General features: G+C 72.3%; 99 protein-coding genes and 1 pseudogene (2 of these 100 only partly in view). 49 read left to right on the forward strand and 51 right to left on the reverse strand.

Annotation, left to right across the window (positions count from 1 at the left end; translation table 11 throughout):
• Positions 1-943, forward strand: the 3' portion of a protein-coding gene (locus IGS69_RS28295; protein WP_190903307.1) for a nucleobase:cation symporter-2 family protein. It extends 446 nt beyond the left edge of the window; the window shows 943 of its 1389 coding nt (coding positions 447-1389); its start codon lies off the left edge, out of view; the stop codon is at positions 941-943.
• Positions 944-1024: 81 nt separating this feature from the next.
• Complete coding sequence (locus IGS69_RS28300) at positions 1025-2656, forward strand: serine/threonine-protein kinase (protein ID WP_190903308.1); 1632 nt, start codon at positions 1025-1027, stop codon at positions 2654-2656.
• On the opposite strand, the gene IGS69_RS28305 is transcribed toward IGS69_RS28300, so the two are convergent.
• The 5 genes from IGS69_RS28305 to IGS69_RS28325 all read right to left on the reverse strand — a co-directional run bounded on the left by IGS69_RS28305 (position 2653) and on the right by IGS69_RS28325 (position 6629).
• A complete protein-coding gene (locus tag IGS69_RS28305; RefSeq protein WP_190903309.1) occupies positions 2653-3075 on the reverse strand; it encodes an acyl-CoA thioesterase in 423 nt (140 codons plus the stop codon). The two genes, IGS69_RS28300 and IGS69_RS28305, sit on opposite strands and share 4 nt — an antisense overlap.
• 58 nt (positions 3076-3133) lie before the next feature.
• Entirely contained in the window at positions 3134-3769 is a 636-nt protein-coding gene (locus tag IGS69_RS28310) for a hypothetical protein (protein ID WP_190903310.1), read from the reverse strand.
• Between the two features lie 81 nt (positions 3770-3850).
• Positions 3851-4720, reverse strand: coding sequence for a cytochrome c oxidase assembly protein (locus tag IGS69_RS28315; protein WP_385862851.1), 870 nt, complete (start codon positions 4718-4720; stop codon positions 3851-3853).
• A complete protein-coding gene (locus tag IGS69_RS28320) occupies positions 4717-5280 on the reverse strand; it encodes a DUF2243 domain-containing protein (protein ID WP_190903312.1) in 564 nt (187 codons plus the stop codon). Before IGS69_RS28320 ends, IGS69_RS28315 begins: the two co-directional genes overlap by 4 nt.
• Positions 5281-5420: 140 nt before the next feature.
• Positions 5421-6629 (reverse strand): pyridoxal phosphate-dependent aminotransferase, encoded by a 1209-nt coding sequence (locus IGS69_RS28325; protein WP_190903313.1) that lies wholly within the window; start codon positions 6627-6629, stop codon positions 5421-5423.
• Positions 6630-6714: 85 nt separating this feature from the next.
• Here IGS69_RS28325 and IGS69_RS28330 point away from each other — a divergent pair, with 85 nt between their 5' ends.
• Positions 6715-7341: a winged helix-turn-helix transcriptional regulator gene (locus IGS69_RS28330; RefSeq protein WP_190903314.1), complete on the forward strand. Its 627-nt coding sequence runs from the start codon at positions 6715-6717 to the stop codon at positions 7339-7341.
• A 54-nt stretch (positions 7342-7395) separates the two neighbouring features.
• On the opposite strand, the gene IGS69_RS28335 is transcribed toward IGS69_RS28330, so the two are convergent.
• From IGS69_RS28335 to IGS69_RS28345, 3 genes are read right to left on the reverse strand one after another with little or no spacing between them, the layout of a single operon-like run.
• Positions 7396-8187 (reverse strand): hypothetical protein, encoded by a 792-nt coding sequence (locus tag IGS69_RS28335; protein WP_190903315.1) that lies wholly within the window; start codon positions 8185-8187, stop codon positions 7396-7398.
• A complete protein-coding gene (locus IGS69_RS28340) occupies positions 8187-9452 on the reverse strand; it encodes a VWA domain-containing protein (protein ID WP_190903316.1) in 1266 nt (421 codons plus the stop codon). The genes IGS69_RS28335 and IGS69_RS28340 overlap by 1 nt, the downstream gene beginning before the upstream one ends.
• A gap of 45 nt (positions 9453-9497) precedes the next feature.
• Entirely contained in the window at positions 9498-10991 is a 1494-nt protein-coding gene (locus IGS69_RS28345; RefSeq protein WP_190903317.1) for an IucA/IucC family protein, read from the reverse strand.
• A gap of 105 nt (positions 10992-11096) precedes the next feature.
• Between IGS69_RS28345 and IGS69_RS28350 the strand changes: the two genes are divergently transcribed.
• Together IGS69_RS28350 and IGS69_RS28355 are read left to right on the forward strand one after the other, a co-directional pair.
• A complete protein-coding gene (locus tag IGS69_RS28350) occupies positions 11097-12644 on the forward strand; it encodes an IucA/IucC family protein (protein WP_232543664.1) in 1548 nt (515 codons plus the stop codon).
• 63 nt (positions 12645-12707) lie between these two features.
• Positions 12708-13079, forward strand: a complete 372-nt coding sequence (locus IGS69_RS28355) for a (2Fe-2S) ferredoxin domain-containing protein (protein ID WP_190903318.1) — start codon at positions 12708-12710, stop codon at positions 13077-13079.
• Here IGS69_RS28355 and IGS69_RS28360 read toward each other — a convergent pair.
• From IGS69_RS28360 to IGS69_RS28380, 5 genes are all read right to left on the reverse strand, one after another.
• Positions 13074-13490, reverse strand: coding sequence for a universal stress protein (locus IGS69_RS28360; protein ID WP_190903319.1), 417 nt, complete (start codon positions 13488-13490; stop codon positions 13074-13076). The genes IGS69_RS28355 and IGS69_RS28360 overlap by 6 nt on opposite strands.
• Before the next feature lie 2 nt (positions 13491-13492).
• Positions 13493-14992: an APC family permease gene (locus IGS69_RS28365; protein ID WP_190903320.1), complete on the reverse strand. Its 1500-nt coding sequence runs from the start codon at positions 14990-14992 to the stop codon at positions 13493-13495.
• A gap of 80 nt (positions 14993-15072) precedes the next feature.
• Positions 15073-17145 carry an iron ABC transporter permease gene (locus IGS69_RS28370; protein WP_190903321.1) on the reverse strand — a complete coding sequence of 691 codons (2073 nt, stop codon included), beginning with the start codon at positions 17143-17145 and terminating at the stop codon, positions 15073-15075.
• An 8-nt stretch (positions 17146-17153) separates the two neighbouring features.
• Positions 17154-18134, reverse strand: a complete 981-nt coding sequence (locus tag IGS69_RS28375; protein ID WP_190903322.1) for an ABC transporter substrate-binding protein — start codon at positions 18132-18134, stop codon at positions 17154-17156.
• The gene (locus IGS69_RS28380) at positions 18131-19000 is read right to left on the reverse strand and encodes an ABC transporter ATP-binding protein (protein ID WP_190903323.1); all 870 of its coding nucleotides are present in this window, start codon (positions 18998-19000) and stop codon (positions 18131-18133) included. The genes IGS69_RS28375 and IGS69_RS28380 overlap by 4 nt, the downstream gene beginning before the upstream one ends.
• 173 nt (positions 19001-19173) lie before the next feature.
• Between IGS69_RS28380 and IGS69_RS28385 the strand changes: the two genes are divergently transcribed.
• Both IGS69_RS28385 and IGS69_RS28390 read left to right on the forward strand, forming a co-directional pair.
• A complete protein-coding gene (locus IGS69_RS28385; protein ID WP_190903324.1) occupies positions 19174-20088 on the forward strand; it encodes a HipA family kinase in 915 nt (304 codons plus the stop codon).
• Complete coding sequence (locus IGS69_RS28390; protein ID WP_190903325.1) at positions 20085-20360, forward strand: SelT/SelW/SelH family protein; 276 nt, start codon at positions 20085-20087, stop codon at positions 20358-20360. Before IGS69_RS28385 ends, IGS69_RS28390 begins: the two co-directional genes overlap by 4 nt.
• Positions 20361-20370: 10 nt before the next feature.
• Here the strand turns inward: IGS69_RS28390 and aceB are convergent, their stop codons facing one another.
• Complete coding sequence (gene aceB / locus IGS69_RS28395; RefSeq protein WP_190903326.1) at positions 20371-21996, reverse strand: malate synthase A; 1626 nt, start codon at positions 21994-21996, stop codon at positions 20371-20373.
• A 206-nt stretch (positions 21997-22202) separates the two neighbouring features.
• On the reverse strand, positions 22203-22817 hold the full coding sequence (locus IGS69_RS28400) for a nucleotidyltransferase family protein (protein WP_190903327.1): 615 nt from the start codon (positions 22815-22817) through the stop codon (positions 22203-22205).
• 242 nt (positions 22818-23059) lie between these two features.
• On the opposite strand from IGS69_RS28400, the gene IGS69_RS28405 reads away from it, so the two are divergent.
• Positions 23060-23389 carry a DUF5955 family protein gene (locus IGS69_RS28405; protein ID WP_190903328.1) on the forward strand — a complete coding sequence of 110 codons (330 nt, stop codon included), beginning with the start codon at positions 23060-23062 and terminating at the stop codon, positions 23387-23389.
• Positions 23390-23547: 158 nt separating this feature from the next.
• Here IGS69_RS28405 and IGS69_RS28410 read toward each other — a convergent pair whose 3' ends face one another.
• Positions 23548-24345: an IclR family transcriptional regulator gene (locus IGS69_RS28410; protein WP_190903329.1), complete on the reverse strand. Its 798-nt coding sequence runs from the start codon at positions 24343-24345 to the stop codon at positions 23548-23550.
• 234 nt (positions 24346-24579) lie between these two features.
• Between IGS69_RS28410 and allB the strand changes: the two genes are divergently transcribed.
• Together allB and alc are read left to right on the forward strand one after the other, a co-directional pair.
• A complete protein-coding gene (gene allB, locus IGS69_RS28415) occupies positions 24580-25920 on the forward strand; it encodes an allantoinase AllB (protein WP_190903330.1) in 1341 nt (446 codons plus the stop codon).
• A gap of 34 nt (positions 25921-25954) precedes the next feature.
• Positions 25955-27070, forward strand: coding sequence for an allantoicase (gene alc, locus IGS69_RS28420; RefSeq protein WP_190903331.1), 1116 nt, complete (start codon positions 25955-25957; stop codon positions 27068-27070).
• A gap of 142 nt (positions 27071-27212) precedes the next feature.
• Here alc and IGS69_RS28425 read toward each other — a convergent pair whose 3' ends face one another.
• Complete coding sequence (locus IGS69_RS28425; protein WP_190903332.1) at positions 27213-27956, reverse strand: SDR family oxidoreductase; 744 nt, start codon at positions 27954-27956, stop codon at positions 27213-27215.
• Between the two features lie 100 nt (positions 27957-28056).
• Between IGS69_RS28425 and IGS69_RS28430 the strand changes: the two genes are divergently transcribed.
• From IGS69_RS28430 to IGS69_RS28440, 3 genes are all read left to right on the forward strand, one after another.
• Positions 28057-28881: an AIM24 family protein gene (locus IGS69_RS28430; RefSeq protein WP_190903333.1), complete on the forward strand. Its 825-nt coding sequence runs from the start codon at positions 28057-28059 to the stop codon at positions 28879-28881.
• Positions 28882-28970: 89 nt separating this feature from the next.
• On the forward strand, positions 28971-29597 hold the full coding sequence (locus IGS69_RS28435) for a dihydrofolate reductase family protein (protein ID WP_190903334.1): 627 nt from the start codon (positions 28971-28973) through the stop codon (positions 29595-29597).
• Positions 29598-29704: 107 nt separating this feature from the next.
• Positions 29705-30100 carry a ribonuclease domain-containing protein gene (locus tag IGS69_RS28440; RefSeq protein ID WP_190903335.1) on the forward strand — a complete coding sequence of 132 codons (396 nt, stop codon included), beginning with the start codon at positions 29705-29707 and terminating at the stop codon, positions 30098-30100.
• Positions 30101-30374: 274 nt separating this feature from the next.
• Here the strand turns inward: IGS69_RS28440 and IGS69_RS28445 are convergent, their stop codons facing one another.
• Positions 30375-31397: a Gfo/Idh/MocA family protein gene (locus IGS69_RS28445; protein ID WP_190904674.1), complete on the reverse strand. Its 1023-nt coding sequence runs from the start codon at positions 31395-31397 to the stop codon at positions 30375-30377.
• 128 nt (positions 31398-31525) lie between these two features.
• On the opposite strand from IGS69_RS28445, the gene IGS69_RS28450 reads away from it, so the two are divergent.
• The 8 genes from IGS69_RS28450 (at position 31526) to IGS69_RS28485 (ending at position 42621) form a co-directional block, all read left to right on the forward strand.
• Positions 31526-32263 carry a GntR family transcriptional regulator gene (locus tag IGS69_RS28450; protein ID WP_190904675.1) on the forward strand — a complete coding sequence of 246 codons (738 nt, stop codon included), beginning with the start codon at positions 31526-31528 and terminating at the stop codon, positions 32261-32263.
• Positions 32264-32409: 146 nt separating this feature from the next.
• Positions 32410-33558 (forward strand): ROK family glucokinase, encoded by a 1149-nt coding sequence (locus IGS69_RS28455; RefSeq protein WP_190903336.1) that lies wholly within the window; start codon positions 32410-32412, stop codon positions 33556-33558.
• Complete coding sequence (locus IGS69_RS28460; protein WP_190903337.1) at positions 33555-34136, forward strand: sugar kinase; 582 nt, start codon at positions 33555-33557, stop codon at positions 34134-34136. The genes IGS69_RS28455 and IGS69_RS28460 overlap by 4 nt, the downstream gene beginning before the upstream one ends.
• 123 nt (positions 34137-34259) lie before the next feature.
• Positions 34260-37115 (forward strand): DEAD/DEAH box helicase, encoded by a 2856-nt coding sequence (locus tag IGS69_RS28465; protein ID WP_190903338.1) that lies wholly within the window; start codon positions 34260-34262, stop codon positions 37113-37115.
• 629 nt (positions 37116-37744) lie between these two features.
• A complete protein-coding gene (locus tag IGS69_RS28470; protein ID WP_232543804.1) occupies positions 37745-39688 on the forward strand; it encodes an SWIM zinc finger family protein in 1944 nt (647 codons plus the stop codon).
• A gap of 132 nt (positions 39689-39820) precedes the next feature.
• Positions 39821-41128, forward strand: a complete 1308-nt coding sequence (gene pcaDC / locus IGS69_RS28475; RefSeq protein ID WP_190903339.1) for a bifunctional 3-oxoadipate enol-lactonase/4-carboxymuconolactone decarboxylase PcaDC — start codon at positions 39821-39823, stop codon at positions 41126-41128.
• A gap of 34 nt (positions 41129-41162) precedes the next feature.
• Positions 41163-41798, forward strand: a complete 636-nt coding sequence (locus IGS69_RS28480; protein WP_190903340.1) for an MBL fold metallo-hydrolase — start codon at positions 41163-41165, stop codon at positions 41796-41798.
• Positions 41799-41841: 43 nt separating this feature from the next.
• Positions 41842-42621, forward strand: a complete 780-nt coding sequence (locus IGS69_RS28485; RefSeq protein WP_190903341.1) for an exodeoxyribonuclease III — start codon at positions 41842-41844, stop codon at positions 42619-42621.
• Here the strand turns inward: IGS69_RS28485 and IGS69_RS28490 are convergent.
• On the reverse strand, positions 42618-44399 hold the full coding sequence (locus IGS69_RS28490) for an SGNH/GDSL hydrolase family protein (RefSeq protein ID WP_190903342.1): 1782 nt from the start codon (positions 44397-44399) through the stop codon (positions 42618-42620). The genes IGS69_RS28485 and IGS69_RS28490 overlap by 4 nt on opposite strands.
• 220 nt (positions 44400-44619) lie before the next feature.
• Between IGS69_RS28490 and IGS69_RS28495 the strand changes: the two genes are divergently transcribed.
• Both IGS69_RS28495 and IGS69_RS28500 read left to right on the forward strand, forming a co-directional pair.
• Positions 44620-45027 carry a DUF6278 family protein gene (locus IGS69_RS28495; protein ID WP_190903343.1) on the forward strand — a complete coding sequence of 136 codons (408 nt, stop codon included), beginning with the start codon at positions 44620-44622 and terminating at the stop codon, positions 45025-45027.
• 140 nt (positions 45028-45167) lie between these two features.
• Positions 45168-45911: an amino acid ABC transporter ATP-binding protein gene (locus IGS69_RS28500; protein WP_190903344.1), complete on the forward strand. Its 744-nt coding sequence runs from the start codon at positions 45168-45170 to the stop codon at positions 45909-45911.
• 222 nt (positions 45912-46133) lie between these two features.
• On the opposite strand, the gene IGS69_RS28505 is transcribed toward IGS69_RS28500, so the two are convergent.
• The gene (locus IGS69_RS28505) at positions 46134-47702 is read right to left on the reverse strand and encodes a CocE/NonD family hydrolase (protein WP_190903345.1); all 1569 of its coding nucleotides are present in this window, start codon (positions 47700-47702) and stop codon (positions 46134-46136) included.
• A gap of 115 nt (positions 47703-47817) precedes the next feature.
• Positions 47818-48582, reverse strand: coding sequence for a hypothetical protein (locus tag IGS69_RS28510; protein ID WP_190903346.1), 765 nt, complete (start codon positions 48580-48582; stop codon positions 47818-47820).
• A 105-nt stretch (positions 48583-48687) separates the two neighbouring features.
• Here IGS69_RS28510 and ggt point away from each other — a divergent pair, with 105 nt between their 5' ends.
• On the forward strand, positions 48688-50490 hold the full coding sequence (gene ggt, locus IGS69_RS28515; protein WP_190903347.1) for a gamma-glutamyltransferase: 1803 nt from the start codon (positions 48688-48690) through the stop codon (positions 50488-50490).
• A gap of 47 nt (positions 50491-50537) precedes the next feature.
• Here ggt and IGS69_RS28520 read toward each other — a convergent pair whose 3' ends face one another.
• A complete protein-coding gene (locus IGS69_RS28520; RefSeq protein WP_190903348.1) occupies positions 50538-53081 on the reverse strand; it encodes an ATP-dependent Clp protease ATP-binding subunit in 2544 nt (847 codons plus the stop codon).
• 179 nt (positions 53082-53260) lie between these two features.
• Positions 53261-54028, reverse strand: coding sequence for a type I methionyl aminopeptidase (map, locus tag IGS69_RS28525; protein WP_190903349.1), 768 nt, complete (start codon positions 54026-54028; stop codon positions 53261-53263).
• Between the two features lie 32 nt (positions 54029-54060).
• Between map and IGS69_RS28530 the strand changes: the two genes are divergently transcribed.
• The 9 genes from IGS69_RS28530 (at position 54061) to IGS69_RS28570 (ending at position 65430) form a co-directional block, all read left to right on the forward strand.
• The gene (locus IGS69_RS28530) at positions 54061-54312 is read left to right on the forward strand and encodes a helix-turn-helix domain-containing protein (protein WP_030855017.1); all 252 of its coding nucleotides are present in this window, start codon (positions 54061-54063) and stop codon (positions 54310-54312) included.
• A 98-nt stretch (positions 54313-54410) separates the two neighbouring features.
• Positions 54411-56342 carry a hypothetical protein gene (locus tag IGS69_RS28535; RefSeq protein ID WP_190903350.1) on the forward strand — a complete coding sequence of 644 codons (1932 nt, stop codon included), beginning with the start codon at positions 54411-54413 and terminating at the stop codon, positions 56340-56342.
• Positions 56343-56512: 170 nt separating this feature from the next.
• The gene (locus IGS69_RS28540) at positions 56513-57355 is read left to right on the forward strand and encodes a nitrilase-related carbon-nitrogen hydrolase (RefSeq protein ID WP_190903351.1); all 843 of its coding nucleotides are present in this window, start codon (positions 56513-56515) and stop codon (positions 57353-57355) included.
• A complete protein-coding gene (locus IGS69_RS28545) occupies positions 57352-58638 on the forward strand; it encodes an aspartate aminotransferase family protein (RefSeq protein ID WP_190903352.1) in 1287 nt (428 codons plus the stop codon). The genes IGS69_RS28540 and IGS69_RS28545 overlap by 4 nt, the downstream gene beginning before the upstream one ends.
• A gap of 28 nt (positions 58639-58666) precedes the next feature.
• Complete coding sequence (locus tag IGS69_RS28550) at positions 58667-60232, forward strand: PucR family transcriptional regulator (RefSeq protein WP_190903353.1); 1566 nt, start codon at positions 58667-58669, stop codon at positions 60230-60232.
• A 155-nt stretch (positions 60233-60387) separates the two neighbouring features.
• On the forward strand, positions 60388-61230 hold the full coding sequence (locus IGS69_RS28555; RefSeq protein ID WP_190903354.1) for a nitrilase-related carbon-nitrogen hydrolase: 843 nt from the start codon (positions 60388-60390) through the stop codon (positions 61228-61230).
• 94 nt (positions 61231-61324) lie between these two features.
• A complete protein-coding gene (gene hydA, locus IGS69_RS28560) occupies positions 61325-62728 on the forward strand; it encodes a dihydropyrimidinase (protein ID WP_190903355.1) in 1404 nt (467 codons plus the stop codon).
• Between the two features lie 11 nt (positions 62729-62739).
• Positions 62740-63762 carry a TIGR03842 family LLM class F420-dependent oxidoreductase gene (locus IGS69_RS28565; protein WP_190903356.1) on the forward strand — a complete coding sequence of 341 codons (1023 nt, stop codon included), beginning with the start codon at positions 62740-62742 and terminating at the stop codon, positions 63760-63762.
• A gap of 147 nt (positions 63763-63909) precedes the next feature.
• Positions 63910-65430, forward strand: coding sequence for an NCS1 family nucleobase:cation symporter-1 (locus IGS69_RS28570; RefSeq protein WP_190903357.1), 1521 nt, complete (start codon positions 63910-63912; stop codon positions 65428-65430).
• A 25-nt stretch (positions 65431-65455) separates the two neighbouring features.
• Here the strand turns inward: IGS69_RS28570 and IGS69_RS28575 are convergent, their stop codons facing one another.
• On the reverse strand, positions 65456-66124 hold the full coding sequence (locus IGS69_RS28575) for a hypothetical protein (RefSeq protein WP_190903358.1): 669 nt from the start codon (positions 66122-66124) through the stop codon (positions 65456-65458).
• A 334-nt stretch (positions 66125-66458) separates the two neighbouring features.
• On the opposite strand from IGS69_RS28575, the gene IGS69_RS28580 reads away from it, so the two are divergent.
• From IGS69_RS28580 to IGS69_RS28595, 4 genes are all read left to right on the forward strand, one after another.
• A complete protein-coding gene (locus IGS69_RS28580; RefSeq protein ID WP_190903359.1) occupies positions 66459-68285 on the forward strand; it encodes a gamma-glutamyltransferase family protein in 1827 nt (608 codons plus the stop codon).
• An 85-nt stretch (positions 68286-68370) separates the two neighbouring features.
• Positions 68371-69216 carry an inositol monophosphatase family protein gene (locus IGS69_RS28585; protein WP_190903360.1) on the forward strand — a complete coding sequence of 282 codons (846 nt, stop codon included), beginning with the start codon at positions 68371-68373 and terminating at the stop codon, positions 69214-69216.
• A 178-nt stretch (positions 69217-69394) separates the two neighbouring features.
• Entirely contained in the window at positions 69395-70804 is a 1410-nt protein-coding gene (locus IGS69_RS28590; RefSeq protein WP_190903361.1) for a phytoene desaturase family protein, read from the forward strand.
• Positions 70801-71310, forward strand: coding sequence for an O-acetyl-ADP-ribose deacetylase (locus tag IGS69_RS28595; protein ID WP_190903362.1), 510 nt, complete (start codon positions 70801-70803; stop codon positions 71308-71310). The genes IGS69_RS28590 and IGS69_RS28595 overlap by 4 nt, the downstream gene beginning before the upstream one ends.
• Before the next feature lie 80 nt (positions 71311-71390).
• Here IGS69_RS28595 and IGS69_RS28600 read toward each other — a convergent pair whose 3' ends face one another.
• The 6 genes from IGS69_RS28600 to IGS69_RS28625 form a co-directional block, all read right to left on the reverse strand.
• The gene (locus IGS69_RS28600) at positions 71391-72599 is read right to left on the reverse strand and encodes an MFS transporter (protein ID WP_190903363.1); all 1209 of its coding nucleotides are present in this window, start codon (positions 72597-72599) and stop codon (positions 71391-71393) included.
• Positions 72600-72688: 89 nt separating this feature from the next.
• Positions 72689-74128, reverse strand: a complete 1440-nt coding sequence (locus IGS69_RS28605) for an MFS transporter (RefSeq protein ID WP_190903364.1) — start codon at positions 74126-74128, stop codon at positions 72689-72691.
• A gap of 163 nt (positions 74129-74291) precedes the next feature.
• Positions 74292-75293 (reverse strand): 2Fe-2S iron-sulfur cluster-binding protein, encoded by a 1002-nt coding sequence (locus IGS69_RS28610; RefSeq protein WP_269783186.1) that lies wholly within the window; start codon positions 75291-75293, stop codon positions 74292-74294.
• Between the two features lie 8 nt (positions 75294-75301).
• Positions 75302-76306, reverse strand: coding sequence for a PdxA family dehydrogenase (locus tag IGS69_RS28615; protein WP_232543665.1), 1005 nt, complete (start codon positions 76304-76306; stop codon positions 75302-75304).
• A 35-nt stretch (positions 76307-76341) separates the two neighbouring features.
• Positions 76342-76818, reverse strand: a complete 477-nt coding sequence (locus tag IGS69_RS28620) for an aromatic-ring-hydroxylating dioxygenase subunit beta (RefSeq protein WP_198427729.1) — start codon at positions 76816-76818, stop codon at positions 76342-76344.
• On the reverse strand, positions 76815-78098 hold the full coding sequence (locus tag IGS69_RS28625; RefSeq protein ID WP_198427730.1) for an aromatic ring-hydroxylating dioxygenase subunit alpha: 1284 nt from the start codon (positions 78096-78098) through the stop codon (positions 76815-76817). Before IGS69_RS28625 ends, IGS69_RS28620 begins: the two co-directional genes overlap by 4 nt.
• Before the next feature lie 214 nt (positions 78099-78312).
• On the opposite strand from IGS69_RS28625, the gene IGS69_RS28630 reads away from it, so the two are divergent.
• Positions 78313-79047, forward strand: coding sequence for an IclR family transcriptional regulator domain-containing protein (locus IGS69_RS28630; protein ID WP_190903367.1), 735 nt, complete (start codon positions 78313-78315; stop codon positions 79045-79047).
• Between the two features lie 248 nt (positions 79048-79295).
• Here IGS69_RS28630 and IGS69_RS28635 read toward each other — a convergent pair whose 3' ends face one another.
• Positions 79296-80051, reverse strand: a complete 756-nt coding sequence (locus IGS69_RS28635; RefSeq protein ID WP_190903368.1) for an IclR family transcriptional regulator — start codon at positions 80049-80051, stop codon at positions 79296-79298.
• Between the two features lie 106 nt (positions 80052-80157).
• Between IGS69_RS28635 and IGS69_RS28640 the strand changes: the two genes are divergently transcribed.
• From IGS69_RS28640 to IGS69_RS28660, 5 genes are read left to right on the forward strand one after another with little or no spacing between them, the layout of a single operon-like run.
• Positions 80158-81342: a zinc-dependent alcohol dehydrogenase gene (locus tag IGS69_RS28640; protein ID WP_190903369.1), complete on the forward strand. Its 1185-nt coding sequence runs from the start codon at positions 80158-80160 to the stop codon at positions 81340-81342.
• A 22-nt stretch (positions 81343-81364) separates the two neighbouring features.
• Entirely contained in the window at positions 81365-82651 is a 1287-nt protein-coding gene (locus tag IGS69_RS28645) for a Rieske 2Fe-2S domain-containing protein (protein WP_190903370.1), read from the forward strand.
• Positions 82652-82685: 34 nt separating this feature from the next.
• The gene (locus IGS69_RS28650) at positions 82686-83147 is read left to right on the forward strand and encodes a hypothetical protein (protein WP_190903371.1); all 462 of its coding nucleotides are present in this window, start codon (positions 82686-82688) and stop codon (positions 83145-83147) included.
• Positions 83148-83164: 17 nt separating this feature from the next.
• Positions 83165-84148 (forward strand): PDR/VanB family oxidoreductase, encoded by a 984-nt coding sequence (locus IGS69_RS28655; protein ID WP_190903372.1) that lies wholly within the window; start codon positions 83165-83167, stop codon positions 84146-84148.
• 45 nt (positions 84149-84193) lie between these two features.
• Positions 84194-85540 carry an MFS transporter gene (locus tag IGS69_RS28660; protein ID WP_190903373.1) on the forward strand — a complete coding sequence of 449 codons (1347 nt, stop codon included), beginning with the start codon at positions 84194-84196 and terminating at the stop codon, positions 85538-85540.
• Between the two features lie 71 nt (positions 85541-85611).
• Here the strand turns inward: IGS69_RS28660 and IGS69_RS28665 are convergent, their stop codons facing one another.
• The 3 genes from IGS69_RS28665 to IGS69_RS28675 all read right to left on the reverse strand — a co-directional run bounded on the left by IGS69_RS28665 (position 85612) and on the right by IGS69_RS28675 (position 88943).
• A complete protein-coding gene (locus tag IGS69_RS28665; protein WP_190903374.1) occupies positions 85612-86445 on the reverse strand; it encodes a class II glutamine amidotransferase in 834 nt (277 codons plus the stop codon).
• Between the two features lie 506 nt (positions 86446-86951).
• Positions 86952-88361 carry a DUF2252 domain-containing protein gene (locus IGS69_RS28670; RefSeq protein ID WP_190903375.1) on the reverse strand — a complete coding sequence of 470 codons (1410 nt, stop codon included), beginning with the start codon at positions 88359-88361 and terminating at the stop codon, positions 86952-86954.
• 3 nt (positions 88362-88364) lie between these two features.
• Complete coding sequence (locus IGS69_RS28675; protein ID WP_190903376.1) at positions 88365-88943, reverse strand: potassium channel family protein; 579 nt, start codon at positions 88941-88943, stop codon at positions 88365-88367.
• A 279-nt stretch (positions 88944-89222) separates the two neighbouring features.
• Here IGS69_RS28675 and IGS69_RS28680 point away from each other — a divergent pair, with 279 nt between their 5' ends.
• Positions 89223-89642, forward strand: coding sequence for a DUF7144 family membrane protein (locus IGS69_RS28680; protein WP_190903377.1), 420 nt, complete (start codon positions 89223-89225; stop codon positions 89640-89642).
• A 63-nt stretch (positions 89643-89705) separates the two neighbouring features.
• Here IGS69_RS28680 and IGS69_RS28685 read toward each other — a convergent pair whose 3' ends face one another.
• A complete protein-coding gene (locus IGS69_RS28685) occupies positions 89706-91751 on the reverse strand; it encodes a SpoIIE family protein phosphatase (RefSeq protein ID WP_190903378.1) in 2046 nt (681 codons plus the stop codon).
• A 462-nt stretch (positions 91752-92213) separates the two neighbouring features.
• Here IGS69_RS28685 and IGS69_RS28690 point away from each other — a divergent pair, with 462 nt between their 5' ends.
• On the forward strand, positions 92214-96110 hold the full coding sequence (locus IGS69_RS28690) for a glycoside hydrolase family 2 TIM barrel-domain containing protein (RefSeq protein WP_190903379.1): 3897 nt from the start codon (positions 92214-92216) through the stop codon (positions 96108-96110).
• A gap of 29 nt (positions 96111-96139) precedes the next feature.
• On the opposite strand, the gene IGS69_RS28695 is transcribed toward IGS69_RS28690, so the two are convergent.
• Positions 96140-96502 carry an ArsR/SmtB family transcription factor gene (locus IGS69_RS28695; protein WP_190903380.1) on the reverse strand — a complete coding sequence of 121 codons (363 nt, stop codon included), beginning with the start codon at positions 96500-96502 and terminating at the stop codon, positions 96140-96142.
• 131 nt (positions 96503-96633) lie between these two features.
• On the opposite strand from IGS69_RS28695, the gene IGS69_RS28700 reads away from it, so the two are divergent.
• Together IGS69_RS28700 and IGS69_RS28705 are read left to right on the forward strand one after the other, a co-directional pair.
• Positions 96634-98115 (forward strand): AlkA N-terminal domain-containing protein, encoded by a 1482-nt coding sequence (locus IGS69_RS28700; RefSeq protein WP_269783187.1) that lies wholly within the window; start codon positions 96634-96636, stop codon positions 98113-98115.
• A 9-nt stretch (positions 98116-98124) separates the two neighbouring features.
• Positions 98125-98607 carry a methylated-DNA--[protein]-cysteine S-methyltransferase gene (locus IGS69_RS28705; protein WP_190903381.1) on the forward strand — a complete coding sequence of 161 codons (483 nt, stop codon included), beginning with the start codon at positions 98125-98127 and terminating at the stop codon, positions 98605-98607.
• Here IGS69_RS28705 and IGS69_RS28710 read toward each other — a convergent pair.
• The 3 genes from IGS69_RS28710 to IGS69_RS28720 form a co-directional block, all read right to left on the reverse strand.
• Positions 98604-99332 (reverse strand): SIR2 family NAD-dependent protein deacylase, encoded by a 729-nt coding sequence (locus tag IGS69_RS28710; protein WP_190903382.1) that lies wholly within the window; start codon positions 99330-99332, stop codon positions 98604-98606. The genes IGS69_RS28705 and IGS69_RS28710 overlap by 4 nt on opposite strands.
• Before the next feature lie 80 nt (positions 99333-99412).
• Positions 99413-99907, reverse strand: a complete 495-nt coding sequence (locus IGS69_RS28715) for an NUDIX domain-containing protein (RefSeq protein WP_190903383.1) — start codon at positions 99905-99907, stop codon at positions 99413-99415.
• Positions 99908-99950: 43 nt separating this feature from the next.
• The gene (locus IGS69_RS28720) at positions 99951-101024 is read right to left on the reverse strand and encodes an ADP-ribosylglycohydrolase family protein (protein WP_190903384.1); all 1074 of its coding nucleotides are present in this window, start codon (positions 101022-101024) and stop codon (positions 99951-99953) included.
• Between the two features lie 188 nt (positions 101025-101212).
• Here IGS69_RS28720 and IGS69_RS28725 point away from each other — a divergent pair, with 188 nt between their 5' ends.
• Positions 101213-102331: a glycerate kinase gene (locus tag IGS69_RS28725; protein ID WP_190904680.1), complete on the forward strand. Its 1119-nt coding sequence runs from the start codon at positions 101213-101215 to the stop codon at positions 102329-102331.
• Between the two features lie 99 nt (positions 102332-102430).
• On the opposite strand, the gene pssA is transcribed toward IGS69_RS28725, so the two are convergent.
• The 9 genes from pssA to IGS69_RS28770 all read right to left on the reverse strand — a co-directional run bounded on the left by pssA (position 102431) and on the right by IGS69_RS28770 (position 113481).
• The gene (gene pssA / locus IGS69_RS28730; RefSeq protein WP_051853691.1) at positions 102431-103213 is read right to left on the reverse strand and encodes a CDP-diacylglycerol--serine O-phosphatidyltransferase; all 783 of its coding nucleotides are present in this window, start codon (positions 103211-103213) and stop codon (positions 102431-102433) included.
• Positions 103214-103271: 58 nt separating this feature from the next.
• Positions 103272-103928, reverse strand: a complete 657-nt coding sequence (locus IGS69_RS28735) for a phosphatidylserine decarboxylase (protein ID WP_030843916.1) — start codon at positions 103926-103928, stop codon at positions 103272-103274.
• A 170-nt stretch (positions 103929-104098) separates the two neighbouring features.
• Complete coding sequence (locus IGS69_RS28740) at positions 104099-105304, reverse strand: acyl-CoA dehydrogenase family protein (RefSeq protein WP_185006723.1); 1206 nt, start codon at positions 105302-105304, stop codon at positions 104099-104101.
• 2 nt (positions 105305-105306) lie between these two features.
• Entirely contained in the window at positions 105307-105819 is a 513-nt protein-coding gene (locus tag IGS69_RS28745; RefSeq protein ID WP_031107606.1) for a MaoC family dehydratase, read from the reverse strand.
• A 16-nt stretch (positions 105820-105835) separates the two neighbouring features.
• Positions 105836-106795: an HpcH/HpaI aldolase/citrate lyase family protein gene (locus IGS69_RS28750; RefSeq protein WP_190903385.1), complete on the reverse strand. Its 960-nt coding sequence runs from the start codon at positions 106793-106795 to the stop codon at positions 105836-105838.
• On the reverse strand, positions 106792-108858 hold the full coding sequence (locus IGS69_RS28755; protein WP_190904681.1) for a protein meaA: 2067 nt from the start codon (positions 108856-108858) through the stop codon (positions 106792-106794). The genes IGS69_RS28750 and IGS69_RS28755 overlap by 4 nt, the downstream gene beginning before the upstream one ends.
• 120 nt (positions 108859-108978) lie before the next feature.
• Positions 108979-110322, reverse strand: a complete 1344-nt coding sequence (gene ccrA, locus IGS69_RS28760; RefSeq protein ID WP_190903386.1) for a crotonyl-CoA carboxylase/reductase — start codon at positions 110320-110322, stop codon at positions 108979-108981.
• 383 nt (positions 110323-110705) lie between these two features.
• Positions 110706-111533, reverse strand: coding sequence for a TetR family transcriptional regulator (locus IGS69_RS28765; protein ID WP_190904682.1), 828 nt, complete (start codon positions 111531-111533; stop codon positions 110706-110708).
• Between the two features lie 142 nt (positions 111534-111675).
• Positions 111676-113481: a 3-hydroxyacyl-CoA dehydrogenase family protein gene (locus IGS69_RS28770; protein WP_190903387.1), complete on the reverse strand. Its 1806-nt coding sequence runs from the start codon at positions 113479-113481 to the stop codon at positions 111676-111678.
• 400 nt (positions 113482-113881) lie between these two features.
• On the opposite strand from IGS69_RS28770, the gene IGS69_RS28775 reads away from it, so the two are divergent.
• On the forward strand, positions 113882-114457 hold the full coding sequence (locus IGS69_RS28775; RefSeq protein WP_190903388.1) for an adenylosuccinate lyase: 576 nt from the start codon (positions 113882-113884) through the stop codon (positions 114455-114457).
• A gap of 40 nt (positions 114458-114497) precedes the next feature.
• Here IGS69_RS28775 and IGS69_RS28780 read toward each other — a convergent pair whose 3' ends face one another.
• The 3 genes and pseudogenes from IGS69_RS28780 to IGS69_RS28790 form a co-directional block, all read right to left on the reverse strand.
• Positions 114498-115025 (reverse strand): GNAT family N-acetyltransferase, encoded by a 528-nt coding sequence (locus tag IGS69_RS28780; RefSeq protein ID WP_190903389.1) that lies wholly within the window; start codon positions 115023-115025, stop codon positions 114498-114500.
• Positions 115022-115162, reverse strand: a pseudogene (locus IGS69_RS28785) (RidA family protein); the annotation flags it as partial. The pseudogene IGS69_RS28785 and the gene IGS69_RS28780, both read right to left, overlap by 4 nt.
• Positions 115163-115223: 61 nt before the next feature.
• Positions 115224-115343: the 3' end of an alpha/beta hydrolase gene (locus IGS69_RS28790; protein WP_190903390.1), read on the reverse strand. It continues 1467 nt past the right edge of the window; 120 of the gene's 1587 nt are visible here — the last part of the coding sequence; the start codon falls outside the window, past its right edge; its stop codon occupies positions 115224-115226.

The following is a 115343-nucleotide window of genomic DNA, read 5'->3' on the forward strand; positions in this document are numbered from 1 at the left end:
GCTCCCGGTCGCCTTCGGCTGGGCCCAGGGCCCCGACCCGACGGCGCACGACTACGGCTCGGCGACCAGCCTGGGACTCGCCGCGATCACCCTGCTGATCGTGCTGCTGCTGCGCCGCTTCACCACCGGCTTCGTCAAGCAGATCGCCGTGCTGCTCGGCCTCGTGATCGGCACGCTCATCGCGATCCCGTTCGGCGCCACGGACTTCGGCCCCGTCACGGACGCGGCTGTCATCGGCTTCCCCACCCCGTTCCACTTCGGCGCCCCGCAGTTCCAGCTCGCCGCGATCATCTCGATGTGCGTGGTGATGGTGGTGTCGATGACCGAGTCGACCGCCGACATGCTGGCGCTGGGCGAGATCGTCGAGCGCCCGGCCGACGAGAGGACCATCGCGGCCGGCCTGCGCGCCGACACCCTCGGCTCGGCGGTCAGCCCCCTCTTCAACGGCTTCATGTGCAGCGCCTTCGCACAGAACATCGGCCTGGTCGCCATGACGAAGATCCGCAGCCGGTACGTCGTCGCCGCGGGCGGCGGCTTCCTGGTGCTGATGGGCCTGTGCCCGATGGCGGCCTCACTGATCGCCGTCGTACCGCGCCCGGTGCTCGGCGGGGCGGGCGTGGTCCTGTTCGGCTCGGTCGCCGCCAGCGGCATCCAGACCCTCGTCCGGGCCGCCCTGGACAAGGACAACAACGTCCTGATCGTGGCCGTCTCCCTGGCCGTCGGCATCATCCCCATCACGGCGCCGGAGTTCTACCACGCCTTCCCGGAGACGGCGAGGATCGTCCTGGACTCCGGCATCTCGACGGGCTGTGTGGCCGCGGTCCTGCTCAACCTGGTCTTCAACCACCTGGGCCGGGGCGACCGGGACGCCCACGACGTGACCCACCCGATGGAGGCGGGCGAGGAGCTCACGAACACCCCCAAGGCCCCGGCCGCGCCCTGACCCCACGGACTCCGCTTAGGCTTCTGCCCCGGTCAACTCCTTGTTGACCGGGGGATCAGGGGACGAGGGGGAGACGGGCCGATGAACCACGCGACCGAGGTGTTCCAGCCACTGCAGGGGGACGACCCTCCCACGGTGGCCGGATACCGGCTCGCCGCCCGGCTCGGCGCGGGCGGCATGGGCCGGGTCTACCTGTCGCACACGCACGGCGGCCGGCCGGTGGCGATCAAGGTGGTGCGGCCGGAACTGGCCGACGACCCGGACTTCCGGCGCCGGTTCCGCCGGGAGGTGGACGCGGCCCGGCGGGTCAGGGGCGCCTACACCGCCGAGCTGATCGACGCCGACGCGGACGGCACGCCGCCCTGGTCCGCCACGCTGTACGTGCCCGGCCCCTCCCTGACCGACGCCGTAGCCCGGCGCGGACCGCTGCCGGTCCCCGCGGTGCTGCAGCTGATGGCCGGGGTGGCCGAGGCGCTCCAGGCCATTCACGCCGTCGGCATCGTGCACCGGGACCTCAAACCGTCCAACGTGCTGCTCGCCGCCGACGGTCCGCGCGTGATCGACTTCGGCATCTCGCTGGCCGCCGACTTCACGTCGCACACCGCCACCGGTGTCACCGTCGGCACACCCCACTTCATGGCTCCCGAGCAGGCGACCGCGGGTGAGGTCACGGCGGCGACCGACGTCTTCGCGCTGGGGCAGACGGCGGCGTTCGCGGCCCTGGGCCGGCCGCTGTACGGGGACGGCTCCGCGATCGGCGTGCTGTACCGGATCGTGCACGACGACCCCGACCTTTCGCTGCTGCCCGAGCAGCTCCGCCCCCTGTTCGCCCGCTGCCTGGCCGCCGCCCCGGAGGAGCGGGCCACCCCGGCCGAGATCGTCGACTGGTGCGGGCAGCGGCTGGGCGCGGACGCCGACGCGGGGGCCGGTCCGGCCGTCTGGCGGGACGTCTTGGGACCGGAGGTCGCGGTCCCGTCTCCGCTGCCCACCCCCACCCGGGTGCTGCCGCAGCCGCTGGTCGTCACCCAGCCCCAGTCGCTGCCGGGCGGGCCGGGGGAGCGACGGGCGCGAAGACGGCGTACCGCCCTGATCACGGCCGCGGCGGTGACGGCGGGGGCCGTCGCGCTGGGCGGCTTGTTGTGGACGGTTCAGGACGCGGGGATCAGGTTCCGCGACTGGGTGGCGGGCGCGCCGTCGACACCGGGCCCGCAGGAGTCCGGGCGGTCCTCGGGGTCGGCCTCGTCGACGCAGGAGTCCGAGAGCCGTGCCGGGGCGGCGGGAAGCGGCGGCGGGACACCCGAGGCGTCCGTGCCCTCCCCGGCGAAGTCCGCGTCACCGCAGGTCGAGACCCACGCGCCCCTGATGCTGACACCGGAGACTTCGCTGAGCTTCCATGAGCCGTTCATGCGTGACGACCGCAAGGGGGACATCCGCTTCGACTGCAAGGACGTCGGCTGCGCGGTGGAGAGCGACACCAGCGTGTTCCTCCAGCTCTTCGGCAAGTCGGGGGCGACCCTCGACGAGTGCCGGCTGATGCTCGCCAGTGCCGACCGCCACCGCTGGACCCTGGCCGGCGCAGCCGCCGGCAGCGAGATCTGCGTCAAGCACTCCAACGGCGACATCGCCCTGCTCGTGCTCCAGACGAAGCAGACCGCACTGCCCGAACTCGCCACCCTCACCGTGGACATGACGATCTGGCGGGACGCCGCCTAGAGCCCGAACATGCCCGGGTCGGTCGCCAGCTTCTTGAAGACCTCGGCGGGGTCGGGGACGAGTCTGCGCTTCTCGAGGTCCAGGATGCCGCCGACCGCCGTGATCTCGGCGGCGACGGTGCCGTCGGCCTTGAGGACGCTCTGCTGGATCCGGAACGTCTTGCCGCCGTCCCATTCGAAAGCGCAGGTCACCTCGACCTCGTCGCCCGCGAGCAGCTCGCGTTTGTAGCGGATGGTCGTCTCCAGGGCGACCGGACCCACGCCGCTGCCGATGAGCGCGGACTGGCTGATCCCGGCGGCGTGGAGCAGCGACCAGCGGGCGTGCTCCGCGTAGTTCAGGTACACCGCCTGGTTGAGGTGCCCCTGGACGTCGGTCTCGTATCCACGGACGGTCACAGGGACGGAAAACGGCTCGCTCACGGCTTCCCCTTCGGACTCTCGTGCACTCTGCAACGATCCACCGATCTTGGCATGCCCATCACGCCCGGCGCGGCGAAGCCAGCAGATACCGGGTCCCGCCGCGCGGCTCGCGGTGTTCGCTCACCTGCCAGCCTGCCCGTTCCAGGGTGACCGCGCAGGCCCGCAGTGCCTCGCCGTCCGGCTCGTGGACGGCGACGGCCTCCGGCTGCGGGGTCTCCCGCACGCGATACCCCGGGCCCTCCATCCCCGCCGGAGCGTGCCCGGCGGCCTCCAGCGCCAGCGCGGCGGCCCGCACCAGATGCGCACGCTCCCAGCCGCACGGCCGGTCCACGTCCCCGCCCGGGTTGGTCATCCGGCGCAGCTCCAGCAGCCCCTGCCAGGCGCTGTGCACCTCCCGGCGCCGGGCGGGCCCGGCATCCGCGGCGGCCTCCTCGCCGCCGACGCGGGCGGCGAACACCCCGGTCGAGGCGGGTGCCTCCCCGGGCCCGGCCGGCTCGGGCGCCTGTGTGATGCCCTGCCGCACCCGGTGCCCCTCCGGCGTCAGGAAGTGATCGTGCGGCGGCCGGGGGTGGCGGAAGGCGAGTCCCCGCTTCACCAGCGCCGTGAGCTGCGACTCCGTGCCGCGGAGCCGCCCGGTGACGGGGTCGGCGGCGTCGATGACGCGCCGCTGCGCGGCGGTCGGCGGTCGGGTCACGGGATGCTCCTCTCCGGCCGGCGACGGGCCCAGGGGCGCTACGCCCCACCATGGGGGCTCCAGGCCCCACCTGCTCGAAGGCTACGACCCGCCACTGACATTCCGGGCCGGGACGACTCCCCGCCCCGCCGCACCCCGGCCCGCCGCACTCCGGCCCGCCGCGCGCCGGGGCTCGGGCCGCCAGGTGGCCACCAACGCCGCGGCCAGCAACAGTTCGGCCAGGTCGCCGCCGTAGTACATGATCTCGGCGCCGCCCTGCACCTGGTCGATCGGCGCGTGGATGTCGACCCAGAAGCCGCCGTACATCAACTGGGAGATCACGGCGTGGGCCGCGATCCCGATGCCCAGGTAGGCCAGCCGGGCCCTGACCCCCGGCCGGGCGGGGGCCGGGTCGGGGCCGGCGACGGCGTGGGCGAACAGGCATCCGGAGAGCAGGAAGTGCGCGTGCAGCAGCCAGTGCGCCGCCGGGTCGGCCGTGATCGCGTTGTACAGGGGGGTGAAGTAGAGCACCGCGAGGCTGCCCGTGGAGAGCGTCAGCGCGACCGCCGGGTGGGCGATCACGCGGGCGGGCGGACTGTGCAGCACCGCGGTCAGGCGCCGGCCCCCGGACGCGGGCAGGGTGCGCAGCAGGAGCGTGACGGGGGCGGCCAGGACCAGTGCGAGCGGCGCATACATGCCGATGAGGAGGTGCTGGACCATGTGCCCGCGGAAGTCCTCGTGGGCGAAGGGTGCTACGGGCGGCAGCAGCGCGACGCCGAGCAGGAGGATCCCGCCCGGGAAACAGCCGGTCCGCCACCGGCTCCAGCCGAGGACCGGATTGCGCAGGCACGCCCGGCGGACGAGCAGCAGATAGACGCCGGAGGCGACGAGCAGCAGGAGCGCCGGCGGCAGCCAGTCCGGGGTGCCGCCGCCCGCGGCGTGCCCGTGCCCGTGCGGGTGGTGGCCCATCAGCCGTGCAGGCCCTCATGCCGGCCGGCGGCCGCACCGGGGTCGAAGGGCCGGCCGCTTCGCCGGAGCAGGTGGCCGCCGGCGACCAGCAGGGCGCCCAGGGCGAGGAAGCCGATGTCCCACCACACCTGACCCTCTCCGGCGTAGACGTGGTGGATGCCGAGGACGTGGTGGTCCAGGACGCCCTCCACAAGGTTGAACAGGCCCCAGCCGACGAGCATCCAGCCCCACAGAACCCGGGAGGTCCACACCCGCCGCCGGTCGTGGGTGACCCGCGCGTACAGCACGGCCAGCCCGAGCAGGACCGCCAGCCAGCACACGGTGTGGAAGACGCCGTCCCACAGGGTGTTCATCTCCAGGCCGGAGACGGTGTGGGGGTTGTAGTACTTCACCCCGATGCGGTCCTGGTTGGTGCTGGAGAGCATGTGGTGCCACTGGAGCAACTGGTGCAGCAGGATGCCGTCGGCGAACCCGCCCATCCCGACTCCGAGCACGATGCCCGGCAATCGGAGGTCCGCCGGTCGTGGGGTGCCGACCCGGGCTTCACCTTGCGTGGTGGCCATCACTCGTCTCCGCTCCTGCCTGGGGGAAGGACCGAGGACGACGTTCCCTTCTGCGCGGCGCTCACGCCCTGCGCTCGGCCCCCATCCGGCTCAAAGACCCTTTCCGGCCGTCCCCGCTGAGTCCGGGGAACGCTCGGTGCCTACTGCCGGTAGCCGCCCAGGAACCGCCCGATCCGGCCGACCGCCGCCTCCAGGTCCTCCGCGTGCGGCAGCGTCAGGATGCGGAAGTGGTCCGGCGCCGGCCAGTTGAAGCCGGTGCCCTGGACGACCTGGATCTTCTCCCGCAGCAGCAGGTCCAGGACGAACTTCTCGTCGTCGTGGATCTTGTGGACCTTGGGGTCGAGGCGCGGGAAGGCGTAGAGCGAGCCCTTCGGCTTCACGCAGGTCACACCGGGGATCTCGTTCAGCTTCTCCCAGGCCACGGTGCGCTGTTCGTGCAGCCGGCCGCCGGGCGCGGTCAGTTCGCGGATGGACTGCCGGCCACCGAGCGCGGCCTGGATGGCGTACTGCGCGGGCGCGTTGGCGCACAGCCGCATGGAGGCCAGCATGGTGAGGCCCTCCAGATAGTCCCTGGCGTGCTGCCGCGGCCCCGTCACCACCAGCCAGCCGGAGCGGAAGCCCGCCACGCGGTAGGTCTTGGACAGGCCGCAGAACGTGAGAACCACCAGATCGGGGGCGAGGGCCGCGGCCGAGTGGTGGACGGCGTCGTCGTAGAGGATCTGGTCGTAGATCTCGTCGGCGAAGACCATGAGGCCGTGCCGCCGGGCGAGGTCGAGGATGCCCTCGACGATCTCCTTGGGGTAGACCGCGCCGGTGGGGTTGTTCGGGTTGATGATCACGACCGCCTTCGTACGGTCGGTGATCTTCGACGCCATGTCGTCGAGGTCGGGGTACCAGTCGGCCTGCTCGTCACACAGGTAGTGGACCGCCTTGCCGCCCGCGAGGGTCGTCACCGCCGTCCACAGGGGGAAGTCCGGCGCGGGAACGAGGATCTCGTCGCCGTCCTCGATGAGCGCCTGCACGGCCATCGACACCAGTTCCGAGACGCCGTTGCCGAGGAAGACGTCGTCGACGCCGACCTCCAGACCGAGCGTCTGGTACCGCTGGGCCACGGCCCGGCGGGCGGAGAGGATGCCGCGCGAATCGGTGTAGCCGTGCGCCTGGGGCAGCATCCGGATCATGTCCTGGAGGATCTCCTCCGGCGCCTCGAACCCGAAGAGCGCGGGATTGCCGGTGTTCAGCCGCAGCACGCTGTGGCCCGCCTCCTCCAGCGCGTTGGCGTGCTCGATCACCGGGCCGCGGATCTCGTAGCAGACCTCGCTGAGTTTGCTCGACTGCCGGAACTCCATGCGCCGCTCTCCTCTGCCGATCGTGTTGCTTGGTTTTACCAAGTACGCGCTTGGAAAGTCCAACAACTTGTCTAGACTGCGTCGCATGCCACCTCGCCGAAGCTACGACCAGTACTGCTCCGCCGCCCGTGCGCTCGACGTCGTCGGTGACCGCTGGACCCTGCTGATCGTCCGGGAGCTCCTCGCCGGTCCCCGGCGCTACACCGACCTGCACGCGGACCTGCCCGGCGTCAGCACCGACGTCCTCGCCTCGCGGCTGAAGGACATGGAGCGCGACGGCCTCGCGACCCGGCGCCGGCTGCCGCCCCCCGGTGCGGCGTACGTGTACGAAGTCACGCCCCGCGGAAGGAAGTTGCTGCCCGTGCTCCAGGCGCTGGGGGAGTGGGGGCAGGCCGAGCTCGGGGAACGCCGGCCGACGGACGCGGTCCGGGCCCACTGGTTCGCCCTGCCGCTGCTGCGCCTGCTGGACGGCGAGGGGCTCGTCGAAGTCCGCCTGGAGGAAGGCCTGTTCCATCTGTACGCCGGCGCCGAGGAGGGTCCCGTGTACGGCGACGGTCCCGCCCCGGGGGAACCGGACGCCCGGCTGGTCCTGGACACCGCCACCTGCACGGCTCTCGGCCGGGGGGAACTGAGCCTCTCCCGGGCCGTGCGGGAGGGCCGGGTCGAGGTGAGCGGCGAGGGCACGCTGGCCAAGGCGCTGCGCGAGGAATGAGAGAAGGCCCGCGCGAGGCGGGCCTTCTGAGAGGTGATCAGGCGGTGTGCAGGGTCAGGCCCCCGGCGGCACCCGGGACGGCCGTCCCGTCCCGCGCGTCAGCGCGTACCCGCCGGCTCCCGCGAGGGCGGCCAGGATCCCGCCGATCGCGGTCCACACCCAGCGGTCCGACCACCAGCCGGACGCCCAGCCGTCCTCGGGTTCCAGACCGGCCAGCACCGCCGCGTCCTCCTGCTCCTTCGCGGGCTTGGTGGCGACACCCGGCACCAGCGGCTCGGCGAGCGAGCCGTCCACGGCCGCCGATCCGCCGATGTCCCTGGAGTCCACCCGCACTTCGCTCCCGACCGGGAGACCGAGGTCGGCGGTGGTGACGCCGGTCGCGGTCAGCCGGACGTAGTAGGTACCCGGCAGCGGGTCGTTGGCCCACGGCTCCGACCATGCGCGGACCGTGCGCAGCACACAGGCCAGTTCGACCGAGGACGTGCCCGCCGCGGTGGTGCGCGTCTGCGCCCCGTACTGGCACGCCTGGCGGCGGCGCAGACCGTCGTAGACGTCGATCTGCCAGGTCTGCGGGGCGTGGGTCTCCGGCAGCTTCACCGTCGCCTCGACGGTGGGACGCTGCCCGGTGTCGGCGGGGAACGACCAGTACAGGTAGTCGCCCGTGGAGCCGCTCGCCGTGGCCCGCTGCCCCTGCTCGATCTCCGTGGCCGTACGGAACGACGTACCGGCCTGTGCCGGGGCCGAGGCGTCGCCCGGGGACGGACTCGGTGAGGCGTCGGCCGCGGCCGGGGCGGCCGCCAGGCCGAGGGTCAGCAACGCCGCGCTCAACGCTCGTGCCACTCGCATCAGTTGGTCCTCCAGACCGCGACCCGCCAGCGCGACAGCCAGCCCCAGACGAGACCGGCGAGGAAGCCGGTGAGGATCAGCACGCCCAGCAGCCACCAGCCGCGGCCGAGGCCGAAGGCGGCCACGTCGCCCGCCTCGCCCGGGGCGTCCACGACGTCCACCGTCAGCTCCAGCGGCAGACCGGGCGTGGCCTTCACGCCGGAGGCCGCCGAGAAGGAGTGCGAGACGGCGAGGCAGACCGCCTCCGCGGGAGCGTCCTCGTCGTCGCTCCCGGCCTTCGGGTAGCGCAGCCCCGTCGAGATCACGTCGGTGCGGCCGTTGCCCGCCGCCTCGCCGCGCACGATCTCACGGCCCTTGGACGTCACGGCCCGCATCAGCACGCCGTAGCCGGGGTTCACGGCCCGGTCCGCCGCCACGCTCACCGAGGCGCGCAGCTCCTGCCCCGGCCGCACGTCCACCCGGTAGAAGCGCTGCTGCCCGAACTCCTCGCGGTCGGTGTACAGGCCCGACTTCAGCGTCGGCGCCCCCGCGCACCGGCCGGCGCCCTCCGCCGGCACCGGCGTCACCACCGGATCGGCCGCCCGGTCCACCAACTGGTTCACCCGGTCGGTGAGTTCGTCCTGGTGCTCGACCGAGGTGTAGGTGCCGCCGGTGGCCTCGGCGATGCAGCTCAGCTGCCGGCTCAGCTTGGCGGTCGGGACCAGGCCCAGGGTGTCGATGGTCAGGCCGATGCCCTTGGCCGCGATCTCGCGGGCCACCTCGCACGGGTCGAGCGGGGCGCAGGTGTCCTCGCCGTCGCTGATCAGCACGATGCGCTTGGAGCCGTCACCGCCGTCCAGGTCGCCGGCCGCCTTCAGCAGGGCCGGGCCGATCGGCGTCCAGCCCGTCGGGGTGAGCGTGGCGACGGCCGTCTTGGCCTCGGTGCGGTCGAGCGGGCCGACCGGATAGAGCTGCGCGGTGTCCTTGCAGCCCGTCTTCCGGTCGTCGCCCGGATAGTCGGCGCCGAGGGTGCGGATGCCGAGCTCGACCTCCTCCGGCGTCGCGTCGAGCACCTCGTTGAACGCCTGCTTGGCGGCGGCCATCCGCGACTGGCCGTCGATGTCCCGCGCCCGCATCGAGCCGCTCACATCGAGGACGAGGTCGACCTTGGGGGCGTCTCGGCCCGTGGGTTCACCGGCGGCCGCCCCGGCCGGGAAGGCGAGCCCGGCCGTCAGCGCGGCGAGCAGGGCACAGACCCCTGTCGCCAGCCGTGTTCTTATGATCATCGGCGGATCCTAGTGATCCCCCCGCTCCGGCTCCAAAACGCCGGTTCACCGCAGCGGATTGGGCAGTTGTGCCCACTGGTCCCCGGGCGTCTGCGGCGAGAGCCGCATCAGCGTCAGAGCCTTGGTGGGCAGGGGCTGCGCGCACAGCGCCGCGAAGTCCGCAGTGCGCGGCAGGTCCCGTACGGCCGTCTCCAGCGCCGCCGCGAGCGCCGGGGCCGACCCGGCCGTGCCGGCCAGCGCGCCCGCCACGAGCGACCCGAACAGCTTGCGCCGAAGGGCGCGTTCGTCGTCGGTGACCATACGGGCGGGCAGCTCGGGCACCGTGATGCCGTGCCGGGCGAGGCGGGCCGGGCTGACCCGGATGTCGGCCAGGTCGCGGTAGACCAGACGCAGCGGCTCGCCCGTCGCGGAGAGGACCACCAGAAGGTTCTGTCCGTGGGCTTCCAGCGCCACGCCCAGCTCCAGCAGCCGCAGCCCGACGGTGAGGGCGAGCCGGGTGAACCCGGCCAACCAGGCGGGAGAGCCGGGAAGGGCGGTGGTGGCGAGCGCCGCCACCGGCAGGACCCGTTCGCCGCTGCCGGCGTACGTCTCGGGCGATTCCCGCAGGACGGCCGCGAAGTCGGGGGAGCCGGCCGCCGCCGCGCCGAGCGTGCGGGTGACGTGCAGCAGGCCGTCCGTGCGCGCCGCGGGCGTCCCCGCGAAGTCCGACAGCATCGCCGACGCGGCGACCGAGGGCAGGGAGATGTCCCGCACCGAGGACGTCAGCCGGGCGCTCAGCGAGGTCTTCACATGCGGCCCGCCCGGCAGCGCCAGCGTCCGCAGGGACATCAGCGGATGCGCGGGGCTGCGCTCCTCGCAGGTCCGCTTCAGCACATGCGCCGCCTGCCACGGGTGCACCGGCAGCACCACCCGCCCCCCGTCCCGCAGCTCGTCCGGCCACACGCCCGTCACCAGGCACTCCTGCGCCCGCACCGGCACCAGCCCCAGCTCCACGACCGGCCGGTGCTCGGGCCCGTAGGCGAGCTGCTCGGCCACCGAGAAGCCCGGCCGGGACCGGCACGTCGGATGGAACGGGTGTCCGTCGACGATCCGCTGCTCCCACTGCCAGTCGTGCTCCGGCCAGTCGCCCCGGTCGCCCTCCTGCCCCGCGCGGGACAGCGCCGACGAGGCGACGCTGTGGCCGAGCTCGGCGGCGAAGGAGGCGGAGTGCGGTACGGCGAGGTCCGTCATCAGCCGCGCAGGATCCTCGTAGGCCCTCTCGTCCAGCCGTACGACGGTGACGTACGCGCCGGTCGCGTACGGATCCGGCCGGGGGCCGTGCAGCCGGCGGCCGTCCCGCAGGAACAGCGTCAGCCCGTCCCCGCCCTGCTCGCGGCGGACGACCCAGGGCAGTGGATCGTGGGCGAGACCGCGCCACAGCCGGGACAGCACGGCCGCCCGTGCGCCGGGCAGTTCGGCCTCGTACCGCGCCAGGAGACCCGGCCGCACGACGGACAGCTCGTCGGCGACCTCGGTCTCGGCGGTGGGGGGACGGTGCACGGGCGGGCTCCTCGGGTACGAGTGCGGGTACGAACTCACAGCGCAATGGCGACGACCGACATACTGATCATCTCCGCCCGAACGCTGGAAGGACCGTAGGGACGAGTGGAACGCGTGGACCTCATGCCCCCGCCCGCCGACGACGACTCGGCCCACGGCGACTCCGCCCGCGGCGACGGCCCGTCCGTCGCCGCTCTCGCCGACGCGTACGCCGCCGTGCCCCTGCTGAACTGCCTGCTGCGGGAGGTGGCCCGTCCGGTCCGTCAGGAGGGCGAGCACCATGTCTACCGGCTGCCCGGCGGGGACCGTCTGCTGCGGGTGCGCGGTACCCGGCGGCCCGCCGAACCGGAGCTCCACCGGGCCGGCGCCTGGCACCGCGTCGGCCACACCGAGCTGGTCGAACTCGTCGCCGAGGAACTGCGCCGGCACACCGGGTCGTCCAACCACGAACTGCCCGCCGAGATGCTCGACAGCCGGGAGGCCGTGGCCGCCCTGCTCGCCGCCCGCTCCCGGGCCACTCCGCCCGACGACCTCTACCGGCGCTCCGAGCAGTCCCTCCTCACCGGCCACACCCACCACCCGGCCCCCAAGGCGCGCGGCGGCGGGCCGGCCGCCCGCTGGCTGCCGTACGCGCCCGAGGCGTACGCCCGCTTTCCCCTGGCCCTGCTCGGACTCCGCGAGGACACCGTCGTCGAGGAGGGCGACACCTCCGCCCTCGACGCCCTCGGCACGGCCCCGCCCGGCTACCGCCTGCTCCCGGCCCACCCCTGGCAGCTCGACCTGGCCGCCCCCGGACTCGCGGCCGCCTTCGCGGACGGCAGGCTGATCCGGCTCGGCACGACCGCCTTCGACACCTGGCCCACGGCCGCGATCCGCACGCTCTACGCGCCCGGGCACGACCTCTTCCTCAAGTTCAGCCTCGACGTGCGCATCACCAATGACATCCGCCGGCTGTGGCGTCACGACCTGCTCGCCCTGCGCCGGACGGACGCTGCCGTGTGCGCCGCCTTCGCGACGTTCGACGGGCCCCCGGCCTGGCTCGGCGACCGCGGGTACCGCACCGCCGACTTCGCCTTCGAGGCCCTCGCCGTCCTCGTCCGCGACGGCTTCGGCGACCACCTCCGGCCCGGCGCGACCCCGCTGCTCGCCGCCGGACTCGTCGAGGGCTTCGACGGCAGTCCGCTCGACCGGACCCCCGACCCCGCCGCCTGGTGGGAGGCCTACCTGGCCCAGGTCGTGCCCCCGGCGCTGACGGCGTTCGGGCACGGCGTCGTCATCGAGGCCCACCTGCAGAACACCCTGGTCGCCGTCGACGCCGGCGGCCTGCCGGTGCAGGCGCTGTACCGGGACGCCGAGGGCGTGAAACTGCTGCCGGACGTGACGCGGCAGGCCGGCTGGGAGCGGCTCGTGTACTGCCTGGTCGTGAACCACCTCGTCGAGATCGCCGGCGCCCTCACCGCACGGCACCCCGGTTTCGACCCCTGGCCCGCCGCCCGCCGCGCGTTCGCCCGCCACGGTCTTCCCGAGGTCCCCGCCCTGCTCACCTCACCGTCCCTGCCCGCCAAGACCAACCTGCTGCTGCGCTGGACCGGCGCGGACGGCGCCGATGCCCGCTACCGGCCGCTGCCCAACCCGCTCGCGGACGGGGCCTGATCCGTTGGGGCCGGACCCCCGCGTGAAATGATGATCACAACGGCTGGAGAGGGAGGGTGCGGCATGTCCGCGACGCCGGACGCAGGGGTTCCCTGCCGCATCGTCGTCTGCCGGGACTGCTGCTGCGGCAGTCCCAAGGTCACCGGCGTCGATCACGCCGCCCAGACCGAGCGCCTGCGCGAGGCGGCACCGGTGCGCGTCTCCGCCTGCCTCGACGTCTGCGACCAGGCCAATGTCGTCGTCGTCCAGCCCTCCGCGGCGGGCCGGGCCGCCGGAGGCCGGCCGGTGTGGCTGGGCCTGGTCAACGACCCGGCGGCGACCGAGGACGTCGTCTCCTGGGTCCGGGAGGGCGGTCCAGGCGTCGCGCCCCTGCCCGGCATCCTCGGCCTGTACGTCTTCACACCGCTCGCGCGGCGCCGCTCCGACGGCTCATGACACGGCGGGCACACACAGCACGGGCACCCTCGACAGGTGCAGCAGCTTGTGCGGAGTCGAGCCCAGCAGCGCCCCGCGCACCGGGCTCTCACCCCAGGTGCCCACCACGATCACCCGGGCCCCATGGCGGGCCGCGGCCTCGATCAGCGCCTGCGCGGGCCGCTCGTCGATGAGCTCCACCGACGTCCGCACACCGGCCTCCTCGGCCACCTGGACCGCATGTCCGAGCGCGGTGCTGCCGGCCTCGCGGACGGCCTCGTGATGAGCGCCGTACTCCTCGCCCGGGAGACCGGGGGCGGCGGCGCCGTAGACGATCACCAGGGGCTCGTCGAAGGCGGTCGCCACCTCGATGGCCACGCCCAGGGCCCGCCGGGCGCCCGGGGACTCGTCGTATCCGAGGACCAGCGACATCTTCAGGACTCCTTGCCGTCGACGAGGGCCGGGTCGACCACACTCGGCTGTTCCGACCAGAAGGCGGGCGCCATCAGCCGCCACACGACCATGAGGATCACGCCCGCGACGAAGACGCCGATGCCGATGACGAGCGGCGGACCGAGCCCGAACCACGAGACGCCGCTGTAGGAGTTCGCGGGGTCGGACATGTCCGCCACGGATTCCACCAGCAGCCAGGCCAGCAGCCCCGCGCCGATGAGCGGACCGAGGCCGATGAGGAAGAAGTTGCGGGCGCTGTGGGTCAGTTGACGGCGGTAGTAGACCGCACAGGCCAGACCCGTGAGCGCGTAGTAGAAGGCGATCAGCAGGGACAGGGCGGTGAGGGAGTCGAAGAGGGCGTTCTCGCTGACGTGGTAGAGGACGAGGTACCAGGCGATGGCGATGCCGGCGACCCACCAGGTGCTCACGTCGGGCGTGCGGAACCGCGGGTGGATGCGGCCGAAGTGCGCGGGCAGGGCGTGCCGGCGGGCCATCGACAGGCCCGTGCGCGACGCCGGGATGATCGTCGTCTGGGTGGAGGCGAGCGCCGACGTCGAGACCGCCAGCAGCACCACCCAGTCCCAGTCGCCCATGGCCTCCTCGGCGAGCAGGGCGAAGATGAACTCCTCCTCCGCCGCGTTCTCGGCGAGGTAGTCCGTCCCCGCGTAGGCCACGACCGCGAAGGCGACCGCGAGGTAGGTCACCAGCAGCAGCACCGTCGACCAGACGGCCGCCTTGCCGGGGGCGGTGGCCGAGTCCTCGACCTCCTCGGTGAGGTTGACCGCGGACTCCCACCCCCAGTAGATGAACACGCCCAGCAGCAGGGACGCGGTCAGGGACGCCCCGCCGGCTCCGAACGGGTTGAGCCAGCCGAGCTCCGGGTCGATGGAGTCGAGGGTGCCGGTGCCGGCGTAGACGCGGTAGAGCGCCACCACCGCGAAGGCGAGCAGGCAGGCGACCTGGGCCAGGATGAGGACGTTCTGCACCTTGGCCGAGATCTCGGTGCCGATCACGCAGACGGCCGTCATCACCAGGATGAGCAGCACCGTCAGCACCTGGCGCACCACGTCGTTGTCGGCCCAGCTGTCCAGGCCGACAGCGAGCAGGAAGAACGTCACCGCGACGTCCGCGAGCGACCCGACGACCAGGACGCCGGTCATCGTGATGGCCCAGCCGCCGAGCCAGCCCGCCCACGGTCCCATGGCGCGGGTGACCCAGGAGAACGTCGTGCCGCAGTCCTGGTCGACCTTGTTGAGGTAGTAGAACGCCGACGCGATCAGCAGCATGGGCACGAACGACGCGAGCATCACCCCGGGGGCGTAGATGCCCACCAGCGCCACGATCGGGCCGATGACCGCCGCCACGGAGTAGGCGGGGGAGGTCGCGTTGAGCCCGATGACCAGCGCGTCGACGAACCCGATCGCGTTGGGCTTCAGGCTCGCCTCAGGGGGCGGGCCCGAGTCCGTGATGTCGTTGGCCATGCACCCTCGCTCCCGTGGTGTAGGCATCCATACAACAGGGAGTTTCGGGGCATTCGGGCTATTGACGCCCTTTCAGGGCTTCATGTCGCCCTCCGGCTGCGGACCAGCAGGTGCAGGAAGTACGGCGTGCCGATCACCGCGGTCATCAGGCCCGCGCCCAGCTGGGCGGGGGCGATGACGGTGCGGCCGAGCAGATCGGCCGTGCCGACCAGCGCGGCGCCGAGCAGCACGGCCACGGGTACGACCCGGACATGCCGCCGGCCGACCAGGGCACGGGCCGCGTGCGGCGCCACCAGGCCCACGAAGCCGATCGTGCCGGCCGAGGCTACGGCGGTCGCCGCGAGCAGCACGCCCACCACCAGGAACCCCAGCCTGGCCCGGGGCAGTCGGAGGCCGAGCAGCCGCGGGGTGTCCTCGTCCAGGGAGACGAGATCCAGCTCGGTGCGGCGGGCGACCGCGACGGCCAGGCCCAGCGCCAGCACCAGCGCGACGGGCAGCACGTCCGCCGTGGTCCGCCCGTACGTCGAACCGGACAGCCAGGTCAGCGCCTTGACGGCGTTGAACGGGTCGGTGAGCACGATGAGCAGGCTGATCAGGGCCGTGGAACCGGCGGCCATGCCGATGCCGACCAGGACCAGCCGGTTCTGCCGGTAGCCGCCCCGGGCGGAGAGCCCGAAGACGATCGCGGAGGCCAGCGCGGCACCCCCGAACGCGGCGCCCGCCACGCCCCAGGACCCGGCCGCGGGCACGGTGGTGACGAGCACGACGGCGCCCAGCGCGGCACCGCCGGAGACGCCCAGCACTCCGGGTTCCGCCAGGGGGTTGCGGGTCACGGCCTGCACCAGCGTGCCGGCCAGGGCGAGGGCCCCGCCCGCGCACAGGGCCGCCAGCACCCGCGGCACGCGCGTGTCCAGGACGAAGGTGACGGTCTGTCCGGCCCGCCCCTGCGCCCAGTTGGCGACATCGCCGAGCAGCAGCTTGGTGTCACCCAGCAGGACGCCGGCCAGCGTGACGCCGACGACCGCGGCGACGAGCGCGGCCACGGTGACGACGAAGGCCGCCCGGCTCGGGATGCGCAGCCGGTCCGGCGCCTCGGCCCCGGCGGTGTCGCGCAGCCGCAGGGCCGTCACCACCAGGAAGACGGCACCGACCAGGCTGGTGACGATGCCCGTCGGCACGGCGACCGCGGTGTCCGCCGGGACGAGGGCCCGCAACGCCACGTCCGACCCGAGCACCAGCCCGGCACCGGCCAGACCGGCCACGGGCAGGACCGCCCGGGCGCGGACCAAGCCCCGGAACCGGCGGGCGAGCGGACGGACCAGCGCCGGGGCGCACAGGCCGACGAAGCCGATCGGCCCGGCGAGCGTGACGGCCGCCGCGGACAGCAGCGCCGCCAGCACCACCACCGTGACGCGCGTGGCGCGCACCGGGACGCCCAGACCGCGCGCCGCGTCGTCCCCGAGGGCGAGCGCGTCGACCCGGCGCGCCACCAGCAGCAGCCCGACGAGCCCGGTCAGCGCGACGGGCAGCATCTGCAGGACGCCGTCGAAGCCGTTCTGGCCGATGCTGCCCTGGTTCCACTGGTAGAGGCCCTCCGTCTGCTGCGGGAACAGCAGCAGCAGCCCTTCCGTCACGGAGTTGAGGCCCAGCGCCAGCGCGGTGCCGGCGAGGACCAGCCGCACGGTGCCCGTGCCGAGGCCGGACAGGGCGAGCACGACGGCCGCGGCCGCCAGTCCGCCCGCGAAGGCCACTCCGGAGGAGGCGAGCAGCGGCAGGGAGACGCCGCTCGCGCCGACCAGCCCGAGGGCCAGGTACGAACCGGCGTTCACCGCGAGCGTGTCGGGCGAGGCGAGCACATTGCGGCTGACGGCCTGCAGGACGGCGCCGGCGATGCCGAGGACCACGCCGACCAGGACGCCGGCGGTCATCCGCGGCAGCCGGGAGGCGACGACCACGGAGGCGTCACCCGGATCGGCCTGTCCGGTCAGGGCCTTGAGGACCTGCCGCGGTCCGACGGCGGCGGTGCCCTGGGTGATGTCGACGACGGCCAGGGCGGCGACCAGGAGGACGAGAGCGGCCGTCACCGCGGCCGCACCGGTCCGGGACGCGGCCGCGGGCGGACGGGTGGCAGGGGGCGCTTCGGTGACGGCCATGACCGGCGCTACTTCGTCAGCGCGCCGACGAGGGCGTCGATGTACGCCTCCATCGACCCGGGACCGCCGAACATCCAGATGCCGTCGGGCAGCCGGTGCACCTTGTCCGCCTTCACGAACGGCAGGGAGGTCCACACGGCGTTCTTCTTCAGCTGCCCGGAGAACGGGTTGCTGGACTTGTCGCCGTCGTTGCCTATGTAGGCGAACCGCACGTCCTTCGGCAGGGCGGTGAGGCCCTCGACGTCGGTGGTGCCGAGGCCGTAGGCCGGGTCGCCCTTCACCTTCCAGGCGTTCTTCAGGCCGAGCTGCTCGTTGACGGAGCCGATGAGGGAGCCGTCGGTGTACGGGCGCAGCGAGACCTGATTGGACGTCACATAGCCGTCGGCGAAGGCGATGCCGGTGCCGTCGAGCTCGGCGTCGGCGAGGGCCTTCTTGCCCTCGGCGACCTTGGCCTCGAAGTTCTTCCGGGCCGTCTTCGCCTTGGCGGTGGTGCCGGTGGCCTTGGCGATGAGGTCGAGGTTGGTGAACATCTGCCCGATCTGGTCGGAGGCGTCCGCCGACTTGATCTCCAGCACCGGGGCGATCTTCCGCAGCTGCTTGACGGCCGCGTCCGGCAGGTCGGAACTGGCCACGACGAGGTCGGGGGAGAGCGAGGCGATGGTGTCCATGCTCGGCTCGCCGCGCGTGCCGATGTCCTTCGGCTCGTTTTTCAGCGGGACGGCGGTGTCCCAGGTCTTGTAGCCCTTGACGTCGGCGACGCCGACCGGGTCGACGCCGAGGGTGATGAGGCTCTCGACCTCGTTCCACTCGGTGGCGACGACCTTCTTCGCCGGGCCGTCCAGCGTGACCTTCGCGCCGGTGGAGTCAGTGAGGCTGATGGCCCCGGAGGTCTTCCCGGTGCTGTCGGCGGCCGGCTCGGTGGTGCCGCAGGCGGCGAGGGTGAGCGCCGCGGCGGTGGTGGTGGCCGCGGTGAGCAGGAGACGTCTCATGAGGTGGTGCCGAGCCTTTCGCTTCGGGTGGTGCGGGTGTGGTGCCGGCCGATCGGGCGGGTCCGCAGCCGGCCGGTGTGGGGGTCGGTGTCGACGTCGATCCGGATGCCGTAGACGGCGGTCAGCCGCTGCGGGGTCAGGACGTCCTCGGGCCGGCCGTCGGCGACGATCCGGCCCGCTTCGAGCAGCGTGATCCGGTCGGCCAGGGCCGCCGCCTGGTCGAGGTCGTGCAGCACGACCCCGACGGCGATCCCGTGGTCGTCCGCCAGGTCGCGGACGAGGTCGAGGAGTTCGATCTGGTAGCGCAGGTCGAGATAGGTCGTCGGCTCGTCCAGCAGCAGCACGCCGGTCTCCTGCGCGAGGCAGCTCGCGAGCCAGACCCGCTGCAACTGCCCGCCGGAGAGGTGGTCCGCGCCGCGCTCGGCGAGGTCGGTGACCCCGGTCAGCGCGAGCGCCCGCTCCACCGCGGCCGTGGCGTCCGGGTCCGGGCGGCCGAAGCGGCCCCGGTAGGGGTAGCGGCCGAACTCGACGACATCGCGCACGGTCAGCCCGCTGGGCGTGGGGCGGCCCTGCGTCAGCAGGGCCACGTACCGCGCGAACTCCCGGGCGGTCAGGGCGAGGCCGTCGGTGTCGCCGTCGATCCTGAGCTCGGCGCGGCGGGCCCGCTGCAACCGGGCGATGGTCCGCAGCAGCGTCGACTTGCCGCTGCCGTTGGGGCCGACCAGGACGGTCACCTCACCGGGCAGCAGCGCGATCGCCGCGTCGTGCACGACATCCGTGCCGTCGTACGACACGGTCACGCCGGTGGCCGACAGTTGATGCCCGCGCAGACGCGATCCGCCGGCGGGTTCTTCACCAGATCTCACGCGGTGAAGGTTAGCCTAACCTAATATCGCCTTGACAAGAGGGTGCGGTGGCCGGATTCATCCGGTCCGCCGTGCCGCCGGGGACCACACCCGTGCGGTTGCCCCGACGGCCGGCCTGCCCGGCCTGGGTACTATGGCACCTTCGGATTCCGCCCTCCGGGGAGCCTTGGACCATGCTCAGAGAGGTCACCGCGACCCGCTACGTCGAACCCCTGCGGTCCGGCGGCTCCGTCCCGGGAGTCGTCGAGGCGGACGACCTCGGCACCTACGTCGTGAAGTTCACCGGCTCCGCGCAGGGCCGCAAGGCGCTCGTCGCCGAGGTGATCGTCGGGGAACTGGCCCGTGCCCTGGGGCTGCGCTTCCCGGAACTCGTGCTGGTCCACTTCGACCCGGCGATCGCGGACCACGAACCCCACCAGGAGGTACGGGACCTGCACGCGGCCAGCACGGGCGTGAACCTCGGCATGGATCACCTGCCGGGCGCCCGGGACTTCACCCCGGAGGTCGCCCGGGTCTTCCCCGTGGACCCGCTGGAGGCCGGGAGGATCGTCTGGCTCGACGCGCTGACCGTGAACGTCGACCGTACGGTGCACAGCTCCAACCTGATGGTCTGGCCCACCCTCGGCGTCGCACCCTCGCGCCTGTGGCTGATCGACCACGGCGCCGCCCTGGTCTTCCACCACCGCTGGGACGCCACCGACCCCCGCAAGGCCTACGACTTCCGGCACCACGCCCTCGGCCACTACGGGCCCGACGTCCGGGCCGCCGACGCCGAGCTGGCGCCCCGCGTCACCGAGGAGCTGCTGCGGGACATCCTCGCGGAGGTCCCGGACGCCTGGCTCGCGGACGAGCCGGGCTTCAGTACCGCGGACGAGGTGCGCGAGGCGTACGTGACCTACCTCCGCACCCGCGCGGAGGCCTCCGCGGACTGGCTGCCCACCGGCTTTCCCACCCGGGAGGAGCTCGCCGCCGAGGAGGCCCTCCGGGCGGCGAGGAACCAGCAAGGACGCCCCGCGTGGCTCAAGCAGGTGCCCGACCTGCACGGCAAGCCCGCGGCCGAGCAGGATTGGACGGTGCACCTCGGATGACGGACGTACAGCGGGTCGAGATCGAGTACTGCACCCAATGCCGCTGGCTGCCCCGCGCGGCCTGGCTGGCGCAGGAGTTGCTGACCACCTTCGAAACCGAACTGACGGAACTGGCCCTGAAGCCCGGCACGGGCGGGGTGTTCGTGGTCCGCGTCGGCGACGAGGTCGTCTGGGACCGCCGGGAGCAGGGCTTCCCCGAGCCGACGGCCGTGAAGAGGGCCGTACGCGACCGAGTGGCCCCGGGCAGGACCCTGGGCCACTCGGAGCGGTAGCGGCTGCCGCTCAGCCCTTGAGCTGCTCGTACGCCGGGAGCGTCAGGAAGTCGGCGTAGTCCTCGTCGAGCGAGACCGTCAGCAGCAGGTCGTGCGCCTGCTGCCAGTTGCCGGCCGCGAAGGCCTCGTCGCCGATCTCGGCCCGGATGCTCGCGAGTTCCTCGGCGGCGACCTTGCGGGCCAGGCCGGCGGTGACCTGCTCGCCGTTGTCGAGGACGACCCCCGCGTTGATCCACTGCCAGATCTGGGAGCGGGAGATCTCGGCGGTGGCCGCGTCCTCCATCAGGTTGAAGATGGCGACCGCGCCGAGGCCGCGCAGCCACGCCTCGATGTAACGGATGCCCACCTGCACGGCGTTGACCAGGCCCGCGTACGTCGGCTTGGCGTCGAGCGAGTCGACGGCGATCAGGTCGGCCGCCTCGACGGCGACGTCCTCGCGCAGGCGGTCCTTCTGGTGGGGCTTGTCGCCGAGGACCTTGTCGAAGGACTCCATGGCGATCGGCACCAGGTCGGGGTGGGCGACCCAGGAACCGTCGAAGCCGTCGCCGGCCTCGCGGTCCTTGTCGGCGCGGACCTTCTCGAACGCGACCTTGTTGACCTCGGCGTCCCGGCGGGACGGGATGAACGCCGCCATGCCGCCGATGGCGTGGGCGCCGCGCTTGTGGCAGGTGCGGACGAGGAGTTCGGTGTACGCGCGCATGAACGGGGCCGTCATCGTCACCGCGTTGCGGTCCGGCAGGACGAACTCGGCGCCGCCGTCACGGAAGTTCTTGACGATGGAGAACAGGTAGTCCCAGCGGCCGGCGTTGAGCCCGGAGGCGTGGTCGCGCAGCTCGTAGAGGATCTCCTCCATCTCGTACGCGGCGGTGATCGTCTCGATGAGGACGGTGGCGCGGACCGTGCCCTGCGGGATGCCGCAGTACTCCTGCGCGAAGACGAACACCTCGTTCCAGAGGCGGGCCTCCAGGTGCGACTCCGTCTTCGGGAGGTAGAAGTACGGGCCCTTGCCGAGATCCAGCAGGCGCTGGGCGTTGTGGAAGAAGTACAGGCCGAAGTCGACGAGCGCGCCGGGCACGGGGGTGCCGTCGGCGTCGACGAGGTGACGCTCGTTCAGGTGCCAGCCGCGCGGGCGCATCACGACCGTGGCGAGCTCCTCGTCCGCCTTCAGCGCGTACGACTTGCCGGACTTCGCGTCGGTGAAGTCGATGTTGCGGGTGTACGCGTCGCTCAGGTTGACCTGGCCGAGGACCACGTTCTCCCAGGTGGGCGCGGAGGCGTCCTCGAAGTCCGCGAGCCACACCTTGGCGCCCGAGTTGAGGGCGTTGATGGTCATCTTGCGGTCGGTGGGACCGGTGATCTCGACCCGGCGGTCGTTCAGGGCGTCCGGGGCCGGCGCGACCCTCCAGGAGTCGTCGGCGCGGATCGCGGCCGTCTCCGGGAGGAAGTCGAGGGTGGAGGTGCGGGCGATCTCGGCGCGGCGCTCGGCGCGGCGGGCGAGGAGCTCGTCACGCCGGGGCGTGAACCGCCGGTGCAGCTCGGCCACGAAGGCGAGCGCCGCTTCGGTGAGGACCTCCTCCTGCCGGGGCAGGGGCTCGGCGTCGACGATGGCCAGCGGAGACGGCGCTGGAGCGGACATGAACGGTCACTTCCTTCAGCGAGCTGTGAAGACGAGCCGGCGCTTGGCACCGGGTGCCAGTCTTCCCGGATACGGCGTTCGGCGCCCGGGGAGCAGTCGGGCGCTTCTGAACAGTGGATACTAGTTTCCTCATAGTGGAAGTTCAATCGTCTGTTGATGTCGAGATTCTCAGGGTCGAGGCAAGGTGGCGCTCCGTGCCACCCCGTTCACTCCAGGTGGGCCAGATCGGCTTCGGTGTCGATGTCGAAGGGCCGGGCGACGTCCCCGCACTCGACGAGGGCGATCGCCGTCCGGTGCTCCGTCAGATAGGCGCGTGCCCCCCGGTCCCCGGTCGCGGTCGCGGCGATGCCCGCCCAGTGGGCGGCGCCGAACAGCACCGGATGGCCGCGCACGCCGTCGTACGCGGCGCAGACGAGCGACTCCTCGCCCTCGTACGCCGCGAGGACCCGGGCCACCGCCTCGGGTCCGATGCCGGGCTGGTCGACGAGCGACACCAGGGCGGCCCGCGCGCCCGTGCCGGCGAGCGAGTCGAGCCCGGCGCGCAGGGAACTCCCCATCCCCTGCTCCCAGTCCGGGTTGTCCACCAGGATGCAGCCCGGCAGTGAGGCCCGCGCGCGCACGTCGCCGGCCTGCGCGCCCAGGACCACGTGGACGGTCGCGCAGCCGCCCTCCCGCAGCATCCGCACCGCGTGCTCCACCAGGGGCCGTCCCCGATGGGGGAGCAGTGCCTTGGGCCGCCCGCCGAGCCGCCGCCCGCCACCGGCCGCGAGCAGCAGTCCCGCGACCGCTCGTGCCTCGCCCGTCGTCTCCCGTGTCGTCATGGCTCCTGCATACCGCACGCCCCGCACGGGGGTGCGACGGCGCCGGGTCCGCGTCGCACGGGCGTGCGCCTCGGGCCAGAAAGTCACTCAGCGAGACAAGTCGATGACGCAATGGTCTGGCGCCCGGTGGCCCACGTCGTTTACTGTCCCCGCACCGACCGGCCGGGCGCCCGACTCCTGCCCGGTGCGGGGGACTTCGCGTCGGAAGGGCAGGCGCACGACGAGGTGCGAGGGGGAGGACTGTGTTGCGGAGCGTCGAGCAGAAGCGGCAGGGGCCTTTGGCCGGCGGCGACGAGGACCCGCGCGTGACGGAGCTGCGCTCCGCGGTGTCCCGGTTACGCCGCCGACTGGCCGCCCATCCCGGCGAGTTCGCCGACCGGACCATCGCCGAGGAGGAACTGGCCGCGCTGGCGGCCATGGCCGCCGACGGCACCCCCGAGATCCCCTGCCTGCGCCGCTCCCTCCTGCTGCTCGCGGGCGCGATCGGCTCCATGAGCGCCCTGTCCGCGGACCTCACGGAGGTCCGGCGGGCGGTCGACCTCTTCGGAGGCCCGGTGCGGGGCCAGGGCTAGGCCGGCATGACACGCCGGTCCCCGCGCTCCCTGACCCGGACGGGCAGGGCCCAGGGGGATGACCGGACCTATCCGGACCGTAGGCCCCACGCCGCGGGGCGCCGCCCCGGGTTCGTCAGGGCCGGCGGCCGGGCGCGGAGTGCTGCGGTCCGGCGCCGTTACGCCGGGCTCTGGCTCGCGAGTGCCTCGGACAGTTCCCCGGCGACCTGCTGGAGCACCGGCACGATCTTGTCCGTCGCCGCCTCCGTCACCCGGCCCGCCGGGCCGGAGATGGAGATGGCCGCTGCGGTGGGGGAGTCGGGCACCGGCACCGCGAGGCAGCGGACCCCGATCTCCTGCTCGTTGTCGTCGATGGCGTAGCCCTGCCGGCGCACGTCCTCCAGGGCCGCGAGGAAGCCGTCGGCCGTCGTGATCGTCTTCTCCGTCGCGGCGGGCATGCCCGTACGGGAGAGCAGGGCCCGCACCTCCTCCGGCGGGAAACCGGCGAGCAGGGCCTTGCCCACGCCCGTGGAGTGCGGCAGCACCCGCCGGCCGACCTCCGTGAACATGCGCATCGAGTGCTTCGACGGCACCTGCGCGACGTAGACGATCTCGTCCCCGTCCAGCAGCGCCATGTTCGCCGTCTCGCCGGTCTCCTCGACGAGCCGCGCCAGGTACGGCCGTGCCCAGGTGCCCAGCAGCCGGGCGGCCGACTCGCCGAGGCGGATCAGGCGCGGGCCGAGCGCGTACCGCCGGTTGGGCTGCTGACGTACGTACCCGCAGGCCACCAGCGTGCGCATCAGACGGTGGATGGTCGGCAGGGGGAGCCCGCTGCTCGCGGACAGCTCGCTCAGGCCGACCTCGCCACCCGCGTCCGCCATCCGTTCGAGCAGGTCGAAGGCGCGCTCCAGGGACTGGACGCCGCCGTTGGCGGAGGACCGGGCGGAGCCGGTGGTGCTGGCGCTGGACGTCGGCACGGCGCGTTCCTTTCGGGCGGGCGGGAAGGGCAGAGCCTACCCGGCGGTCGGTTGACTCCCCGCTTGTACGTAGCTACGTTCTGCGTACTGGAAGTTTAATTCCGCTTCGTGGAAACGTCCAGGACTTTCGCCGAAGGGCGCCGGAGTCCAGTCTGCCCTTGACGGCATGGAAGAGGGAGTGAAGACTCCTTCAACAGAAAGTTGAATTCCGTTACGCGGAAGTAAGGGGTTCGGGTGTCCGACGCTGAACTGGTGCTGCGCTCGACGCGAGTCATCACCCCCGAAGGAACGCGGGCCGCGTCCGTCGCGGTCACCGACGGCACCATCACGGCCGTCCTCCCGCACGACGCGCCCCTCCCCGCAGGCGCTCGCCTGGAGGACCTGGGCGACCACGTCCTGCTGCCCGGCCTCGTCGACACGCACGTGCACGTCAACGATCCCGGCCGCACCGAGTGGGAGGGCTTCTGGACCGCCACCCGCGCCGCGGCGGCCGGTGGCATCACCACCCTCGTCGACATGCCCCTGAACTCCCTCCCGCCGACCACGACCGTCCCGCACCTGCGGATCAAGCAGCAGGTCGCCGCCGACAAGGCGCACATCGACGTCGGCTTCTGGGGCGGCGCCCTGCCCGACAACGTCAAGGAGCTCCGCCCGCTGCACGAGGCCGGTGTGTTCGGCTTCAAGGCGTTCCTGTCACCCTCCGGCGTGGACGAGTTCCCGCACCTGGAGCCCGACTTGCTCGCCCGCACCATGGCCGAGATCGCCGCCTTCGACGGCCTGCTCATCGTGCACGCCGAGGACCCCCACCTGCTCGCCTCCGCCCCGCAGCAACCGGGCCCGAAGTACGCCGACTTCCTCGCCTCCCGCCCCCGGGACGCCGAGGACACCGCCATCGCCCGGCTCATCCGCGAGGCGAAGGCCCTCGACGCGCGCGTGCACGTGCTGCACCTGTCCTCCAGCGACGCCCTGCCGATGATCGCCGAGGCGCGTGCCGAGGGCGTCCGCATCACCGTGGAGACCTGCCCCCACTACCTGACCCTCACCGCCGAGGAAGTCCCCGACGGCGCCAGCGAGTTCAAGTGCTGCCCGCCCATCCGTGAGGCCGCCAACCAGGACCTGCTCTGGCAGGCCCTCGCCGACGGCACCATCGACTGCGTCGTCACCGACCACTCCCCGTCCACGGCCGACCTGAAGACCGACGACTTCGCGACGGCCTGGGGCGGCATCTCCGGACTCCAGCTGAGCCTGGCCGCGGTGTGGACGGAGGCCCGCAGGCGCGGGCACGGCCTGGAGGACGTGGTGCGCTGGATGTCGGCGCGCACCTGCGAACTGGTCGGGCTCGACGACCGCAAGGGCGCCATCGCGGTGGGCCGCGACGCCGACTTCGCCGTCCTCGCCCCCGACGAGACCTTCACCGTCGACCCGGTGGCCCTCCAGCACCGCAACCGCGTCACGGCGTACGCCGGCAGGACCCTGCACGGCGTCGTGAAGTCCACCTGGCTGCGCGGGCAGCGCATCGTCGCGGACGGCGAGTTCACCGAACCGAAGGGGCTGCTCCTCACCCGGACCCACTGAAATCCCACCGACCCGAAAGGCAGATCTGATCACCGTGACGGCGATTCCCAGCTTCACCGGCGACGCGAGCCCCTACGGAGGCGGCGACCCGTACGCGGACTACCGCACCGCCGACTTCCCCTTCACCCAGTACGCCGACCTCGCCGACCGGCGCCTCGGAGCCGGTGTCATCGCCGCCAACGACGAGTTCTTCGCCCAGCGCGAGAACCTGCTGGTGCCCGAGCCCGCCGAGTTCGACCCCGAGCACTTCGGCCACAAGGGCAAGATCATGGACGGCTGGGAGACCCGCCGCCGCCGCGGCGCCTCCGCCGACCACCCCTGGCCGGCCGACGACGACCACGACTGGGCCCTGGTCCGCCTCGGCGCCCCGGGCGTGATCCGCGGGATCGTCGTCGACACCGCCCACTTCCGCGGCAACTACCCGCAGGCCGTGTCCGTCGAGGGCACCCGCGTCCCGGGCTCGCCGTCGCCCGAGGAACTCCTCGGGGACGACGTGAAGTGGACGACCCTCGTCCCGCGCACCGCGGTCGGCGGCCACGCGGCGAACGGTTTCGCCGTCGCCGCCGAGCAGTGCTTCACGCATCTCAGGGTCAAGCAGCACCCCGACGGCGGCATCGCCCGCCTGCGCGTCCACGGCGAGGTCGTCCCCGACCCCGCGTGGCTGGAGGCGCTGGGCACCTTCGACGTCGTCGCCCTGGAGAACGGCGGCCGGGCCGAGGACGCCTCCAACCTCTTCTACTCGCCCGCCTCCAACACCATCCAGCCGGGCCGCTCCCGCAAGATGGACGACGGCTGGGAGACCCGCCGCCGGCGCGACCGGGGCCACGACTGGATCCGCTACCGGCTCACCGCCCAGGCCCAGATCCGCGCCCTGGAGATCGACACCGCCTACCTCAAGGGCAACAGCGCCGGCTGGGCGTCGGTGTCCGTCAGGGACGGCGAGGACGGCGAGTGGCAGGAGATCCTGCCCCGCACCCGCCTCCAGCCCGACACCAACCACCGCTTCGTCCTGCCGGCTCCGGCCGTCGGCACGCACGCGCGCGTGGACATCTACCCGGACGGCGGCATCTCCAGGCTCCGCCTGTTCGGCTCCCTGACCCCGGAGGGCACGAGCCGCCTGGCGGCCCGCCATCAGGAGCTCGGCGGCTGACCCGACCCGTGAGACCCGTGGGGCCGTGAGACCCGTGGGGCCGTGAGACCCGTGGGGCGCACCGGCCGGACAGCACCGGTGTGCCCCGCGTACTGCACGGCGTACATGCCTGGCGGGGAGCACCTTTCACGCCGCGCGTGCCTCAGGCCGCGTGGCCCCCGTCCACCGAGAACTCCGCCCCGGTCACGTACGTCGCCCCCGCCAGGTAGGCCACCGTCGACGCCACCTCCTCCGCCGTCCCGAACCGGCCCAGCGCCGTCATCGCCGCCTGCCCGGCCGCGTAGGGCCCGTCCGCCGGATTCATGTCGGTGTCGATCGGGCCGGGAAGGACCAGGTTCGCCGTGATCCCCCGCCCGCCCAGCTCCCGGGCCAGCGCCTTGGTCAGACCGGAGAGGGCCGCCTTGCTCGTCGCGTAGAGGGTCCCGCCCGGCCCCGGCACCCGCTGGGCGATGCAACTGCCGATCGTGATGATCCGCCCGCCCTCGGGCAGCCACGCGGCGGCCGCCTGGGAGGCCAGGAAGACACCCCGTACGTTGACGTCGAGGACCCGGTCCACGTCCGCGAGCGACAGGGTGTCCAGCGGACCGAGCACCCCCACACCGGCGTTGTTGACCAGGATGTCGAGCCTGCCCAGCGCCTCCGCCGCCGCGTCCACCAGCTCGGCCGCCTCCGTGGCGTCGCCCGTGTCCGCGCGCAGCGCGACCGCCCGGCGCCCCAGCGCCTCCACGGCCCGCACCACGTCCTCGGCCGCCTCCTTGCCGTTCACATGGCCGACGGCCACGTCCGCGCCCTCCCGCGCCAGCCGCACCGCCGCCGCCGCGCCGATGCCACGGCTCCCGCCGGTCACGAGCGCCACCTTGCCGTCCAGAGTTCCCTGAGAAGTCATGGGTCCATCCCAGCGGCCGCACGGCACCGGCGCTGGCGAGGAACGGACGTCGACGTCCCACATGCGGAACCTTTCCCTCCCCTTCCCGCGTTCTCCGGACGTGACCCTTCAGCAAGAGATCGTCGGCAACGCCATGCAGATGGCGGTCGTGAGCCTGCAGCCCGGCCAGACGGTGTACTGCGAGGCCGGAAAGTTCCTGTTCAAGACCACGAACGTGACCATGGAGACCCGCCTGGGCGGCCCGTCGGGCGGGGGCGGGCGGCAGTCGCAGCCCGGGGGCGGTGGCCCGGGCGGCATGGGCGGGCTGCTGCGTCAGGCCATGGGCACGGCCATGCAGGCCGGCCAGCGCGCCCTCGCGGGGGAGTCGCTGGCGTTCCAGTACTTCACCACCCAGGGCGGCGAGGGCACCGTCGGCTTCGCGGGCGTGCTCCCCGGGGAGATGCGCGCGCTGGAACTGGACGGCACGCGCGCGTGGTTCGCCGAGAAGGACGCCTTCGTGGCCGCGGAGTCCACCGTCGACTTCGGCATCGCCTTCCAGGGCGGCCGTACCGGCCGGAGCGGCGGCGAGGGCTTCGTCCTGGAGAAGTTCACCGGACGCGGCACGGTGATCATCGCCGGGGCGGGCAACTTCATCGACCTGAACCCGGCCGACTTCGGCGGCCGCGTCGAGGTCGACACGGGGTGCGTCGTGGCCTTCGAGGAGGGAATTCAGTACGGCGTCCAGCGCGTCGGCGGCCTCAACCGCCAGGGCGTGATGAACGCGGTCTTCGGCGGCGAGGGCCTGTCCCTGGCCACCCTGGAGGGCAACGGCCGCGTGATCCTGCAGTCCCTCACCATCGAGAGCCTCGCGAACGCCCTGAGGAAGGCCCAGGGCGGCGACAAGCAGGGCCCGACGGGCGGGCTGTTCTCCACGAACGCCCAGTGAGCGGGCGTCCGGGCCGGCGACGAGTTGCGGGTGCCGGCGGGGTCTGACGTGATGGCATCAGGCACCGCACCAGGAAGCAGGCACCCGCCATGGGCAAGCTCGTCTCCACCCTCTTCGTCACCCTCGACGGCGTCTACCAGGCCCCCGGCGGGCCGCAGGAGGACACCCGCGGGGGCTTCACCCACGGCGGCTGGAGCTTTCCGTACGCCGACGAGGACTTCGGCCGGTTCATGAGCGAGGTCTTCACCCGCCCGGGCGCCTTCCTGCTCGGCCGCCGTACGTACGACATCTTCGCCACCTACTGGCCCAAGGTGACCGACCCCGCGGATCCGATCGCCGGCCCGCTCAACTCCCTGCCGAAGTACGTGCCTTCCTCGACCCTGACGGACCCGGGCTGGGCGGGCACGACCGTGCTCTCCGGCGACCTCCGCGAGGAGGTCACCGCGGTGAAGGAGCGCACCGACGGCGAGGTCCAGGTGCACGGCAGCGGCGCCCTCGTCCGGTCCCTGCTGGCGCTCGACCTCGTGGACACCCTGCACCTGCTGACCTTCCCGGTCGTGCTCGGCTCCGGGTTCCGGCTGTTCCCGGAGGGCGCCGTACCGACCGCGTTCGAGCACACCGGCGGGAGCGTCACCGGCGGGGGCGTCTCGATCCAGACGTACGACCCGAAAGGCCGCCCGGAGTACGGCGAGTTCGGTCTGCCGGAAGGCGCGTGAGGGCGCCGCGGGGTCGGTGAACTTCCCGCGAAATCACGGGGCTTCACAGGAAATTCTCCCGGCTTGTCATTGACATGCCAGCGTCTACGCGCGTCATCATGAGCGTCATGAATTTCCCCCCACGCGCCTCGCGGCTCGGCGCAGCAGCCGCCCTTCTGTCCGCTCTCCTCGTCGGCGGAACCGTCTCCGCCACCACGGCCGACGCCGCCCCCACCGCCGTCGGCGACATCTGCTACAGCAACCTGCCGTCCCAGGCCCACGACACGCTCGACCTGATCGAGCAGGGCGGCCCCTACCCGTTCGACCAGGACGGCACCGTCTTCCAGAACCGGGAAGGCATCCTGCCCAGCCGGTCCTCCGGCTACTACCACGAGTACACGGTCATCACCCCGGGCTCCTCCAACCGCGGTGCGCGGCGCATCGTCACCGGTGAGCAGAACCAGGAGGACTACTACACGGCCGACCACTACGAGTCGTTCGACCTGGTGGACTACGGCTGCTGATCTCGACGGGACAGCGGGCCGGACGTCCGTCGGCGTCTCAGACGGACTTCCGGCTCCCCGGCCCCCGCGAACAGGGGCCATGTCCAGCGGCCGAGGCCGCATCGAAAGTCCGCGGTGGTACGACTTCGGTCGACGATCCCGCGGTCACCCGCCGGCTGATGCGGCACGCCGTCGGCACCTGACCGCCGGGATCCGGCGTCGGGAGACCGTGGGCCCCTGACCGCCGGGGTCTGGCCTCAGGGGACCGTGGGCGCCTGACCGCCGGGGTCCGGTCTCAGGGGACCGTGGGCGGGGAGCCGCCGGCGATCTCCGCGAGGTGCACCGGCCTGCGCTGCCGCCGCGACAGCTCGCACGCCTCGGCGATCCGCAGTGCCTGCAGCGCCTCGCGCCCGTCGCAGGGGTTGGCCCGCTCGCCCCGGACGACCTCGACGAACGCGTTCAGCTCCGCCTCGTAGGCCGGGCCGAACCGCTCCAGGAAACCCGTCCACGGCTTGTCGGCGGCGGGCGGCCCGGTCGGCTCGGTGGACGCGATCGGCGTACGGTCGTCCAGGCCGACCACGATCTGGTCGCGCTCCCCGGCGAGCTCCATGCGCACGTCGTAGCCGGCCCCGTTCATCCGGGTCGCGGTGAGCGTGGCGAGCGTGCCGTCGTCCAGGGTGAGCAGCGCCGCCGCGGTGTCGACGTCGCCCGCCTCGCGGAACATCCGGGGACCGGCGTCGGACCCGGCCGCGTAGACGTCCGTGACCTCCCCGCCGGTCACCCAGCGCAGCACGTCGAAGTCGTGGATCAGCGTGTCCCGGTACAGGCCGCCGGACAGCGGCAGCCACGCGGCGTCCGGCGGCGCCTGGTCGCTGGTCAGGGCCCGCACGGTGTGCAGCCGCCCCAGCCGGCCGGACCGCACGGCCTCGCGCGCACCCGTGTAGCCCGCGTCGAAGCGGCGCTGGAAGCCCATCTGGAGCACCGTCCCGGCCGCCTCGACCTCGGCGATCGCCGCCAGGGACCCCGGCAGATCCAGCGCGATGGGCTTCTCGCAGAACACCGGCAGACCCGAGCGTGCTGCCCGACCGATCAGTTCGGCGTGGGCCGACGTCGCCGTCGTGATCACCACGGCGTCGACGCCCCAGCGGAAGATCTCCTCCACGCCGGGCGCCGCCGTCTCGCCCAGCCGGTGCGCCAGTTCCTGGGCCCGGGCGGTGTCCGCGTCCGTGAGGATCAGGGAGCCGACGTCGCGATGACGGCTGAGCGTGTTCGCGTGGATGGTGCCGATGCGGCCCGTACCGATGACGCCGATGCGCATGGAAACAAAGTGCGTGCACAGCTCGCCGCTGTCAATCTTCATGTCCGGACAATCTGACTACACGACTTCCCGTCAACAACGCACGGAGCTACGCTCGGCCCGTGCCGAAACCAGAAGTGGACCCGACCGTGCAGCTGGAGCTGAGCGTGGACCGCAGCTCTCCCGTGCCGTTGTACTTCCAGCTGTCCCAGCAGCTGGAGGCCGCGATCGAGCACGGCACGCTGACCCCCGGCAGCCTGCTGGGCAACGAGATCGAGCTCGCCGCCCGGCTCGGTCTGTCCCGGCCGACCGTCCGCCAGGCGATCCAGTCGCTCGTCGACAAGGGCCTCCTCGTGCGCCGCCGCGGCGTGGGCACCCAGGTCGTGCACAGCCAGGTCAAACGCCCGCTGGAGCTCAGCAGCCTCTACGACGACCTGGAGGCGGCGGGCCAGCGCCCGGCCACCAGGGTCCTGGTCAACAAGCTCGTCCCCGCCTCCGCCGAGGTCGCCGCCGCGCTCGGCGTCGCCGAGGACAGCGACGTCCACCGCGTCGAGCGCCTCCGCCTCGCCCACGGCGAGCCCATGGCCTACCTCTGCAACTTCCTGCCCCCCGGTCTCATCGACCTCGACACGGACCAGCTGGAGACGACCGGCCTCTACCGCCTGATGCGGTCGGCGGGCATCACCCTGCACAGCGCCCGCCAGTCGATCGGCGCCCGGGCGGCGACGACGGAGGAGGCGGAGCGCCTGGCGGAGGAGGCGGGGGCCCCGCTGCTGACCATGCAGCGGGTGACGTTCGACGACACGGGCCGAGCAGTGGAATACGGCACACACACCTACCGCCCGACGCGCTATTCGTTCGAGTTCCAGCTGCTCGTCCGGACGTGACGGTCATGCTGCTGAGGGGCGCGGGGCTGTACTGATCTGCGGCTCCGCCGCGGGGCGCGACAAGCCCCCACCGGCCCGCACGCGGCGATGATCCGCACCCCCCTGTGCTCCGCACCGTTGCGTCCCGTGAGGCAGAATCGGGCGCGATGAGCACCTACCGCGACTTCACCGCCCCCATCGGCTCCCGCCGTGCCACCGTGCTCCGCACCGTCGGCACCCGGGAGCGCCGCTCGCACCTGACGGCCCCCCGCGTGCCCACGGTCGGCATCGACATCGGCGGTACGAAGGTGATGGCGGGCGTCGTCGACGCCGACGGCAACATCCTGGAGATGCTCCGCACGGAGACCCCGGACAAGTCCAAGAGCCCCAAGGTCGTCGAGGACACCATCGCCGAGCTGGTCCTGGACCTCTCCGACCGGCACGACGTGCACGCCGTCGGCATCGGGGCGGCCGGCTGGGTGGACGCCGACCGCAACCGCGTGCTGTTCGCCCCCCACCTGTCCTGGCGCAACGAACCGCTCCGCGACCGCCTCTCGGGCCGGCTCTCCGTCCCGGTCCTCGTGGACAACGACGCCAACACCGCCGCCTGGGCCGAGTGGCGCTTCGGCGCCGGCCGCGGCGAGGACCACCTCGTCATGATCACCCTCGGTACCGGAATCGGCGGCGCGATCCTGGAGGACGGCCAGGTCAAGCGCGGCAAGTACGGCGTCGCCGGCGAGTTCGGCCACATGCAGGTCGTGCCCGGCGGCCACCGCTGCCCGTGCGGCAACCGCGGCTGCTGGGAGCAGTACAGCTCCGGCAACGCCCTGGTCCGCGAGGCCCGCGAGCTGGCCGCCGCCGACTCGCCGGTCGCGTACGGGATCATCGAGCACGTCAAGGGCAGCATCGGTGACATCACCGGCCCGATGATCACCGAGCTGGCCCGCGACGGCGACGCCATGTGCATCGAACTGCTCCAGGACATCGGCCAGTGGCTCGGCGTCGGCATCGCCAACCTCGCCGCCGCCCTCGACCCCTCCTGCTTCGTGATCGGCGGCGGTGTCTCGGCCGCGGACGACCTGCTGATCGGCCCCGCCCGGGACGCCTTCAAGCGGCACCTCACCGGCCGTGGCTACCGGCCCGAGGCCCGCATCGTCCGGGCCCAGCTCGGCCCCGAGGCCGGCATGGTCGGCGCCGCCGACCTCGCCCGGCTGGTCGCCCGCCGCTTCCGCCGCGCCAAGCGCCGCCGGGTGGAGCGCTACGAGCGCTACGAGCGGTACACGCAGTCGCTGCGCAGTACCCAGGAGACGTCGTGACCGCCTCCCTGCCCCACCAGGGCCCCCGGCCCGACGAGCCGGACCGTCCGGCCGAGGACCGCCGCCACATGATCCGCCGCAGGTCCCTCACCCTGCTGATCATCGTGCTGCTCATCGGCATCCCGGCCGGCTACCTGGTGATCTCCGCGAATCAGAGCCGCGACAGCGGCAAGGACAAGGAGGCGAAGTACTCGGCGACCGGCCTGACCGAGGGCTGGCCCTCCAAGCTCCAGCGCCGGATCTACCAGGTGCCCGTCCCGCACCCGGCCTGGCACGTGGCGTACTACGAGACCAACAACTGGAAGACCAGCCGCCTCTACACCCAGTTCGAGACCAACGCGGCCGGCCTGGACGCCTACCTGACCGGCCTGGGCGTGACCCGCAAGGATCTGAAGCAGGGCCACATCACCATCGGCGCCCGCGACCGGAAGATCACCGGCTGGAAGTTCGCCACGAACGATTCCTGGTACGGCTTCGTCCACCGGCAGAAGAACCCGGCACCCACCCACGACGTGGTCGTGGACCTGTCCAACCCGGCGTACCCGTGGGTGTACGTCGTGGGCCGGACCGTGCCGTGATGCCGTGACGCCGCGGAGATCCGCCAGAGGCCCCCAGGCCCGCCGCCGGGGCCGATTGTCAGACCCCGCCCGTAGAGTCGGAGACAACTGATCCGACACGCGGGGCGGGAGGTGGCAGGACGTATGCGAGAGGCGGCCCAGGTGGCCGAGCGGACGGGGGACGCGGCGGTCCCGGTCCGGCTCCCCGCCGTGTTCCTGCCCGCGCCCCTCCCGCGCGAGGGCCGCATCGCCTTCTGGGACCCCGAGGGCGAGCCCCTCCCGGGGGACGCGGAAGGCCCTGCGGGCGCCGCGGACACCGAGCTGACCGTCGTACGGCGGCACGGCGCCACCGGAGTCCGGCGGCGCACCACCCCCGCGCTGACCCTCCCGCTCGACGCCGCCCTGCCACTCCTCGTGCGCGCCCGCCACGACCCCGCGGCCCACCCCGCCACGGCCTGCTGGGGCGCCGCCGCCCTGCACGCCCTGCGGCTGACCGCCCGCGGCCGGCTCCTGCCCGGCCTCACCGCCACGGGCCACGACGCCTGGCGGGCCGGCCCCCTCGACCCGGACGACATCGCACACCTGCGCGCGGTGGCCGCCGCCCTGCCCTACGAGGGCCATGCCGTGCCGCTGCCCGGCCCGGGCCCGATCCGGCTGCCCGAACCGGAAGCCCTGGTGCGCGCCTTCCTCGACGCGGTCGCCGACACGCTGCCCCGCACCCCGGCCGCGCCCCACACCTCCGGCAGGCCCTTCGCCGCCCGCGAGGCCCAGCATCTGCCCACCGCCCACGACTGGGCCGCCGAGGTCGCCGCCGGAATGGACGCCGGCGTGCGGATCTCGCTCCGCCTGGACCTGTCGGCGTACGACCTGTTCGACGAGGCCTCGGGCGGTGCCCGCAGCGCCGGAGCCGCGATCGTCCAGGTGCACAGCCTCGCCGACCCCACCCTCGTGACCGACGCGGCGGCCCTGTGGGCGGGCGAGGCCGACGACGCCTTCGGGCCCCGCGCGCGCGTGGACGCGGCCCTCGCCGTGCGCCGCGCGGCCCGCGTCTGGCCGCCGCTCGACCGGCTCGCCGACCAGGACGTGCCCGACGTGCTGGCCCTGACCGAGGACGAGCTGAGCGACCTGCTCGGCGTCGCGGCGACCCGCCTCGCCGCCGCCGGGGTCGCCGTGCACTGGCCGCGGGACCTCGCGCAGGACCTGTCCGCCGCGGCGGTGGTCCGCCCGGCCCCGGGCTCGGCGACCGACGGCACCGGCTTCTTCGAGAGCGAGGACCTCCTCCAGTTCCGCTGGCAGCTGGCGCTCGGCGGCGATCCCCTCACCGACTCCGAGATGGACGCCCTCGCCGAGGCCCACCGCCCGGTCGTCCGCCTGCGCGACCAGTGGGTGCTCGTCGACCCGGCGCTCGTCCGCAAGGCCCGCAAACGGGACCTGGGCCTGCTCGACCCGGTCGATGCCCTGTCCGTCGCCCTCACCGGCACGGCCGACGTGGACGGCGAGACGGTCGAGGCCGTCCCCGTCGGCGCCCTGGCCGCCCTGCGCGACCGCCTGACCGCCGGGATCCGCCCGGCCGAACCGCCCCCGGGCCTGCGAGCCACCCTCCGGGACTACCAGCTCCGTGGCCTGGCCTGGCTCGACCTGATGACCTCCCTCGGCCTCGGCGGCTGCCTCGCCGACGACATGGGACTCGGCAAGACCGTCACCCTCATCGCCCTCCACCTGAAGCGGGCCCGCCGTGAACCGACCCTGGTCGTCTGCCCGGCCTCCCTGCTCGGCAACTGGCAGCGGGAGATCACCCGCTTCGCCCCCGGCGTCCCCGTCCGCCGCTTCCACGGCCCCGACCGCACGCTCGACGACCTGGACGGCGGCTTCGTCCTCACCACCTACGGCACCATGCGCTCGGCGGCCCCCGCCCTGGCCGACCGCACCTGGGGCATGGTCGTCGCCGACGAGGCGCAGCACGTCAAGAACCCCTACTCGGCCACCGCCAAGGCGCTGCGCACGATCCCGGCCCCCGCGCGCGTCGCCCTGACCGGCACGCCCGTCGAGAACAACCTCTCGGAGCTGTGGGCGCTGCTCGACTGGACCACCCCGGGCCTGCTCGGCCCGCTGAAGTCCTTCCGCGCCCGGCACGCGCGCGCCGTGGAGAACGGCGAGGACGAGGAGGCGGTGGAGCGCCTGGCCCGGCTGGTCCGGCCCTTCCTGCTGCGCCGCAAGAAGTCCGACCCGGGCATCGTGCCCGAGCTGCCGCCCAAGACCGAGACCGATCACCCGGTGCCGCTCACCCGCGAACAGGCCGCGCTGTACGAGGCGGTCGTCCGCGAGTCGATGCTCGCCATCGAGACGGCCGAGGGCATGCCCCGCCGGGGCCTGGTGCTGAAGCTCCTCACCTCGCTGAAGCAGATCTGCAACCACCCGGCGCTGTTCCTCAAGGAGGAGCACACCCCGGCCGCCGGCGACCGGCTCGCCGCCCGCTCCGGGAAACTCGCCCTGCTGGACGAGCTGCTGGACACCCTGCTGGCCGAGGACGGATCCGCCCTGGTCTTCACCCAGTACGTCGGGATGGCACGCCTGATCACCAACCACCTGGCCACCCGCGCGGTCCCGGTCGACCTCCTCCACGGCGGCACGCCCGTCCCCGAGCGGGAGCGCATGGTGGACCGATTCCAGGCCGGTGCGACGCCGGTCCTGGTGCTGTCGCTCAAGGCCGCCGGTACCGGCCTCAACCTCACCAGGGCGGGCCATGTCGTGCACTTCGACCGCTGGTGGAACCCGGCCGTCGAGGAACAGGCCACCGACCGCGCCTACCGCATCGGCCAGACCCAGCCGGTGCAGGTGCACCGCCTCATCACGGAGGGCACCATCGAGGACCGCATCGCCGAGATGCTCCAGTCCAAGCGCGCCCTGGCCGACGCGATCCTCGGCTCCGGCGAGTCCTCCCTCACGGAACTGACGGACCGGGAGCTGACCGACCTGGTGTCCCTGCGGAGGGCGTCATGACACCCCGCCAGGACCCCGCACCCGCCCCCGGGGACGACGCGGCGAGCGCCCGACCGGCCGACGAGGCCCGCCGCGCGCTGCGCGAGGCCCGCGAGCGGGCGGCCCGGGACGCGGCCCGACCGGAGCCGTCCACGGACGGGGGAGCCGCCCAGGAGGCTCCCGGCCCGGCCGACGCGGCCCGCGAGGCGCTGCGTAGGGCGGTGCCCGGGAAGCGGGGGAGCGGGCGGGGGGACACGGAGTCCCTCGAGGCCACCGACTCCTCCGAAGGAGCCGGCGTGCCAGGTGATGCCGGTGCGTCCCGGGTCCCCCGTGCGCCCGATGCCGCTGGAGCTTCCGAGGGCGGCGGGCAGCAGGGCACCACTGCCACCGGTGAGGACAGCGGCTCGGAGGGCGCCGGCGCGGCCCACGGCGTCGATGTGGCCCACGGCGTCGACACACCCCGCGCCGCCGACGCGCCCCGCGCCGCCGTTGCACCCGAGGACACCCCCGCGGCCGTGAAGCCGCAGCCACAGGAATCCGGCGATCCGCAGACGAGCCCGGAGGAGACCACCCGGGCCGGTACGCCCCCCGCGCGCTCTGCCGACCGGGCGGGTACCGAGCCGCGGGCGGCGGACGTCGCGCGCGAGGCGCTGCGTGCGGCTCGGGACGACGCGCGGCGGGCCCGGGAGGCGACCGAGCGGGAAGGCGCCCGCCGCAGGCGCCGGGCCCGGCAGAGCGCCGTGGACGACAGGGCGGCGGCCGTGCGGCGGGCGGGCGCGGACGCCCCCGGCAGAGGCACGCGTGACGTACGGCAGCTGCTGTCCGACGCCTTCCGGATGCCGAGCCCGCCGGACGCGACCCCGGACGAACCTGAGCGGTCGCCCGGGCAGCAGGCCCGGTCCGCTCGCATGACCGACCTGCTGCACGGCCCGGCCGCGCCCGGCTCGGAAGCGCCGCACGGGCCCGACCCGGCCGCATCGAGTCCGGCCGCGCCGGACAGCGCGGGGAGGCCGGGGCCCCGGCACGAGACTCCGGCCGTCCCGACCACCGGGACCGGCGACCCGGACCCCCGGGACCTGGCCTCGGCCGCCCACGGCAACGGCCGGGCCGCCCATGATCAGGCCCTCGCCCCGCACGACGACGCCCGACCTCCCGCCACCCCACCGGCCGATACATCACCCACCGACGCCCCGGCGAATCCGGCCCCGGACGCATCGGTCGCGAGCCCATCCCCCACGCCCACCCCCACCTCGACCTCCACCCCCACTGCCACCTCCACCTCCACCTCCACCTCCACCCACACCCACGCTCCTCGGCCGGCCCGCTCCCCCCGCTCCATGGCCGCCCCGTCCCGCGACACCGAACTCCGCCGTACCTTCCCGCCCCTCCCGCCCCGGGACGGCGACCGCTTCGCCGAGAGCTGGTGGGGAAACGCCTGGGTCGGGGCGCTGGAGCAGGGCGCGCTGGACGTGAAGCGGCTGGAGCGCGGGCGGGGATACGCGGGGCAGGGGCATGTCGACGCCATCACCGTGACCCCCGGACTCGTGCTGGCCTACGTCCAGGGCAGCCGCCCCCGCCCGTACCGCGTCCAGGTGCGCCTGCGCACACTCGACGACACCGACTGGGACCGCTTCCTGGACGCCGCCGCAGACCGTCCCGGGCACATCGCGGCGCTGCTCGACAAGGAGATGCCCCAGTCCCTCGCACAGTGCGGCGTGCCGCTGCTGCCCGGCCCCGGTGACCTGGAGCCCCATTGCAGCTGCCCCGACCGCGGCCACCCCTGCAAGCACGCGGCCGCCCTCTGCTACCAGACCGCCCGGCTGCTCGACGCCGACCCCTTCGTGCTGCTCCTGCTGCGCGGCCGGGGCGAGCGGGAACTGCTCGACGCGCTGTCGCGGCTGAGCGCCACCCGCGCGGCGCGCGCCGCGCAGGACAGGGGCCCGGCGCCCCTGCCCGGCGTGCGGGCCGCGGAAGTGCTCGCCTCGCGCGCCCTCGCGCCCCTTCCCGCTCCACTGCCTCCGCCCGCCCACCCCGAGCAGCCCCCGGCCTACCCGGCGGCCCCCGGCGGCCCGGACCCCTTCGCCCTGGACCAGCTGGCCACGGACGCCGCCGCCCGCGCCCACGCCCTGCTGGGCACCGGCCGTGACCCGGTGGGGCAGCTGACCTTCTGGCAGGACGCGGTCCGCCTGGCCGCCGCCCGCCCCGGGGCGGGACTCACCGCCGGCACCCGGGCGCTGTACGCGTCCCTCGCCGCCGCGGCGGGCCGTACCCCGTCCGAGCTGGCCCGCGCGGTCGCCGCCTGGCGCCAGGGCGCAGCGGAGGGCCTCGCCGTACTGGAGGAGCCGTGGGACCCGCCGGCCGGGCGGTTCGACCGGGCCCGCCCCCTGCTGCTCGCCGCCGACCTGCCCGCCTTCCGTCCCTGGCGCAACCACCTCACCCACCCCCGGGGCCACGTCCAGCTGCGCCTCGGCCGCGACGGCCTCTGGTACGCGTACGAATCCGAGCCGGGCCACGACGACTGGTGGCCCAGAGGCACCCCCGACCTGGACCCGGTCGGCGCCCTCACCGGCCTCGGACTGCCGGGCGACCTCTGACGGGAGCCCCGACGTCCCTCCGGGCATATGCGTGAAGGCGGTGTGAGAGTTCCCCGGCGATATCCGGGAGCCGGGTGTCAGGATGCGGGGACTGCTGTCAGGGGTGCCGCGCCCGGCGGTTAGCGTGGAGCGGTGAGTGAGACCACGACCCCTGCCCTCCAGTACCGCTTCGACGGCCCGGAAGACGCCCCCGTCCTCATCCTCGGGCCCTCCCTCGGCACGACGTGGCACATGTGGGACCGCCAGATCCCCGAGCTGATCAAGCAGTGGCGCGTCTTCCGGTTCGACCTGCCCGGCCACGGCGGCGCTCCCGCGTACCCGGCGGGGTCGGTAAGTGACCTCACCACGCGGCTGCTGGCCACCCTCGAAGGGCTCGGCGTCCAGCGCTTCGGCTACGCGGGCTGCGCGCTCGGCGGCGCCGTCGGCATCGAGCTGGCCCTGCGCCACCCGGAGCGGCTCGCCTCGCTCGCGCTGATCGCCGCCTCGCCGCGGTTCGGCTCGGCCGACGAGTTCCGGCAGCGGGGCGTGATCGTCCGCACCAACGGCCTCGACCCCATCGCCCGCACCGCACCCGAGCGCTGGTTCACCGGCGGGTTCGCCGCCGCGCAGCCCGCGATCACCGAGTGGGCCGTGCAGATGGTGCGCACCACCGACCCCGGCTGCTACATCGCCTCCTGCGAGGCGCTCGCCTCGTTCGACGTCCGTTCGGAGCTCGGGCGGGTCGGAGTGCCGACCCTGGTCCTGGTCGGCTCGGACGACCAGGTCACCGGCCCCGCCGAGGCCCGCACGCTGGTCGCGGGAATCCCGGACGCGCGCCTCGCCGTCGTCCCCGGCGCCTCCCACCTGGTCCCGGTGGAGCAGCCCGCGGCCGTCACCGACCTGCTGGTGCGGCACTTCTCCACCGCCTGGCAGCCCGCGTTCGAGACCTCCACCGGCCAGACCGCCCTGCCCCCGGTCGCCCACAAGCCCGTCCTGTCGCCCGCCCCGCCGCAGCCCCCGCAGACCGGGCCCGTCGCCGAGATCGCCCCGGTCGCCGTACCGCCGCAGGCGCAGGGGCGGCCCGACCCGTACGACGCCGGGATCAAGGTCCGCCGCGAGGTGCTGGGCGACGCGCACGTCGACCGGGCGCTGGCGCAGGCCGACGAGTTCTCCGGGGACTTCCAGGAGTTCATCACCCGCTACGCCTGGGGCGAGATCTGGGACCGCCCCGGCCTCGACCGGCGCACCCGCAGCTGCGTCACCCTGACCGCCCTGGTCGCCGGGGGGCACCTGGACGAGCTGGCCTTCCACACCAGAGCCGCCCTGCGCAACGGACTCACCCCGGGCGAGATCAAGGAAGTGCTGCTCCAGGCGGCCGTCTACTGCGGCGTCCCCGCCGCGAACAGCGCGTTCAAGGTGGCCCAGCAGGTCATCCGCGAGGAGACCACGCCGCAGGAGTGAGCCGGCCCAGGGCCCCCGGGGCAGGATGGAGACCATGAAGCTCACGAAGAAGTCGCACGCCTGCGTCCGCCTGGAGAAGGACGGCCGGACGCTCGTCCTCGACCCCGGCGGGTTCAGCGAGGAGGACGCCGCGCTCGGCGCGGACGCCGTCCTCGTCACCCACGAGCACCCCGACCACTTCGACGAGCAACGGCTGCGCGCCGCGATGGAGGGCAACCCGGCCGCCGAGATCTGGACCCTGAAGGCGGTCGCGGAGAAGATCTCCGCCGCCTTCCCCGGCCGCGTCCACACCGTCGGCCACGGCGACACCTTCACCGCCGCCGGCTTCGACGTCCAGGTCCACGGCGAGCTCCACGCGGTGATCCACCCGGACATCCCGCGCATCACCAACGTCGGCTACCTCGTCGACGGCGGCACGGTCTTCCACCCCGGCGACGCCCTCACCGTCCCCGACCACCCCGTCGAGACGCTGCTGCTCCCGGTGATGGCCCCCTGGAGCAAGATCTCCGAGGTCATCGACTACGTCCGCGAGCTGAGGCCGCGGCGCGCCTACGACATCCACGACGCCCTGCTCACCGACCTGGCCCGCCCGATCTACGACCGGCAGATCGGGCAGCTCGGCGGCTCCGAGCATCTGCGGCTCACCCCGGGGGCGTCGGCGGACCTCTGACACCGGGACGGCGTTGTCAGACCCGCCCGGTAGGTTGTGGGACATGCGCATCGCGACCTGGAACGTGAACTCGATCACCGCCCGCCTGCCGAGGCTCCTGGCCTGGCTGGAGAGCAGCGGCACGGACGTGCTGTGCCTCCAGGAGGCCAAGGTCGCCGAGGAGCAGTTCCCGACGGAGCAACTGCGCGAGCTGGGCTACGAGTCGGCGGTCCACGCGACCGGCCGGTGGAACGGCGTGGCGGTGCTCTCCCGCGTCGGCATCGAGGACGTCGTCAAGGGCGTGCCCGGCGACCCCGGCTTCGACGGCTCGGTGGAGCCCCGCGCCATCTCGGCGACGTGCGGCCCGCTCCGCGTCTGGTCGGTCTACGTGCCGAACGGCCGTGAGGTGGACCACCCGCACTACGCCTACAAGCTCCAGTGGTTCGAGGCGCTCAAGGCCGCCGTCACCGGTGACGCGGCGGGCAGCCGCCCCTTCGCGGTGATGGGCGACTTCAACGTGGCGCCGACGGACGACGACGTCTTCGACCCGGCCTTCTTCGAGGGCTCCACCCACGTCACCCCGGCCGAGCGCGCCGCCCTGGCCTCCCTGCGCGAGGCGGGCCTGTCCGACGTGGTCCCGCGGCCCCTCAAGTACGACCAGCCGTTCACGTACTGGGACTACCGGCAGCTCTGCTTCCCGAAGAACCGCGGCATGCGCATCGACCTGGTGTACGGCAACGAGCCCTTCGCGAAGGCCGTCACCGACGCGTACGTGGACCGCGAGGAGCGCAAGGGCAAGGGCGCGTCCGACCACGCGCCCGTGGTCGTGGACCTGGACGTCTAAGGCCTGTCGCCCCGGGGCCGCAGCAGCCGCAGGTCGACCGAGTCCGCCAGGGTGGCCAGCCCGGTGTCGCCCGGATGCAGATGGTCCCCGCTGTCGTAGGCGGGCAGCATCCGGGACGGCCGCCCGGGATCACGGACCACCGCGTCGAAGTCGAGCACGCCGTCGAAGACCTCGCCGTCGCGGATCCACGCGTTCACGGCGGCCCGCTCGGCGTCGACGGCGGCCGTGCACCGCGCCTCGCCCTCACAGGGCAGGATCGTCGCCCCGAGCATCCGCAGCCCCCGGGCGTGCCCGCGCGCCGCGAGCTCCCGCAGCCCCGCGATCACCTGCTCCGCGGTGGTGCCCCACCGCAGGTCGTTGATGCCCTCGAACACGACGGCCGTACGCGTCGACGGCTGGGCGAGGACGTCCCGGTCGAAGCGGTTGAGGGCGCTCACCCCGGCCGTGTCGGTGGAGACCCCGTCGCCGGTGTACCGGTCGGTGACCACGCGGTTACCCGAGACACCCAGGTTCAGCACGCCGTAGCGCGGGACGGCGTCCTGCCCCAGGAGCCGGCCGGCCAGCACGTTCGGCCAGCGCCGGTTGGCGTCCACCGTCGACTTGTCCCCGTCGGTGATCGAGTCCCCGAGCAGCACCACCGACCCGGGCCCCCCGCTCACGTCGACCCCGGCGAGCAGCGGCCAGCGGGTGATCACCGAGGTGTACGCACCGGCGGCGCCCTCCGCCGTGTGGTCGCCGGGCTCGCTGACGTAGGAACGCTGCTGGGCGAGCCCGTGCACGGGCGCCGCGGCCACCGTCCCGGGCAGATGGAAGCTCACCAGCAGATTGGTGTCCGCCGGGACGGAGAAGCCGAGCGGATCGCTGTACGCCTGCGCCCCGGCCGGGATCGTCACGCCCGCCGCACCGCCGAACGACAGCGCCACCGGCGTGCTCCGCGAGGCCGCGCCGGTCGCCTGCACCGCGACCGTGGCGCTCCCGATCCGTACCGGAGCCGCCGCGAAGGTGTTGTCGAACCGCACCCGCACCCGGGGCCCGCCGGCCGAGGTGTGCACGACCAGTCGCAGGGTCCGGTCCGTCCAGGGCCCCACGGCCGCGTAGCCACCCGTGGCCGTGGCCCAGCTGCCCGTCCAGCCCAGCGTGGCGGTCCGCACCGACATCGCGAAGACGTGCAGCCCGGCCGCGCTCGGCAGCCGGACGGAGGTCACCGCGCGGCCCGGAACCAGCGGCACCGTCACGACGTACAGGCGGGCCTGCCGGGCCAGTTGGCCGCCCGGCGTGTTGATGTGCGGCAGGGCCACCGCCTTGGTCGCGAGCGGCCCGGTGAGCCAGTCGGGCGCGGTCAGCCGGTACCCGGAGCGAGTGCCGTCGGCGTACGTGACCGTGCCCGGGCCGCCGGCCTCGGTACCGGCGGTGCCCGCCACCAGGAACGCCAGGGCGTCCCCGCGCCCCGTGATCCGGACGTCCTGTCCGGCCGCGCGGACGTTGTTCCGCTCCCCGGGCTGCCGCTTCGGCCAGGTGAGCCGGGCGCCCTGCACGGTGAGGACGCGCCCGGGCGTCCAGCCCGCGGCACTGAGGTCCCGCGCCGGCAGTGAGGCGCCGGAGCCGTCGAAGTCGGCCCGGCCGGGCGAGCCGTCGTCGCTGACGGCCACGTTGTCGAACAGCCGCTCGAGCGGCACCGGCGCGGCCCGTCCCTCCCCGGCGGCATGCGCCGACACCGCCGGCACCAGCGACCCGCACAGGGCCAGGACGACCAGGATCCCCCGGACACATCGGCGCACGGCCGACTCCTCCCGCTCATCGACACACGACGCGACAACAGCAAACGCAGGGACGGAACTGCACAGACAACGACGGCCGAGACGCAAGACGCACGGTGAAGTTAGGGGGACGGGAGTGAACCGTCAACGCGCGTCGCGTGAACTCGGCCTGAACTCGACCGGGTCGACGGGTCCGCGCGCCCTGTGGTGCGTACGGCGGTACGAATGACACGCTGGACGTATGAACATCCCTTTCCTGGGCAACCGGCGCCAGAAGGTCGGGGTCCCCGATCCGGCAGGCATCGCGGAACTCCTCGCCGAGTGTGAACTGCTCCGCTCCCAGGCGTCCCGGGCCGGTGTCCGGCTGGACGACACGGTCGCCTCGCTGGAGGCGCTCGACCAGCTCCTGCCGCGCTGGCGGGACGACGAGGACACCCTGACCTGGCTCGGCAACGACGCCGGTCTCTACCTGGGCGGCGTGATCGTGCGCACCGTGGCGGGCGCCGCCTGGGAGATCCGTCCCGACGGGCAGCCCGTCGTACGACTGGACTCCGGCCGCGAGTTCGACGTCGTCGAATCCGGCCACGAGTGGGCCGCGTACGGGGTGCCCGAGCTGTCGCAGCTGTACGCGGAAGTCGCGGAGTCGTGAGCCCCATGGCCAGAACCTTTGGCCCAAAGTCCGACGTAAATACGGCTAATGATCGAAAAGTGCGTGTCGCCCGCCACGTTCGATCTTGCCTGGATACGTTGCGGCAACCACCACACAGCTGAGAGTGAGTAGGGCTGAGCATGGCCGTCGAGCCGCTGATCGAGCTGCGTGACGTCAACAAGCACTTCGGGGACCTGCATGTCCTGCAGGACATCAACCTCACCGTCGGCCGGGGGGAGGTGGTCGTGGTGATCGGCCCGTCGGGGTCGGGGAAGTCGACCCTCTGCCGGGCGATCAACCGGCTGGAGACCATCGAGTCCGGGCAGATCGTCCTCGACGGGCAGCCGCTGCCGGAGGAGGGCAAGCCCCTGGCCCGGCTGCGCGCGGACGTCGGCATGGTCTTCCAGTCGTTCAACCTCTTCGCCCACAAGACCGTCCTGCAGAACGTCTCCCTGGGGCAGGTCAGGGTCCGCGGGCGCCGGAAGGAGGACGCCGACAAGCGCTCCCGCGAACTCCTCGACCGGGTCGGTGTCGGCAACCAGGCGGACAAGTACCCGGCGCAGCTCTCCGGAGGTCAGCAGCAGCGCGTGGCCATCGCCCGCGCCCTGGCCATGGAGCCCAAGGTGATGCTCTTCGACGAGCCGACCTCGGCCCTGGACCCGGAGATGATCAACGAGGTGCTCGAGGTCATGAAGCAACTGGCCCGCGACGGCATGACCATGATCGTCGTCACGCACGAGATGGGCTTCGCCCGCTCGGCCGCCAACCGCGTCGTCTTCATGTCCGACGGCGCGATCGTCGAGGACCGCGCCCCCGACGAGTTCTTCACCAACCCGAGCAGCGACCGCGCCAAGGACTTCCTCTCCAAGATCCTCAAGCACTGAACGGGCGGGCACCGGACGGCTCATCGCAGCGGACCTCGACTACGATGTGCCCTTCATCCCTGTCGGAGAGGGGGACTTCGCCGAAGGCCGCCGATCCGCCGGGGAAGAGCAGACCGCCCGCCCGGTCCGCGGGGCGATTCCCGCCGGGTGAGGCCCCCACGGCCCGAAGGCCACGGGGGCGGCGGTTCACATCGGCCAGGCCCGTCCGGCGGCAGCCGGAGATCACTGCTCGCGCAGCGGAACCGACACGTACGACGGGTCGTTCGCCGGCGAGGAGAAGGTCAGCTGCGCGCCGGACGGGTTGTGCTCGATGTAGAGCGGGTCGACCGTGTCGACGACCAGGGCGAGGCGATGCCCGGCCGGGACGTCGTAGGCCGTGGAGTACAGCTCCAGGTCGACGCCGAACGGCTTTCCGGGGGCGCGCCCGTGGAAGGTGTACGGCGCGTGGGTGACCAGCTTGCCGAGGCCGAGCGGCCCCACGTCGTACAGGTAGGCGACGAGGGTGCCGCTCTCCTTGGCCGGGATGAGGGTCGTGTGCAACTTCGTCGTTCCGCGCACCTGTTGGGCCGTGGCCGACTTCTCCGACTGCCACACGGCGGCCCAGCGGCGGGGGAGCAGCGGGATCGAGGCCATCGGCGGCAGCTGGGCCACCTGGTCGAGGATGCTGGACAGGAAGACGACACCGCCGTCCGCCCCCGAGTTCACGTTCGCGCGGATCGTGGTCGTGCCCCCGAGGGCGATCTTCCGGTCGGTCGCGGCGACCGACTTCCAGTCCGGGTAGCCCTCGTAGCCGCCGGAGGAACGGGACTTCAGCTGGACGGGCTGCTCGCGGTCGATGCCGTTGTCCTCGCCCCTGAGGTGGTGGTCGAACCAGCGACCGGTGTCCTTCCAGACGTCGTTGGGCAGCCCGAACAGGCCGGGCAGCTCGGCCGTGGCGTGGTCTCCGGGCCGCATCGCCAGCCGCTTCGGGCCGGTCAGCTTCTCGTAGAAGTCGGCGTACTGGTTGGGCGGGAAGACGCTGTCGCCCCAGGCGTTGGCGAGCATGATAGCCGCGCCGTTCTCGTTGATCCGGTCGACGTAGGTCGCGGGGGAACGTCTCTTCCCCCAGGCGATGAGCTCCGGTTCCTTCGCCAGGTTGGAGGCGTAGAAGTCGTTGAACGTCTGCCGCACTTCCGGGCTCTGGCGGCCCGTCACCACGCTCGCGCCGTCCAGCAGGGCCACTGCCTGGAGGTGCTGGGTGCGTCCGGAGTAGATCGAGCCGGTGAGGTCGGCCCAGCCGCTGAGTGAGGCGACCGCCTTGATCCGCTTGTCGTGCGCGGCGGCGAGCAGGCTGATGCCCGCGCCGTAGGAGACGCCCGCGATGCCGATGTGCCCGGCGTCGGCGGGGGTGTGGGCGAGCGCCCAGTCGATGACCTTCGACGCGTCGGCGACATCGGGTGGGCCCGCCACTTCTATCTCGCCGCCCGACTGCCAGAAGCCGCGCACGTTGTAGGTGACCACGACGTACCCGGAGTCGGCGAGCTTCTGTGCCTGGGCCAGGTACTCGACCTGGGGGAGGCCCCAGCTCGTGGGCATGACGAGCAGCGGGTAGCGGTCGGTGGCGGCGGCCCCGGCCGGGGTGACGACGTTGGCCTTGAGGACGGTGCCGCCGTCGCCGGTGATGTCGACGAAGCGGACGGGGTTCGGGGTCGCCTGGGCGGTGGGGGCGAATCCGAGGGCGGTACCGGCGACCAGGGTCGCCGAGACGGCGCCTACGGCGGTGGTGCGCAGGGCCTTGCGGTGGAGTCCCACGGTCACTCCTCACTCGTGTAAGTGCAAAGTGACCGAACGGTAACCTCGGCCTCTTACCAGAGGTAACCCGTCGGTAAGTTACGTGCCAGTAACGATTGTTGAGCCGTGGAGGATCTCAGGTGGCGCGGTGTGTGTTGCGTGGAGTCGTCGTCGTGGCGGCGGGCAGCGCGGTCTGCGCCGCGCGCGTCACGTCCTCCACCAGTTCGACGACGTCCGGGCCGTACGCCTGCGAGTTGATCACCTTGAGCAGCAGCACGAACGAACTGCTGCCGTACTTGCGGGTCAGTTTCTCGTGGTTGCGGGCCAGGTAGCGGGTGGTGGCCTGGTTGGTGATCGACGTCTGGCCGCAGAAGAGGAAGACCGGCCGGGTGTGCCGGCTGCGGTCCGCGGTGAGCCGGGCGAGCAGCGCGTACTCCTCCCTGCCGTTGTCCACGGGGTAGCGCTCGGCGCCGACCTGGAACGCGCCCCGGTCCGGGCCCGGTTCGGCGTCGACGTTCACCCGCACCCCCGGCAGCAGGGAGGACAGATGGGCCGCCATCCGGCGGTTGGACGCCGGGCCGCCCACGCAGAACTCGGTGCGCTCCCCGAACCCCTGGCGTGCCGTGTCGTGCGGGAGTATCTGGGCGTGGGCGTTGCAGTCCTTGATCAGCGCGGCCAGTTCGAGCAGGGCGAACACGTCGTAGCGCATCACCGCGAACTCAGGTCCGGCCGCGCCCCGATTCACCACCAGCAGGGACTCGGAGTTGTCGGGCAGCCCGAAGAACACCTGCTTGCGGCGGAGCTTGCGCTTCCACAGGTAGGTGCGGGCCACCCAGCCGAGCGCGGCACTGATGCCCGCCGCGACCACACCCAGAACGATGTTGCGCACGTCGTCATTCATGGGCGCGCATGGTAGCGGGCCCCGACGCACCGGTGTTCGACGCGTGCCTGACGCGGCCATGGCGATGAATTAAGCTGCGCGGACGGCCTTTGACTGGAGGTGCGGATGCGTCGCCCTGTGGCACGGAATCTGACGGTCCTGGCGGTTTCGGCCGCCGTGGTGGTGTCCGTGGGAGCGGCGGCGCCGCCACCCGCCGCGCAGAGCCCCGGCGGTGAGAAATCCCCGCTGGCCGTCGGCTACGGGGGCGCCGTCTCCAGTGTCGATCCCGACGCCTCCGCCGCCGGGATCGAGGTCCTGCGGGGGGGCGGCAACGCCGTCGACGCCGCCGTCGCCACGGCCGCCGCGCTCGGCGTCACCGAGCCCTACTCCGCCGGCATCGGCGGAGGCGGCTACTTCGTGTACTACGACGCCAAGACCCGCACGGTCCGCACCATCGACGGCCGCGAGACCGCCCCGCTGAGCGCCGGCCAGGACCTGTTCCTCGAGAACGGCAAGCCCCTCGCCTTCGCCGACGCCGTCAGCAGCGGCCTGAGCGTCGGCACCCCGGGCACGCCCGCCACCTGGCAGACGGCGCTCGAACAGTGGGGCAGCAAGCGGCTCGCGAGTGTCCTGAAGCCGGCCGAGCGGCTGGCGCGCGACGGTTTCACCGTCGACGAGACCTTCCGTTCGCAGACGGCGTCCAACGAGGCCCGCTTCCGCTACTTCCCGGACACGGCCGAGCTGTTCCTGCCGGGCGGCCGGCTCCCCGTCGTCGGCTCCACCTTCAAGAACCCCGATCTCGCCCGCACCTACGCGGAGTTGGGGCACCAGGGCGTCGACGCCATCTACCGCGGCAGACTCGGCCGGGACATCGTCGACACGGTCGACAAGCCGCCGGTCGATCCCGCCTCGGGCTGGAACGCCCGGCCCGGCGACCTGACCGCCAAGGACCTGGCCGCCTACCGCACCAAGGTCCAGGCGCCCACCCGGACCTCGTACCGCGGCCTCGGCGTCTACTCCATGGCGCCGTCCTCCTCCGGCGGGACGACCGTCGGTGAGGCGCTCAACATCCTGGAGCGGACCGACCTGTCCGAGGCGAGCCAGGCGAAGTACCTCCACCGCTTCATCGAGGCCAGCCGGATCGCGTTCGCGGACCGGGGACGCTGGGTCGGTGACCCGGCCTTCGAGGACGTGCCGACGAAGGAACTGCTGTCACAGCGCTTCGCCGACTCGCGCGAGTGCCTCATCAAGGACGACGCGGTGCTCACCAGTCCCGTGGCGCCGGGGGACCCGCGCGACCCCGCGCGCTGCCGCTCGGGGGACAAGGCGGCTCCGACGACGTACGAGGGCGACAGCACCACGCATCTGACGGTGGCCGACAAGTGGGGCAACGTCGTCGCCTACACCCTCACCATCGAGCAGACCGGTGGCAGCGGGATCACCGTCCCCGGGCGGGGGTTCATCCTCAACAACGAGCTGACGGACTTCTCCTTCGCCCCGGCGAACCCCGCCGTGCACGACCCGAACCTGCCCGGGCCCGGCAAGCGGCCGCGGTCGTCGATCTCGCCGACGATCGTGCTGGACCGGCACCACCGGCCCGTGGTGGCGCTGGGGTCACCGGGCGGCGCGACGATCATCACGACCGTTCTGCAGACGCTCACCGGGTTCGTCGACCGGGGGCTGCCGCTGGTCGACGCGATCGCGGCGCCGCGGGCGAGTCAGCGGAACGCTGCGCAGACCGAGCTGGAACCCGGGCTCGACGGTGAGGTCAGGAAGCAGCTGGAGGCGATCGGGCACTCCTTCAAGGCCAACCCCGAGATCGGTGCGGCCACGGGTGTGCAGCGGCTGCCCGGCGGGAAGTGGCTGGCAGCCGCGGAGACCGTGCGGCGGGGCGGGGGGTCGGCGATGGTGGTGCGGCCTGTGCGTTGAGTGCCGGGTGCGGCGGCGTGGGGGCCGGTCGCGCAGTGGCCCTCGCCCTAGGGCGAGGGCGCAGCTGCCTGATCGGTCTCGAACGCCAATTGGCCGTCCTGCACGTCCACCGTCACCCGGCCGTTCTCCGGGACCCTGCCGTCCAGCAGCAGCCGTGACAGTTCGTTGTCCACCTCGCGCTGGATCGTGCGGCGGAGCGGGCGGGCGCCGTACTCCGGCTGGTAGCCGCGCTCGGCCAGCCATTCCACCGCCTGGTCGGTGAAGTCCACCGTGATGCCCTTGTCCTGCACCAGGGACCGGGTGCGGTCCAGCAGGAGGTTGGTGATCCTGCGCAGCTGCTCCGTGGTGAGCTGGCGGAAGACGACGATCTCGTCGATGCGGTTGAGGAACTCCGGGCGGAAGTGCTCCCGCAGCGGGCGCAGGATCTGCTCGCGGCGGGCCTCCTCGTCCGCGTCGGCGCCGCCCGCGGCGAAGCCCGTCGTGGCGCCCCGGCGGGTGATCGCCTCGGAGCCGAGATTGCTCGTCATCACGATGACGGTGTTGCTGAAGTCCACGGTGCGGCCCTGGGAGTCGGTCAGCCGGCCGTCGTCGAGGACCTGCAGCAGGATGTTGAAGACGTCCGGATGGGCCTTCTCCACCTCGTCCAGCAGGAGCAGCGAGTACGGGTGACGGCGCACGACCTCGGTGAGCTGGCCCGCCTCCTCGTGGCCGACGTAACCGGGCGGGGCGCCGACCAGCCGGCTGACGGTGTGGCGCTCCTGGTACTCGCTCATGTCGAGCCGGACCATGCGGTCCTCGCTGCCGAACAGGGCCTCGGCGAGCGCCCGGGCCAGCTCGGTCTTGCCGACGCCCGTCGGGCCGAGGAACAGGAAGCTGCCGATCGGCCGGTCGGGGGCGGCGAGCCCGGCGCGGGAACGCAGTACCGCGTCCGACACGACCCCCACGGCCTCGTCCTGGCCGACCACCCGCTCGTGCAGATGCTCCTCGAGACCCAGCAGACGGTCCTTCTCCTCCTGGGTCAGGCTGGCGACCGGGATGCCGGTCTGCCGGGACACCACCTCGGCGATCGACTCGGCTCCGACCACCAGGTCCTGGCCCTCGTCGACCTCGCTGTCGCCGCCGGCCTCGGTGATCCGCTGCTTCAGCTCCACGATCCGGTCGCGCAGCTGGGTGGCCTGCTCGTACTGCTCGTCCGCGACGGCCTGGTCCTTGTCCCGGGTCAGCTGCTCCAGCTCCCGCTCCAGGGCCCGGACGTCCGTGCCCTTGGTACGGGCCCGCAGCCGCACCCGGGCACCGGCCTGGTCGATGAGGTCGATGGCCTTGTCGGGCAGACGGCGGTCGGTGAGGTAGCGGTCGGAGAGCTCCACGGCCGCGACCAGCGCCTCGTCGGTGTAGCGGACCTGGTGGTGGGCCTCGTAGCGGTCCTGGAGGCCGCGCAGGATCTCGATCGCGTCGGCCGCGGTCGGCTCCGGCACCATGATCGGCTGGAAGCGGCGGGCCAGCGCCGCGTCCTTCTCGATCCGGCGGTACTCCTCCAGCGTGGTGGCGCCCACGATGTGCAGCTCCCCGCGGGCGAGGGCCGGCTTGAGGATGTTGCCGGCGTCCATGGAGCTGCCGTCGCCGCCGCCGGAACCGGCACCCACGACCGTGTGCAGCTCGTCGATGAAGATGATCAACTGGTCGGAGTGGGCGCGGATCTCACTCACGATGTTGTTCATCCGCTCCTCGAAGTCACCCCGGTAGCGGGTGCCCGCGACCACGCCCGTCAGGTCCAGGGCGACCACGCGGCGCCCGATCAGGACATCGGGCACGTCCGCCTCGGAGATGCGCTGCGCGAGCCCCTCCACGATGGCCGTCTTGCCGACGCCCGCGTCACCGATCAGCACCGGGTTGTTCTTGCCGCGCCGGGACAGGACCTCGACGGTCTGCTCGATCTCCTGGTCCCGGCCGATCACCGGGTCGATCCGGCCCTGCCGGGCCAGCTCGGTGAGGTCACGGCCGTACTTGTCGAGGGTCGGCGTGTTCGTCGGGCGCGGGCGCTCCGACTGGGGGGCCTCCGGTGCCTCGGGCGGCTCGGAGGGGGCGAAGCGGGCCGCGTTGAGGATGTGCCCGGCGGCGGAGTCGGGGTTCGACGCCAGGGCGCTCAGCACGTGCTCCGGGCCGATGTAGCCGTAGCCGCGGGCCCGGGCCATGTCGTGCGCGTCCAGCAGGGCCCGCTTGGCGGCCGGGGTGAGGGAGAGCGCGGTCGGCGGCGGGGCGTCGTCCGGGGTGTGCTGGGCAGGCCCCGACCGGTCGTCGATCTGCGAGGCCAGCGAGTCCGGGTTCGCGCCGGCCTTGCTGAGCAGGGTGCGGGTGGGCTCGGTGGTGAGCGCCGCCCGCAGCAGATGCTGGGTGTCGAGGTCCCGGCTGCCGTGCTCGGCCGCGTACTGGGCGGCGCCGCGGACGAGCTCCCGGGCCGGCTGACTGAGCAGCCGCCCGAGATCGATCTGCCGGGGACCGGGACGCGGTCCGCCGAAGAACCGTGCGAGGAATTCTCCGAAGGGATCCGAGCCGTAGCCCTCCCCCTCCGGGCTGGTGAAGCCGCTGCTCATGGGCCTTCCGTTCCCGGCGTCCCCGGCGCGCGGGCGGGGGACGCCCTCGCTGGTCGACGTGCCGGGGTCGGGTAACCCGGGTGGCAGCCGGTTACACCTGGGGCGCGCTCGTAGAACACCTTCGCACGATCGTCGACGAGGGGCACCTTCGGGGCGTACCCGGTCAATACGGTCAGCTGTCAGCGTGCGGTCAGGATCCTCGGCCCTGAGTCCGTGATCGCCACCGTGTGCTCCGCGTGGGCCGCGCGGGAGCCGTCGTTGGTCTTCAGGGTCCAGCCGTCGGGGGCCGCGTGGAAGTCGTCCGCGCCGCCCGCGACGACCATGGGTTCGATCGCCAGCACCATGCCGTGCCGCAGCCGCATGCCCCGCCCCGGGCGGCCCTCGTTGGGCACCCCGGGGTCCTCGTGCATGCGGCGGCCGATGCCGTGGCCGCCGAAGCCGTCCGGGATGCCGTAGCCGGCGCCGCGGCAGATCGTGCCGATCGCGTGGGCGATGTCGCCGATGCGGTTGCCCACCACGGCGGCCTCGATGCCGGCCGCGAGGGCCCGCTCGGCGGTCTCGATCAGCCGGAGGTCCGCCTCGCGCGGCGTGCCCACGACGAAGCTGAGCGCCGAGTCGCCGACCCAGCCGCCCAGTTCGGCGCCGAAGTCGATGGAGACCAGGTCTCCGTCGCGCAGGCGGTAGCGGTCCGGGACGCCGTGCACGATCGCGTCGTTGACCGAGACGCAGAGGACGGCGGGGAACGGGGTCGGCGCGAAGGACGGCCGGTACCCCAGGAAGGGCGAGGTCGCGCCCGCCTCGCGCAGCACGCCGTGCGCCACCTCGTCCAGCTCCAGCAGGGAGACGCCCACGTCGGCGGCCTTCTGTACGGCCGTCAGGGCACGGGCGACGACCTGGCCCGCCTCGTGCATCGCGTCGATAGAAGTGTCTGTCTTCAGCTCCACCATGCCAATTACTATACCGGTATTAGAATGGGGGCATGGTGCGCACCCCTCTCACCCCCGAAGAGCGCGAACGCGGCGAGCGGCTCGGCCGGCTGCTGCGCGAGGCGCGTGGTGGCCGGAGTATGACGGAGATCGCGGCGAGCGCCGGCATCTCCGCCGAGACCCTCCGGAAGATCGAGACCGGCCGGGCCCCGACCCCGGCCTTCTTCACGGTGGCCGCGCTGGCCGGAGTCCTCGGGCTGTCCATGGACGACCTGGCCGGACAGTGCGTACTCGTACCCCTCTGAGGAACCCGCGCCGTGCGTGAAAACTGCCCGTAGCACGTCCGTAACACGACTGGTGTTGCCTACGGGGCGGAATGCTCCGGCCTCACGGGAGTTGAGCGATGGCGGCGGATCAACTCCCGGCGGAAGTCGGCGAGTTCGCGACCTACCTGGACGGCCTCCTGGCACGCCTCGACCCGTCCGGCGGCTGGTGCGCGGTGTTCTGGCAGCGCGACCCGGCGGGCATGCGGGCCTGTCTCGACGGGCGTGACCTGCCGCCCTGGGACGTGGTCGAGGCGCTGCTGCGGGACCTCGCCGGACAGTACGGACCGGGCGGAGCCGGCCCGGAGACCGAGCGCGCCCGCGCCCTGCACGCCGCCGCGCTCGCCGTGTACGACACCCGGCCCGGTGGCCGCGACGCCCTCGGCGACCGCCTCGACGCCATGCTCCGCGAACAGAGGTACGCCGCCGAACGCCAGGCCGCCCTCACCCGCCACCTGACCTCGGCCACGACCCCCGAACAGGCCGACTCCCTCCGCCTGGACCTGTCCTGGGCACGCGACGACCACGAACGCGCCGCGGCCCGCTGCGCGGAGCTCCGCGCACGGATGGCCCACCTGGACCGGCGGGGGCGGGGGGTGCCACCGCCGGTGGGGACGCCCCCGACAGTCCGGGGCGACGGCGACGGACCGCACGGCGCCGCGCCGGGATCGCCGACCGCCGCGCCGCAGCGCAACACCCCGGGCTCGGCGTCAACGGCGACGGGCCGCTCCGGAACTGCCGACCCGGGGGCCGGGTGGCCTGGCCGGCAGCGCTTCGCCGGCGAGGGCGTCTCGGGGGAAGGTCATGCGGGTGCCGTGCCCGACCCGGCCTGGACCGAGGTCGGGCGGCACGCCCCGTCACGGCTGGCCGCCCGGAACGTCCCCGGGGAAGCCGACCCGGGGGCCGGGTGGCCTGGCCGGCAGCACTTCGCCGGCGAGGGCGTCTCGGGGGAGGGCCATGCGGGTGCCGTGCCCGACCCGGCCTGGACCGAGGACGGGCGGCACGCCCCGTCACGGCCGGCCGCCCGGAGCGTCCCCGGGGAAGCCGACCCGGGGGCAGGGTGGCCTGGCCGGCGGCACTTCGCCGGCGAGGGTGTCTCGGGGGAGGGCCATGCGGGTGCCGTGCCCGACCCGGCCTGGACCGAGGTCGGGCGGCACGCCCCGTCACGGCCGGCCGCCCGGAGCGTCTCCGGGGAAGCCGTCCCGGACGGCACGCCCCACCCGCTCGGCGCCCCAGCCCCGGAACCTCCCGCCCCCGAACCCCCCGCCCCCAAGCCGCGTAAACGCCGGCGCGGCAGTGCCCGTTTCGCCGGGATGGCCGATGAGGAGGCCGCACCCGTCGCCGTGCCGCCCGCCGTCGTACCGACCCTGCCCGAACCCGCGCCCGTGGCCACCGGCCGTACCCCCCGGGGTGCGCGTTTCGCCGGGGCCGCCGACGAGGCCGTGGTGGAGTCTCCGGCGCGGGAGGGCGGCGCGGCCGGGGCCGCGGACCTGGCCGAGGTCGGGCGGACCGTCGACCTGCTGGGCCGGCTGCGGAGCGAGGGGCGCAGCGGGGAGGCCCACGCCCTGCTGGCCGAAGTCGCCTCCTGGGAGCCCGGCCGGTATCCGCTGCTCGCGGAGCGGCTGCACCGCGCCGGGCTGGACGCCGACTGGCAGACGCTGCTGTGGGAGGCCGCCTCGCTGCCCGCCGGGCGGCTGGTCGCCGCCGCCGACGCGCTGGTCGAGGCCGGGCGGGCGGGGGACGGGCAGCAGATGCTGCGGCAGGGGGTCGCGCGGCCCCCGGGCGAGGTCGGCCGGGCCGTCCTCGGCCTGGCCGCCGAGCGGCGCCACCGCGAGGTGCGCGTCCTGCTCGACGCGTACGTCAGGGCCCGTACCCCCGAGGAGGCCGCCCGCAGCGCCGAGCCCGATCCGCGGCGCCTCGTGCCGCTCCTGCTGGAGGCCGCCCAGGGGGTATCGGACGAGCGGCGCTGGGACCTCGTGCACGCCCTGCGGGTCGCCGGATTCGCCGCCTGACCGGCGCTGCACCGCCCCGGGCGACTCACCCACAGGAGTGTGAATCGCGCAATGCCCCGCGGGTTGGCGACGATGGTCTTGGCAACCCCGTGCCAGAGGCTTACGTTCGTGGCTCTACGGCCCGCTTCTACGGGCGTAGAGGCGCAGACGTCGCGTCGAAGGAGCAGCTCATGGCCAACGTCGTACGTGCCGCCCTGGTCCAGGCCACATGGACCGGCGACACCGAGTCCATGGTGGCGAAACACGAGGAGCACGCCCGCGAGGCGGCCCGTCGGGGCGCGAAGATCATCGGTTTCCAGGAGGTCTTCAACAGCCCCTACTTCTGCCAGGTCGAGGAGCCGGAGCACTACCGCTGGGCCGAGCCCGTCCCCGACGGTCCGACCGTACGGCGGATGCGGGCGCTCGCCCGCGAGACCGGCATGGTGGTCGTCGCGCCGGTGTTCGAGGCGGAGCAGCCCGGCTTCTACTACAACACCGCGGCCGTGATCGACGCCGACGGCACCTACCTCGGCAAGTACCGCAAGCACCACATCCCCCAGCTCAAGGGCTTCCGCGAGAAGTTCTACTTCAAGCCCGGGAACCTCGGCTGGCCCGTCTTCGACACCGCGGCCGGCAAGGTCGGCGTGTACATCTGCTACGACCGCCACTTTCCGGAGGGCTGGCGGCAGCTCGGCCTGGCCGGGGCCCAGCTGGTCTACAACCCCTCCGCGACCCACCGGAGCCTGTCCTCCCACCTGTGGCGGCTGGAGCAGCCCGCGGCGGCCGTCGCCAACGGGTACTACATCGCCGCGATCAACCGCGTCGGGCAGGAGGAGTACGGCGACAACGACTTCTACGGCACGAGCTACTTCGTCGACCCGCGCGGGCAGTTCGTGGGGGATGTCGCAAGCGACAGCGAGGAGGAGCTCGTGATCCGGGACATCGACCTCGACCTCATCGAAGAGGTACGGCAGACGTGGGCCTTCTACCGCGACCGCCGCCCCGACGCCTACGAAGGGCTGGTGCAGCCGTGACCAACGACCTCCTGGGCCGCCACCGGGCCGTGCTCCCCGACTGGCTCGCCCTCTACTACGAGGAGCCGCTGGAGCTCACCCACGGCGAGGGCCGCCACGTCTGGGACGCCCAGGGCAACCGGTACCTCGACTTCTTCGGCGGCATCCTCACCACCATGACGGCGCACGCACTGCCCGAGGTCACCAAGGCGGTCAGCGAGCAGGCCGGGCGGATCATCCACTCCTCGACCCTCTACCTCAACCGCCCGATGGTCGAACTCGCCGAGCGCATCGCCCAGTTGAGCGGCATCCCGGACGCCCGCGTCTTCTTCACCACGTCCGGCACCGAGGCCAACGACACCGCCCTGCTGCTGGCCACGGCGTACCGGCGCAGCAACACGATCCTCGCGATGCGCAACAGCTACCACGGCCGCTCCTTCAGCGCCGTCGGCATCACCGGCAACAGCGGCTGGTCGCCGACCTCGCTGTCCCCGCTCCAGACGCTGTACGTCCACGGCGGGGTGCGCACCCGCGGCCCGTTCGCCTCCCTCAGCGACGAGGCCTTCATCGCCGCCTGCGTGGAGGACCTGAGGGACCTGCTCGGCCATACCCGCGCGCCGGCCGCGCTGATCGCCGAACCCGTCCAGGGCGTCGGCGGGTTCACGGCGCCGCCGGACGGGCTGTACGCCGCCTTCCGCGAGGTGCTGCACGAGCGCGGCATCCTGTGGATCGCCGACGAGGTGCAGACCGGCTGGGGCCGCACCGGCGAGCACTTCTGGGGCTGGCAGGCCCACGGGCGCAACGGACCGCCCGACATCATGACCTTCGCCAAGGGCATCGGCAACGGCATGTCCATCGGTGGCGTCGTCGCCCGCTCCGAGATCATGAACTGCCTGGACTCCAACAGCATCTCCACCTTCGGCGGCACCCAGATCACCATGGCGGCGGGCCTCGCCAACCTCACCTACCTGCTGGAGCACGACCTCCAGGGCAACGCCCGGCGCGTCGGCGGTCTGCTCATCGAACGGCTGCGGGCCGTCGCCGCGCAGGTCCCGGCCGTACGGGAGGTACGCGGACGCGGGCTGATGATCGGCATCGAGATCACGAAACCGGGGACCGACGAGGCCGATCCGCAGACCGCGGCGGCCGTGCAGGAGGCGGCCCGCGAGGGCGGCCTGCTGATCGGCAAAGGCGGCGGGCACAACACCAGTGCGCTGCGCGTCGCACCGCCGCTGTCCCTCAACGTCGCGGAGGCCGAGGAGGGCGCCGCGATCCTCGAGAACGCTCTGCGGAGCATCCCGTAGCAGTGCACTGAGCAAGGGACACGGCGCCATGACCATCACCCTGGATTCCCTGGAGCCCGCGCTGTCGGTGCGGCAGGTCCTCACTCTGGAGCGGGTGCTCGCCGGGGAGCCCGAGGTGGTGGCCGGCGCGAGCCATCTCGACCGGCCCGTGCGGTGGGTGCACGTCGCCGAGGCCGCCGACGTCGGAGTGATGCTCACCGGCGGCGAGATGGTCCTCACCACCGGTGTGCTGCTCGCCGGCGACGAGGACAAGCAGGCCGAGTACGTCCGGTCGCTGCACCGCGCGGAGGCCGCCGCCGTCGTCCTCGGACTCGGCCGCGCCTTCCCCGCGGCGCCGGACGTGATGCGCCGGGCGGCCGAGCGGTGCGGACTGCCGATGGTCGTCCTGCACCGGCCCTTCCCCTTCGCCGAACTGACCGAGGAGGTCCAGTCGCGGCTGGTGCGCCGCAAGTTCGCCGCCGTCAGCCTCTCCGAGGCCGTCCGCACCGAACTCACCGCCCTCATCACCGCCGGCGCCCCCCTGCAACGCCTGCTCGACGAGGTCGCCCGGCACAGCGCCTGCCCGGTCGTCGTCACCAACCTCGCCCACCGCGTCCTCGGCACGGCGGGGGAGCGGCCCGCGGTGGACGACGTGCTGCGCGACTGGGAGCGCATCGCCCGGCAGGCCGGGGGCACCGAGGGCGACGGCTGGATCCGGGCCGAACTGGGCGGGCGCGGGGAGCGCTGGGGCCGGATCGTGCTGTGCGGCTACCGCGGCGACACCGCCACCGGACGGCTGCTGGCCGACCGCGCCGCCGAGGCCCTCGTCCTGCACCGCATGCTCGGCGGTGGCGCCGCGTGCTCCTGGGAGGAGCAGTCCGCGCAGAGCCTGCTCACCGACCTGGTCAGCGGCGTCGTACCCGCACGGCAACTGCTGCCCCGGGCCCGCGCCGCCGGACTGCCCGTCAACCGGCGCACCTTCGTGCCGCTGGTCGTCCGCGACGGCGACCCCGCCCGCCTCGAACGGCTGCTGCGGCTGCTGGGCCTGCCCGGGCTGGTCGCCGAACTCGCCGACGGCGCCACCGCCGTGCTGCTCAGCCTGCCCCGCGATCAGGACGCGGGTGCCCTCGCCGCGCACTTCGCGACCCGGCTGCGCACCGAGACCGGCCCCGACCACCCGGTGGTGGCGGCGGCCGAACCCCGCGCCGCCTGGGACGACGTACCCACCGGACTGCGCGAGGCCCAGCATGTCGCGGACGCCGTCGCCGACTCCTCCGCCGTCCTCGACCTGCCACCGGTCGTACGCCTCAGGGACGTCCACCTGCGGGGCCTGATCCGGCTGCTGCGCGACGACCCGCACGTGCAGTCGTTCGCGGAGCGGGAGCTGGACGGGCTGCTGCGCGAGAGCGACGAGGACCTGCTGTCGGTCCTGCGCACCTACCTCGCCACCGGCCGCAACAAGTCCCGCACCGCCCAGCTCCACCACGTCTCCCGGCCGGCCCTGTACCGCCGTCTGGAGTCCATACAGGTCCGCCTCGGGGTGGACCTCGACGACTTCGAGCAGGCCGCCTCGGTGCACATCGCGCTCCTCGCGCACGACGCGCAACAGCAGTGAAACACGCGACCACCTGGGAAAACGGCGGTGAAACATGGGTCCACGAAAGAGTGACACGGTGGCACGCCGCACGCCCCCGGACGTGACACGCTGCAACTCAAAGACGCCCTCCGCCCTCCCTAGGCTCACGGCACACCGAGCGACCGGAGGTCCCGATGAGCCGAGTGATCCGTGCCGCCGTCTTCCAGACCGCCTGGACGGGCGACAAGGAGTCGATGATCCAGGTCCACGAGCAGGCGGCCCGCGACGCGGCCGCGCAGGGCGCCCAAGTCCTGTGTTTCCAGGAGCTGTTCTACGGACCGTACTTCTGCCAGGTCCAGGACCCGGCCTTCTACGAGTACGCCGAGCAGATCCCCGAGGGCCCCATCGTCCGCCGCTTCCAGGCTCTCGCCGAGGAACTCGGACTCGTCCTGGTGCTGCCGATGTACGAGGAGGAGCAGCCCGGCGTCCTCTACAACACCGCCGCCGTGATCGACGCGGACGGCTCCTACCTCGGCAAGTACCGCAAGACCCACATCCCCCAGGTCAGGGGATTCTGGGAGAAGTTCTACTTCCGGCCGGGCAACAGCGGCTGGCCCGTCTTCGACACCAAGGTCGGCCGGGTCGGCGTCTACATCTGCTACGACCGCCACTTCCCGGAGGGCTGGCGCGCGCTCGGCCTCGCGGGTGCCGAGATCGTCTTCAACCCCTCGGCCACCTCCCGCGGCCTGTCGGGCTACCTCTGGCAGCTGGAACAGCCGGCGGCGGCCGTCGCCAACGAGTACTTCGTCGGCGCGATCAACCGGGTGGGCGTCGAGGAGTACGGCGACAACGACTTCTACGGCACCTCGTACTTCGTGGACCCCGAGGCCCAGTTCGTCGGCGAGGTGGCGAGCGACAAGGAGCCCGAACTGGTGGTGAGGGACCTGGACATGGCCAGGCTCCGAGAGGTCCGCGACCGCTGGCAGTTCTACCGGGACCGCGCGCCTGGAGCCTACGGTCCGCTGACGGCCCCCTAGGGGCGCGGGTTCGTGCTCCATGTGCGGCTACCGCCGCATGGGCGCGACCAGCCACACACAACCGTCACGTTCACACGGCGAGGAGCGACAGATCATGAGCACCCGAACCGTCATCCGAGGCGGCCTGGTCATCACCGCCTCCGATGAACTACACGCCGACGTCCTGATCGAGGACGGCCGAATCGCCGCCCTCGCCGCCTCCCACACCCCCGCCGCCGAATCCTTCACAGCCGACCGCACCATCGACGCCACCGGAAGGTACGTCATCCCCGGCGGCGTCGACGCCCACACCCACATGGAGCTGCCCTTCGGCGGCACCTTCGCCTCCGACACCTTCGAGACCGGCACCCGCGCCGCCGCCTGGGGCGGCACGACGACGATCATCGACTTCGCCGTGCAGAGCGTCGGGCACAGCCTGCGCGAGGGCCTCGACGCCTGGCACGCCAAGGCCGACGGCCAGTGCGCGATCGACTACGGCTTCCACATGATCGTCTCCGACGTCAACGAGCACACGCTCAAGGAGATGGACCACCTGGTCGAGGAGGGCATCACCTCCTTCAAGCAGTTCATGGCCTACCCGGGCGTCTTCTACAGCGACGACGGCCAGATCCTGCGCGCCATGCAGCGCTCCGCCGAGAACGGCGGCCTGATCATGATGCACGCCGAGAACGGCATCGCCATCGACGTCCTGGTCGAGCAGGCGCTCGCCCGGGGCGAGACCGACCCGCGCTACCACGGCGAGGTCCGCAAGGCTCTGCTGGAGGCCGAGGCCACCCACCGCGCCATCAAACTCGCGCAGGTGGCCGGGGCGCCCCTGTACGTCGTGCACGTCTCGGCGACGGAGGCGGTCGCCGAGCTGGCCCGGGCCCGCGACGAGGGACTGCCCGTCTTCGGTGAGACGTGCCCGCAGTACCTGTTCCTGTCCACCGACAACCTCGCCGAGCCCGGCTTCGAGGGCGCGAAGTACGTGTGCAGCACCCCGCTCAGGCCGAAGGAGCACCAGGCCGCGCTGTGGCGGGGGCTGCGGACGAACGACCTCCAGGTCGTCTCCACCGACCACTGCCCGTTCTGCTTCACCGGCCAGAAGGACCTGGGCCGCGGCGACTTCTCCAAGATTCCCAACGGCCTGCCGGGCGTGGAGAACCGTATGGACCTCCTCCACCAGGCGGTCGTCGACGGGCACATCTCGCGCCGCCGCTGGATCGAGATCGCCTGCGCGTCCCCGGCCCGGATGTTCGGCCTCTACCCGAAGAAGGGCACCATCGCGCCGGGCGCCGACGCCGACGTCGTCATCTACGACCCGCACGCGGAGCAGGTCATCTCCGCCGAGACGCACCACATGAACGTCGACTACTCGGCGTACGAGGGCAAACGCACCACCGGCCGGGTCGAGACGGTCCTCTCGCGCGGCGAACTCGTCATCACCGAGCGGGAGTACACCGGGCACGCCGGGCACGGCGTGTTCACCCCGCGATCCACCTGTCAGTACCTCGATTAGGAGTGGCGCAGATGGACTTCGGACTCGTCCTGCAGACCGACCCGCCGGCCTCGCGGGTGATCAGCCTGATGAAGCGGGCGGAACGCAACGGCTTCACGTACGGCTGGACCTTCGACTCCGCCGTGCTGTGGCAGGAACCGTTCGTGATCTACAGCCAGATCCTCGCCAACACCACCACCCTGAAGGTCGGGCCGATGGTGACCAACCCGGGCACCCGCACCTGGGAGGTCACCGCCTCCACCTTCGCCACCCTCAACGACATGTTCGGCAACCGCACGGTCTGCGGCATCGGCCGCGGCGACTCCGCGATGCGCGTGGCCGGCCGCAAACCCAACACGCTGGCCCGGATCAGCGAGGCCATGAAGGTCATCCGGGACCTCGGCAGCGGCCGGGAGGCCGACCTCGGCGGCGGCACCGTCGTCCGCTTCCCGTGGGTCGGTGAGGGCGCCGAACTGCCCGTGTGGATGGCCGCGTACGGCCCCAAGGCCTTGAAGATGGCCGGCGAGGAGGCGGACGGGTTCATCCTCCAGCTGGCCGACCTCTACCTCACCGAGTACATGGTCAAGGCCGTGAAGGACGCGGCCGTCGCCGCCGGCCGGGACCCGGCGGACGTGACCATCTGCGTGGCCGCGCCGGCGTATGTCACGGAGGACGACTCGCCCGAGGCGCTCGCCCACGCGCGGGAGCAGTGCCGCTGGTTCGGCGGCATGGTCGGCAACCACGTGGCCGACCTGGTCTCCAAGTACGGCGAGCACTCGGCCGCCGTCCCCGACGAACTCACCGACTACATCAAGTCCCGTGAGGGCTACGACTACTCCCACCACGGCCGCGCCGGCAACCCGGACACCCAGTTCGTGCCCGACGAGATCGTCGACCGGTTCTGCCTGATCGGCCCGGTCGAGAAGCACATCGAGAAGCTGGACGCGCTGCGCGCGCTCGGCGTGGACCAGTTCGCCGTCTACGACATGCACGACGCGCAGGAGGCCGTGATCGAGGCCTACGGATCCCGGGTGATCCCGGCCGTCAACGGCTGATCTCCGCCGCCCCACCCCCTGTGAACTCCCCCTTCCCAGCGGCTCGGGAAGGGGGTCCAGGACGCTCCCCGGTGCACCCGGAGCGCACCCCCCATCGGCGCCACCGCACGGCCTTTCCCGTCCCACCTCCCCTGATTGGCCCGGCCCATGACCGATACCGCTCCCACGGCCCCACCGCCGCCCACCCAAGTCACCCTCGACGACGGCCGGGTGGAGATCGCCCCGGGCGCCCCCGCACCGACCGGCCGCTACGCCAACGAGGACCTGCTGCCGGTCCCGGTGGAGAAGCGCACCTGGACCACCTACAACTTCTCCGCGCTGTGGGTCGGCATGGCCCACAACACGGCCTCCTGGACCCTGGCCTCCGGACTCATCGCCGTCGGCATGGACTGGAAGCAGGCGGTGCTCACCATCGCCCTGGCCAACGTCATCGTGCTGATACCGATGCTGCTCACCGGCCACGCCGGACCCAAGTACGGCATACCCTTCCCGGTCTTCGCCCGGGCCTCCTTCGGTATCCGCGGCGCCAACCTGCCCGCCGTCGTACGGGCGTTGGTGGCGTGCGGCTGGTTCGGCATCCAGACCTGGATCGGCGGCGAGGCCATCTACTTCCTGGCCGGCAAGCTCATCGGCACCGGCTGGACCGACGCGGCGAAGGTCGGCGGCTACGCCTGGACGATGTGGCTGTCGTTCGCGATCTTCTGGGCGCTGCAGGTCGTCATCATCTACCGGGGCATGGAGACCATCCGCCGCTTCGAGAACTGGGCGGCGCCCTTCGTGCTCGTCGGCGCGTTCGTGATGCTGTGGTGGATGAGCGACAAGGCGGGCGGCTTCGGCCCGCTCTTCGACCAGCCCTCCAAGCTCGGCTGGGGCGCGGACTTCTGGAAGCTGTTCGCCCCCGCCCTCATGGGCATGATCGGCTTCTGGTCCACGCTGTCGCTGAACATCCCCGACTTCACCCGCTACGGCAAGAGCCAGAAGGCGCAGACCCGCGGCCAGGCGCTCGGTCTGCCGACCACCATGACCCTCTTCGCGTTCCTGTCGGTGATGGTCACCTCCGGCAGCCAGGCCGTCTACGGTGAGGCCATCTGGGACCCGGTGCAGCTCGCGGCCAAGACCGACAGCACGGTGGGACTGATCTTCGCGCTGGTCACCGTCCTGGTGGCGACGCTCTCCGTCAACGTCGCGGCCAATCTGGTCTCACCGGCGTTCGACTTCTCCAACGTCGCGCCCCGCAGGATCAGTTTCCGGGCCGGCGCCCTCGCCACCTGTGTGCTCGGTGTGCTGATCTTCCCGTGGAAGCTGTACTCCGACCCGCAGGGCTACATCTTCACCTGGCTGGGCCTGGTCGGCGGCCTGCTCGGCACCGTCGCCGGCATCCTCATCGCCGACTACTGGATCCTGCGCCGCGCCCGGCTCGACCTCGCCGACCTGTACCGGCCGGGCGGCCGCTACTGGTACGCGGGCGGCTGGAACTGGCGGGCCGTCGTCGCCTTCGCGGTCGGCGGTGTCCTCGCCGTCGGCGGCGCGAGCTTCAAGCCGCTGATCGACGGCCGTCCCGTCCCGGCGCTGGCCGAGCTGGCCGACTACGGCTGGGCGGTGGGCCTGGGCACCTCGATGGTGCTGTACCTGGTGCTGATGGCCCTGCGGGGCCGGAACACCGTCTGAAGCGAGGCGGCGCGCTGGAGGGCGCTCAGCCCTTGTCGCTCTCCAGCGCGGCCACCGCTTCCTTCGCGGCCTTGATGGCGCCCTTGTTGATCGTGTCCGTGCCGGGCGCCTTCTTCGACTCGAAGTCACTGCCGTTGTAGGTGATCACCACCAGTGCGTTGGAGGCGCGGGCGATCACGACGCCCTCGCGGGTCTCCTGCTCGTCCTCGGTGGTGAGGTTCACGACCGAGTACGCGCTGTCGCCCAGACCGGGGACGGCCCCGCCGCCGCTCTTCTTGCCGCGGTGCGCCTCGTACGACTTCTGCGCGGCGTCGTCCGACTCCATCACCTCGAAGGACACGTCGAGCCAGCGGTAGTCGTACCCCTTGAGCGCGTTCCAGGAGCAGGTGCGGCGCAGCTCCGAGTCCGTGGACGGGATCTCCTTGCCGGCCGATTTGGCGCCCGGCACCAGTGACTGGATCGTCTTCTTGGCGACGCTCTCGCACGGGGCGGGCGCGGCCGGGTACGCCTTCGACACCGTAGACGTCGACGGGGCGGACGCGGACCGGTTCTCGGTCTTCTCCGCGGCCGGCTTGTGCTCGGCGGCCTGCGGCGGGGCCAACGGGCCGGACGACAGCGCCCAGCCCGCCGCGGCGAGCACCACCACCGGGGACAGCCGGGCGGTCAGGGCGAGGGGCAGAGGTAGGGAACGCACGGCGCCCTTCTCGTGGGGGACGGAAGGTGCGGAGCGGGTCCGCACGGCGGACGGGACGACAGTGTCACACGTGTGTCTGTGGCGCGGAAGTGCGAACTCGCTCCGTGGCCGCGCGGTGACGGGGGCCCGCCTTTCTCCGCCCGGATTCGGGCAGTTGAGGGTCGGGTGGGCGGTTTTGCGACAGGTGCACCTGTAGCGCGGGGCTGGGGTGGTTCCTGCCGAGAAGTGACCGCCCACCTGCGATCCCGCGAGGTTTTGCCGGACCTCCGGCAGGGGGAGGGGGACGGGTGGCGTGCCCATGAGCGCCTACGACGACGAGAGATGAGAAGGCCGAATGTTCACGTCCCGCCCGACCCTCCAGGGCACCTTCGGCATGGTGTCCTCCACCCACTGGCTCGCCTCGCAGTCGGCGATGGCCGTCCTGGAGGGCGGTGGCAACGCCTACGACGCGGCCGTGGCGGGCGCCTTCGTGCTGCATGTCGTCGAGCCGCACCTCAACGGCCCGGCCGGTGAGGTGCCGATCCTGCTCGCGCCGGCCGGCGGTGAGGTGCGGGTGCTGTGCGGGCAGGGCGTCGCACCGGCCGGCGCGACCGTCGCGCACTACCGGGGCCTCGGCCTGGACCTCGTCCCCGGCACCGGGCCGCTCGCCGCCGCCGTACCGGGCGCGTTCGACGCCTGGATGCTGCTGCTGCGCGACCACGGCACCCGGTCCCTCGACGACGTCCTGAAGTACGCCATCGGCTACGCCGAGCACGGGCACGCACCCGTGGAGCGCGTCGGCGAGACCGTGGAGACCGTGCGCGAGCTGTTCGAGACGGAGTGGACCTCGTCGGCGGACGTCTACCTGCCCGGCGGCAAGGCACCGCGCCCCGGCGAGCTCTTCGCCAACCCCGCACTCGCCGCCACCTGGAAGCGCCTGCTCGCCGAGACCGCCGGCGCCGGCGACCGGGAGGCGCGGATCGAGGCCGCCCGGCAGGTGTGGCGCACCGGGTTCATCGCCGACGCCCTCGTCCGCCAGGCCGGCCGCCCCACCAGGGACACCAGCGGAGAACGCCACACCGGCACCCTCACGGCCACCGACCTCGCCACCTGGTCCGCGACCTACGAGACACCGGCGACCTACGACTGGAACGGCTGGACCGTGTGCAAACCCGGCCCCTGGAGCCAGGGCCCGGTCCTCCTCCAGCAGCTCGCCCTGCTTCCGCCCGAGCTGCCCCGTTACGGCTCGGCGGACTACGTCCACCTCCTCGTCGAGAACTGCAAGCTCGCCATGGCCGACCGGGAGGCCTGGTACGGCGACGCCGCCGACGTGCCCCTTGGCGACCTGCTGTCCGACGCGTACAACACGGCCCGCCGCGCCCTCGTCGGCGAGCGGGCCGAGAACGATCTGCGGCCCGGCAGCCCCGGCGGACGCAGCCCCAGGCTGTGCGCGCACGCGCGCGTGGCGGCCGCCGCCCAGGAGGGCTACGACGCCGTGGGCGCCGGCGAACCGACCGTCGCCAAGAGCCCCGCTTCCCCCGTGCCCGGCGAGCCGGAGATTATGGCCGACGGGACCACCCGCGGCGACACCTGCCACCTCGACGTGGTCGACCGCTGGGGCAACATGGTCTCGGCCACGCCCAGCGGCGGCTGGCTCCAGTCCAACCCCGTCGTGCCCGAACTCGGCTTCCCGCTCGGCACCCGGCTCCAGATGACCTGGCTGGAGGAGGGCCTGCCGAACTCCCTGACCCCCGGCCGCCGCCCCCGCACCACCCTGACGCCCTCGATCGCCCTGCGCGACGGCGTGCCCGTCATGGCCTTCGGCACGCCCGGCGGGGACCAGCAGGACCAGTGGCAGCTGCACTTCCTCCTCGCGGTCGCGCTGCGCGCCCGGGTGCGCGGCGGCCTCGACCTCCAGGGCGCGATCGACGCCCCGAACTGGCACAACGACAGCTTCCCCGGATCCTTCTACCCGCGCGGCATGCGCCCGGGCAGCGTGACCGTGGAGTCCCGCACCGACCCGGCCGTCGTCGCGGAGCTGCGGCGCCGCGGCCACGACGTGACCGTGGGCGGCCCCTGGTCGGAGGGCCGGCTGTGCGCGGTCGCCCGGGACCCGGAGACGGGCGTGCTGTCGGCGGCGGCGAATCCGCGCGGGATGCAGGGGTACGCGGTAGGCCGGTGATCCGCCGCACCGCTGTTCATCGCGAGGCCACCCGGAGTGCACCCGGCGGGCGGGCGTTGTCAGTGGCACGTGTTGTCATGGAGGAGTGATCGACATCAACGAAACCATCGAAGAGTTTCTCGCAGAGCACGCCTCCGACGTCGAAGAGGCGGTCCGCAAGGCCGCCGCCACCGAGATCATGCCGCGCTGGCGCCAGCTGGCGGCGCACGAGGTCGACCAGAAGAGCGGCCCGCACGACCTGGTGACCGACGCCGACCGCAAGGCCGAGCTGTACCTGACCGAGGCCCTGGCCGCCCTGCTGCCCGGTTCGGTCGTGGTCGGCGAGGAGGCGGTCCACGCCAACCCCGCGTCGTACGAGGCGATACGCGGCGACGCCCCGGTCTGGATCGTCGACCCGGTCGACGGGACGCGCCAGTTCGTGCGCGGCGAAGCACGGTTCTGCACCCTGGTCGCGCTCGCCCACCGCGGCACCGTGCTCGCGTCCTGGACGTACGCGCCCGCCCGCGACCGGCTCGCCACCGCCCAGCGGGGCAAGGGCGCCCACCTCGACGGGGAGCGGCTGTTCGCCGGAGTGCCGGAGCCCGGCCGGGACCTGCGCGTGGCCACCTCCCACCCCGACTACACGACGGACGAGGAGAAGCACGCCCTGCTCGGCCTGCGCACCGACGGGGTGGCACCGCGTCCGTGCGGCTCGGCCGGCCTGGAGTACCTCGCCCTCGCCCGGGGAGAGCTGGACGCCGTCGCGTTCTCCTGGGAGGCCGCCTGGGACCACGCGGCCGGTCTGCTCCTGGTCGAGGAGGCCGGTGGAGCGCACCTGACTCTCGCGGGGGAGCCGTTCCGTATCGCGGGCGGCAACGCCCTGCCCTTCACCGCCGCGCGCGACGCGGCCACGGCCCGCCGGGTGCAGGGCCTGCTGTCGGGCGCGTCATAGGCCGAGGCAGTTGCGTGGCGCACACAGATGATTACGACCCGTGTGCGCGAGCGGATTCCGGCCGCCGCAAAGCGGTCTTCCGCACCGGAAATCACCGGCGGCCGGTGACTGTCAGTCTCCGGGCCTATCCTGATCCTCAGTGGCCGTCGGCTGACGAAGGGGTCCGAAGGTGCCGTCGATGCTCGATGCCGTCGTAGTGGGTGCGGGGCCGAACGGACTGACCGCGGCCGTGGAGCTGGCCCGCCGCGGCTTCTCCGTCGCCGTCTTCGAGGCCAAGAGCACCGTGGGCGGCGGTGCCCGCACCGAAGAGCTCACCCTCCCCGGCTTCCGGCACGACCCGTGCTCCGCGGCCCACCCGCTCGGCATCAACTCACCGGCGTTCCGCGCCCTGCCGCTCGAGCGGTACGGCCTGGAGTGGCTGCACGCCGAGCTGCCCATGGCGCATCCCCTCCCGGACGGCCCGGCGGCCGTCCTGGCCCGGACGGTCGGTGAGACGGCCGCTTCCTTCGGCCCGCGCGACGCCGGTGCCTACCGCAGGCTCATCGAGCCCTTCCTGCCCAAGTGGGACACCCTCGCCCGGGACTTCATGTCCCTGCCGATGACCGCCCTGCCCCGCGACCCGGTGACCCTCGCCCGCTTCGGGCTGGCCGGGCTTCCCCCGTCGACGCTGCTGATGCGCCGCTTCCGCGACGAACCGGCCAGGGCCCTGTTCTCCGGGCTCGTGGCCCATGTCATGGCGCCGCTCGGCGGCTTCGCCACCGGCGCGATCGGCCTGGTCTTCGCCCTCGCGGCGCACGCCCGCGGCTGGCCCGTCGCCCGCGGCGGCTCCCAGTCCCTCTCCGACGCCCTCGCCGGTTACCTGTCGGACCTCGGCGGCAGCATCCACACCGACTACGAGGTCAAGCGCCTCGACGACCTGCCGCCGGCCCGGGCGTACGTCTTCGACACCTCGCCCACCGCCCTGGCCCGCATCGCGGGCTTCGGCAACCACTACGCCGGCTACCGCTACGGGCCGGGCGTCTTCAAGATCGACTACGCGCTCGACGGCCCCGTCCCCTGGACCGCGAAGGAGGCCCGCGCCGCCGGCACGGTGCAGGTCGGCGCGAGCAGCGCGGAGATCGGCGCCGCCCTGCGCGCGGCCTCCCAGGAGGGCAGGGCCCCCGACAAGCCGTTCCTGATCACGGTCCAGCCGAGCGTCGTCGACCCCACCCGGGCCCCGGACGGCAAGCACGTCTTCTGGGCCTACGGGCACGTCCCGCACGGCTGGACCGGCGACCTCACCGACGCCATCGAGCGCCAACTGGAGCGCTTCGCCCCGGGGTTCCGCGACCGCGTCCTGGCCCGCGCCACGGCCGGCCCGCCCGAAATCGCCGCCCGCAACGCCAACTACATCGGCGGGGACATCGCCTGCGGCGCCGCCTCCGGCCTCCAACTGCTGCTGCGCCCCAAGCTCACCCTGTTCCCCTACAGCACCCCGCACCCGGCCGTCTTCATCTGCTCGTCGGCGACCCCGCCGGGCCCCGGAGTGCACGGCATGTCGGGCCACAACGCGGCGAAGGCGGTCTGGAAGCGACTGAGGCAGACATGACCGCCATCGAACTGGTCCGGGGTGACATCACCCGCGAGAGCGTCGACGCGATCGTCAACGCGGCCAACTCCTCCTTGCTGGGCGGGGGAGGGGTCGACGGGGCGATCCACCGCCGCGGCGGGCCCGCGATCCTGGAGGAGTGCCGCCGGCTGCGGGCCGCGCACCTCGGCAAGGGGCTGCCGACCGGCCAGGCGGTCGCCACCACCGCCGGGAACCTGGACGCCCGCTGGGTCATCCACACCGTCGGCCCGCGTTTCACCCCCGAGCAGGATCGGTCGGAGTTGCTGGCTTCCTGCTATCGGGAGTCGCTGCGGGTCGCCGACGAACTGGGCGCCCGTACGGTGGCCTTTCCCGCCGTCTCCGCCGGGATCTATGGGTGGCCGATGGAGGATGCCGCCCGGATCGCGGTGGAGACGGTCCTGGCCACGCACACGGCGGTGCTGGAGGTCCGGTTCGTGCTCTTCGACGATCGGGCTTATGAGGCTTTCGCCACGCAACTGCGCTGAGGGAGCCGCGGAGTCCGCAGCAAGGGAGCCGCAGAGTCCGCAGCAAAGGCCGTCCGGCCTGCTGTTCTACGCCACGTGTCTCATCTGCTGCTTCGATCCTCACGGCGGACACGACGTCCGGCGAACGCCACTCCCGCCGCCAAGACGTTGGCAGCGACCACACCGAACCAGGCCGGGCGGTAGGAGTCAGCGGCGTCGGCGAGCAGGCCGAAGCACACCGGGCCCAGGGCGAACCCGAGATAGAGGCCGACGGCGAGGACTCCGGACGCCGAGCCGACCACGCTCAGGGGCGTCGTCCGCACCAGGGCGAGCATGATCACTACGTTGGCGGCGATGCCGCTCGCGCCGAACAGCGCGGCGCCGGCCCACAACAGTGCCGGCGCGTGCATCGTCTCGGCCATGAGGAGTCCACCGACGGCGAGTGCGGAGACCGCGGCCAGGGCGGACAGCAGAGGGTAGGGATTGCGTACCCGGTCCGCCGAGCGCCCCCAGGCGATGCGGGCCACCAATCCCACGCCACCGGCTACGGCGGCGGTCAGACCGGCCGCCCGCACGGGCATCTCCAGCCGCTCGAAGCCGTAGAGGGGCAGATAGACGTTGGTGGCCTGGAGTGCGGCACCGGACACGAGGGCGTAGCCGGTGAGCCACCACACCGCGACCGGCAGGTCCGCCGGCCGGCGCCCCGGATCTCGGCCGGGGGCCGGCGGCGTGGCCGGAACCGCACTGCGCACCATGACCAGCCCCGCCGCGGCGACAACCGCGGCGGCCAGGGCGGCGCCGCGCCACCCCCACCACAGCGCGAGGCTCGGCAGGAGCAGGCCCGCCCCGAACTGGCTCATCTGCACGCCCGACTGCTTGACGCCCATCAGCCCGCCACGCTGCCCCTGGGACACGTGTGCCGCGATGAGCTGGTTCGTCACGGGGTTGGACAAGGCCTGCGTCGCCCCGCTGAGGGCCACAGCGGCCAGCAGCCAGCCGTACGAGGGAGCCGCCGCGACACCGAGGAGGGCCAGGCCGGCGCCCGCGAACAGCACGGCGAGCACCACCCTCCCGCTCAGGCGGTCCGCGTACCGCCCCGCGACGGGGGACACGAGCGCCGCCAGTGCGAAGGCCGTTGCGGGGAGCACACCGAGCCGGGCGCCGCCGATGCCGAGGTCCGCGGTCACCAGGGGCGCGGTCGCCGTGAGGGTGTACAGGGCGAGTGGACCGGCGCCCATCGAGAGCGTCAGCGTGAGGCCGAAGGTCCGCGGAATCGGACGTCGAGCCCGGTCGAAGGCGGAGGTGCCCACCCGGTATCCCCTCTCATGCGGCGGCCGGTCGGCGGACGATGACGGCGGCGCCCCGCCACGGTGCCAGGGGCGGGGCGCCGCGAAGGGCCTCAGATCGAGGACCCCGGATCCAGGGCCGGTCCGCTGCCGCGGGTGAGCGACGGCGCTTCCGTGTCCGGGGCCGAGTCGGCCTGGGCGGGGCCCTGTTGGGAGCGGCCGTAGCGCATTCCGAGCAGTGCGACCGTGAGGCCGGCGGCCAGCATCGGCACGGACATCGCGTAGAACACGGTGCTCGGTGACCAGTTCATGGTGAGCGCCGCTCCGACCATGATCGGTCCGAGGATGCCGCCGACGCGTCCGATGCCCAGCGCCCAGCCGACACCGGTGGAGCGCATCTGGGCCGGGTAGAAGACGGCTGCCAGTGCGATCAGGCTCTTCTGGCCGCCGCTGACGCAACAGCCGGCGAAGAAGTTCGCCGTCAGCAGGACCCACAGGGGTGCGTGGAAGGCGATGCCGGTCAGGGCCAGGCAGCCGAAGCCCACCACGTAGAGGACGCCCAGCGTCCGGTAGGGCCCGAGCCGGTCCATGGACGGGCCGGTGACGAAGGCAGCGGCGATGCCGCCCACCGTGGTCAGGGTGGTGGCGGCGACGACCACGTTCATCGAGTAGTCGAGGTCGGTCATGATGGTGGGGAGCCAGCTCTGCAGGGCGTAGAACTCAGCCAGGTTGATCATGAAGACGAACCACAGCAGCAGGGTGCCCCACAGCCACTTGCGCGTGAACAGGCTGCTGAGCGCGGTGCGTTTGCCGCTGTCGTTCTCCTCGACGCTGAAGACCGGTTCGCTCTGCTCGGGCAGGGACGTGGGGAGTCCGGCGTCGATCCGACGGAAGATGGCGTAGATGCGCTGAGGGGCCAGGTTCCGCTGGATCATGAAGACCGGGGACTCGGGCAGGCCGCGGATCAGGAAGGGGATCAGCAGGAGGGGCGCGGCGGCGCCGACCCACAGCAGCGAACGCCAGCCGTGGTCCTCGATGAGCCATCCCGCGGCCAGTCCGGCGACGACGAAGCCGACGGAGAAGCCGCAGTAGATGGCGAGCACGAAAGTGGCCCGCAGTCTTTTCGGACTGAACTCGCCGGTGAGAGCCACAGCGCTCGGCGCGGCCGCGCCGAGCCCCATGCCGGTGACGAAGCGCAGGATGACGAGTTCGGTGACGTTGTCCGCCCAGAGGGCGGCCAGGGTGGTGACGCCGAAGACGGCTGTGGCCGCGATGATGAGACGTTTGTGCCCGAAGCGGTCCGACAGAGGGGACAGGGCCAGGTAGCCGACCATGAGGCCGACCAGCGCGGCCGAGAAGATCGGCCCGAGCGCACTTTGGGACAGCCCCCATTCGTCCGCGATGTGGGGGGCCATGTAGCTGATGGCTTGGGTGTCGAAGCCGTCGATGAACATGACGAGACCGCACAAGGTGACCACCCTGAACTGGTAGCGGGTCATGCGGCGTTCATCGACGAAGTCCGGGAGATGCAGTCGCAGGGGTTGCTGAGACATGAGTGCCTCGATTCGGGCCGGGACGCCCGTACGGCGAACGGTACGGGTGCGATGCGGGTGCGGGTGCGACGCGGGGGGTGGCGGCGGGTGAGAAGGGGTGAGGTGAACGGCGCCGCCGCCCCGCGCGGTGCGGACGCGCGGCGCCGTTCCCAAGAGGGGCCTGTCAGGCCACCGGTACTACGGGCTCGCCGGACGGGACGAAGGCGTCGCAGTGGAAGCGTTCCGGGTCCAGGCCCCCGCGTTCGACGAAGTCCTTCCGTGCGGCGTCCGTCATCATCGGGCTGCCGCAGGCGTACACCTCGTGGTGACCCAGGTCCGGATGGTCCTCCAGAACGGCCCGGTGGACCCAGCCCGTGCGCCCGGCCCAGTCGGGGCCCGCATCCGAGAGGACGGGCGTGAAGGAGAGCCACGGCAGGCGGGCCGACCAGCCCTCGGCGAGGTCGCGCAGGTAGAGGTCCTCCTCCCGGCGGCCTCCCCAGTACAGGTGCACAGGCCGGTCGACGCGGCGCCGGATGTGGTCCTCCACGATGGACTTGACCGGGGCGAAGCCTGTGCCGGTGGCCACGACGATGGCGGGCCGGTCGGACTCGGCGTCGACGGAGAACTCCCCGTAGGGCAGCTCGACGGTGAGCTGGTCGCCCTTGGCGAGGGCCGCGACAACGCCTTCGGAGAACCGGCCGCCGGGCACGACACGGACATGCAGGTGCACGCTGTCGTTCTGGTGCGGGGGGTTGGCCATGGAGTAGGTGCGGCTGTCGCCGTCCGGCAGGAGAACCTTGAGGTACTGCCCTGCCGCGAACTTGGCGCGCCGGCCCGTCGGCAGCCTCAACTGGAGGGCCACCACGTCCGCTGCGGGACGGGTGACGCGATGGACCTTCGCCGACATCGTCTGACGCTCCGGAGCGCCCCGCTCGGTGATGCGACGAGGCGCGATGCCGAGGTCGGAGCAAGGGCGCGCCTGGCACAGCAGTACGGCTTCCGCGGGGCCCTCGGCGGTTCCCCGCCCGCGCACGTGAGCCCGCCCGGACGTCAGCCCGCCTTCACAGGTCGAACAGACGCCCTTGCGGCACGAGTACGGGATCGCGTACCCGGCGCGTTCGGCGGCGTCGAGCACGGTCTCCTCCGGCTCGCAGGGGAAGCTGATGCCGGTATCGGCTACGTTCACCTGATACGTCATATGTGTTCCTCCACGAGAGGGACGTGGGGCAGGGGAGGCGTTGCCGAGCCGATGAGGCGAACGGCTCGAAGCACCGCCGCCGGGTCGGCGACCCCTCGCCCTGCGATGTCGAAGGCCGTGCCGTGTCCCACGCTGGAGAAGGCGATGCCCCCGCCGACCGACACCGCCGCGGCCGAACGCCCGGCGAGCAGTTTCACCGGGATGTGCCCCTGATCGTGGTACATGGCCACGAAGGCGTCGTACTGCCCGGTGCCGGTCCGGTCGCCGAGCAGGATGTCGGCGCCGACCGGGCCATGGGCGTCGATGCCCGCCGCACGGAGACGCTCCACACCGGGAACGGTGATCCGCTGATCGTCGTCGCCGAAGAGCCCGTCCTCGCCGGCGTGCGGGTTGATCCCGAACACGGCGATTCTCGGTGAGGCGACCCCGGTCGAGGCGAGGAAGTCCACCGCTGCCCGTCCGGCGCTCTCCACCAGCTCCGGCGTCAGCCGGGACACCGCGTCCACCAGCCGTTCGTGGAGCGTCGCGTGAACGATCCGCAGACCTCCTCCCACCAGCATCAGGAACACGAGGTCGGGGTGTTTCCCGCTGAGCCGGGCCAGCAGCGAGGGATAGCCGGAGAAGGCGATGGACGCGGCCCTGATCGCCGTCTCCGAGTGGGGGCCTCCGACGATGCCCCGCCCGCGGCCCTCCTGGACCGCCCGAACCGCTTCGCCCAGGTAGGTCACGGTGGCCGCGCCGGCCGCCGCGTGGACCGTTCCGGGCCGGAAGGCCTGCGGGTGAAGGGCCGGTACGTGCATGAGGTCCACCGTCCCCGCCCGTCCCTCGTCGGTTCCGTCCGTCTCGCGGACGACGAGGCCCGCCTGGTGTGCGTAGTGCCGCACGACCAGGGCGTCCCCCACGAGCACGGGGCGGAGTCCGGGGTCGGGGTCGTCCGACAGTGCCTCGCTTGCCTTTACGGCGATCTCCGGTCCGACGCCGTTGGGGTCCCCGATGGTCACGAGGATGCGACCGGACGGTGTCGTGCCCGACGGGGTCACAGCGGCAGCGCCAGGAGGGTGTCGATGGTGGAGCTGTCGCAGACCACGACCCGCTCGGCGAGGCTCGCCCGGTCCCCGTCGAACCGGTAGCGGTCGAGGTAGCGTCCGGTGGCGAAGATGTCGGAGCTGCCGTCGCGCATGACGCGGACGACGAGGAAGCCGGTTTCGCTGCGGGCGCCCTCGTCCGACTCCTCCAGGATCGCGGGCTGGCCGAGGATGTGCCGGTAGGTGTGCGCCTCGTAGATGTTGGCCTCGAGCAGGGCGGAAACGCGGTCGCTGAGCATGCGCCGGTTGTCGGCCCAGATCACGCCCGCCTCCAGCCCCTCGCTGTGGTTGGCGGCCGTGGTGATGCGGTAGTGGCAGTCCTCCTCGAAGAACCCGGGCCAGTCCTCCATCCGGCCGTCGTCGATGCAGCGGGCGTACTCGCCCTGGGCGCGGCTGATGAGCCTGAAGGCATCCACGGTCACGTTCACTTGTCGTTCTCCTGTCGCAGGTGCATGCCCTCGCGGTACGCCTTCCAGAAGCCGCGGACGGATGCCTCGGTGACCCGGCTCTCGCTGGACGCGGCCGATTCACCGCCCATCTCCAGCACGGCCTGCTCGTCGGCGGCACCGGCGATTCCACGCTGGACGAAGCCGCCCACGCAGCCGTCCTCCATCGAGATGTAACCGGCGGGGCCGATCAGGTTGGCCTGCTTGAGCCGCACGGTGCGCTGCTCCGGGGTGTCCTCCTCGAACCCGAGGTAGGTCCAGTTGAGCCGGGTGGACTCGACGCCGCGCGGAAGGATCTGGCGGACCGCCACGGAGTTCTGGATCTGCTGGAGGACGAACCCGGGGAAGACGGAGAGGATCTGCAGGGTGGTGTCGTCCCCCACCTCGCTGAATCCGTCGAGGAGCGAGGGGTCGGCGAGCTTGTACTCGCTGTCGGACCGGATGTTCTGGTCGGAGTACCCGGCGTCCAGCTCCGCTTCGCGGTCGATGGCGGAGTAGCTGACGTGGTGGGCACCGCTCTCGCTGACGATGATGCCGCCGCGCTGACCGAGGCGGTTGATGCCGAACGTGGTGAAGAAGAGGTGCAGGATGCTCGCGTGGTAGGAGTCCTTGACGTTCTCCATGTAGAGCTTCCAGTTGTTCGGAAGCAGCTGGGTGAACCGGCCGAGGACAACCGGTGTGCGGCCGCCGAGTACCCGGTCGATCCGGCTGAGGATCTCGTCGCCGAGGTACTCCTCGATGTCGGGGACGTCCTCGTCGAAGCTGCCGAAGACCAGGCCGTGCAGGACGGCGAGCCGTAGCTTGCGCGGGCCGTGGTCCTCCAGGCAGAAGTACTTCGGCATGCCTCCCTGGCCCTTGATGCCGTCCTTGAAGGCGACCCCGGTCAGATCACCCTGGAGGTTGTAGCTCCAGGCGTGGTAGACGCAGGTGAAATCCTTGGCGTTGCTGCCGCGGTCGTCCAGGGCGAGCAGCGCGCCGCGGTGGGCACACCGGTTCTCGAAGCCGTAGAGCTCGCCGTCCTCGTCGCGGGAGACGATGACGGGGGTGTCGCCGACGAAGGTCGTCCGGTAGTCACCGGGCTGCGGAACCTCGGCCTCCAGGCAGAGGTAGCTCCAGTAGGGGCCGCGGAACAGGTTCTCCTGCTCCTCGCGGTACACGTCCTGGCGCTGGAAGACCCAGTACGGGACGCGCGTCAGCTCGTCGGGCCACTCCGGGCGGTCCTGCTCCCTCTTCGCGGAGTTCTCGGGCAGGGTGCTCGTCAAGGCTGCTCCTTCTTCCGGAATGCCGCGACCGCGGCTGCGCCGGCGCGCGGCATTCCGGACTTCCTCAGTGCGGGTGTCATGCCTCGGGGTTGACAGCTCCCGATTTTGTTCGTATAACGAACGCGTGGCTAATACGCGAACAGATAAGCCGAGTGTCGGAAGCGCTGTCAAGGCTGCGGAGCCGGGTAATCCGCGTCCGCGCGGCCCGGAAGGCATGGCAGGGCTGGCCAAAGGGCTGGCTGTGATCGAGACATTCGGGCGTTCGCGCACCCAGTTGACGGTCTCGGAGGCGGCCCAGGCCACGGGACTGACGCGCGCCACCGCGCGCCGGTGCCTGCTGACACTGACGGAGCTCGGGTATCTGGCGCACGACGGGAAGCACTTCCGTCCCACGCCCCGGATGGCGAGGCTCGGCGGGTCCTACACACGAACCGACCCGCTGCCCCGCCTCGCGCAGCCCCATCTGGTGTCCGCGCGCGAGGCGCTGGGGGAGTCGGTCTCGCTCGCCGTACTCGACGACGGGGCAGCGGTGTTCGTGGCCCGGGCCGAGACCGAGCGGGTGGTCTCCGCGGGAGTGCAGGTCGGGACCCGGCTCGCCGCCTACAGTTCGGCGACCGGCAGGGTGCTGCTGGCAGCTTTGCCGGACGCGGAGTTGGGCGCGTACCTGGCTGGTTGCCGGCCCCAGGCGCGTACCCCGAAGTCGCTCGTCGACGTCGAGGAGATCAGGCGGCAGGTACTGGCGGTCCGGGAGGGAGCCGCCGCCGTCACCGACGAGGAGCTGGAGCTCGGCATGCGCTCGATGGCCACACCGGTGAGGGACGCGCAGGGCGACATCAGGGCCGCCCTCAGCGTCAGTGCCTTCACGGCCCGTATCTCGATGGAGGACATGCGCGAGCAGTTCCTGCCCGTACTCGAAGACCACGCGGAGAGGATCGGCCGCATGCTGTGAGCGGGGATGTACCGCTCCGGCCGACGCCCCGGGCTTCCGAGGTGACTACGCCGGCTTTCGATCCCGTCCCGCGGGTCACGCACCTTCTCCGGCGGTCCGCGCCGGCTCGGCCGGCTGATTGATTCGGGGGATGGTGGACCGGTCCAACCCCACCGCCACTCGCCGAAGTCGGAGCCTCCGGGAGTGACAGCCTTCCGGAGCCGGGTCATGGCCTGACTCCTTCCGGAGCCGGGCCATGACCTGACCTCTCAGTTGCTGAGGGCCTGCGAGATGCGGTCCGCGGTCTTCACCACCTGGTCGATGATCGACGCTCGCTGCGCCTCGTCGAGGCGGAAGGCAGGGCACGGCGCCGACAGCGCGGCCACGATCTGCGATCCCTCCCTGACCGGGGCGGAGGCGGCCCAGACCCCCTCGTCGATCTCCTCGTGGCTCACCTCCCAGCCCTGCCGCATCGCGTGGTCGATCTCGGTGAGGAACGCCTCGCGGCCGTTGACCGGGGGGAGTTCGCCGACGGCGAGGGCCTCGTCGATGTGGCGCAGGCGCTCCGTCGCGGACAGACCGCCGAGCAGAAGACGCACGCTGGCACCCCGCAGGGCGGGCAGGGGCTGACCCGGCTCGAAGGACAGCCGGAACGGGCGCAGGCTCTCCACGCGATGGATGCACACGGGCAGTCCGTGCACCAGCCGGCTGAGGATCACCGTCTCCTGGGTGCTGTGCGACAGCTCGCGCATGAACGGTTCGGCCACGTTCACCAGGGGAGTCGCCCGCCGGGCGGCCCGCCCCAGAGCCGCGACCCGCATCGTGAGGTGGTAGTGCCCGCGGTCGCCCTCCTCGATCAGGCCCATGTCGCGCAGCAGCGCCACATATCGGTGAGCCGTGGGCACGGGGATCCCCAGTTCGTCCGCCAGTTGACGGACCGTTGCCACCGGCCGCTGTTCCGTGAAGGCGAACAGCAACTCCAGAGCCCTGCGCCCGCTGTCCGCGCCCGCCTTCGAGGGTGCCACCGTTCCTCCGCACTTCCGTCCATTGACGCCTGTCGTATCCCGACCTACTGTATCGAAATCACTCAGCGATAAGACGTTATCGCACAGCGATAGTAAGGAGGGTGTGGTGGACGGTTCACCACCGATTGCCCCTCGTTCCGCGGCACCCCGGCACACCGGTGTGGACCCGCTGCCGGAAACGGCGCGGGCGAGCGTCGCGCTGCCGGGCGCCCGCAGTGCGCTGCGGACCTTCCCGCTACGGGCCGCCGGGCCGCGGGAAGGCTGGCTGCGGGTCACCGCGTCCGGGATCTGCGGGACGGACGTCGGCATGTTCCAGCGGGGAGTGGCCGCCGCGACGGTGCTCGGCCATCACGTCGTCGGCCGGATCGCGGCCGTCGGTCCGGAGGCGGCGCACCGCTGGCGGGTCGGCCCCGGCGACCGGGTGCTGGTGGAGGAGTACCTGCCCTGCGGCCGGTGTCCCGACTGTGCGTCGGGCGCCTACCGGCTGTGCCCCCAGACCGATCTGTGGGGCGGTGGGCGGCGCATCGGCACGGTGCCGGTCAGCGAGGACCCCGCGCTGTTCGGCGGCAACGCCGAGTTCATGTTCCTCCCCGGCAACGCCGTCGTGCACCGGCTGCCCCCGCAGTTGCCGCAGGAGCTCGCGGCCTGGGTCCTGCCGTACGCCAACGCCGTCGACTGGGTCCTGCGCGCCGGCCGGCTGGAAGCCGGGCAGAACGTCGTCGTGCTCGGCCCCGGCTACCACGGTCTCGCCGTGGCCGCCGCGGCCCGCCTGGGCGAGGCCGGCAAGGTCGTCGTTGTGGGCCTGCCCCGGGACGCCGAACGGCTGGGCATGGCCGAGGCGCTGGGCGCCACCGCGGTCGTCGCCGAAGAGTCCGGAGACTGGGGCGCGGCCGTACGGGCGGCCCTGGGCGGCGGCTCCTGCGACCTAGTCGTCGACACCACCGGCTCCGACCCGAGCGTGGTGGACGTCGCCGTGGACCTGCTGGGACACGGCGGCCGCCTGGTGCTGACCACGCCGAAGCAGCCGGCCGCCGTCCCGGCCGACTCCGCGGCGATGATCCGGCGCTGTCTGACACTGACCGCGGTCCGCGGCCGTCCCCCGCAGGCGATCGGCCGTGCCATCGCCTCCCTGACCGAGGGCACCTCGGGGCTGGAGCACGTGCCCACCGTCGAAATCCCCCTCGAAGAAGTGGGCGACATGCTCACCCGGCTCGCGGCCGGCAGCGGACCGTCCTCACCGCACATCGTCGTCCGGCCCGACCTCGATCGCCCCGATACCCAGCGCCCCTGACCACACAGAAGGAGAGAGCCACATGCTGACGCCGGAACAGAACGAACGACTGGTGCGCACCGACCGGGGCACCGAGATGGGCACCCTGCTGCGCCGGTACTGGATTCCCGCGCTGCTCGCCGAGGAGATCCCCGAACCCGACTGCCCCCCGGTCCGGGTGAAGCTGCTGGGGGAGAACCTGATCGCCTTCCGCGACACCCAGGGCCGCATCGGTCTGCTCGACGAGTTCTGCAGTCACCGCACCGCGTCCCTGTTCTTCGGCCGCAACGAGGAATGCGGTCTGCGCTGCGCCTACCACGGCTGGAAGTACGACGTCGAAGGCAACTGCGTCGACATGCCGTCCGAACCGCCCGCCAGCCGCTTCCACGAGAAGATCAAGCAGACGGCCTACCCCTGCGTCGAGCGCGGGGGTGTCATCTGGACCTACATGGGCCCGCCGGAGCTGAAGCCCGAGCTGCCCGAGCTGGAGTGGGCCACCCTGCCGCCCGAGAACGTCTTCGTCTCCAAGCGACTGCAGGAGACCAACTTCATGCAGGCCATGGAGGGCGGGATCGACTCCAGCCACGTCTCCTTCGCCCACCGCTTCAACATGGACGACGATCCCATGCACGCGGGCACCGCCGGCATCGCCTACCTCAAGGCGGACACCAGGCCCAAGTTCGAGGTCATCGAGTCCGACGGCGGTCTGCTGATCGGCGCCCGCCGGGAAGCGGACGCGGACCACTACTACTGGCGCGTCACCCAGTGGATCATGCCCTGGTACACGATCATCCCGCCGTTCGGAACCCACAACCCGCTGGGCGGACACGCCTGGGTGCCCATCGACGACGAGAACTGCTGGGCCTGGAGCATCAATTACCACCCCACCCGTCCCCTGAGGGACGACGAACTCGAGGCGATGCGCCAAGGCGAGGGCATCCACGCCAAGTACCTGCCCGGCACCTACCGCACGGCCGCGAACAAGACCAACGACTATCTGATTGACCGTCAGGCGCAGCGCGAGAAGCGCAGTTTCAGCGGTGTCGAGGGCATCGCCGCCCAGGACTTCTCTCTTCAGGAGAGCATGGGCGCCATCGTCGACCGCACCAAGGAGCGTCTCGGCACGTCCGACGCCGCGATCATCCTGGCCCGCCGCCGTCTCCTCGCGGCCGCCGAGACCGCGGACAAGGACGAGCCGCTGCCGGGTGACCGGGCCGAGCACCACCGGGTGCGGTCGGCCTCGGTGCTGCTGCCCCGGTCCGTCCCCTTCCAGGAAGGCGCCAAGGACGCGCTCGTCGTCCACCCCGGCGAGGACTTCACCTCCATCTGATCCGTCCGCGCACCCGGAAGGAGGGCTCGCCGCCATGCCGTCAGCCTCCCGCTCACACCGGTCCTACCGGGCCGACGTACTCCTGGTCCCCCTCGAACCGCGCTCCCGGGCCGCCGTCCTGAACCCCGCCCCGCACGACGCACTCGACGGGATCGTGATAGCCGGCCCCGACACGCCCTCGGCCGGCACGGGCTCTGCTCCGGGCGGCCTGTCCCGGCCCGACGTCGTGGTCATGCTGGCCCACGACCTCGCCGCCGTCGATCCCGGCCTCGTCACCCGCCTCGGCATCTCGGCCCGCGCGTCCGGTGCTCTGGTCGGCGCGATCGTCATCAGCCCCGACCGGAGCTGGCACGGCCCGCAAGCCCGGCGCACCGCCACCGAACTGCGTGCCACCGCCGACACCGTGGTGGTCCTCGCCGACATGGCACCGGCGGTGGCGCTGCTCCGGGTGCTGCGCGGCGGTCCCCGGACCGCTGACACGCCCGGCCCGATCTGAAGAAAGGCAGACCGACCATGACGGACACCGAGTGGTTCCAGGTCGTCGTCACCCAAGTCCGCCTGGAAGCGGACCAGGTGATCTCCATGGTGCTCTCGCCCACCGCGGGCGAAGCCCTGCCCGGCTGGGAGGCGGGCGCCCACATCGATGTGCGCCTGCCCTCGGGCCTGATCCGGCAGTACTCTCTGTGCGGCGATCCCGCCGAGCCGCATTACACGATCGCGGTGCTCCGCGACAGCACGGGGCGCGGTGGATCGGCCGAGATCCACGACACCGCGCTGGTCGGCATGACCCTCGAACTGCGCGGCCCCCGCAATCACTTCGTGCTCCAGCCGGCTGCCCGTTACGTCTTCGTGGCCGGCGGCATCGGAGTCACCCCCATCCTGTCCATGGCCCGCCACGCCACCCGGCACGGCGTCCCCTGGTCACTGCACTACGGCGGACGACGCGCCGACACCATGGCGTTCGCCGGTGAGCTCCGCGGACTCGCCCACCAGGCGGGTGCGGCTCTCACCCTGCGCAGCGACGGCGCGGAGGGTCCCCTGCCCCTGGCCGAGATCGTTCGCGAGGCCCCCGAGGACAGCCTGCTCTACGCCTGCGGCCCCGCCGGCATGCTCACCGCCCTGCGCGCCGCCGTCGCGTCCGACCGCGCCGATCTGACCCTGCTCACCGAGCAGTTCACCGCCGCCGAGTCACCCGCTCCGGTCCCGGACGGCGAAAACGCCACCCCCGCTGCCGCGTTCGAGGTCGAACTCGCCCGCACCGGCGAGACCGTGACCGTCGAGCCCGGAACCTCCATCCTCGAGGCCGTACGCGAAGTCCGGCCCGATGTCCTGTACTCCTGCGAGGAGGGTTTCTGCGGCACCTGCGAAACCAAGGTGATCGCAGGCAAGCCCCTTCATCAGGACACCATCCTCAGCGCGAGCGAGCGGGCCGCCGGCCACACGATGATGATCTGCGTCGGCGGCTGCGCCTCACGCCGCCTGGTCCTGGACCTCTGACCGCTCAAGCGGTACCCCCGACTCCACACCCACGGAGGTTCAACGGTGAACCTGTCGTCACACAAGCCTGCCCAGCCGTCCGACCACCCGCGGCCGTCGCCGTACCGCTGGGTCGTCCTGATCGCCTGCTGGGTCTCCTTCACCCTCACGTCCATCGACCGTTCCACATGGGGTCCGGCCTCCGTCTTCGTCGGTGAGAGCCTTGCCGTACCCCTGGCCAGCCTCGGCGCCTTCGCCACCGCCTACTACATCGGTTACGTCGTCTCCAACGCCCTGGGCGGACTGGGCGTGGACCGCTACGGTGGCCGCATCCTGCTGACCGTCTCCCTGCTGGGCGCGGGCGTCGGCATGACCGCCTTCGGCTCGACCACGTCGGCGACGGTGGGCATCGCGCTCCAGGCGCTGGTCGGTCTCTTCGCCGGCGCGGACTACTCGGCCGGCATCCGGCTCATCACCAGCTGGTTTCCGGCGGCGAGCCTCGGTCTGCCGTTGGGACTGTTCACTACCGCCACCTCCCTGGGCACCGCGATAGCCAACACCGTGGTCCCCACCATCATCGCCAAGTACAGCTGGCACACCTCGTACCACGTCTTCGGCGTCATCTCCATCGTGCTGGCTGTTCTGCTCTTCTTCCTGGTACGCCCCGGCCCGATGCTCGACACCGCCGACACCGCCGACACCGCCGACTCCGGGGGCGAGCGCCCCGGGCGCAGGCTCGACCTGGGCGGCCTGGTGCGCAACCGCAGCCTCGTCCTGACCTGCCTGACCGGGTTCGGCGGCTTCTGGGGCCTGTACGGGTTCATCACCTGGGCGAACGCCCTGATGATCAAGGGACACGGGGTCACGCCTGCGACCGCCGGCCTGGTCGTGTCCGTCTTCGCCGTCACCGCCATCGCCGTGAAGCCGGCCGTCGGATTCGTCACGGACCGCTTCTTCGGAGGCGCCCGCAAGACACCGACGATCGCGATTCTCGCGGTCTTCGGCAGCACGCTGGTGTGCTTCGGCGCACTCGGAGATCCGGACGCGCTCATCTGGCTCGCCCCCCTGCTGGGTGCGGCGGCCTACGGCTGGACCCCCCTGGTCGTCGCCCTGGTGCCCAGGCTGGTCCCGTCCTCGGTGACGGGCTCCGCATCCGGCATCGCGAACGCCACCTGGCAACTGGGCAGCGTGGTCGTGCCCGTCGTCGTGGGCATGGTGTTCTCCGCGACCGGCTCCTTCGGCGCGGCCTTCCTTGCTCTGGCCGCCGGCCCCTTCACCGGATGCCTCATCATGCTGGCCGTCAACGAGCGGCCGCCGTCCACGGCCGACACCCCCGAAGACGCCGCGCCGGCCTCCGGCCAAGCACAGGGTTCGGCCGCGGGTCGCCTCCCGATGAACGGACCACCTGCGTGAGGTCCTGCCTGCCCGGATCGACTGCCCGGAGCTATCGGTCCGGCTGTCGGTGAGCCACGGCACGGCGGGGCTCAGACGGGCTCCGGCTCGAAGTGCCGCAGCAGGTCCCGGCCGGGCTGGACCACTCCGTAGGTGCTCTCGGGCACCGCGTTCCACACCCCGGGGAGATCACCCAGCGGCTCCGACACGACCAGCCGCGTCTCGTCGGAGACATGGTTCAGGAACCCCAGGTCGGGATGGAGGGCCCGCACGTCCTCCACCCGGCTGCTGTAGTACAGCGACCGCGATTTTCCCGCGCTGGAGTAGCGGAAGAACCACACCCGTTCCCCGTCGGTCACCGCGACCGTCATCTGCAGTGGCTGCGCCACCCCGTGCTCGCGGCCGAGGCGCTCGATGAGCCCCGTCATCCGGGCCACCGCACCCGGCGGATCGCCGTCGAGACCGAAGGTGAGCGCCACGTGGAACATCACCTCCGAGTCCGTCGTGCCCTCCAGCGACGGGAACAGCTCCGGGTCCACGGCCAGCATGAGATCCCGGCGCAGCTCCCGGAACCCGTCGATCGCCCCGTTGTGCATCCACATCCACCGCCCGTAGCGGAACGGATGACAGTTCGTCTGCTGCACGGCCGAGCCGGTCGAGGCGCGCACATGCGCGAAGAACAGCGGCGAGCGGACGTGGTCGGCGATCTCCCGCAGATTGAGGTTGCTCCAGGCCGGGCCGGTGTCACGGATGACGGCGGGGGTGCGCAGGTGCCACCCGTACCAGCCGACGCCGAAGCCGTCGCCGTTGGTGGTCTCGACCCCCATCCGCGCGTGCAGGCTCTGGTCGATCAGCGAGTGCTCCGGGCGGTAGAGGACGTCGTCGAGCAGCACGGGAGTGCCCGAGTAGGCGAGCCAGCGGCACATGGCCGATACCCCTGTTCCGAGCCGCCGCCCGGCCGGGCCGCGCGGCTCCGTAGGTGATGTGCGTGAACCCCAGCGAACCTCCCTCGCACCCGGCACGCATCGCCCGCCGCGGGTGGTTACGGGGACGGCCGATACCACCGACGCGCGGTGGCCGGCGCCGCTGACACGTGGTGGCCGAAGCGGTTTACGCACGGTGGCGGAAGCCGCTGACGCGCGGTGGCCCGAGTCGCTGACGCACGGGATGCCGATGTCACCGACGCGTGGTGGCGGAAGTGGCTGACGGTGTCCGGAGCCGCCGACGCGTTGTGGCCCGAGTCGCTGACGCACGGTGGCCGATGCCACCGACGCGTGGTGGCCGGAGCCGCTGACGCGCGGTGGCCCGAGTCGCTGACGCACGGTGGCCGATGCCACCGGGCGCGTGGTGGCCCGAGCCGCCGACGCCCGGTGGTGGCCCGCGTGGACGGCGGGCGCCGCTGCCCGGCCGCCCGCCCCGCCAACCCGGGCGGTCACTCCGTCGCCGCGAGGATCCGGCCCGAGCGGGCCGCCGCGCCCAGCGCCTCGAAGTCCCGCTCGTTCTGGTCGGCGTACGCCTGGGCGAACACCGTGAGCGCCCGGTCGAAGCGGTCGCCGCCGCCCAGGTAGGCGGCGATGGCGACGGGATCGCCCGAGCGGGCGTGGGCCCGTGCCAGGCTCGCCCCGCACAGCCGCGCGAACAGCCGGAGCAGGCCGGGGTCCATGGTCTCCGGCCGGGCGATGCCCTTCCAGTCCCGCAACTGCCGCACGTAGAAGTCCCGCTCGTGCCCGTCGAGGCCCACCGCGTGTGTCCAGCCCAGCAGGATGTCGCTGGTCGTCTGGATCAGCCGCTGCCCCGCCACCACGCGCCGGCCCTGGTTGTCGTAGCGGTCGCCGCCGGAATGGGCGGCGAGCACCGACTCCTGTGCCTCCTTGGCCTGGAGCAGCAGCGGATCGTCGTCGTCCCGGCCGAGCAGCAGCACGATCCAGCAGCGGGTGCCGACACTGCCGACCCCCACCACCTTGCGGGCGATGTCCACCAGCCGGTAGCGGCGCAGCAGATGCCGCCGCTCGGACGACAGGCTCCGTGCGTAGCCCTCCAGGACGGCGCGCAGCTCCTTCTCCCGGAAGTGCGCCGAGTCGTCCTCCAGCAGGTCCCGCAGCGGGATGATCAGCGGCGGGTCCGGTGTGATCCGCCGCCCCACGGCCGTGTCCCGGGTGAGCTTCTCGTAGGCCTGCATGTACGTGCGGGACCGGGCACTCGCCGTGGCCTTCGCGGTGCGGCGCCGGGCCTCCTTGGACATCGACGCGGCCATCAGCTCCCCCATCCGGTCCGCGTCGTCCTGGGCGTACCAGATGTCCAGGGTGCGCATCCCGGCGAAGTCCCGCATCCGCTGCCGGTAGGCCCGCAGGCACGTCTCCACCGCGCTGTTCTGCTCCGCTGCCGAGAAGCCGTTGGCGCGGCCCGCGATGGCGAAGCTGGCCGCGAGCCGTTTGACGTCCCACTCGAAGGGCCCGGCCAGCGTCTCGTCGAAGTCGTTGATGTCGAAGATCAGATGGCGCTCCGGTGAGGCCAGCAGCCGGAAGTTCAGCAGATGGGCGTCCCCGCACAGCTGCACCCGCAGCCCGGTGTCGGTGGTGGCCCCGAGGTCCGCCGCCATGATCGCCGCAGCTCCCCGGTAGAAGCGGAACGGGGACTCCAGCATGCGGCCGTAGCGGATCGGCACCAACTCCGGTACGCGGGTGGCGGACTGGCGCTCCACCACCTCGACGGGATCGAACCGGTCGGGCCCGGCCTCGAACCCGGCGTGGGAGGAACGCGGCACCCGCCGCCGGGCGCTGCGGCCCGCGGCGGCCCGCTCGCTCGGTGACATGAAGGTGGTGAACGGACTCGGTACGGTCATGGCTCAGCCCTCCGGCCGCGAGGGGAAGTCGTCCGAGGGCTCTCGGCCCTGCCGGCGCAGCCCCGCCTGCACAGCGCCGGCGAGGATCCGTGCCGCCACGCCCACCAGCAGCAGCCCGCCCAGCATCTGAATCATCGTCAGCACCCGCCCGGTCTGGGAATCGGCCGTGATGTCGCCGTAGCCGACGGTGGTGAACGTGGTCAGCGTGAAGTACAGGGAGTCCGTCTTCGTCAACGGCTCGCTGAAGGAGCCCGGGGTCGTGTGCTCCAGCAGGAAGTAGGCGCCCGCGAAGAGCAGCAGGAACAGCGCCAGCGTCGTGGCCAGGGCCTCGACGGCCTTCAGCCGGGGGTAGGGCGAGGTCACGATGGCCCGCACCTCCCACCAGAAGACCACGACCACCAGCAGCAGACCGCAGACCAGCAGCACCGAGTCGCCGCTCGTGCCGCGCCCGTCCAGGGGCAGCACGTAGTAGACCGTGACGAGGCCGGCCGCGATGAGCGCGGCGCGCAGGAGGGCCGTGACCGCCGCCCGCCGGCTACGCCCCGGCCGCCGCCGGCCGGGAACCTCCGCTGAATCGTCCATCGCGTGTCTCTCGGTCTCGGTCCCGCCCCGGTGCCGGGGCGCCCCACAAGCCCTGCCCCACCACCTCAGCGTCCGGACGCCCCGCGCGGATCACCCGCCACGGGTGAGGCAGCCCGGCTCCGGCCCCGGGCACGCTGGTGTCGACGGGGACGGCTGCCGGGCGTGCACCCGGGACGGAGGACCGACATGACCGCGCAGGACTACCTGGCCGCTCTCGGCCCCCGTACCCCCACCTCCGGTCGCTGACCGCGCCGGACGCAGCAGAATCGAGGGAGCAGGATGACCGCTACACACCCGACGCACGGGACCTCGAGGGCGAGGCACGGAACCGCCGCCGCGGGCCTGATGATCTTTGCCGCCGTCATGCTCATGATCGCCGGGATCCTGGGGATCATGCGCGGCATCTCGGCCATCGCCGAGGACCAGGTCTTCGTCGCGACCCCCAACTACGTCTTCTCCTTCGACCTCACCGGCTGGGGCTGGATCCACCTCATCCTGGGCGTGGTCGCCGTGCTCGTCAGCGTGGGACTGTTCCAGGCATCCACCTGGGCACGCGTCCTCGGTGTGGGGATCGCCGGACTCGTCCTCATCGCGAACTTCCTCTCCCTGCCCGCCTATCCGGTCTGGTCCGTCGTGATGATCGCGTTGACCGGGTTCATCATCTGGGCCCTGTGCACCGTGAAGAAGGGCGACATCTGAGAGCCGGCCGTACCCGCCCGGAAGGGACGGGCACGGCCGCGTTCGCGCCCCGGCCCCCCGCGCTCAGGCGCGGGTGCGGACCAGCAGCAGGGCGACGTCGTCGTCCGGCTCCGGGCTCAGCGCGCTGAGCAGGCTGTCGCTGGCGCGTTGCAGGCTGGGCCCCGCGTTCCCGAGCAGCCGGGTCAGGGTGTCCAGGCCGGTGTCGATCGGCTCCCCGCGGTTCTCGACCAGCCCGTCCGTGTACAGGGCGAGCAGGGAGCCCGGGGCGAGTCCCACCTCCACCGTGCCGAAGTCCACGCCGCCGACCCCGAGCGGGACCCCGCCCGGCACGTCGACGAGCTCGGCACGTCCGTCCGCCCCGGCGAGCACCGGCGGCAGATGCCCGGCGCTGGACAGCTCGCAGGTGCCGCGCCGCAGGTCGCACACCGCGTACACGCAGGTGGCGATCGCGTCGCCGAGGGAGCCGGCGATGTCGTCGAGGTGCCGCAGCAGCTCGGCGGGCGGCAGGTCCAGCCGGGCCAGCGCCCGCGTCGCCGTGCTCAGCTGCCCCATGATCGCCGCGGCCTGGACGCCCTTGCCCATGACGTCACCGACGACCAGCCCGGTGCGCCCCGGGCCCAGCGGCAGCACGTCGTACCAGTCGCCGCCGACCTCGCTGAGGGCCGGGCGGTAGCGGGCGGCGATGTCCAGCCCCTCCCGCTCGGCGGGCGTGCTCGGCAGCAGGCTGCGCTGCAGGGTCAGGGCGGTGCCGCGCTCACGGCCGTACAGGCGGGCGTTGTCGATGCAGATCGCGGCGCGGGCCGCGAGTTCCGAGGCGAGCACCTGGTCCTGGTCGTCGAAGGGGCGTTCGTTGACCGTGCGGTACAGCGAGAGCGTGCCGAGCACCTTGCCCCGGGCCACCAGCGGCAGCGCCAGATAGGAGTGGGCGCCGGCCTCGTGCAGGGCGAGGGCGGCCCGTGAGTCCCGGGCCAGACGCCGCAGCATCTTGCCGTCCACGCGCTCGACCAGGACCGGGCGGGCGCTGCGCACGACTTGCGTGATGATCCGCGACGACCCGTACGTGGCCAGCTCGCCCACCGGGTCGGCGGCGTGGATGGCGTCGGTGGGGTAGCCGGCCGCCACGGCCAGCGCCCGGAACTCGGCCGGGGAGCCGCCCGACACGGGCGTGATGGTGCCGCGGGCCACGACCGACTCCAGGACGTCCACGGCGGCGAGGTCCGCGAGGTGCGGCACGACCACGTCGGCCAGCTCCCGGGCGGTCTGCTGGAGGTCCAGCGTGGTGCCGATCCTCATCCCCGCGTCGGCGATCACCGACAGGTGCTGGCGGGCCTGCGCGACCTCGGCCGCGGCCTGCTGCCGCTCGGTGACGTCCAGCACCGCCATCGCGAGCCCGAGTACGCGGCCGTCGATGTCCTCGATGCGGTGGTAGGACTCCGAGTAGGCGCGGTCCTGCTCGTCCGCCGCCGTCCGGCCGACGGTCTGCTGGTCGAGCAGGGGTGCGCCGGTCTCCAGGACGTGCCGCATCCGGGCCTCGATGGCCTGCACGTCCAGGCCGGGCAGCACCTCCCCGACCCGGCGCCCCAGCACGGCCTCCTCGGGCACGCCGTTGATCCGCTCCAGCGCGGGGTTGACCCCGACCCAGCGCAGGTCGTTGTCGAAGACGGCGATGCCGATCGGGGTCTGGTTGACGAGGCTGTGCGAGAGGGCGAGGTCGCGCTCGACCTGCCGTACGGTCGTCGCGTCCGTGGCGAGTCCCAGCAGGTGGGGCTGACCCTCGGGGTCGAGGAGGCGCATCGTGCGGAACTCCACGGCGCGTTCCGTGCCGTCGCGGTGCCGCAGCGGGAAGACACCGGCCCAGCGGGCACCCGTGCTGACCTGGGCGAACAGCTCCCTGCCCCGGGGCCGGTTCTCGGGGGAGACCAGCAGGGTGTCGGCGCGCTGGCGCAGGGCCTCCTCCGCGGTCCAGCCGAGCAGCTGCTCGATCTCGGGGCTCCACAGCGCGATGTGCCCGCCGGCGTCCAGGACCACGGCCGCGACCTTCAGCAGATCCAGCAGCCCGCCGGGCGCGGCCGTGACGGCGTCGCGGTCCGAGGTCGCATACCCGTTCATGCGAGCCGCTCCTTCCGGCGCGGCAAAAGGTACCGCCATGATCTGTTGCGCGGGCTGTCCGATGAGGTCACATTACGGTCGCGGGAGCGGCACTGTCGCGTCGAAGTGACAAAAAGCCGCGGGTCGGTGCCCGCGTGGGAGGGACAGGCGTCATGGAGGACCGGACCTGAGGGGAGAGCCTGGGCTGGACGCGCCCGCCCTGCCGACGAGCGAGCTGCTCGCCTTCCTCACGGCCTGAGACGCAGTCCCGCACCGGGGAACCATCAGGACCGCACAAAGTCCGACGGGGTCATTGCTTCGTTTGTGTTCGAGTCCTAGGGTGTGCCTGCTCAGCAGTTGCTCAGCCCCCGTCAGTTGCACGCCTCCCAGCAGAAACATCCATCAGGCATGGGTAGTTGGGCGGCCCGTCTGACATGCCCTCAGTCCGTGCAGCACCCTGTCGAACCGAGGAAGGCCACGGTCATGCCGCACCCGCACTCGCACCCCTCTCCCGCCGACCGGCCGGTCGTCAGCCGTCGCCGACTGCTGGAGGGAGGAGCCGCCGTGCTCGGCGCGCTCGCTCTGTCCGCGTCGCCCGCCGCGGCGCACGCGGCCGGCCGGCGCCCGGCGGCGGACGGCCCGCCCGAGTGGAACGACGGCCTGGGCGTCTACCGGATCGGCACCGAGCCGCCGCACACCACCCTCATGCCCTACGCGGACCTCGGACAGGCCCTGAAGGGCGACCGCGAGCGCTCGCCGTACCGGCTGAGCCTCGACGGCACCTGGAAGTTCGCCTACGCGGACCGCCCCGAGGACCGGGACGAGGACTTCCACGGCACCGACGTCGACGACTCCGGCTGGGACACCATCCCCGTGCCCTCGGCCTGGCAGCTGCACGGCTACGACTTCCCGATCTACGTCAACATCACCTACCCGTGGTGGGGTCCCAACGGCGGCGGCGAGGACGCCCAGCCGCCGGCCGCACCGACCCGCTACAACCCGGTGGGCCAGTACCGCCGCACGTTCACCGTGCCCCGCACCTGGTCCGGCCGCCGCACCTTCCTGCACTTCGAGGGCGTCAAGTCCGCCCACTACGTGTGGATCAACGGCGAACTGGCGGGCTACCACGAGGACTCCTACACCTCCGCCGAGTACGACATCACCCGTCACCTCAAGCCGGGCACCAACCAGATCGCCGTCGAGGTGTACCGCTACTCCGACGCGGAGTGGCTGGAGGACCAGGACATGATCCGGCTGAGCGGCATCTTCCGCTCGGTCCACCTCTACTCCACGCCGAGCGTGCACCTGCGCGACTTCCGTCTGAACACCCCCCTCGGCGACGGCTACACCACCGCCGAACTCCAGGTCACCGCGCACGTCCGCGACTACGGCGGCGAGGGCGCGGGCCGCTACACCGTCGAGACCCAGCTGTACGACGCGCGCGGCCACGCCGTCTGGCCGCGGCCCCTGAACCGGACCGTCGACGTCCCCGACGGCGACGAGGCCACCGTCGAGGCGTCCAGAGCCGTCCCCTCGCCCAAGCTGTGGTCGGCCGAGCACCCGAACCTCTACACCGCCGTGCTCCGCCTGCGCGACCCGGCCGGCCAGGTGGTCGAGACCCTCTCGCACCGGGTCGGCTTCCGCGAGTTCGCGCTCAAGGACGGCCTGATGCGCATCAACGGCAAACCGGTCTCCTTCCGCGGCACCAACCGGCACGAGATGCACCCCGTCACCGGCTCGGCGCTCACCCGCGCGCAGCTGGTCGAGGACATCGGCATCATCAAGCGGCTCAACATCAACAGCGTCCGCACCTCGCACTACCCCAACAACCCGCTCTGGCTGGAACTCGCCGACGAGTACGGCCTGTACCTCGTCGGCGAGACCAACCTCGAGACCCACGGCATCCGCGACGAGTTCCCCGGCAGCGGCCACCCCGAGTGGACCGAGGCATGCGTGGTCCGCGCCCAGAACATGGTCCACCGCGACAAGAACCACGCCTCGGTGGTCATCTGGTCCCTCGGCAACGAGGCGGGCGGCGGCACCACCTTCAACGCCATGCACGACTGGATCCGCTCCTACGACTCCACCCGCGTCATCCAGTACGAGGGCGACGACCGCCCGGGCATCAGCGACATCCGCTCCGAGATGTACGACAGCCCGCAGCGGGTCGAGCAGCGCGCCAAGGACACCGGCGACACCCGGCCGTACGTGATGATCGAGTACTCCCACGCGATGGGGAACTCCAGCGGCAACTTCAAGAAGTACTGGGACATCGTCCGCCGCCACGACGTCCTCCAGGGCGGCTGGATCTGGGACTTCGTCGACCAGGCCCTGCGCTGGCCCACCCCGTCGCGCAAGCTGCTGACCGAGTCGGGCCCGGCCGCACTGCGCGGCGAGGTCATGGCGCCCGCCGGCACCTTCGACCGGGCCAAGGGCCTCTCCGGGGGCACCGTCTTCCCCCGCGACACCGGCCTCGATCTCACGGGCTCCCTCACCCTGGAGGCCTGGGTCACCCCGGGCGTGACCGGCTTCCACCAGCCGATCCTCGCCAAGGGCGACACCCAGTACGCCCTCAAGCAGACGGACCGGAACCTGGAGTTCTTCATCCACGGCGGCGGCCAGTGGGTCACCGCGAGCTGGGCGCTGCCCGACGGCTGGACCGGCAAGGAGCACCACATCGCCGGTGTCTTCGACGCGGACGCGGGCACGCTCACCCTGTACGTCGACGGCCAGGTGCGCGGCACCCGGACGACCACCCGGCGCCCCGCGAACAACACCGCGTCCCTGTCGCTCGCCACCGACATCGACAACCCGACCCGGGAGTTCAGCGGCACCATCCGCCGGGCCCGCGTGTACGCCCGTGCCCTCGGCGCCGCCGAACTGGCCTCGGACACCCGCGCACCGGGCGACGAGGGCGTGCGCTTCTGGTTCGACGCCGCCACCGCAGGCTTCACCGAGAAGCGCACGCGCGAGAAGACCTTCTACGCCTACGGCGGCGACTGGGGCGACAACCCCAACGACGGCGCCTTCTCCGGCGACGGCATCGTCACCGCCGACCGCGGCCTCACCGGCAAGTCCGCCGAGGTCAAGCAGGTCTACCAGGCCGTCAACGCCACCGCGGCCCCGGGCGGTCCGGGCGCCGTCACCCTCACCAACGAGTACCTGTTCACCAACCTCCGCGAGTTCGGCGGCCGTTGGTCCCTCGTCGCCGACGGCGAGATCGTCCAGCGCGGCCGGCTGACCCGCGACCAGCTGAACGTGGCACCGCTGAGCAGCAAGGACATCAAGATTCCGGTGCGGCTCCCGGCGAAGCCCGCGCCCGGCACGGAGTACTTCCTCCAGCTCTCCTTCACCACCAGGGAAGCCACCCCGTGGGCCGAGGCCGGTTTCGAGGTGGCCAAGCAGCAACTCGCCCTCGACGCGGGCAGCCCGGCGGTGAAACCCGCACCGCTGCGCGGCGTGCCCGCCCTGAGCCACACCGACGGGGACAAGACCGTCGGCGTGCAGGGCAAGGGCTTCTCCGTCACCGTCGACAAGGCCACCGGGACGATCACCTCCTACGAGGCGGGCGGCACCCGTCTCCTCACCTCCGGACCCGTCCCGAACTTCTGGCGGGCGCCCACCGACAACGACCGGGGCAACGGCCAGCACACCCGCAACCAGACGTGGCGCGACGCCGGAGCGCGGCGGAAGGTGACCGGCGTACGGGTACGGCCCCTGGACGACCGGGCCGTCGAGGTCACCGTCACCGGCACGCTGCCCACCGCCACCGAGTCGACGTACAGCACGACCTACACGGTCTTCGGCAACGGCGAGATCAAGGTCGACAACACCCTGCACCCGGGCGCGGCCGGCCTGCCGTACATCCCGGAGGTCGGCACCCTGCTGTTCCTGCCGCGGAGCCTGGACCGGCTGCACTACTACGGCCGCGGCCCCGAGGAGAACATGTGGGACCGCAACAACGCCACCGACGTCGGCCTGCACTCCGGCACCGTCTCCGGGCAGTGGACCTCGTATCTGCGCCCCCAGGAGAACGGCAACAAGACCGATGTGCGGTGGGCCGCGCTGACCGACGGCCGGGGGCGCGGACTGCTCGTGACCGGTGAGCCGCTGCTGGAGGTCAACGCCTCGCACTTCACCCCCGAGGACCTGTCCGTCGGGGCCCGCCACGACTACCAGCTCACCCCCCGGGACGCGGTGGTCCTGCGGCTCAACCACCGGCAGATGGGCGTGGGCGGCGACAACAGCTGGGGCGCGCACACGCACGACGAGTTCAAGCTGCTCGCGAACCGCGCCTACGCGTACACCTACCGGCTGCGTCCGCTCACGCGCGTGAGCGAGGCGATGGAGGCCTCGCGGCGGCCGACCGCCACCGCATAGCACCGGCGGTGGGAACAGCGGCGCCGCCCTCAGCCGGCGGCGTCGCTGATGCCCAGCCGCAGGTGCTCCACGTGGTACACGGCCTGGTCGAGCAGCTCGGCGACATGGTGGTCGTGCAGCGCGTAGACCACCGAACGGCCCTGCCGCTCGCCCACGACCAGGCCCAGATTGCGCAGCAGCCGCAGCTGGTGGGAGCAGGCCGACTGCTCCATGCCCACCTCGGCGGCCAACTCCGTGGCCGGCAGCGGGCCTTCGCGCAGCCGCGCCAGGATCAGCAGCCGGGAGGGCGTGGACAGGGCCTGGAGCGTGGTGGCGACCTTCGCGACGTTGTCCGCGTCCAGGCGTACGCGCTCGGCGGCTTCCTGCGCGGGGGTGACGGCTCCATGACCCATGCCGTCATCGTACCGGCCACGCACGAACACATGAATGAATCTTCATCTGTCCCGGTGGGCCGGTTCCGCGCCGCCACGTCGATGTCGGATTCTCGCCAGCCCCGTGCCGCCCGGTGCCGGATGCTGGACGCATGCAGATGGGGATGCACACCGACACCGAGCGCTGCGTGCGCGCCGTGCGGTCGAAGGACGCGCGGTTCGACGGCTGGTTCTTCACGGCCGTCCTGACCACCGGCATCTACTGCCGTCCCAGCTGCCCGGTGGTGCCGCCCAAGCCGGAGAACATGGTCTTCCACCCCAGCGCGGCGGCCTGCCAGCAGGTCGGGTTCCGGGCCTGCAAGCGCTGCCGGCCCGACACCAGCCCCGGCTCCCCGGAGTGGAACCAGCGCGCCGACCTGGTGGCCCGCGCCATGCGGCTGATCGCCGACGGCGTCGTGGACCGCGAGGGCGTGCCCGGCCTCGCCGCCCGGCTCGGCTACAGCACCCGGCAGGTCGAGCGGCAGCTGCTCGCCGAGCTGGGCGCGGGCCCGCTCGCGCTCGCCCGCGCCCAGCGTGCCCAGACGGCCCGGCTGCTCGTCGAGACGACCGCCCTGCCCATGGCGCAGATCGCCTTCGCCGCCGGCTTCGCCTCGATCCGCACCTTCAACGACACGGTCCGCGAGGTCTTCGCCCTGCCCCCGAGCGAGCTGCGCGCCCGCGCCCCCGAACGGCAGGGCGCCGGCACCCCCGGCGCGCTCTCCCTGCGGCTGCCGTTCCGCGCCCCCCTCAACCCGGACAACCTCTTCGGCCACCTCGCCGCGACGGCCGTACCCGGCGTGGAGGAGTGGCGCGACGGCGCCTACCGCCGCACCCTGCGCCTGCCGTACGGCCACGGCATCGTGGCCCTCACCCCCAACCCGGACCACATCGCCTGCCGCCTCACCCTCAGCGACCTGCGCGATCTGACCGTCGCCATCAGCCGCTGCCGCCGCCTGCTCGACCTGGACGCCGACCCCGTCGCCATCGACGAGCAGCTCCGCGCCGACCCGGTCCTCGCGCCCCTGGTCGACAAGGCACCCGGGCGGCGGGTGCCGCGCACGGTCGACGAGACCGAGTTCGCCGTCCGGGCCGTGCTCGGGCAGCAGGTCTCCACGGCAGCCGCGCGCACCCACGCGGCCCGCCTCGTCACCGCGCACGGCGAACCGGTCGAGGACCCCGAGGGCGGCCTCACCCACCTCTTCCCGGCCCCCGAGGCCCTCGCGGCGCTGGACCCCGACTCGCTGGCGATGCCCCGCACCCGCCGCACCACCTTCACCACCCTGGTGCACCGGCTCGCCGACGGCGAGCTGCGCCTCGGCGTCGAGAGCGACTGGCCGCAGACCCGCGCCCAGCTCCTCGCCCTGCCCGGCTTCGGCCCCTGGACGGTGGACGTCATCGCCATGCGTGCCCTGGGCGACCCCGACGCCTTCTTCCCCACCGACCTCGGCATCCGCCGCGCCGCCCGGGAACTGGGCCTGCCGTCCACCCCCGCCGCGCTCACCGCACGCGCCGCCGCCTGGCGCCCCTGGCGGGCCTACGCGGTCCAGTACCTCTGGGCGACCGACAGCCACCCGATCAACTTCCTTCCGGTATAGGGACGTCAGATGAAGCAGCACACCGTGACCGACAGCCCGTACGGCCCGCTCACCCTCGTCGCCGAGGACGGCGTCCTGTGCGGCCTCTACATGACCGACCAGCGCCACCGCCCGCAGCAGGAGACCTTCGGCACCCGCGACGACACCCTGTTCGCGCAGACGGAGGAACAGCTGAAGGCCTACTTCGCGGGCGAGCTACGGGAGTTCACCGTCGAACTGCGCCTGACCGGCACCCCGTTCCAGCGCGCCGTCTGGGAGGAACTGCGCCGCATCCCCTACGGCGAGACCCGCACCTACGGCCGGCTCGCCGACACCCTCGGCACCCCCACCGCCTCCCGCGCGGTCGGCCTCGCCAACGGCCGCAACCCCATCGGCATCATCGTCCCCTGCCACCGCGTCATCGGCGCCAACGGCAGCCTGACCGGCTACGGCGGCGGCCTGGAGCGCAAGCAGCGCCTGCTGGACTTCGAGCGGGGCGCGGCCCTGTTCTAAGCGGTGCCCAGTCCGCGCAGCAGCTCCGGCAGCGCCGTGCCGATGGGGGCGCGGACGATCTCGTCGGCGAGGTCGTCGTACGGGGTCGGCTCGGCGTTGACGATGACCAGACGGGCGCCGTGGTCGGCGGCCACACCGGCGAGACCGGCGGCGGGCTGCACCTGAAGGCTCGTGCCGACGGCGATGAAGACCTGGCAGGCCTTGCTGACGGCGGCCGCCTCACCGAGGACGACGGGGTCGAGCCGCTCACCGAACATCACCGTCGCCGGCTTCAGGATCCCGCCGCACTCCCGGCACGGCGGGTCCTGCTCTCCGGCCTCGACTCGGGCCAGCGCGTCCGCCATCGGGCCGCGGGCGTGGCAGCCGGTGCAGACGAAGCTCCGCGCCGAGCCGTGCAGTTCGAGCACCTTGCGGTCCGGCATCCCGGCGAGCTGGTGCAGCCCGTCCACGTTCTGCGTGATCACCCGCACCGGCACCCCGGACCGCTCCAGCTCCGCCACGGCCCGGTGCGCGGCGTTGGGCTCGGCCCGCAGCGCCCCCGTCTCACGCCGCATCAGCCAGGAGCGGCGGCGGATGTCCGCATCGCCCATGTAGTACTCGTAGGTGACGAGCTTCTCGGCCTCGGGATCCCGCCGCCACAGCCCGTTCGGCCCGCGGTAGTCGGGGATCCCGGAATCCGTGCTGATACCGGCACCGGTGAGCAGGGCGACGAGCGGCTTGGTCATGCCACCGACAGTAGGACGGGCCGCGGGGCGGCGGCGAACGCTTATCGGGCGGGACGCCGCGGGGTGAGCGTCCGGACCGGTCAGAACACCCGCCGCCCGTCCTCCAGCTCCGCCGTGCCCGACCCGTCCGCCAGCACCTCCAGTGCGGCCAGGACACGGCCGCCCGTGGGGCCCGGCAGGTACTCGGGCAGTTCCTCGCGGGGGACCAGGCGCCAGGACAGCAGTTCCTCCTCCTGGAGGCGGATCGCCTTGAACTCGTCCTCGCTCAGCACCCCGCCGTCGTACAGGTAGGCCACCAGTGGCGGGCGGCCCGTGCCGTGGACCCAGTCCACCGCCAGCAGCCGGCCGGGCTCCCGGTCCAGGCCGATCTCCTCGGCGGTCTCGCGGCGCGCGCCCTGCCGCGGGGTCTCGCCGTCGTCGGACTCGACGGTGCCGCCGGGCAGCGCCCAGCCCTCCCGGTAGTTGGGCTCGACCAGCAGCACCCGGCCCTCACCGTCCCGGAACAGCACGGCGGCGCCGGCCAGGACACGGGGCAGGGAGGCGATGTAGGCGTCGTAGTCAGGAGAGGTCGTCATCGGTGCAGGGTAACCACCGGATCGCCGTCTCATACCCGGTCGGTCAGGCCGCGGGCTCCGCCAGCCGCAGCGTCCGCCGCGCCAGCTCGCTGATCCGCACCCCGTCGAAGCCGAACACCGCGCTGCGGACCGTGTCCTCCAGCGGGGTCTTCCACTGGTCGGGGATGGCCGCGGCCCCGCCGAACACGCCGGCCACCGAACCGGCGGTCGCGCCGTTGGAGTCGGTGTCCAGGCCGCCGCGGACGGTCAGGGTGATGGTGCGGGTGAAGTCGCCGTCGCCGTAGAGCAGGCCGGCGGTGAGGACGGCGGCGTTCGGGACGGTGTGGATCCAGCCCATGCCGGCGGTCTCCTCGGCGACCGTGGTGAGCGTGTCCTCCCAGGACAGCCGGGTGTCGTGCAGCGAGACCACCCGCCGCACCGTGCGGGCGAGGCGGCAGCTCGCCGGGATCACCGTCAGGGCCTCCTCCACGGCGCGCCGCACGGTGGGTGCCGTGAACGCCGCCGCGATCAGCGCCGCCGCCCACATCGCCCCGTAGACCCCGTTGCCGGTGTGCGACAGCACCGCGTCCCGGCGGGCCAGGGAGGCGGCCCGGCGCGGGTCACCCGGGCTGGTCCAGCCGTAGACGTCGGCGCGGATGAGGGCGCCGATCCACTCCTGGTAGGGGTTGTCGTACGTCGCCGTCAGCGGCGGCTTCAGCCCGCCCGCGAGGTTGCGGTACGCCGCCCGCTCGGCGGTGAACGTCTGCAGATACGGCAGCCGCAGCAGCCACAGGTCGCCGACCTGCTCCGTGCTGAAGCCGAAGCCGTGGGTCTCCAGCAGGTCGAGGCCGAGGATCGCGTAGTCGACGTCGTCGTCACGGCAGCTGCCGTGGATGCGGCCGCGGACGCACTCGCGCCACTCGGGGCGCAGCTCGAACCCGTCGTGCTCGCTGATCGGCTCGGGCAGGTAGTCGGTGAGCGGCAGGGCCGCGGCCTGTCTCAGGTAGCGGTCGATGCGGTCGCGCGTCCACACCTCGCCCTGCTCGACCGGCTTGCCGAGCATGTTGCCGGCGACGCGGCCGGTCCAGCCGCCGAGAATGCGGTCCGCCAGGTTCGTATCGGTGAGCGCAGGGGCCATGGTTACGGTCTACCCGCATCGGCGGCCCCGGTCGCGTCGTCCGCGGGTTGGGCGGATGCTGACGTCCGGGCGGTCCGCCGGTTAAGGTCGCAGCGGCGCGACTGGCCTTGACATGCGTGAGGGCCCGGAGAGCAAGGGGAGTGCAAGTGGCGGACGCTGCAGTGAGCGGCACCCGGACGACACAGCGGGTGCTCGTCGCCGCGGACAAGTTCAAGGGGTCGCTGACGGCCGTCGAGGTCGCAGAGCGGGTCACGGCCGGACTGCGCCGGGTCCTGCCGGACCTGGAGGTCGAGGCGCTGCCCGTGGCCGACGGCGGCGACGGGACCGTGGCCGCGGCCGTCGCGGCCGGATTCGAGCGCCGGGAGGTACGGGTCGCCGGTCCCCTCGGCGACGAGGTGACGGCGGCGTACGCGCTGCGCGGGGACACCGCGGTGGTGGAGATGGCCGAGGCGAGCGGGCTGCAGCGGCTGCCCGCCGGGGTCTTCGCCCCGCTCACGGCGTCCACGTACGGCTCCGGCGAGCTGCTGAGGGCCGCGCTGGACGCCGGTGCCCGCACGATCGTCTTCGGGGTCGGCGGCAGCGCCACCACCGACGGCGGCGCCGGGATGCTGTCCGCGCTGGGCGCCCGGTTCCTGGACGCCGACGGAGAGCCGGTGCCCCCGGGCGGCGGCGGACTGGCCGAACTGGCCACGGCCGAACTGTCCGGGCTCGACCCACGCCTCGCCGAGGTGGAACTGGTCCTCGCGAGCGACGTCGACAACCCGCTGACCGGCCCGAAGGGAGCACCCGCGATCTACGGCCCGCAGAAGGGCGCCTCGCCCGACGACGTGGCGGCCCTGGACACCGCCCTCGCGCACTTCGCGAAGGTCCTGGAGAGCGCGGTCGGCCCCAGGGCCGCCGAGTACGCCGCCTCGCCGGGCGCGGGAGCCGCCGGCGGCATCGGCTACGGCGCGCTGCTGCTGGGCGCCCGCTTCCGCCCCGGCATCGAGGTGATGCTCGACGTCCTGGGCTTCGCACCCGCCCTGGACCGCGCCGACCTGGTCATCACCGGCGAGGGCTCCCTGGACGAGCAGACCCTGCACGGCAAGGCCCCGGCGGGCGTGGCCGCCGCGGCCCGGGCCGCGGACAAGGACGTCGTGGCGGTCTGCGGCCGCCTCGCCCTGCCGCCGGAGGTCCTGGGCCGGTCCGGCTTCCGTCGCGCCTACCCCCTGACGGACGCCGAACCGGACGTGGCGAAGTGCATCGCGGAGGCGGGACCGATCCTCGAACGGGTCGCGGAACGCATCGCCAGGGACTTCCTGACCTGAGCCGCGCTCCCGTCGCCTCAGACACGAAGAAGGCCCCGAGGGCATGAAGAAGGCCCCGAGCTCTCCGCTCGGGGCCTTCGTCGTCGTACGGTCGCTTCGCTACGGCAGCTGCGCCGCCCGTGCCTCGCGGCGGTTGTCGCGGAAGTTGTTCACCCGGCGAGCCGTCGCGAACAGCGGAATCACCGCTCCCATGACCAGCTGGAGCGCACACCCCGTCTGGAGCAGCAGCTGACCGCTCGGCGCGTCGAACGCCCAGGCCGCCATCAGGCCCATGCCCAGCACGATCCACGACAGCATCGCCACGGCGAGCCGGCCGCGCGGCTTCGGGTACTCCACGCGGCTCACCATCAGCCACGCCGTCCCCAGGATCGCCAGCAGCGTCGCCACGAAGGGCAGCTCCAGCAGCACGATGGACACGACCGTCAGTGCGCCGAACGGCGACGGCATGCCCTGGAAGGTGCCGTCCTTGACCGTGACGCACGAGAACCGGGCAAGCCGCAGCACCACCGCCAGCAGCACCACGATCGCCCCGACCGCCGCGACCCGCTGGTACGCGCCCTCCGCCACCATGCCGTAGACGAGGACGAAGTACGCCGGGGCCAGGCCGAAGCTGATCAGGTCGGAGAGGTTGTCCAGCTCGGCGCCCATGGGGGAGGAGCGCAGCTTGCGCGCCACCAGGCCGTCGAACAGGTCGAAGACCGCCGCGCACAGCATCAGGATGACCGCCGTGGCCGCGCTGTTGCGCGCCATGCCGGATTCCTGGCTGCCCATGAGGTCCGGGATCAGGATGCCGGTGGTGGTGAAGTACACCGCCATGAAGCCGCACGTGGCGTTGCCGAGCGTCAGCGTGTCCGCTATCGACAGCCGAAGAGAGAGGGGCATCTCCTCTTCTTCGTCGACCTCGTCGGCATCCGGGACCCAGCCGGCCTTGGTATCAGGATCAATCACGGTCAATGCGAGTCACCCCAGCCACGGTCTTCTGACCGACCTCGACCGCGACCTCCACGCCCTCGGGCAGGTAGAGGTCGACACGCGAGCCGAAGCGGATCAGGCCGATCCGCTCGCCCTGCTCGACCTTCGTGCCCTGGGGCAGGTAGGGGACGATGCGACGGGCGACCGCGCCGGCGATCTGGATCATCTCGATGTCGCCGAGCTCGGTGTCGAAGTGCCAGACGACACGCTCGTTGTTCTCGCTCTCCTTGTTGAAGGCGGGAACGAAGCCACCGGGTACGTGCTCGACCGACGTCACCGTGCCCGCGAGGGGCGCGCGGTTGACGTGGACGTTCAGCGGGCTCATGAAGATGGCGACGCGCGTGCGGCCGTCCTTCCACGGCATGATGCTCTGCACCACACCGTCGGCGGGCGAGATGACCCGGCCCTGGGTGATCTCGCGCTCGGGGTCGCGGAAGAACCACAGCATCCCCGCCGCGAGCGCGGTGGCGGGAACGGCCACGGCCTTGGCGGCGCCGGAGCGGCGCGCGCGGGCGAGGCTGAGTGCTGCGGTGGCGACGGTCGGAAGGAGCCACGGCGATGCTCCGCGCGCGAGGCGTACGCCGGCCCGGCTGTCGCGTGGTGCAGAGGTTTGGCTGTGGGGCATGGATGACCTTCGTAGCGGATGATGCCGCACTCTGACGGGGGACGGCGGCTTTCCGGCGATCGTAGCGGCTCGGAGCCGTAACTGGGTAAGCCAGGCAGCCGAGTCGGCGGCAGAAGGGTATGGACGGGGTGTGATCTTCTTCTCCAAGAAAACACCCCGTATCCGGACATCTAGCCCTGGAATCGATACTCTTCGAGCAGCCGCCTGCCGATGATCATTTTCTGGATCTCGGCGGTGCCTTCACCGATGAGCAGCATCGGAGCCTCACGGTAGAGGCGCTCGATCTCGTACTCCTTGGAGAAGCCGTAGCCGCCGTGGATCCGGAAGGCGTCTTCGACGACCTCCTTGCAGTACTCGGAGGCGAGGTACTTCGCCATCCCGGCCTCGAGGTCGTTTCGCTCCCCGGAGTCCTTTTTGCGTGCTGCGTTCACCATCATGGCATGGGCGGCCTCGACCTTGGTAGCCATCTCGGCCAGCTTGAACTGGATCGCCTGGTGCTGGGCGATCGCCTTGCCGAAGGTGTGACGCTGCTGGGCGTACTGGACGCCCAGTTCGAACGCACGCTGAGCGACGCCACAGCCACGCGCCGCCACGTTGACACGGCCGACCTCGACGCCGTCCATCATCTGGTAGAAGCCGCGTCCGGTGACCCCGCCGAGCACGCGATCGGCGGGAATCCGCAGGCCATCCATGATGAGCTCGGTGGTGTCGACCCCCTTGTAGCCCATCTTGTCGATCTTGCCGGGGATCGTGAGGCCGGGACGCACCTCGCCGAATCCGGGCTCCTTCTCGACGAGGAAGGTCGTCATCGACTTGTGGGGCGCCGTACCCTCGGGGTGACCTTCGTCACTTCTGACCAGAACGGCCACCAGAGACGACGTTCCGCCGTTCGTCAGCCACATCTTCTGGCCGTTCAGGACGTACTCCTCGCCGTCCTTCACCGCCTTCGAGGTGATGGCCGAGACGTCCGAACCCAGGCCCGGCTCCGACATCGAGAACGCGCCCCGGATGTCGCCGGCCGCCATCCTCGGCAGGAAGTGGTCCTTCTGCTCCTGCGTGCCGTGCTGCTTGAGCATGTACGCCACGATGAAGTGGGTGTTGATGATGCCGGACACCGACATCCACCCGCGGGCGATCTCCTCCACGCACAGCGCGTAGGTCAGGAGCGACTCGCCCAGACCCCCGTACTCCTCGGGGATCATCAGGCCGAACAGGCCCAACTCCTTCAGCCCGTCGACGATCTGCTGCGGGTACTCGTCGCGGTGCTCCAGCTCCGTGGCGACCGGGATGATCTCCTTGTCCACGAAGTCCCGGACGGTGGACAGGATCTCCTGCTGGATGTCCGTCAGACCGGCGGTCTGGGCGAGTCGCGCCATGGCTACTTCTCCTGCTCCCTGAGCTCGGGGCGGCCGGGCTGCTCGCCGCCGCGCTCCTTGATGTACGTCTCGGTCGGCACCATGACCTTGCGGCGGAACACGCAGACCAGCGTGCCGTCCTGCTTGTAGCCCTTGGTCTCGACGTGGACGATGCCGCGGTCGTTCTTCGACTTCGACGGCCACTTGTCGAGCACGGTCGTCTGGCCGTAGATCGTGTCGCCGTGGAAGGTCGGCGCCACGTGCTTCAGCGACTCGATCTCCAGGTTGGCGATCGCCTTGCCGGAGATGTCCGGAACGGACATGCCGAGCAGCAGCGAGTAGACGTAGTTCCCGACGACGACGTTCTTGCCGAAGTCCGTCGTCTTCTCCGCATAGTTCGTGTCCATGTGGAGCGGGTGGTGGTTCATGGTGAGGAGACAGAACAGGTGGTCGTCGTACTCCGTGACCGTCTTTCCCGGCCAGTGCTTGTACGTCGCCCCGACCTCGAACTCCTCGTAGGTGCGCCCGAACTGCATCGCGCTCAGCGCCTCTCTAGTCGGTGGGGATCTCGAACTTGCTGGTGCGCTGCATGCCCGCCGCGCGGCCCTTGCCGGAGATGACGAGCGCCATCTTGCGGCTGGCCTCGTCGATCATCTCGTCGCCGAGCATCGCCGAGCCCTTCTTGCCGCCCGCCTCGGACGTGTAGTAGTCGTACGCGTCCAGGATCAGCTCGGCGTGGTCGTAGTCCTCCTGCGACGGCGAGAAGATCTCGTTGGACGCCTCGACCTGGCCCGGGTGCAGCACCCACTTGCCGTCGAAGCCGAGCGCGGCGGCGCGCTGGGCGACCTCGCGGTAGCCGTCGATGTTGCGGATCTGCAGGTAGGGGCCGTCGATCGCCTGGAGGTTGTTGGCGCGGGCGGCCATCAGGATCTTCATCAGGATGTAGTGGTAGGCGTCCGCCGGGTAGCCGGGCGGCTGCTCACCCACGACCAGCGACTTCATGTTGATGGACGCCATGAAGTCGGCCGGGCCGAAGATGATGGTCTCGACGCGCGGGGAGGCCTGCGCGATCTCGTTGACGTTGTTCAGGCCCTGCGCGTTCTCGATCTGCGCCTCGATGCCGATCTTGCCGACCTCGAAGCCCATCGTCTTCTCGATCTGCGTCAGCAGCAGGTCCAGGGCGACGACCTGCTGGGCCGTCTGCACCTTCGGCAGCATGATGCAGTCGAGGTTCTGGCCGGCGCCCTCGACGACCGTGACGACGTCGCGGTACGTCCACTCGGTCGTCCAGTCGTTGACGCGCACGACCCGCGTCTTGCCCGTCCAGTCACCCTCGTTGAGGAACTTGACGATGGTGTGCCGCGCCTCGGGCTTGGCGAGGGGCGCACACGCGTCCTCCAGGTCAAGGAAGACCTGGTCCGCCGGGAGGCCCTGCGCCTTCTCCAGGAAGCGGGGGTTGCTTCCCGGTACCGCGAGACACGAGCGGCGGGGACGCAGACGGTTGACGGTCATGCGGGGACCTCCAGGGGGTCGAGCTTGTTCGCTTTCCGGATCTCGTCGACGATGCGGCCGATGATTCCGGTGATGTCGAAGTCCTTCGGGGTGAAGACCGCGGCCACTCCGGCTTCCCTGAGCTGCTCGGCGTCACCATTCGGGATGATGCCACCGGCGATCACGGGGATGTCTGTGGCACCGGCCACACGCAGCCGTTCGAGGACGTCCGGCACCAGCTGGGCGTGGGAGCCGGACAGGATGGACAGGCCCACCGCGTGCACGTCCTCGGCGAGGGCCGCGTCCACGATCTGCTCGGGCGTCAGCCGGATGCCCTGGTAGACCACCTCGAAGCCGGCGTCCCGGGCGCGCACCGCGATCTGCTCGGCGCCGTTGGAGTGCCCGTCCAGGCCCGGCTTGCCGACCAGGAAGCGCAGCTTGCCCACGTTCAGGTCCTTGGCCGTGAGGTCGACCTTGCGGCGGACCACGGCGAGCGCGCTGCCCTCCTCGACCGGAACGGCCACCGGCGCCGAGGAGACACCCGTGGGCGCCCGGAACTCGCCGAACACCTCGCGCAGGGCCCCGGCCCACTCGCCGGTCGTCGCCCCGGCGCGCGCGCACTCCAGGGTCGCCTCCATGAGGTTCTCGTTGCCGCGCGCGGCCTCCTTCAGCCGCTCCAGAGCCTTGCAGGGCCGCGGGTGGTTGAAGGGCGGCTGGTAGCGGCTGTCGCGCCACTGCTCCAGCCCGGCGATGACCCGGGCCTCGACCGCCGGGTCCACCGTCTGGATCGCGGTGTCCAGGTCGGCGGTCAGCGGGTTCGGCTCGGTGCCCTCGAAGATGTTCACGCCGATGATCTTCTCCTGGCCGGACTCGATCCGGCCCCGGCGCTCGGCGTGCGAGGCGACCAGCTGCGACTTGAGGTAGCCGGACTCGACGGCCGCCATCGCGCCGCCCATCTCCTGGATGCGGTCGATCTCGGCGAACGACTCCTCGACCAGCCGGTCGACCTTCGCCTCGATCACCTTCGAGCCCTCGAAGATGTCCTCGTACTCCAGCAGGTCGCTCTCGTACGCCAGCACCTGCTGGATGCGCAGCGACCACTGCTGGTCCCAGGGGCGGGGCAACCCGAGGGCCTCGTTCCAGGCGGGCAGCTGCACGGCACGCGCGCGGGCGTCCTTGGAGAGGGTGACGGCCAGCATCTCCAGCACGATCCGCTGGACGTTGTTCTCCGGCTGCGCCTCCGTCAGGCCCAGGGAGTTGACCTGGACGCCGTAGCGGAAGCGGCGCTGCTTGGGGTTCTCGATGCCGTAGCGCTCGCGGGTGATGCGGTCCCAGATGCGGCCGAACGCCCGCATCTTGCACATCTCCTCGATGAAGCGGACGCCCGCGTTCACGAAGAACGAGATGCGGGCCACGACGTCGCCCATGCGCTCCTGCGGCACCTGGCCGGAGTCGCGCACGGCGTCGAGGACGGCGATCGCGGTGGACATCGCGTACGCGATCTCCTGGACCGGCGTGGCGCCCGCCTCCTGCAGGTGGTAGCTGCAGATGTTGATCGGGTTCCACTTCGGGATGTGGGAGACCGTGTACGCGATCATGTCCGTCGTCAGGCGGAGGCTCGGCCCCGGCGGGAAGACGTGCGTCCCGCGGGACAGGTACTCCTTGACGATGTCGTTCTGGGTCGTGCCCTGGAGCTTGGTGATGTCCGCGCCCTGCTCCTCGGCGACGACCTGGTAGAGCGCCAGCAGCCACATGGCGGTGGCGTTGATCGTCATCGAGGTGTTCATCTGCTCCAGGGGGATGTCCTGGAACAGCCGGCGCATGTCACCGACGTGCGCGATCGGCACGCCGACCCGGCCGACCTCGCCGCGGGCGAGGATGTGGTCGGAGTCGTAGCCGGTCTGGGTCGGCAGGTCGAACGCCACCGACAGACCGGTCTGGCCCTTGGCGAGGTTGCGCCGGTACAGCTCGTTGGACGCCTCGGCCGTGGAGTGACCGGCGTACGTGCGCATGAGCCACGGCCGGTCCTTTTCCCTTTGTGCCTGCGTCTGAGGGCGCTCTGTGTCGGAGCCGACGTTCCTCAGCCCGCGGTCGCTTCGCTCCCTTGTCTTCGTCTCTTTCGGCTCCGACGCGCCCTCAGACGCAGGCACGGGCTCCCGCTTCGCTTCGGCGGGCTGACGCTCAGTCATCTATGACCCCGGGTCTCAGATGTTGCGGAAGCGGTTGATGGCGTCGATGTGCTTGGCGCGCTTCTCGTGGTCGCGCACGCCCAGGCCCTCCTCGGGGGCCATGCACAGCACGCCGACCTTGCCCTGGTGGAGGTTGCGGTGCACGTCGTAGGCGGCCTGGCCGGTGTCCTCGAGGGAGTACACCTTCGACAGGGTGGGGTGGATCTTGCCCTTCGCGATGAGCCGGTTGGCCTCCCAGGCCTCGCGGTAGTTGGCGAAGTGCGAGCCGATGATCCGCTTCAGCGACATCCACAGGTAGCGGTTGTCGTACTCGTGCATGTAGCCCGAGGTCGAGGCGCAGGTGGTGATGGTGCCGCCCTTGCGCGTGACGAAGACGCTCGCGCCGAAGGTCTCGCGGCCGGGGTGCTCGAAGACGATGTCGATGTCCTCGCCGCCGGTGAACTCGCGGATGCGCTTGCCGAAGCGCTTCCACTCCTTCGGGTCCTGGGTGGTCTCGTCCTTCCAGAACTTGTAGCCCTCGGCGCTGCGGTCGATGATCGCCTCGGCGCCCATCGAGCGGCAGATGTCCGCCTTCTGCTCGCTGGAGACGACGCAGATCGGGTTGGCGCCGCCGGCCAGCGCGAACTGGGTGGCGTAGCTGCCGAGTCCGCCGCTCGCGCCCCAGATCAGGACGTTGTCGCCCTGCTTCATGCCGGCGCCGTTGCGGGAGACCAGCTGCCGGTAGGCGGTGGAGTTGACCAGGCCGGGGGCGGCGGCCTCCTCCCACGACAGGTGGTCGGGCTTCGGCATCAGCTGGTTGGACTTGACCAGGGCGATCTCGGCGAGGCCGCCGAAGTTGGTCTCGAAGCCCCAGATGCGCTGCTCGGGGTCGAGCATCGTGTCGTTGTGGCCGTCGCTGGACTCCAGCTCGACGGACAGACAGTGCGCGACGACCTCGTCACCGGGCCGCCAGGCGTTGACGCCCGGGCCGGTGCGCAGGACGACGCCCGCGAGGTCGGAGCCGATGATGTGGTACGGCAGGTCGTGGCGCTTGGCCAGCTCGTTGGTGCGGCCGTAGCGCTCCAGGAAGCCGAAGGTGGACAGCGGCTCGAAGATCGAGGTCCACACGGAGTTGTAGTTGACCGAGGAGGCCATGACGGCCACCAGCGCCTCGCCCGGGCCGAGCTCGGGCAGCGGCACCTCGTCCAGGTGGATCGACTTGCGGGGGTCCTTGTCGCGCGTGGCGAGTCCGGCGAACATCTCCGTCTCGTCCTTGTGCACGGTGATCGCGCGGTAGGACTCGGGGATCTGGAGGGCGGCGAAGTCCTCCGACGTGGAGTCGGGCGACTGGATCGCGGCCAGGATGTCCTTAACGGTCACGGTGTTGCCTCCGGCGGTGAGCGCCCTGAGGGAGGGGCGCCGATGGTTACGTCGGTGCTGCTGAGGGTTGAGGGTGTGCCGTCGGTTCGGCGGTGGTGCTGATCGGCAGCGCTGGGTGGCGCGGGAGGTTGCCTGTGACGCAGGCGTCCGGGCGGGCAAGCGGGTGAGCTTGCCGGGACGTCGTCCGGACCTCTTCAACGTATGACACCGCGTGTCACCCCGCAAGGCACTGAGTGCCAGAACTTGATCTCAGATGAAATCTTTACGTAACAAATGAGCGATGATCGATCGAACGGGCTCTCCAAGGGCCTGCAAAACGGCCCCTGACACGCCAAAACGGCCACCCCGAGGGGTGGCCGTCATCACACGGGTGAAGGGGGCTCTCAGCGCTCCTTGAGGGCCTGTTCGATCGTCCGCATGACCTCGTCGAGCGGGGCGTCGGTGCGCGCGACGGTCACCAGTACCTCGCCCTGCGTGGAGGCCGTGGCCACGGCCGGCTGCGGCTCCGTCGAGCGGCCGGCCCCGATGCCCGAGCCGAAGGTCTTGCGCACGATCCCGAAGGCGTGGTCCAGCTGCGCCTCAACGTCCCCCTGGCCGCCCGCGCGCAGCCAGCGCCGCAGGACGTGGTTGTGGGCGGTGACGACCGCGGACGCGGCGACCTCCGCCAGCAGCGGGTCGTCGTTGGCGTCGTCGGCGTGCGCGCGCTCGTCGAAGTGGCCGAGGAGATAGCGGGTGAAGAGGCGCTCGTAGCGGGCCACCGACGCGATCTCCGCCTCGCGCAGGGTGGGCACCTCCCGCGTCAGCTTGTAGCGGGCGACCGAGATCTCCGGCCGGGCCGCGTACATCCGCATGACTTCCTTGATGCCGCGGCACACCGTGTCGAGCGGATGCTCGTGCGCCGGCGCCGCGTTGAGCACGGCCTCGGCGCGGATCAGGGTGTCGTCGTGGTCGGGGAAGATCGCCTCTTCCTTGGAGCGGAAGTGGCGGAAGAAGGTGCGGCGGGCGACCCCGGCCTGGGCCGCGATCTCGTCGACGGTGGTCGCCTCGTACCCCTTGGTCGCGAACAGCTCCATCGCGGCGGCCGCCAGTTCCCGGCGCATCTTGAGCCGCTGGGCGGCGGCGCGAGAGCCGGCGGCGCTCTCCGGCGCGTCGGCCGTGGCGGGTGTACGTGAGGACTTGGCGGGCTGGGGCATGCCCTGAACGTACTGCATGTGCGCAGCTCGCCGCGCATGGCCCGGTTCTCCCCCTTCGCCGGAGGGCGGGCCGGGGGCGGCCCGGCCGGCCGGGTGGAACCGGTCCGGGCCGAGCAGGCCGCCCCACTCCGCGCCGGACCGGAACCAGTCGCCGGGACGCTCAGCGCTTGGCATATTCGCGGAAGCCACGGCCGGTCTTGCGGCCGAGGCAGCCCGCGGCCACCAGGTGCTCCAGCAGCGGCGCCGGGGCGAGCCCCGGGTCGCGGAACTCGCGGTGCAGGACCTTCTCGATGGCGAGCGAGACGTCCAGCCCGACGACGTCCAGCAGCTCGAACGGGCCCATCGGGTAACCCCCGCCCAGCTTCATCGCCGCGTCGATGTCGTCGAGCGAGGCGTAGTGCTCCTCGACCATCTTGATCGCGTTGTTCAGGTACGGGAACAGCAGCGCGTTCACGATGAAACCGGCCCGGTCACCGCAGTCGACCGGGTGCTTCCTGATCCGGCCGCACACCTCGCGGACCGTCGCGTGGACGTCGTCGGCGGTCAGCACCGTACGGACGACCTCGACCAGCTTCATGGCCGGCGCCGGGTTGAAGAAGTGCATGCCGATCACGTCCTGCGGGCGCGAGGTGGCCCGGGCGCAGGCGACGACCGGCAGCGACGAGGTCGTGGTGGCCAGGATCGCGCCCGGCTTGCAGACCTTGTCCAGGGCCGCGAACAGCTGCCGCTTGATCTCCAGGTCCTCGGCGACCGCCTCCACGGCCAGGTCGACGCCGGCGAAGTCGTCGTACGTGCCCGTGGCGGTGATGCGGTCCAGGGTCTCGGCGGCCGCCTCCGCGCTCATCCGGCCCTTGTCGACCGAGCGGGACAGGGACTTGCCGATCCGGGCCTTGGCGGCCTGCGCCTTCTCCGCGCTGCGGGCCGCGATGACCACCTCGTACCCGCCCTTGGCGAACACCTCGGCGATGCCGGAGGCCATGGTGCCCGAGCCCGCGACACCGACGGAGCGGATCTCCCGGCCGGGAACGAGGTCGCCGCCCTCCAGCGGGGTGAGCGCGTCCCGCACGACGACCGGGCTGCCCGGCGCCTCGTACGTGTAGAAGCCGCGCCCCGCCTTGCGGCCGGTCAGACCGGCCTCGCTCAGCTGCTTGAGGATCGGGGCCGGGGCGTGCAGCCGGTCGCGGGAGGAGGTGTACATGGCCTCCAGGACCGTGCGCGCGGTGTCGACACCGATCAGGTCGAGCAGCGCCAGCGGGCCCATGGGCAGTCCGCAGCCCAAGCGCATCGCGGCGTCGATGTCCTCACGGGAGGCGTACTTCGCCTCGTACATCGCCGCGGCCTGGTTGAGGTAGCCGAACAGCAGGCCGTCCGCGACGAATCCGGGCCGGTCGCCCACCGCGACGGGCTCCTTGCCGAGGTCGAGCGCGAGGTCGGTGACCGCGGTGACGGCCGCCGGCGCGGTCAGCACCGAGGAGACCACCTCGACCAGCTTCATGGCCGGCGCGGGGTTGAAGAAGTGCAGGCCCAGCACCCGCTCGGGGCGCGCGGAGTCGGCGGCCAGCCGGGTCACGGACAGGGCGTTGGTGCCGGTCGCCAGGATCGTCTCCGGGCGCACGATCCCGTCCAGCTCCCGGAAGATCTGGTGCTTGATCTCGTACGACTCCGGGGCCACCTCGATGACCAGGTCGGCGTCGGCCGCGGTGCGCAGGTCGGCGGAGGTGCGGACACGGCCGAGGATCTCGGCGCGCTCCTGCTCGGTCAGCCGTCCGCGCTCGACGCCGCGGGCGGTGGAGGCCTCCAGGGCGGCGACGCACTTCGCGGCCTGGGTCTCGCTGATGTCGATGCCGACGACCGTGCGGCCGGCCTTGGCGAGGACCTCGGCGATGCCGGTGCCCATCGTGCCGAGGCCGACGACGGCGATGGTCTGCAGCGGGGACTGGGACGGGTCGGACAGGGGAGTGGCCATCGCGGGACTCCAGGATGAGGGTGACGACGGGGAACGCGCTCCGGGTGCGCCGGAGTCGGTCCGGCAGGGGCCGGACCACGGGCGCACCGGGTGCGGGATGAAGTGCGGGTGTTGGCCGGGCTGCGAACGCACACGCCCGGTGCCGCGCCCCGGGCGTGCACACGCCCGGAAGAAAACGGCGGTTCCGACCGGCCCTGTCCCGGGGCCGAGCCGTACTGCGGTACCTGAGGCACCGAACCGACTGCTCCCGCGACAGCCGCGTCACCAGACCGCCGCGAGGAAAAACGAAACGAGTGGGTAACTCGCTCGTCTGAGCTTAACCGGCGGGTAACGAGCGCGCCAGTCCCCGGGTTTGTGATGTACGTCCCGCGCCGCTCGCGCCGCCCCTAACCTCTGAGTCATGGACGAAGAGTTGCGATCACTCACGGAGCGCTTACGGCACGAGTCGGGGGCACCGCCCGCGTTCGAGCGGCTCGTGGCGACCGACGACCTCGACGCCCTGGCGGCGGCGCTGACCGAACCCGGGCAGCACCTGTGGGCGAGGGAGCTGGCCGCGTTCCGGCTGGGGCTCGCACGGGACCGGCGGGCCTTCGAGGCCCTGGTGCTGCTGCTCAACCACCGCGACCCCCCGCGCTGCGCCTCCGCCGCCCACGCCCTGGCCCGGCTGGGCGACCCGCGCACCGCCCGCGCGGCCGCCGCGCTGGCCACCAACGAACTGCGCGTCGCCTACGCCCTGCACCCGGTGCGGCTCCTGGTCGAGCTGCGTGCCCCCGAGGCGGTGCCGGCGCTCATCACCACGCTCCAGCGGCGGCTGCGCCCGCACGACCCGTACCGCCGCGTGGCGCTGGCCTGCGTGGACGGGCTGGGGACGCTGGGAGACGCCCGGGCCAGACCCGTCCTGAACGAGGCGCTCGCGCATCCGACACTGGCCGAGGCGGCGGTACGGGCGCTGGGGCGGATCCCCAAGCAGAGGTGAGGGCAGCGGGGCAGGGACCCGGGCCCGCAGTATCGCGACGTCAACGGGGAAGGGGCCTGCTGTACCGCACCTCGGGGACGGCGACCCCGTCCACCTCGAAGGGCTCCTCGGCGCCGTCCGCCCGGAAGCCGGCCCGTTCGTAGAAGCGGCGGGCCCGGTCGTTCTCCTTCAGCACCCACAGCAGGAGACGTCCGTGGCCCGCGGCGCGGCAGCGCGCGACCGACTCGGTGAGCAGCGCCCGCCCCACACCCCGCCCCACCTGATCGGGGTGCACGTAGATGGCGTACAACTCGGCGTCCTCGGTGAGGACTTCACCGTCCCGGTACGGTCCGTGGCACACCCAGCCGACGATCTCGCCGCCGGTGTCCTCGGCGACCAGGTTCACCACGCTGCCGTCGCCCTGCGCGAGGCGCGTACGACGCCGCTCGGCGTCCTCCTCGACGCTGAGCCGGTCCAGGTAGGACTGCGGCACCAGGCCCCGGTAGGCGCTGCGCCAGCCGCCGACACGGACCTCCGCGACGGCCTCGCAGTCGGCGAGCGTCATCTCCCGGATCCGCGGCTCACTCATGGCGCGACCACCGCGAACGCCTCGACCTCGATCAGGAACTCGGGCCGGACCAGCGCGGCGCCCTGCACCGCCGAAGCGGCGGGCAGCCGGTCGTCGGGTATGTGTACGGGGCGCGCCGCGCGGACGGCCGGCAGTTCACTCATGCGTTCATGGTGGACCACGGGACCGACATCCCCGCCCGCGCGTCCCGTCGGCCGCTCAGTGGCGGAAGCCGAGCAGGCCGTGCAGCGCCGAGCCGTTCGACGGGGCCGACGCCGCCTTTCCCTTCGCCGCCGCCGGCTTCGGATCCGGCAGTGCCTCGCACACCGCGTCCGCCTC

Origin of the sequence: Streptomyces tuirus (assembly GCF_014701095.1) — a bacterium.
Lineage (GTDB): Bacteria > Actinomycetota > Actinomycetes > Streptomycetales > Streptomycetaceae > Streptomyces > Streptomyces tuirus.

Coding starts and splice junctions, on each gene's coding strand:
- IGS69_RS28300 (WP_190903308.1), top strand. CDS start 1,025: ATGAACCACGCGACCGAGGTGTTCCAGCCACTGCAGGGGGACGACCCT.
- IGS69_RS28320 (WP_190903312.1), bottom strand. CDS start 5,280: ATGGCCACCACGCAAGGTGAAGCCCGGGTCGGCACCCCACGACCGGCG.
- IGS69_RS28325 (WP_190903313.1), bottom strand. CDS start 6,629: ATGGAGTTCCGGCAGTCGAGCAAACTCAGCGAGGTCTGCTACGAGATC.
- IGS69_RS28330 (WP_190903314.1), top strand. CDS start 6,715: ATGCCACCTCGCCGAAGCTACGACCAGTACTGCTCCGCCGCCCGTGCG.
- IGS69_RS28335 (WP_190903315.1), bottom strand. CDS start 8,187: ATGCGAGTGGCACGAGCGTTGAGCGCGGCGTTGCTGACCCTCGGCCTG.
- IGS69_RS28340 (WP_190903316.1), bottom strand. CDS start 9,452: ATGATCATAAGAACACGGCTGGCGACAGGGGTCTGTGCCCTGCTCGCC.
- IGS69_RS28355 (WP_190903318.1), top strand. CDS start 12,708: ATGTCCGCGACGCCGGACGCAGGGGTTCCCTGCCGCATCGTCGTCTGC.
- IGS69_RS28360 (WP_190903319.1), bottom strand. CDS start 13,490: ATGTCGCTGGTCCTCGGATACGACGAGTCCCCGGGCGCCCGGCGGGCC.
- IGS69_RS28365 (WP_190903320.1), bottom strand. CDS start 14,992: ATGGCCAACGACATCACGGACTCGGGCCCGCCCCCTGAGGCGAGCCTG.
- IGS69_RS28370 (WP_190903321.1), bottom strand. CDS start 17,145: ATGGCCGTCACCGAAGCGCCCCCTGCCACCCGTCCGCCCGCGGCCGCG.
- IGS69_RS28375 (WP_190903322.1), bottom strand. CDS start 18,134: ATGAGACGTCTCCTGCTCACCGCGGCCACCACCACCGCCGCGGCGCTC.
- IGS69_RS28385 (WP_190903324.1), top strand. CDS start 19,174: ATGCTCAGAGAGGTCACCGCGACCCGCTACGTCGAACCCCTGCGGTCC.
- IGS69_RS28390 (WP_190903325.1), top strand. CDS start 20,085: ATGACGGACGTACAGCGGGTCGAGATCGAGTACTGCACCCAATGCCGC.
- aceB (WP_190903326.1), bottom strand. CDS start 21,996: ATGTCCGCTCCAGCGCCGTCTCCGCTGGCCATCGTCGACGCCGAGCCC.
- IGS69_RS28400 (WP_190903327.1), bottom strand. CDS start 22,817: ATGACGACACGGGAGACGACGGGCGAGGCACGAGCGGTCGCGGGACTG.
- IGS69_RS28425 (WP_190903332.1), bottom strand. CDS start 27,956: ATGACTTCTCAGGGAACTCTGGACGGCAAGGTGGCGCTCGTGACCGGC.
- IGS69_RS28435 (WP_190903334.1), top strand. CDS start 28,971: ATGGGCAAGCTCGTCTCCACCCTCTTCGTCACCCTCGACGGCGTCTAC.
- IGS69_RS28440 (WP_190903335.1), top strand. CDS start 29,705: ATGAATTTCCCCCCACGCGCCTCGCGGCTCGGCGCAGCAGCCGCCCTT.
- IGS69_RS28445 (WP_190904674.1), bottom strand. CDS start 31,397: ATGCGCATCGGCGTCATCGGTACGGGCCGCATCGGCACCATCCACGCG.
- IGS69_RS28455 (WP_190903336.1), top strand. CDS start 32,410: ATGAGCACCTACCGCGACTTCACCGCCCCCATCGGCTCCCGCCGTGCC.
- IGS69_RS28465 (WP_190903338.1), top strand. CDS start 34,260: ATGCGAGAGGCGGCCCAGGTGGCCGAGCGGACGGGGGACGCGGCGGTC.
- IGS69_RS28480 (WP_190903340.1), top strand. CDS start 41,163: ATGAAGCTCACGAAGAAGTCGCACGCCTGCGTCCGCCTGGAGAAGGAC.
- IGS69_RS28485 (WP_190903341.1), top strand. CDS start 41,842: ATGCGCATCGCGACCTGGAACGTGAACTCGATCACCGCCCGCCTGCCG.
- IGS69_RS28495 (WP_190903343.1), top strand. CDS start 44,620: ATGAACATCCCTTTCCTGGGCAACCGGCGCCAGAAGGTCGGGGTCCCC.
- IGS69_RS28500 (WP_190903344.1), top strand. CDS start 45,168: ATGGCCGTCGAGCCGCTGATCGAGCTGCGTGACGTCAACAAGCACTTC.
- IGS69_RS28510 (WP_190903346.1), bottom strand. CDS start 48,582: ATGAATGACGACGTGCGCAACATCGTTCTGGGTGTGGTCGCGGCGGGC.
- ggt (WP_190903347.1), top strand. CDS start 48,688: ATGCGTCGCCCTGTGGCACGGAATCTGACGGTCCTGGCGGTTTCGGCC.
- IGS69_RS28520 (WP_190903348.1), bottom strand. CDS start 53,081: ATGAGCAGCGGCTTCACCAGCCCGGAGGGGGAGGGCTACGGCTCGGAT.
- map (WP_190903349.1), bottom strand. CDS start 54,028: ATGGTGGAGCTGAAGACAGACACTTCTATCGACGCGATGCACGAGGCG.
- IGS69_RS28530 (WP_030855017.1), top strand. CDS start 54,061: ATGGTGCGCACCCCTCTCACCCCCGAAGAGCGCGAACGCGGCGAGCGG.
- IGS69_RS28535 (WP_190903350.1), top strand. CDS start 54,411: ATGGCGGCGGATCAACTCCCGGCGGAAGTCGGCGAGTTCGCGACCTAC.
- IGS69_RS28540 (WP_190903351.1), top strand. CDS start 56,513: ATGGCCAACGTCGTACGTGCCGCCCTGGTCCAGGCCACATGGACCGGC.
- IGS69_RS28550 (WP_190903353.1), top strand. CDS start 58,667: ATGACCATCACCCTGGATTCCCTGGAGCCCGCGCTGTCGGTGCGGCAG.
- IGS69_RS28555 (WP_190903354.1), top strand. CDS start 60,388: ATGAGCCGAGTGATCCGTGCCGCCGTCTTCCAGACCGCCTGGACGGGC.
- hydA (WP_190903355.1), top strand. CDS start 61,325: ATGAGCACCCGAACCGTCATCCGAGGCGGCCTGGTCATCACCGCCTCC.
- IGS69_RS28565 (WP_190903356.1), top strand. CDS start 62,740: ATGGACTTCGGACTCGTCCTGCAGACCGACCCGCCGGCCTCGCGGGTG.
- IGS69_RS28570 (WP_190903357.1), top strand. CDS start 63,910: ATGACCGATACCGCTCCCACGGCCCCACCGCCGCCCACCCAAGTCACC.
- IGS69_RS28580 (WP_190903359.1), top strand. CDS start 66,459: ATGTTCACGTCCCGCCCGACCCTCCAGGGCACCTTCGGCATGGTGTCC.
- IGS69_RS28590 (WP_190903361.1), top strand. CDS start 69,395: ATGCTCGATGCCGTCGTAGTGGGTGCGGGGCCGAACGGACTGACCGCG.
- IGS69_RS28595 (WP_190903362.1), top strand. CDS start 70,801: ATGACCGCCATCGAACTGGTCCGGGGTGACATCACCCGCGAGAGCGTC.
- IGS69_RS28605 (WP_190903364.1), bottom strand. CDS start 74,128: ATGTCTCAGCAACCCCTGCGACTGCATCTCCCGGACTTCGTCGATGAA.
- IGS69_RS28630 (WP_190903367.1), top strand. CDS start 78,313: ATGGCAGGGCTGGCCAAAGGGCTGGCTGTGATCGAGACATTCGGGCGT.
- IGS69_RS28645 (WP_190903370.1), top strand. CDS start 81,365: ATGCTGACGCCGGAACAGAACGAACGACTGGTGCGCACCGACCGGGGC.
- IGS69_RS28650 (WP_190903371.1), top strand. CDS start 82,686: ATGCCGTCAGCCTCCCGCTCACACCGGTCCTACCGGGCCGACGTACTC.
- IGS69_RS28655 (WP_190903372.1), top strand. CDS start 83,165: ATGACGGACACCGAGTGGTTCCAGGTCGTCGTCACCCAAGTCCGCCTG.
- IGS69_RS28665 (WP_190903374.1), bottom strand. CDS start 86,445: ATGTGCCGCTGGCTCGCCTACTCGGGCACTCCCGTGCTGCTCGACGAC.
- IGS69_RS28670 (WP_190903375.1), bottom strand. CDS start 88,361: ATGACCGTACCGAGTCCGTTCACCACCTTCATGTCACCGAGCGAGCGG.
- IGS69_RS28675 (WP_190903376.1), bottom strand. CDS start 88,943: ATGGACGATTCAGCGGAGGTTCCCGGCCGGCGGCGGCCGGGGCGTAGC.
- IGS69_RS28680 (WP_190903377.1), top strand. CDS start 89,223: ATGACCGCTACACACCCGACGCACGGGACCTCGAGGGCGAGGCACGGA.
- IGS69_RS28685 (WP_190903378.1), bottom strand. CDS start 91,751: ATGAACGGGTATGCGACCTCGGACCGCGACGCCGTCACGGCCGCGCCC.
- IGS69_RS28690 (WP_190903379.1), top strand. CDS start 92,214: ATGCCGCACCCGCACTCGCACCCCTCTCCCGCCGACCGGCCGGTCGTC.
- IGS69_RS28695 (WP_190903380.1), bottom strand. CDS start 96,502: ATGGGTCATGGAGCCGTCACCCCCGCGCAGGAAGCCGCCGAGCGCGTA.
- IGS69_RS28700 (WP_269783187.1), top strand. CDS start 96,634: ATGCAGATGGGGATGCACACCGACACCGAGCGCTGCGTGCGCGCCGTG.
- IGS69_RS28705 (WP_190903381.1), top strand. CDS start 98,125: ATGAAGCAGCACACCGTGACCGACAGCCCGTACGGCCCGCTCACCCTC.
- IGS69_RS28710 (WP_190903382.1), bottom strand. CDS start 99,332: ATGACCAAGCCGCTCGTCGCCCTGCTCACCGGTGCCGGTATCAGCACG.
- IGS69_RS28715 (WP_190903383.1), bottom strand. CDS start 99,907: ATGACGACCTCTCCTGACTACGACGCCTACATCGCCTCCCTGCCCCGT.
- IGS69_RS28720 (WP_190903384.1), bottom strand. CDS start 101,024: ATGGCCCCTGCGCTCACCGATACGAACCTGGCGGACCGCATTCTCGGC.
- pssA (WP_051853691.1), bottom strand. CDS start 103,213: ATGCCCCTCTCTCTTCGGCTGTCGATAGCGGACACGCTGACGCTCGGC.
- IGS69_RS28735 (WP_030843916.1), bottom strand. CDS start 103,928: ATGCCCCACAGCCAAACCTCTGCACCACGCGACAGCCGGGCCGGCGTA.
- IGS69_RS28740 (WP_185006723.1), bottom strand. CDS start 105,304: ATGGCGCGACTCGCCCAGACCGCCGGTCTGACGGACATCCAGCAGGAG.
- IGS69_RS28745 (WP_031107606.1), bottom strand. CDS start 105,819: ATGCAGTTCGGGCGCACCTACGAGGAGTTCGAGGTCGGGGCGACGTAC.
- IGS69_RS28750 (WP_190903385.1), bottom strand. CDS start 106,795: ATGACCGTCAACCGTCTGCGTCCCCGCCGCTCGTGTCTCGCGGTACCG.
- IGS69_RS28765 (WP_190904682.1), bottom strand. CDS start 111,533: ATGCAGTACGTTCAGGGCATGCCCCAGCCCGCCAAGTCCTCACGTACA.
- IGS69_RS28770 (WP_190903387.1), bottom strand. CDS start 113,481: ATGGCCACTCCCCTGTCCGACCCGTCCCAGTCCCCGCTGCAGACCATC.
- IGS69_RS28775 (WP_190903388.1), top strand. CDS start 113,882: ATGGACGAAGAGTTGCGATCACTCACGGAGCGCTTACGGCACGAGTCG.
- IGS69_RS28780 (WP_190903389.1), bottom strand. CDS start 115,025: ATGAGTGAGCCGCGGATCCGGGAGATGACGCTCGCCGACTGCGAGGCC.